Here is a 110,130-nt window from a genome sequence, read left to right as displayed (position 1 = left end):
AGCGTGTAGGTCCAGTTGAAGGCCCCGGCGTGCAGCAGCCGGTCGTCGGGGCGCAGGCCGTACCAGCCCTCCATCATCATCTGCCGGGCCCAGATCGCGCGATGGGCGTGACCGACCGCGCGGGGCGTGCCGGAGGTGCCGGAGGTGTAGATGATGTAGGCGAGCCGCTCGGGATCGCCGCGGTCGTAGGGCGCCGGGGGCAGGTCGTGCCAGGCCTCGTAGACCTCGGGTCCCTGCACCGGCACCGAGGTCTGCGGGCAGGCGACCCCCTCGGCCCGCAGGATCGCGGCGGGCGAAAGCTGCGCGATCATCCCGGCGACCTCCCGCTCGGTGAGCTGGGAGGAGGTCGGAACCGGCACGATCCCGGCGGCGATGGCCCCGAGGTAGGCGATCGGGAAATCGACGGTATTTCCGAGCCGCATCAACAGGATATCGCCCGGCGTCAATCCCCGCTCCAGCAGCCCGGTGGCGGTTCCGCGAACCGCCGCGGTGAGCCGGGCATAGGACCAGCGTTCGGCGCCGGTGGGCTTCACGATGGCAAGGGCGATCTTGTCGGGCGTGGCCTCGCCCGCCGCAAGCACATGGGCGGCGAGGTTGAACGGCGCGGGGCAGGGCGCGAAGGCGCCTTCGTCGAAAACGGACAGCATGCAAGGGGATTAGGCCCGGCGCGGGATTGTTGCAAGGGGGGATGGGCGGCCCTATAGAATGCTCCATGACACGCGATCCCAGAACCCTGATCCGTCTCGCCCGCGAAAACGGCGAAGAGACCCTGGCCGAGCCGATGGACCTCGGCCTGCGGGTGCGCGAGTTGCGCAAGGAGCGGGACTGGACGCTGGAACAGGCGGCGAAACAGGCGGGGCTTGCGCGCTCCACCCTGTCCAAGATCGAGAACGGCCAGATGTCGCCGACCTATGACGCGCTGAAGAAGCTCGCCGTCGGCCTCGGGATCTCGGTTCCGCAGCTGTTCACGCCGCCCAAGCGCGACCAGGTGTCGGGGCGCATGGTGCACCTGCGCGACGGCGAGGGGCAGAAACAGGCCACGGCAACCTATGAACACGAATTGCTGGCCGAAACCCTGACCAAGAAAAAGATGCTGCCCTACCGGGCGCGCGTCCGCGCGCGCTCGATGGAGGAATTCGACGGCTGGGTGCGCCACGACGGCGAGGAATTCCTGTACGTGCTGACCGGGATCATCCGGCTTTACACCGAATTTTACGAACCCATCGAGATGCGCCGCGGCGATAGCGCCTATTACGACGCCTCGATGGGGCACAATGTCGTGTCGGTCAGCGCCGAGGACGCGACGATCCTCTGGGTGACGTCTTTGGCGTGACGGGCCGCCGGAGTTCGGGCCCGGCCAGCGCGGCGAGGCGGTCGAGTTCCTCTCCCGGGTCCCAGTTGTACAGGCTGTCTCCCGTCCCGGGGAGGCGGGGCGAGGGCGCGGTCAGGACGTCGATGGTCGAGGCGGGCGCGGGCTGCCGCGCCTTGCTGTCGGATTGCATGGTCGGAACCTCCTGAGGGATTGCAGGGCGAACCCGCGACGGCCCCCGGCGGTTCCCGCGCCGTCACCCCGCCAGGCGGTCCACCGCCTGCGACAGCCGTTCGGAGAACAGCCAGTCGTCGAGTTCCTGCGCGGCTTCGAAGGGGGTCAGGTCATGGCGCGCGGCGATATGCGCGATCACCTCCTCCCGGCTCGGCTGCCGGCGGAGGGTTTCCGCGTCCAGGAACGGAAAGCGATCCTGCAGGCGCTGCTGCGCATCCTGCCAGTTCGCGGCGATGTCTTGCCAGTTCATGTCACTCATACCTCCGCAACGTCCGCTGGCGGGCGACGTTCCGGACGTGCCCGTCCGACCGGCAGAAAACCGCAGGCGCCCGCATGCCCTGCGCCAATCTGTGCGCAAACCTCTTAAGCAACGGTTAGCGGGAGTCAGCGCTCCGGGAGCAGCCCGCGCGGGGCAAAGCGCAGCACCAGCAGCAGGATCACCCCCATGGTCAGCAGGCGCATGTGCTGAACGCTGTCCAGCAGGTGCGCCTTGAGCCAGGAGCCGTCGGCCATGCCCGAGGTCAGCGCCACCATCAGCCATTGCCCGATCGGCTCCACCTGCACCCAGAGGAACCAGATCAGGAACCCGCCGAGCACCGAACCGAAGTTGTTGCCCGACCCGCCGACGATCACCATCACCCAGACCAGGAAGGTGTAGCGCAGCGGCTGGTAGGTGCCGGGCGTGAGCTGCCCGTCGAGCGTGGTCATCATCGCCCCGGCCAGCCCGCAGAGCGCCGAGCCGAGGATGAACACCTGCAGATGCCGCGCGGTCACGTTCTTGCCCATGGCCGCGGCCGCCACCTCGTTGTCGCGGATCGCGCGCATCATCCGTCCCCAGGGCGATTTCAGCGCAAGCTGCGCCAGCACCAGCAGGATGACCAGCACGGCGGCGAAGAGCAGCGAATAACCGAGCTTCACGTAGAGCGTCGAAGCCGTGGTCGGGTCCAGCCCCAGCCCGGCGGCGCGCTCGACAAAGCCGGGATCGGACTGCAGGTCGATCTCGTAGGGAACCGGGCGGGGCAGGCCGATCACGTTCTTGACCCCGCGCGCCAGCCAGTCCTCGTTCTTGAGCACGGCGATGATGATCTCGGCAATGCCCAGCGTCGCGATGGCCAGGTAGTCCGAGCGCAGCCCGAGCGCGGTCTTGCCGATGGCCCAGGCGACCCCCGCCGCCAGCACGCCGCCCACCGGCCAGGCCAGCAGCACCGGCAGGCCGAGCCCGCCGAGATAGCCGGTGGTCGCGGGGCTCACCGCCTCGACCGCCTCGACGGCGGGGTCGAGCACGGCGCGGTAGACGAAGAAGCCCGCCAGCACCACCAGCGCCACCACCCAGCCGCGCAGACCGGGGCGCAGCCGGGCCCGGGCCAGGGCCGCCGCCGCGATGATCCCGGCACCCAGCAGCAGGGCGCCGATCACCCGCGCGCCGCCCGCCGACCAGGCCTCGGCCACCGGCGGGGCCGACACCAGCACCACGGCGAGGCCCCCGGTCGCGACAAAGCCCATGACCCCGACGTTGAACAGCCCGGCGAGGCCCCATTGCAGGTTGACCCCGAGCGACATGATCGCGCTCACCAGCCCCATGTTGAGGATCACCAGCGCGGTGTTCCAGCTTTGCAGCAGGCCGGTTCCGACGATCAGCGCCGCCACCAGCGCGAACAGAGCCAAGGTCCTCATACCGATTTCCCCCTGAACAGGCCGGTCGGGCGGAACAGCAGCACGATCACCAGGATCACGAAGCTGACCGCGAATTTGTAATCGGTGGAAAGCAGCTGCACGAGCCCGTCCGGCGCCAGGCTCTCGGGCAGCGCATAGCCCAGCACCTTCTTCCAGGCATAGGTGATGCCGACCTCGGAAAAGGCGATGACGAAGCCGCCCGCGATGGCGCCCAGCGGACTGCCGAGCCCGCCGACGATGGCGCTGGCGAAGATCGGCAGCAGCAGCTGGAAATAGGTGAAGGGCTTGAAGCTCTTGTCGAGCCCGTAGAGCACTCCGGCCACGGTGGCGAGGGCGGCGACCAGCAGCCAGGTCACCAGCACCACGCGCTCGGGATTGATCCCGGACAGCAGCGCCAGATCCTCGTTGTCGGAATAGGCACGCATGGATTTCCCGGTCCGCGTGCGGCCGAGGAACCAGAACAGCAGCGCCACGACCACCACGGCGGTGACGACCGTGATCCCCTGCGACGTCTTCAGCGCCAGCCCCTCGTCGAGGCCGGTCATCTCCTTGAACCTGCGCGCGGAAATGATGAACCGCTCGCCATCGGAAAAGGTCTGGTCGTCCGGCCCGATGACAAAGCGGGTGAGGCCGTTGTAGATGAACATCACCCCCATCGAGACGATGACCAGGATCACCGGCCTGGCCTTCTGCGCGCGGTAGAAGCGATAGACCATCCGGTCGGTCACGAGCACCAGCACCGCCGCCCCGAGGATGCCGACCGGGATCGCCAGCAGCGCGGTCGGCAGCGGACCGAGCGTGACACCCGCCTCCTGCAGCGCGCGCGTGGCCAGGATCGCGCACATGGTGCCCCATGCCATGGTGTCGCCATGGGCAAAGTTGGAAAACCGCAGGATGCCGTAGATCAGCGTCACTCCAAGCGCGCCGAGCGCAAGCTGGCTGCCATAGGCCAGCGCCGGGATCAGCACGAAATTCGCAAGCGCGACAAGGGCGTTCAGCAGATCCATGCACGCCGCCTCCCTGCGGTGCCGGCGTCTCCCCGGCGGGCGGGCGCGATCTCGGCGCGGGCGGTCATTCTTCCGCCTCGCAGCGGCCGAGATAGCTGACGACCTGCGGGCCGTCGGAATAATGCACCGTGTAGCGCGCCGTGCCGTCCGGCGCGACGGTGAGCAGGTGTCGCGCATCGAAACTGCCGCCGGAGAGCGACATCGCGCCTGCGTCCCGCACTCCGACGATCTCGGTGTCGCCGGTCTCCGAGGACATCACCACGCTCACCACCATCGCCCCCTCGTCGAGCCCGCCGGCATCGCCGTTCAGCGTCACGCCATAGCCGCTTTCCGCGCAGGGCTCGTCCTCGCGGCATTCCGTGGCGAAGCGGCATTCCATGGTCAATTGGACGTGGAAGGGCGCATCCTTCAGCGAATAGCCCTGCTCCGGAGCGCCACTGTCCTCATGGTCCTCGTGATCCTGCCCGGACGCACCGGTCGCAAGGCCCGCCGCCACCGCCAAGGCCGCCGCCACCCTCAGGCCTGTCGTCTTCATCCACCCGTGCATCGGATCCTCCGGTATTCCATTTCGCCCCGGCCGGTCATCCGCCGAGAAAACTCGCCCGGACCTCGGGATCGGCAAGAAGATCCCTGCCGGTGCCGTCATGAGCGTTGCGCCCCTGCACCAGCACATATCCCCTGTCGGCGATCTCGAGCGCCTGGCGCGCGTTCTGTTCGACCATGAGCACCGGCAGCCCGGTGCGCGCCACCTCGATGATGCGGTCGAACAATTCGTCCATCACGATGGGCGAGACTCCGGCGGTCGGCTCGTCCAGCATCAGCACCTTTGGCCGCGTCATCAGCGCCCGCCCCACGGCGACCTGCTGGCGCTGGCCGCCCGAAAGCTCCCCCGCCGCCTGACGCCGCTTTTCCTTCAGGATCGGGAACAGGTCGTAGACCTGCGCCATCGTGTCCCGGAAATCGTCGCGCCGCAGGAATGCCCCCATCTCCAGGTTTTCCTCGACGGTCATCGAGGCAAAGATGTTGTGGGTCTGCGGCACGAACCCCATGCCCCGCGCCACCCGGTCCTGCGGCGACAGCGCCGTGATGTCCTCGCCATCCAGCCGGACCGAACCCGACCGCAGGTTCAGCATCCCGAAGACCGCCCGCATCGCCGTCGACTTTCCCGCGCCGTTCGGCCCCACGATCACCGCGATCTCGCCGCGCTCCACCGCGAGGGTGCAGCCGTGCAGGATGTCCGCGCCGCTGCCGTAGCCGCCGGTCATCGCCTCGCCGATGAGGTAGGGCCCGCGGGCAGCCGCCGGGTCACGGGATGCGCCGGTCACCGCAACCTCCCGTCTTCTTCGGTTTGCAAATATCCCGGGGGTGTGGGGGCAGGGCCCCCACGGCGCGAGGGTGCCGTCATCGGACCGCCTCCTTGTTCTTGAGACCGGTGCCGAGATAGGCCTCGATGACCTCCTCGTTGGCCTTGATCTCGGCCAGCGTACCCTCGGCCAGCACCCGGCCCTCTGCCATCACGATCACCGGATCGCAGAGACGGCCGATGAAATCCATGTCGTGCTCGATCACGCAGAAGGTATAGCCGCGCTCCCGGTTCAGCCGCAGGATCGCGTCGGCGATGGTGTTGAGCAGGGTCCGGTTCACCCCGGCGCCGACCTCGTCCAGAAAGACGATCTTGGCATCCACCATCATCGTCCGGCCGAGCTCCAGCAGCTTCTTCTGACCGCCGGACAGATTGCCGGCCCGCTCGTCCTTCAGATGGGAAATCGTCAGGAAATCAATGACCTCGTCGGCCTTCTTCAGAAGCGCGGATTCCTCCTGCGCGATCCGGCCACGCCCGAACCAGGCGTTCCACAGGGTCTCGCCCGACTGGCCGCCGGGCACCATCATCAGGTTCTCGCGGCAGCTCATCGAGGAAAATTCGTGCGCGATCTGGAAGGTGCGCAGCAGTCCCTTGTGAAACAGCGCGTGCGGCGGAAGTCCGGTGATGTCCTCGCCATCCATCACCACGCGGCCCGATGTCGGCGGCAGCGCCCCGGCGATTACGTTGAACAGCGTCGTCTTGCCCGCGCCGTTCGGCCCCACGAGGCCGGTGATCGACCCGGCGGCAATGTCCAGCGAGGCGCCGTCGACGGCATGAAAGCCGCCGAAATGGCGGTGAAGGTTCTCGACCCGGATCACGTGCGCTTCCCCCGCGGCGCGTCGATGGCGCCGTTCTTCTTGTCGAAACAGCCCGGAAATCGCTTTCCGGGCTGCCGTCGTCCCGATCCGTGCCTTACTTGAACGAGATCGTTTCGTACTTGCCGTCCTTCACCTCGTAGTACCGGTAGGTCCCGGCGGCTTCGCCCGGTCCGATCAGTTCCACGTTGGTGGCGCCGACATAGTCGATATCTCCGCCGGAGGCGAGGATTTCGAGGGCCTTGCCGAGCTCTCCCGGCAGGATCTTTTCGCCCGGCGCGTTCGCCACGTCGAGCACGTTGGCCGCGACCGACGCCGAGGAGGCCTCGCCGCCCTTCATCATCGCCAGCGCGATCAGCGCCGCGGCGTCGTAGCTTTCGCGGGTGTAGGTGCTTTCGGCGTTCACCCCGGCGGCTTCGGCCAGTTCGCCGAAGGCCGTGGCGCCGTCGCCCTCGGCCCAGGGCGCGGTGCCGAAGGAGCCGTCGATCGAGGTGCCGAGATCGGTCAGCAGCGCGTCGGAATACATGCCGTCACCCAGCACGAAGGTGTCGAAGGCGCCGCTGTCCAGCGCGCTGCGGATCATGCCCTTGCCGCCCTGGTCGGAATACCCCAGCACCACCAGCACGTCGCCGCCGGCCGAGGCCAGCGCGCCGACTTCGGCCGAATAGTCGCCCTTGCCGTCCTCGTGCGGCGCGGCGAGGGTGATCGTGCCGCCCGAGGCTTCGAAGGCCGCGGTGAAGGCATCGGCAAATCCCTTGCCGTAGTCGTTGTTGGTGTAGGTCACGGCGACAGAGGAGATGCCGCGCTCGCCCAGAACCTCGGCCATGACCTCGGACTGGCGCATGTCGGAGGGCGCGGTGCGGAAGAACAGGCCGTTGTCCTCCACGGTGCTGAGACCGGCGGAGGTGGCCGAGGGCGAAATCATCGGCACGCCGTTCGGCAGCGCGACGTTGGCAAGGACCGCGCCGGTGACGCCGGAACAGTCGGCGCCCATGATCGCGATCACGCCGTCGGTGGTGATGAGACGTTCGGCGGCGGCGGTGGCGGCGGCGGCATCGGTGCAGGTGCTGTCGGCACGCACCGGGACCAGCGTCACGCCGTCGAGGAACTTGCCGCTGTCGTTGACTTCCGCCAACGCCAGTTCGGCGCTGCCCGCCATCATCGGCGTCAGCGATTCAATCGGGCCGGTAAAGCCGAGAATCACGCCGATCTTCGCTTCCATCGCGTGGCTTTCCGCCCGGGCGGTGCCGGTGACGGCGAGGATTGCGGCAGATGCCAGAAGCCATTTTTTCATGGTCGTTGAACTCCCTTGGTGGAATGTTTTTCCGAGCGGATGCTAAGCCCCGCCATGCAAAAAGAAAAGAGGCATCAGCGCGGCCTATCCCTGCGTCATCACAAGCCCGCCAGCGGCTTTGCATCCCTTCCATGCGGCCCCATATCAAACCGAAACGGAGGTATCATCATGCGCGTTCTGACCCTGTCCCTCGCCGTCTTCTGGGCCACCGCATCGGCGGCGCAGGACATTGCCAGCGAGGCCGGTCCGCTCCGGGTGAGCCCGGTCGTCGAAGGGCTCGACAGCCCGTGGAGTTTCGGGTTCCTGCCCGACGGCACGATCCTCGTGACCGAACGCGACGGGCGGCTCGTGGCGGTCCGGGACGGGGCGCGTCACGAGATCACCGGGCTGCCGCGCGTCTACGCGGGCGGGCAGGGCGGGTTGCTGGACCTGCTGGTGCCGGCGGATTTCGCCGAAAGCCGCGAGCTTTATCTCAGCTATTCCCGTCCGCAGGAGGGCGGCGCGGGCACCGCGCTGCTGCGCGCGCGGCTGTCGCAGGACGGCACCGCGCTCGAGGCGGCGGAGACGATCTTCGAGATGAGCGCGGGCTCCTCCGGCGGGCGTCACTTCGGCTCGCGGCTGGTCGAGGGCGCGGACGGAATGCTCTACATGACCATGGGAGAGCGGGGCGACCGCGAGGCCGCGCAGGATCTGTCGCGCCACAACGGCACGATCATCCGCATCGGCCGCGACGGCTCGGTGCCGCGGGACAACCCCTTCGTCGGACAGGAGGGCGCGCAGCCCGAGATCTGGTCCTACGGTCATCGCAATCCGCAGGGCGCGGCGCTGGACGCCGAGGGTCGGCTCTGGGTCAACGAACACGGCGCCATGGGCGGGGACGAGGTCAACCTGATCGAGAAGGGCGCGAACTACGGCTGGCCGGTGATCGCCTACGGGCGGCATTACTCCGGCGGCAGGATCGGCGAGGGCACGGAGAAGCCGGGCATGCAGCAGCCGGTGTCCTACTGGGACCCCTCGATCGCCCCGTCCGGCATGGCGTTCGTCGAGGGCGGCGCCTGGGACGGCGATGCGCTGGTCGGCTCGCTGAAGTTCGACTACATCGCGCGGCTTTCCGGCGATCCGCTGACCGAGGTCGAACGGCTGGCCTCCGATGCCACGATCCGGGTCCGCGATGTCGCGCAGGGGCCGGAGGGCGACATCTGGTTCCTGAGCGAGGGCAACGGCACGCTCTACCGGGCCGCGCTGCCCGCCGGGGGCTAGGCGCCCGGGCGCGGGCGTGGCACACTTCGGGGATTGATCACCGGAGGATTTTGCCATGCGACTGTCTTGCGCCGCGCTTGTCGCGCTGACGATTGCCGTCCTGCCCGTCCCGTCGCGGGCGCAGGACGGCGTGTTCGTGTCCTACGAGGCGATGCGCGCCACGCTGGACGGGCTGATGAAATCCCGCAGCATCGCGGACCTGATGATCGTCTTCGGCGGCGCCGACGAGATGACCGAACAGCAGCTTGCCGGGCTGGAAGGCCAGGTGCGCCAGATCTATCCCGCCGATTTCTCCGAAGCCGCGGTGATGCGGCATGCGGAGCTGGAAAACGGCTGGTCGCAGGAGGTCATCTCCTACTGGACCGGGGTGGATTACGTCTACGCCTACATCCTGATGCACGACCGCGAGGATGCCTTCGTGGCGGTGAATTTCCGCTTCAACAGCGACTTCTCGGCGCTCAACGCGCTGTTCTGACCGGCGCGCGCGCCCCGGTCAGACCGACAGCCGGCCGCCCTGCGATCCGCGCTCGCGGTAGGGGGTGGTCTGGTAGTGCGCCCGGTAGCACTTGGAAAAATGCGACGGCGAGGTGAAGCCGCAGGCGAGGGCGACGTTGATCACGCTCATGTCGGTCTGCATCAGCAGGTTGCGCGCCTTGGACAGGCGCAGTTCCATGTAATAGCGCTTGGGCGAGCGGCTGAGGTAGCGGCGGAACAGCCGTTCGAGCTGCCGCGTCGACATGCCGACATCCTTGGCGAGCAGCGCGGGCGAAATCGGTTCCTCGATATGGGCTTCCATGATGTGGATGACCTGGCCGAGCTTGGGATGGCGCACGCCGATGCGGGTCGGCACCGAAAGGCGCTGGGTGTCCTGATCGGTGCGGATCGACGAATAGATCAGCTGGTCGGCGACGGCATTGGCGAGGTCCTCGCCGTGGTGATCCGCGAGCAGCTTCAGCATCAGGTCGATGGAGGAGGTCCCCCCGGCGGTGGACAGCCGGTTGCCGTCGGCGACGAACACCGACTTGGTCAGCTTCACCTCCTCGAATTCCTCCTCGAAACTGTCCTGGTTCTCCCAGTGGATCGTGGCGCGCTTGCCGTCGAGCAGTCCGGCCCGCGCCAGCGCGTAGGATGCGGTGCAGAGCCCGCCGACCGTCAGCCCGCGCCGCGCCTCGCGCCGCAGCCAGTTCATCAGCTTCTTGGTGGTGCCCACATGCACGTCGATGCCGCCGCAGACCAGCACCGTGTCGTCGCGGGTCAGCTCGGGCAGGTCGCAGTCGAGCTGGAACAGCACCCCGGCGGAACAATGCACCGAGCCGCCGCCCTCGCCGGTCAGCTGCCAGGTGTAGAGCGTCCGCCCCGACATGCGGTTGGCGATGCGCAAGGCCTCCACCGCGGCGGCAAAGCTCAGCAGGGTGAAGTTCGGCAGCAGGACGAAGACGAAGCGGCGCTGCTTCGTGACGTCCTCCACCTCGACGCTCTTTCGCGGCGCTGGCATGGCGGTGTCCCTGTCGTCATGGGGTCCGGGTGCACCCCGGAACGTTCCCGCACAAGGGCAGACTTGCCGGAGAGCGTCAAGGGATGTCGCAATCGGCGCAAACCGATCGCGCCGCGCCGTGCGGACCGGGCGCATTTCATCTGGCCATGGCCGTGGCGCTTCGCTATACGCTCGGGACGTTTTCGCTAACGGAGACTTTGCGGGAGAGAGCCATGACCGAGTGGAACAAGTCGAGCTGGAGAACCAAGCCCCGGATCCAGATGCCTGATTATCAGGATCAATCCGAGCTGGAGGGCGTCGAGGCGCAGCTTTCGAAGTATCCGCCGCTGGTCTTCGCGGGCGAGGCACGCAAGCTTCGCACCGAGCTCGGCAAGGCATCGCGCGGCGAGGCGTTCCTGCTTCAGGGCGGCGATTGTGCCGAGGCCTTCGACCAGTTCAGCGCCAATGCGATCCGCGACACCTTCAAGGTGATGCTGCAGATGGCGATGGTGCTGACCTACGGCGCCAAGGTGCCGGTGGTGAAGGTCGGCCGCATGGCGGGCCAGTTCGCCAAGCCGCGTTCGGCGCCGACCGAAACCGTGGACGGCGTGGAACTGCCGAGCTTCCGCGGCGACATCATCAACGAGCTGCCCTTCACCGCCGAGGCGCGCAAGCCCGACCCCAAGAAGATGCTCCAGGCCTACACCCAGGCGGCGGCGACGCTGAACCTGCTGCGGGCGTTTTCCACCGGCGGCTACGCCGACGTGCACCAGGTCCACGCCTGGACGCTCGGTTTCACCGAGGGCGAGAAGGCCGCGCGCTACCGCGAGATGGCGAACCGGCTGTCCGACACGCTGGACTTCATCAAGGCGGCGGGCATCGATTCCATGCGCTCCGCGGCGCTGCATCAGGTCAGCTTCTACACCAGCCATGAATCGCTGCTGCTGGAATACGAAGAGGCGCTGACCCGCGTCGATTCCACCTCGGGCAAGTGGCTGGCCGGTTCCGGGCACATGATCTGGATCGGCGACCGCACCCGTCAGCCCGACGGCGCGCACGTGGAATTCGCCGCCGGCGTGATGAACCCCATCGGGCTCAAGTGCGGGCCGTCGATGACCTCGGACGATCTCAAGGTGCTGATGCGCAAGCTGAACCCGCTGAACGATCCGGGCCGGCTGACGCTCATCACCCGCTTCGGCGCCGGCAAGGTGGCCGAGCATCTGCCGCGCCTGGTCAAGACCGTGCGCGAGGAGGGGGCCAACGTTCTCTGGGTCTGCGACCCGATGCACGGCAACACGATCAAGTCGGCCACCGGCTACAAGACCCGGCCCTTCGACGCGGTCCTGCGCGAGGTGCGCGAGTTCTTCGCGGTGCACAAGGACGAGGGCACCGTGCCCGGCGGCGTGCATTTCGAGATGACCGGCCAGGACGTGACCGAATGCACCGGCGGCGTTCACGCGGTGTCCGACGAGGATCTGTCGGACCGCTACCACACCGCCTGCGACCCGCGTCTCAACGCCTCGCAGTCGCTCGAACTGGCCTTCCTCGTGGCCGAGGAGCTGACCAAGCTGCGCCACCGTCCGGCGGATGCGGCAAACGGCTGAGACCGGGCACCGGTCGCGGTTTTCGGGCGGGGTCCATCGGGCCCCGCCCTTTTTCTTGACGAAATGTGAACCGGAGCGGGGCGGCCCGCGTATCCCTTGTGTATCCTTTGGGGGAGGGAGCCGCATGTTCACCGCACTCGGATCCGTGTCGAAGGTCCGCCTCGCGCTGTTGGCGGGGGCCGGGACCATCGCCGCAACGATGATCGCCGCGAAACCGGTCGAGGACATATTCCGCCCGGCGCCATCCAACCTGTCGGACCTTGCCGGTCTGCGCTGGAAACACCGCGTCCTGCTGATCTTTGCGCCCTCGGGCACCGATGGCCGCTACCTGCGCCAGCTAGCGCTGCTCGAACTGACCGAGCCGGGGCTCAAGGCGCGCGACATGCTGATCCTGAGCGATCTTGCGGGCCGCGGCGTCAGCGCCCTGCGCGACCGTTTCGCGCCGGACGGCTTCCGGGTGGTGCTTCTGGGCAAGGACGGGCTGGTCAAGCTCGACCGGAGCGGGCTGGTGCGCCCCGCCGACCTGTTCGGTCTGATCGACGGCATGCCGATGCGCCGGCGCGAGATGCGCGAGGCGGGGGAGCAGGTGCCGCCCCCGGCCTCCGGAGCCACGCCCCGGCCGTGACGCCGGGGCTTCGAGGCGTCAGGCAGCGGCGGTTTCGTCGCTGCCGGCAGCCGCGGCGGAGCCTTCACCGAATTTCTCGGGGGAGAGCATCGCAAGCTGATCCCTTGCCCAGTGGCGGGTGTCGCGCTTGGCCACGGCGGCGCGCAGCAGCGTCATGCGGGCGCGGCGTTCCTCCTCGGGCATGTCGATGGCGAGGTCGATGGCGAAATCCATCGCGCGGGTCGAAAACGGGTTGGTCAGCACCGCCGCCCCCATCTCGACCGCCGCCCCGGCGAATTCCGACAGCACCAGCACGCCGTCGCCATCCGTGCGGGCAGAGACGTATTCCTTGCAGACCAGGTTCATCCCGTCCGCCAGCGGCGTGATCCAGGCCACGTCCGCCACCTGATACCAGGCGACCAGCTCTTCGAACGGAACCGCGCGCGAGATCAGCGCGACCGGTTGGAAGGTGAAGCTGCCGAAGCGCCCGTTGATCCGGCCCGCGATCTCTTCCAGTTCGCGCTGGATCGGCTCGTAGACCGTCATCGCGCGGTTGGCAGAGACCGAGACATGCAGCAGGCGGACCGTGCCGCGCAATTCGGGACGCCGTTCCAGCAGCCGTTCGAAGGCCAGAAGCTGATCCGCGCCGCCCTTGGTGTAGTCGGTGCGCCCGACCGAGAGCAGCATCGTGCTGTCCCCGACCTCGGCGCGGAACCGCTTGGCCAGCGTGGCGGTGTTCTCGTTCCCGGCAAGGCGTGTGATGTAGTCGACATCCACGCCCACCGGCGTCACGCCGAGCTGCACGACATGGCCGTTATGGGTGATTTCGGTCGGCACGGTGCGATCCGACAGGGCCGAGCCTTCGGCGATCAGGTCGGCGGGCACCGCGGCACGGGGCACGTTGCCGACATCGTGCTGGGAGCGCACGGCGGACAGGAAGTTCGCCGCATAGCGCGGGATGTGAAAGCCGACCACGTCCGCCGCAAGCAGGGAATCGATGATCTCGCCCCGCCAGGGCAGCACGTTGAACATGTCCGCCGAAGGGAAGGGCGTGTGGTGGTAGAAGGAAATCCGCAGGTCGGGCCGCATCTGGCGCAGATAGCCCGGCACCAGCCAGAGGTTGTAATCGTGCACCCAGACCGACGCGCCCTGCGCCGCTTCGGCGGCGGCGGCTTCGGCAAAGGCCCAGTTCACCTCCTTGAAGGTGGGCCAGTCGACGGGGTCGTAATTGTACTTTTCCTTGAACCCGTGAAGGATCGGCCAGAACGCCTCCTTCGAGGTGATGTGGTAGAAGCTGCGCACCTGCGCCGCGGTCAGCGGCAGGCGCGATACCGTGTATCTACCGAAGCTGTCCTCGATCTCGACCACCCGGTCGAACCCGGGGTCCGAGGGGGTGGCCGCCTCCTTCCACGCCACCCAGGCGGCGTTCTCGACCTTGCCGAAGAAACTCTTCAGCGTGGGGACGATGCCGTTGGGCGACTTGTTCTCGCGGTATTCGGTTTTGCCGTCGACGACGACTTCCTCGTAGGGTTGGCGGTGATAGACGATGACCAGATCGCTGGACATATCAGACTCCTTCCGGAACTTGGTGCATGTCGAAGACCTCGACCGCCTCGAGAATGCCCGCCGCGCCGATGGCATCGGCCTTGTGAACATGAGGCAGGTCGGCGACCTCCTTGAGAAGGGCGGCCTCTGCGCCGCCGACGGCGACGGCGGGCAGCCCGCATTGCAGCATCGACAGATCGTTGAGCGTGTCGCCGGCGGCAAGCACGCGGCGCTCCTCGATGCCGAGATGGGCGACGAGGCGGCGCAGGGACGGGCCCTTGGAAATTCCGCGCGGCAGCACGTCGAAATAGCGGTTGTCCGAGATCAGCGGATCGTGCCCCATCTCGCGCACGATGTCGCTGGCCGAGGGGTCGAATCCCTCAATATCAAGGTCATAGCTGACCCTGTAACGGAAATCCGTCGCCTGAAGCGTCAGGCCGGGATGGCCCTGCAGCACCGTCTTGACGCGGCGCCCGGCATTGTCCCATGTCGCGGCGATTTCTTCCTCCAGCGGCACGATGGGGTGGATCTGGCCGTCGCGGACCTCGGCGATGGTGGTGCCCACATCGCCCACCACGTATTCCGGCCAAGGCACGCCGCCGTCGCACAACTCGCGGATGAAGCGCGGATCGCGGCCGGTGACGAAGATCAGGCCGATGGTCCCGCGGTTGGCCTCGATCCACTCGTAGAGCCGGGTGCGGTCGGTTTCCGAGCCGCCGAGAAAGGTCCCGTCGAGATCGGTGGCGAGCACGAAGCGGCTGGTGGCGATGTCCCTGGCGTGGATGCTGGAGCTCATGCGGGTTCTCCCTGACCGGTGTGAAGATAGAGGTCGAGCGCGCGCGGCTCGCCTTCGATGGGGCGGGCCCAGAGCACCTGGAAGGTCTCGGCGAGGGGGGCGCCCTCGTGCAGGATGGCATGGACCGACTCGCAGATCGGCATGGAGACGCGCAGACGCCGTGCGAGGTCGACGACCGAGACGGCGTTGACCTCGCCTTCGACCACCGTGGGCAGACCGCCGAAACAATCGGCGCGCGGGGTGCCGCGCCCGAGCTCGGTGCCGAGCTTCATGTTGCGCGAGGTGGTCGAGGAACAGGTCAGGGTCAGATCCCCCGCACCGGCAAGCCCGGTGACGGTTTCCCTACGCCCGCCAAGGGCTTCGGCGAGAAACTTCATCTCGTCCATGCCGCGCGTGATGAGCGCGGCGCGGGTGTTTTCGGCAAAGCCGGCGCCCGTCATCATGCCGCAGGCTATGGCAATCACGTTCTTGACCGCGCCGCCGACCTCGACCCCGACCAGATCGTCCGACACATAGGGACGGAAGGCCTCGGTATGCATGGTGGTTGCCAGACGCGCGGCGGGAGCCGTCGCGGGCTCCATGCGGTCGATATGCGTGAAGGGGAAGGCGACCGTTGCCGCCGTGGGATGGCCCAGCGCGGTTTCGCGCGCAAAGGTCGGCCCGGAGAGCGCGCCGACGGGATGGCCGGGCAGTTCCTCCTCGACCACGTGACTGAGCAGGTAGCCGGTGCCGCGCTCGATCCCCTTGCAGCAGAGGGCGACGGGAACCCCGGCGGGCAGATGCGGACGCATGGCGCGCGCCATGTCGCGCAGCGTGTGCGAGGGTGTCACCATCAGCACCGCCTCGGTGCCCTCCAGCGCCTCGGCCAGGCTGGCGGTGGGGGTGATCCCCGGTGGCAGGGCGATCCCGGCAAGGTGGTCGGGATTTTCGCCGCGCTCCGCGATCAGCTTCGCCAGCGCAGGCCGCCGTCCCCAGAGCCGCACGTCGCGACCGGCCCGGGCGGCAACGGTCGCGAGGGCGGTGCCCCAGCCCCCCATGCCGATGATCGTGATGCGGGAGTAGGGTTCGGCGCGGGTCGGAGACTCGGCGCGGCGAACCGGCGGGGTGTGGTCGATATGTGTCATTCCATCCATGATAACTGGGGCGACCCGTCCCCGATGGGGCGGGTTGGCCGCTAGGCGCTCTCCGTCTGGTGGTTTCCGTACCCCATGAACACTAGGGCTGGTTCCGCCGGAAACCACCCCCGGTGCCGCATTTTTCTGCACCTGCACGGTGACCCCGCGATCTGCCCGCATATTGGGCGGAATTCACGGTGCATGACCGGAAATTGATCGCCCGAAGGGCGGAAAATCGCAATGCAACGTGGCTTTTCCCGCTGTGGCATACGGCCCGACCAGTGCCGGGCGCTTGGGGCCGCAGAGCCGGATCACGTGATATCAAGGGGTTACGATCCGGTGGAACTTCCGCCCGGTCCGGGCGTTTGGCCAGTGTGAATAAAGGGCATAACCTCTTCCCTGATTGCCGCAATGCGGCGTGACCGACAAGGAGACCCGACCGTGACATCCCTGGCAACGATCCCCAACACCAAAGTGCGCACCGCGATTTTCCCGGTGGCCGGCTTGGGCACGCGTTTTCTGCCCGCGACCAAGGCGACCCCAAAGGAACTGCTTCCGGTCATCGACCGCCCCCTGATCCAGTTCGCCATAGACGAGGCGCGCGCGGCCGGGATAGAACGGATGATCTTCGTGTCCCACCCGTCCAAATCCGCCATCGAGCGCTACGTGCACACCGATACCGACCTGTCCGAGACCCTGCGCGGGCGCGGCAAGGACAGCATCGCCGATGCGCTGGACGCGGCGGCGCTCGACCCCGACGAGGAGCAGGTGCATTTCGTCATGCAGGACGAACCGCTCGGACTCGGGCATGCCGTGCTCTGCGCTGCCGAAAAAGCGCTGCCCGGCCCGGTCGCGGTGATCCTGCCGGACGATCTCATCATGGGGGAAACCGGCTGCCTATCCGAGATGATCGAAGCCTATGGCCGCGCCGGGGCAGGGCACATGGTTGCCACGATGGAGGTCGCGCGCGACGAGGTTTCGGCCTACGGCGTCCTGGTCCCGGAGGGCGAGATGACCGGCAACGTGCTGAAGGCCAGCGGCATGGTCGAAAAACCCGCCGCGGAAGAGGCGCCCTCGCTGCAGGCGGTGGTCGGACGCTACGTGCTCGACGGCTCGATCTTCGACGATCTGCGCCACCAGGAACCCGGCCTCGGCGGAGAGATACAGCTGACCGATTCCATCGCGAGGGGGGCCGCGCGCGTCGGCCTCTGCGGCTTCCGGTTCAGCGGCAGCCGCTTCGACTGCGGCTCGAAGGCGGGGATGCTGCGGGCGACGCTGGCCTATGCCGGTCAGCGCGACGAGTTCCAGCAGGTGCTGCGCGATCATCAGCCGCTGGCGCTGGCCGCCGAATGACGCCGCCGGGCCGGGCGCCGTTGCGCCGCCCGGTCCGTCCGCGCCTCCGACCTCGCCGGACCAGAGACAAAAGAAGACCCTCGCAGGATTCTCCTTGCGAGGGTTCTTTCTGCTCGGGCCCTGCGGCGGCAAGGACGAAAAGCGCCGCACAAGCCATCGGGACGAAGGTTTTTTCTGTTCCCTGCCTCGGTCTCAATCGTCGTTGGATACCACCAGCCGCAGATGCGGCACCGCGCGCCGCCGCTCTCCGTCCTTCGGGATGAAGGCCGCGGGCGGCTCGGCCAGTTCCCTGAGCCGCCGATCGGGCGCAGGGTCGGCGGCGGCGGCGATCGCGCCGGACAGCGCCGGCGTCACGGTCATGCCCGAGATCCGGAACCGGCGCGGCGTGCGGCCGATCCGGCCCGTGGTGCAGAGCGCGCCGATCATCCGGGTCATGTCCCCCATGTCCGAGCGCAGCGGCAGCAGCAGCATGTGGCCCTGCAGCCCGCCGCGGCCGAAGCCTTCCTCGCCGGTCAGGTCCAGCCGCACCATCGCACCTTCCGAGAACAGCCGCCCGACACCTTCGCCCAGTCGGTCACGCGCATCCGGGGCGAACAGCGCCGACAGCGGCATGCCGCCTGTCTCCATCCCCATCAGGTCGTTGAGATGGGTGCCCGCAACCCGCAGCTTGGCCAGCGAGGGCGCGATGCGTTCGGCGAGGAATGCGTATTCCAGCACGCTTTCGATTCCCCGGGGGTCGATCTGGCTGCGCAGCGGCACGGTGCCCGAAGGCTCTGCCAGACCGCGCCAATAGGCCTCCAGCAGGCGAAGCGACGTCATGCGTTTCTCTCTCTCACGTCCGGTCATCGAAATCACGTCCCGCCCGTTACCGCCTCTTCCGAACATCTGCGTACTCCCTGCGTTGCCGCGCCGCCTGGTCGGAGCCCCCGTTCCACCTTGCCAGCCACTATCCGTTTGAGACTCAACTTACCTCAAATGCGGCGGAAAAGCGCCCCATTTATGACCCAAAGGTTAACGCACCGGCAGGGTTACGCCGGGTAGACAGCCGCGGGCGGGGACTGTAGGGCCTTGAAAAGTCGTCGGGGCGGACCGCGACGCAATCTTGAGACACGAGGGCGAAAATGCGTCAATCCATGACGGGGTTTGCATCAGAATCAGGCGAACGCGACGGATTGCGCTGGGGCTGGGATCTGCGCGGCGTCAACGGCAAGGGCCTGGAACTGCGCCTGCGCCTGCCGGACTGGGTCGACGGGCTGGAGCCGCTGGTGCGCGCGGCCCTTGCAAGACGGCTGACGCGCGGCAACGTCCAGGTGTCGCTGCGCCTGGCCGGCGCCGGTGAGGAAAGCGCCGCCGATCTCGACGAGGCGGCGCTCGAACGGGTGATCGCGGCCATGGTCCGGATCGAGGCGGCGGCGGATGCGGCGGGCCTTGCACTGGCGCCGTCCTCGGCCGCCCAGATCGTCGGGCTGCGCGGCGTGATGGCGTCGGGGCAGGGACAGGCCGACCTGCCGGCGCTGCGCGGCTGGCTGATGGCGGCCTTCGAGGCGGCGCTGGACGATTTCGTCGCCAATCGTGCCGCCGAGGGGCGCGCCCTGCAGGGGATACTGACGGGCCGTCTCGACGAGGTCGCGCAGTTGGTGACCGAGGCCGCCGCGGCGGTCGACGCCCGGCGCGACGAACAGGCCGAGCGCCTGCGCGCGTCGCTGGCGCGGGTGCTGGAGAATGCCGACGCCCCCGACGAACAGCGCCTGACGCAGGAACTGGCGCTGATCGCGGTGAAATCCGACGTGACCGAGGAACTCGACCGCCTGACCGCCCATGTCGCGGCGGCGCGCGCGCTGCTTGCCGAAGAGGCGCCGGTCGGCCGCCGGCTGGATTTCCTGATGCAGGAATTCAACCGCGAGGCCAACACGCTCTGCTCCAAGTCCGGCTCTCCGGCATTGACGCAGATCGGGCTGGCGCTCAAGACGGTGATCGACCAGATGCGCGAGCAGGTTCAGAACATGGAGTGAGACATGAGCAATCGCCGGGGCCTTCTGATCATCCTGTCCTCGCCCTCGGGCGCGGGGAAATCGACGCTGGCGCGCAGGTTGCGCGAATGGGATCCGTCGATCATCTTCTCGGTCTCGGCGACCACCCGCGCGCCGCGCCCGGGCGAGGTGGATGGCGAGGATTACCATTTCATGACCCAGAGCGCCTTCAAGAAGGCGGTGTCGATGGGCGAGATGCTGGAACATGCGCATGTCTTCGGGAATTTCTACGGCTCGCCCAAGGGGCCGGTGCGCGATGCGATCATCGACGGCAAGGACGTGCTGTTCGACATCGACTGGCAGGGCGCCCAGCAGATGACCAATTCCGAGCTTGCGCTGCACACGCTGTCGATCTTCCTGCTGCCGCCGTCGATCGCGGAGCTGAAGCGGCGGCTCGTCGGGCGCGGCCAGGACGGCGCCGAGGTGATCGACCGCCGCATGCAGAAGAGCTGGGACGAGATCTCGCACTGGGGGTCCTACGATTTCGTGCTGGTGAACGAGGATCTCGACCAGACCGAGGCGCGGCTGAAGAGCATCGTCACCGCGGCGCGGCTGAGGCGGACACAACAGCCGGGGCTTCTGGATCACGTCCGCCGGCTTCAGGAAGAGTTCGAGGAGGGAGAGGAATGACAATCTACGCACTCGACGGGGTGGCCCCGCAGATCGCCGGAAGCGCCTGGATCGCGCCCGGCGCCCATGTGCTCGGCAAGGTGGTGCTCGAGGAGGACAGCTCGGTCTGGTTCGGCTGCACCCTGCGCGGCGACAACGAGGAAATCCGCGTCGGCGCCGGCTCGAACCTGCAGGAGAACGTCGTCTGCCACACCGACATGGGCTATCCGCTGGTGATCGGGGCGGGCTGCACCATCGGCCACAAGGTCATGCTCCACGGCTGCACCATCGGCGAGAACTCCCTCATCGGGATGGGCGCGACGATCCTCAACGGCGCGAAGATCGGACGCAACTGCCTGATCGGCGCGGGCGCGCTGATCACCGAGGGCAAGGAGATCCCCGACGGCTCGCTGGTGATGGGCGTGCCCGGCAAGGTCGTGCGCCAGCTCGACGAGGCCGCCATCGCGGGGCTTCGCAAATCCGCCGCCGGCTACCAGGCCAATGCGCGGCGCTTCGGCAAGTGTCTCCGGGCCCTCTGAGCCGCCGCCGCGCCCGGCCCCCGGGCAGGCAGGGGGCGCTGCCCCCGTCCGCGTGCCGCGGACTCCCCCGGGATATTTCGGGCCAGAAGATGCCTTGGGATTCCCGTGGCCTCTTCTGGCTGCAAATATCCCCGCCGGAGGCCGTCACCACCTTGACGCCCGTGCAATGCCGCGAGGTCTTGCCCGAGCCTCGGGGCTGTGCCACCTGATGGCGGAGATGGCCAAAGGAGATCCCGATGAAACCCACCCTCGTGCGTCCGCCTCTGAAGGACGGGGTATCCTCGCCCGTCGTCACCCCGATCATGCCCTCCGTGGTTCATGCCTCGCGCGATCCGGACGAGCTCGACGCGCAGTATTCCGGCGCGGCGCCGGGCTATGTCTACAACCGCGAGGGCCATCCGAATGCCGATGTGCTGGCGACCCGGATCGATGCGCTCGAAGGGGCGAGCGGCGGGATCGTCACCGGGTCGGGCATGGCGGCGGTTGCGGCGGTGCTGCTGGGACTGCTGAAGGCCGGGGATCACGTGGTCGGGGCCGACCAGCTTTACGGACGAAGCCTGCGGATGATGTCCGAGGATCTGCCGCGGCTCGGCATCGCGACGAGCCTGGCGGATCCGACCGATGCCGCCCATGTGGCGGCGGCGCTGCGCCCCGAGACCCGGCTGGTGCTGATCGAACTGGTGTCCAACCCCACCCTCCGGCTTGCGGATCTTGACGGCATCGCGGCGCTCTGCGCCGAACGCGGCATCCTGCTGGCGGTCGACAACACCTTCACCACCCCGGCGAGCGTGCGCCCCTTCGAGCGCGGTGCCGACATCGTCCTGCATTCGGTGACCAAGCTGCTGGCCGGTCATGCGGACGTGACCCTGGGCTGGGTTGCGGCGAGGGACCCGGACCTCGCCGAGCGCATGCGGATCTTTGCCGTGACTCTCGGTCTTACCGCGAGCCCCTTCGACTGCTGGCTGGCGGAGCGGGGCCTGCTGACCTTCGACCTGCGCTTCGAGCGGGCGCAGGCGAATGCGGCCCGGCTGGCTGATCACCTCGCGGCGCAGCCCGGCGTGCGGCGGGTGCTTTATCCGGGGCGCGGCGATCATCCGGATGCCGCGCGGGCGCAGGGACTGCTGCGCGGGCGGCCGGGCAACATGCTCAGCTTCGAACTCGACGGCGGCCGCGCGGCGGCGAACGCCTTTACCCGCGGCGCGTCCGGGGTGGCCTTTGCGCCGACTCTCGGGGATGTGGGCACGACGCTGTCGCATCCCGCCTCGTCGTCGCACAGGGCGCTGACGGCGGAGGCGCGGGCGGCGCTCGGGATCTCGGAAGGCTTCTTCCGGGTGTCGGTCGGGCTCGAGGATCCGGATGCGCTGATCGCCACCTTCTCGGAGGGGCTGGCCGCAGCCCGCAAGGCGTGATGCGTGCCGACACGCGGGACATGGTATCGGCCTTTCCGCTTCCGGCGGTGCTGGTGCGGCGGGACGAGCGGGTCGAGGCGGTGAATGCCGAGGCTTCGGCGCTGCTCGGCGAGGGGCTGGAGGGGCGGCATTTCATCACCGCGCTGCGCCAGCCGACCCTGCTGGACGCCATCGAGGGAACCTTCCGCGAGGGTCGGCCCCGCGTCACCCGCTACCTTGCCAGCAACGGGCGCCACGACACGACCTTCGAGGTGTCCTGCCGCCCGGTCCCGCTGGAGGGCGGCACCGGGGTTCTGCTGGTGTTCCAGGACATCACCCACGTCGAGCAGATCGGCCAGATGCGCCGGGATTTCGTTGCCAATGTCAGCCACGAACTGCGCACGCCGCTGACCGCGCTTCTGGGGTTCATCGAGACCCTCAAGGGGCCGGCGCGCGAGGATGCGAAGGCGCGGGAACGCTTCCTCGGGATCATGGAGGCCGAGGCCGGGCGCATGGAGCGGCTGGTGGGGGATCTGCTGTCGCTGAGCCGGGTCGAGGCCGAGGAGCGCGTCCGCCCGACCGAGGCGGTGGATCTGCCGGGGCTGGTGCGTTCGGTGCTGCTCGGGCTGGGGCCGCTGGCGGCCGAGGCGGGGGTGACGCTCTGCGCCGACATGCCCGACAAAGAGCAGGACGTGCCGGGCGATCCCGACCAACTGCGGCAGGTGCTGGTGAACCTGGTCGAGAACGCGGTGAAATATTCCGGGCGCGGGACGGATGTGACCGTGGCGCTGACCCGGCCGGAGTTCCAGGCGCGGCTGCGCGGGCCGGGCGTGGTGCTGTCGGTGACCGACAGCGGACCGGGGATCGACCCGATTCACATTCCCCGCCTGACCGAACGGTTCTACCGCATCGACACCCATCGCTCGCGCGAGATGGGCGGCACGGGGCTGGGACTCGCCATCGTCAAGCACATCGTGAACCGCCATCGCGGACGGCTGCGGATCGACAGCACGCCGGGGCAGGGGGCGACCTTTTCGGTGACCCTGCCGGTGCTGGGCTGACGCCTTTCGGGGTGCCGGGGCCGCTTTCCCGTTTGTGACAAGGGCCCGACCCTGCCCATTCCGAGGGGGGGAATCGGGCGGATCATGACATTTTCTCTCATGGCATGACGGGCGCGGCGCGGCCTGCACGGTGATTGCTCTTTCCGCGCAGGACGGGATTTCGACCTTGCGCGGATGATGCGGATGTCGTCTCAAGTGTATATTTTCAATAGATAACTACGGGAATTGTCCGGGTGCCTGCGGATCCGGGCGCGCCCCGGGGAAACCTCCGCCGCGCCCGTCGCCGCAGTGCAGAAGGCCGGTTTCCGCCACGGCATCCCGACACGTCATAAAACTGTTACGCAACCGTCACAAAAGCATTGCGCCAGAGGCTTAGGACCCGCCTCGAGATCCCCGAGGGGAGGGGATCGCTACTCAGGTTACAGGAGCATTCAATATGCAATCCGTGAAACTCGCCGTCTCGGCGCTTGCACTCGCCGCCGCATCGGCCACCGCCGCCGCCGCCCGCGACAACGTCCAGGTCGCCGGTTCGTCGACCGTGCTGCCCTACGCGTCGATCGTCGCCGAGGCCTTCGGTGAAAACTTCGACTTCCCGACCCCGGTCGTGGAATCCGGCGGCTCCTCCGCCGGTCTCAAGCGTTTCTGCGAAGGCGTGGGCGAGAACACCGTCGACGTCGCGAACGCCTCGCGCAAGATCAAGGACAGCGAAGTCGAAGCCTGCGCCGCCGCCGGCGTGACCGACATCATCGAAGTCCGCATCGGCTATGACGGCATCGTCTTCGCCTCCCAGAAGGACGGCCCGGCCTACACCACCTTCGAACCGGCCGACATCTACAACGCGCTCGGCGCCAAGGTGCTGAAGGACGGCGAGCTGGTCGACAACACCTTCGCCCAGTGGAGCGAGTTCAACGCCGATCTGCCCTCCTCCGACATCGTCGCCTTCATCCCCGGCACCAAGCACGGCACCCGTGAAGTGTTCGAGGAAAAGGTCATGCTGAAGGGCTGCGAAGCCTCTGGCGCGATGGAAGCCATGGTCGCTTCGGGCATGTCCGAAGACGACGCGGAAGACGCCTGCATGTCCGTGCGCACCGACGGCAAGTCGGTCGACATCGACGGCGACTACACCGAGACCCTGGCCCGCATCGAATCCAACCCGGCCGGCGTCGGCGTGTTCGGTCTCGCCTTCTACGAGAACAACACCGACAAGCTGAAGGTCGCCACCATGTCCGGCGTCGTTCCCTCGACCGAGTCCATCGCGACCGGCGAATACCCGGTGTCCCGCCCGCTGTACTTCTACGTGAAGAAGGCCCACATCGGCGTGATCCCCGGCCTCAAGGAATATGCCGAGTTCTTCGTCTCCGACGACATGGCAGGCCCGGACGGCCCGCTCGCCCAGTACGGCCTCGTGTCCGACCCGGAACTGACCGACACCCAGTCGCTCGTCGCTGACGAGAAGACCATGGGCGAAGGCATGTAATCCAGACTTCTGCGGGGCGGCCTTTTGCGGGCCGCCCCGTTTTCTGCTGTCCGAAGACCAATATCGAGTGCCATGGTCCTGCGCCCGCAGGGGGCGCCAATTCCCGGGGGACAAAGACTCATGCCGGCCGTCTGGCTTTTCCTAATCGTGCTGGCCCTAGGGCTGGTCGGACTTATCGTGGGGCGCGCGCTGGCGCTGAGGGATGCCGGTGGCGACATCCGTCAGCTGCATTCCCGTCCCGGCTATTACGGCGCCCATGTCATGCTCTGGACCGTCCTGCCCGCCGTGGCGCTGATGGCGGTCTGGCTGGTGGTGCAGCCCATGGTGATCAAGGCGCAGGTCGCCTCCATGGTGCCCGACGCCGCCTTTTCCGATTCCGGCGCGCTGAGCCTCATCATGTCCGATGTGCGACGCGTCGCCGACGGGCTCGACATCGCGGTCGAGCGCGGCGTGATGACGCCGGAACAGGCCGACGAGATGCGCACCGGCTTCACCGACGTGCGCGCCCGGCTGGGCGAGGTCGGGGTCGCGCTCGGCTCCAACGTCGAATCCTACGTGCTGAAGGCGGCGCAGGCCTATCGCAAGATGTCGAACTACGGCGGCTGGATCCTCACCGCGCTGACGCTCGGCGCGGCGGTCGGCGGCTTCGCGCTGTCGCTCCGCGGCATCGACAAGGACTTCCGGTCGCGCAACAGCGTGGAGCGGGTGACGCTCTGGGTGCTGATGCTCGCGGCCTCGGTCGCGGTGCTGACGACCGTCGGCATCTTCCTCGCCCTGCTGAGCAACACGGTCGAGTTCTTCCGCATCTACCCCTGGACCGAGTATTTCTTCGGCACCACCTGGCAGCCGCGATCGGGCGGCGGGGCGGAACAGCCGCTGGGCCTCATTCCGCTGCTCTGGGGCACGCTCTACATTTCGTTCATCGCGCTGGCCGTGGCGGTGCCGATCGGCCTGTTTGCCGCGATCTACCTGTCGGAATACGCCAGCCCCCGGGTCCGGGGACTGGTCAAGCCGGCGCTCGAGATCCTCGCCGGCATCCCGTCCATCGTCTACGGGCTCTTCGCGCTGCTGACCGTGGGCCCGATGCTGCTGAGCGTCTTCGGACCGAACGGCGGCCTCGGCATCATGCAGGGCGCGTCGTCGGTGATGACGGCGGGCCTGGTCATGGGCATCATGCTGATCCCCTTCGTCTCCTCGCTCTCCGATGACATCATAAACGCCGTGCCGCAGTCGCTGCGCGACGGCTCCTACGGGCTCGGCGCGACCAATTCCGAGACCATCAAGCAGGTGATCCTGCCCGCCGCCCTGCCGGGCATCGTGGGGGCCATCATCCTCGCCGCCTCGCGCGCCATCGGCGAGACCATGCTGGTGGTCTTCGGCGCCGGTGCCGCCGGGCGCCTGTCGATGAACCCATTCGAGGCGATGACCACCGTCACGGCCAAGATCGTCTCGCAGCTGACCGGGGATGCGGATTTCACCCAGCCCGAAGTGCTCGTGGCCTATGCGCTCGGCACCACGCTGTTCGTGGTGACGCTCGGCCTCAACCTCCTTGCCCAGCGCATCGTCGCGAAATACCGGGAGCAGTACACATGACCGCCGAAGCGACCAACAGCCCGGCAGCCAAGCCCAGCTCGCTCTATCATCTCGAGGCCGGAAGCCGCCGCCGCAAGGCCGCCGAAAAGCGCTTCATCGGCTACGGCATCGCCGCCATCGCCGCGGGGCTGTTCTTTCTCTTCGTGCTGCTGTTCCAGATCATCACCAACGGGGCAGGGGCCTTTACCCAGACCTTCATCGAGGTGCCGGTCTACCTCGATGCGGCCAAGCTCGACAAGAACGGCGGGCGCAACATCGAGGAGATGAAGAAGGTCACCACCTTCGGATACGCGCCGCTGATCCAGAACGCCCTGGCCGAACAGGTCGCCGACCTCGGGCTCGACACCGAGCTGGCCTCTGGCAAGGACGTGAAGGACATGCTCTCGCCCTCCGCGCCGGGCCAACTGCGCGACTACGTGCTCGCCAACCCGGATTCCGTGGGCGAGACGCTGACCTTTTCCTTCCTCGCCTCCAGCCGCGTCGACGGCTACCTCAAGGGCCGCGTCAGCCGGGACAGCATCGCGCAGGACAAGAGCATCAACGTCGCCCAGCTCGACCTGACCGACCAGCTCCGCGAGGCGGGGGTGCTGCACAAGGGCTTCAACACCAACTTCATCACCGGCTCCGACGCCTCCGACCTGCGGCCCGAACAGGCCGGGTTCGGCCAGTCGATCCTCGGCTCCTTCGCGATGATGCTGGTGGTGCTGCTGGTCTGCCTGCCGATCTCGGTCGCGGCCTCGATCTACCTCGAGGAATTCGCGCCCAAGAACAAGTTCACCGACTTCGTCGAGATCAACATCTCGAACCTCGCCGCCGTGCCCTCCATCGTCTTCGGCATCCTGGCGCTGGCGGCCTTCATTCAGTTCGGCGGCGGCACGCTCAACATTTCGGCCTTCCGGTCCTCGGCGCCGCTGGTGGGCGGGCTCGCGCTGTCGCTGATGACGCTGCCGACCATCATCATCGCCACCCGCGCCTCGCTCAAGGCCGTGCCCGGCTCGATCCGCGACGCGGCACTCGGGCTCGGCGCAAGCCGGATGCAGGCGGTGTTCCACCACATCCTGCCGCTCGCCATGCCCGGCATCCTGACCGGCACCATCATCGGCCTGGCCGCCGCGCTCGGCGAAACCGCGCCGCTGCTGATGATCGGCATGGTCGCCTTCGTGCAATCCCAGGGCAGCATCGGCGGCTTCTTCACCGATCCCAACGTCGGGATGCCGGCGGAAATCTACATCTGGGCGTCGCGCGCCGACGGAGCCTGGTACGAACGTGCCTGGGGCGGGATCATCATCCTGCTCGTGTTCCTGCTGACCATGAACCTCGTCGCGATCATCCTGCGCCGCAAATTCGAGCGTCGCTGGTAAGGCGACCCCAAGAGGATTACACCCATGTACGACGCACCATCGAGGAAGACCGACGTGGACACCACCAATACCAAGATCGCCGCGCGGGACGTTCAGGTCTATTACGGCGACACCCACGCCATCAAGGATGTGAACTGCAACATCCTCGACAAGACCGTGACCGCCTTCATCGGACCTTCGGGCTGCGGCAAGTCGACCTTCCTGCGCTGCCTCAACCGGATGAACGACACCATCGACATCTGCCGCGTCGAAGGCGAGATCAAGCTCGACAACGAGGACATCTACGACAAGCGCGTCGACCCGGTGCAGCTGCGCGCCAAGGTCGGCATGGTGTTCCAGAAGCCGAACCCCTTCCCGAAGTCGATCTACGACAACGTCGCCTACGGCCCGCGCATCCACGGGCTTGCCAAGAACAAGGCCGAGCTCGACGAGATCGTCGAGCGGGCGCTGCGCCGCGGCGCCATCTGGAACGAGGTCAAGGACCGTCTCGACAAGCCCGGCACCGGCCTGTCCGGCGGTCAGCAGCAGCGTCTCTGCATCGCCCGCGCCGTGGCCACCGAACCCGAAGTGCTGCTGATGGACGAGCCCTGCTCGGCGCTCGATCCCATTGCCACCGCCCAGGTCGAGGAACTGATCGACGAGCTGCGCAGCCAGTATTCCGTGGTGATCGTGACGCACTCCATGCAGCAGGCCGCGCGCGTCAGCCAGAAGACCGCGTTCTTCCACCTCGGGCATCTCGTCGAATACGGCGAGACCAGCCAGATCTTCACCAACCCCGTGGACCCGCGCACGGAATCCTACATCACCGGACGGATCGGATAAATCATGAGCGAGCTGAAGCAACACATCGCCTCTGCCTTCGACCGCGATCTGGAAGGCATCCAGGCGCAGATCCTCAAGATGGGCGGACTGGTCGAAGTCGCCATCCACAACGCCGCCAAGTCGCTGGAAACCCGCGACGAGGAACTGGCCGCGGAGGTCGTCAGGAATGATCAGGCGGTCGACGCGCTGGACGAGATCCTGAACGAGGAAGCCGCCCGCGTGATCGCGCTGCGCGCGCCCACCGCCACCGACCTGCGGGTCGTGCTGTCGGTGATGCGCATTTCGGCCAACCTCGAACGCATCGGGGATCTGTCCAAGAACGTCGCCAAGCGGACCTCGGTCCTGGCGCAGATGACCCCGATCAACGGCTCCACCTCGGCCCTGCGGCGGATGGCCAAGGATGTCGAGATCATGCTGAAGGACGCGCTCGACGCCTATATCAAGCGCGACGTGGCCCTGGCCCGCGACGTGATCGAGCGCGACGAGGAAGTGGACCAGATGTACAACACGCTGTTCCGCGAATTCCTCACCTTCATGCTTGAGGATCCGCGCAACATCACCTCCTGCATGCACCTGCATTTCATCGCCAAGAACATCGAGCGCATGGGCGACCACGTCACCTCGATCTCCGAGCAGGTGGTCTTCCTGACCACCGGGGCCAAGCCCGACGAAGCGCGCACGAAGATGGACCGGACCTCGTCCGACCCGTCGCTGACGCAGGACATCGAAGTGGAGTAAGGCATGGCTGCCGATCAACCGACCGTCCTGGTGGTCGAGGACGAAGCGGCGCAGCGCGAGGTGCTGCGCTACAATCTCGAGGCCGAGGGCTTTCGCGTCGCCGCCGCCGGGAACGGCGAGGAGGCGCTGGTGATGGTCGCCGAAGAGGCGCCCGACGTCATCGTGCTCGACTGGATGCTGCCCAACCTGTCGGGCATCGAGGTCTGCCGCCAGATCAAGACCCGCGCCGACACCCGCGGCGTGCCGGTCATCATGCTGTCGGCCCGCTCCGAAGAGGTCGACCGGATCCGCGGGCTGGAAACCGGGGCGGATGACTATGTCATCAAGCCCTATTCGCTGCGCGAACTCATGGCGCGGGTGCGTGCGCAGCTGCGCCGGGCCCGGCCGGCGGCGGCGGGGCTGCGGCTGGAATACGAGGACATCGTCCTCGATTCCGAGACCCATCGCGTCACCCGCTGCGGCAAGGAGCTGAAGCTCGGACCGACCGAATTCCGGCTGCTGTCGACCTTCATGGAAAAGCCCGGGCGCGTCTGGTCGCGCGAGCAATTGCTCGACCGGGTCTGGGGCCGCGACATCTATGTCGATACCCGGACGGTCGACGTGCATATCGGACGGCTGCGCAAGGCGCTCGGCGCCCAGGGCGGGGCGGACCCGCTGCGCACGGTGCGCGGGGCGGGCTACGCCCTCGGCTGAGGGTCAGCCGGCGAGCCGCGCAATGAGGATCACCGCCGCGTAATGGGTCGCGGCCCCCGCGATCACGTGCCCGTGCCATATGGCGCGGGCAAAGCGTATGCGGCGGCTGGTGTGGAAGATCGTCCCGACGGTGAACACCAGCCCGCCCGCCAGCAGCAGTGCCAGCGCCGCCCCCGGCATGGCGCTGAGGGTGGGGCAGGCGGCAATCGCCCCGATCCACCCCAGCGAGAGGTAGAGCAGGAAACCGGTGCGCGGCCAGCGGTCGATCCAGCCGAGCTTGAGCGCGATGCCGATGCCCGACAGCGTCCAGACGATCACCAGCAGCGCCACGCCCACCGTGTTGCCCATGCCGAGCAGCGCCATCGGTGTGTAGGTGCCCGCGATCAGCAGGTAGATCGCCGCATGATCGAAGCGCCGCAGCACCGCGCGGGCACGGGCGTGGAGCGTGAGGTTGTAGGCCGCGGAGAAACTGAAGCTTGCCAGCAGGCCCACCGCGTAGACCGCCAGCGGCCAGATGTGCTGCCCCGGCACGCTGAGACTGGCCCAGACCAGCAACCCCGTGACCGCCGCGACCGCAAGCGCCACCCCGATCACGTGCACCACGCCATCGGCGATGTGTTCGGTCATGCTGTGGGGCAAGTCTGTGAGGGTCATGGCGCGGGCCTCCGATTCCGCTGCGATCACTCTGGAGCAGAGAAATGAAGATGCCGTAACCCGCACCCCGGCGGAAGACGCGCCGCTGCGTCAGTTGGGCATTGACCTTCCCCTTCGGGCGTCGGACCATGCCCCGCCCGACCGGAGATCCAGATGAAGTTCCTCGCCTTTCCCCTTGTGTTCGCGTTTCTTTTCGTAACCTCAGCCTCGGCGCACGAGGTCCGCCCGGCGGTCGGTGACCTGACGCTGGAGGGCGGGCGGGTCGTGCTCTCGCTGGATTTCACTGCCGAGCCGATCGTCGCGGGTGTCGACCTCGAAGGGATCAGCGACACGAACGAAAGCGCGGGCTCTTCGGACGTGGACGCGCTGCGGCGGCTTTCACCGGAGGACATGGAGGCGAAGATCGCCGCGCACATGCCTGAATTCCTGAAGGAAATGTCCTTTTCCGCAGATGGCGCCCCGGTCGCCCTGGAGGTGACGGAGCTGCGCGTCGGCCCGGTCGGAAACCCCGATCTGCCGCGCGACACCCGGCTGGTGCTTGCCGCCGGGCTGCCCGAGGGCGCGCGCAGCGTGGAGATGACCTGGCCCGCCGCCTACGGCACGCTCATACTGCGCCAGCAGGGGGTGGAGGAGCCCTATACCGGCTATCTCGAAGGCGGTGCGGGCACGGGCCCCATCGCCGTCGCCGGCGGGGACGCGATGACCGGCTGGCAGACCTTCGCCACCTATATCCCGGTCGGGTTCGAACATATCGTGCCGCTCGGGCTCGACCACATCCTGTTCGTGCTCGGGCTGTTCTTCTTCTCGCTGCATCTGAAGCCGCTGCTCTGGCAGGTGACGGCCTTCACCGCCGCCCACACGGTGACGCTTGCGCTCGGGGCGCTGCATATCGTGCAGATCCCGCCCGCCATCGTGGAGCCGATCATTGCCGCCTCAATCGTCTTCGTCGCCGTGGAGAACATCGTCGCGAAAGGCTTTTCCCCGTTCCGGCCCGCCGTGGTCTTTGTCTTCGGACTGCTGCACGGGCTCGGCTTCGCGGGCGTGCTGGAAGAGTTCGGCTTTCCCGAGGGCCGGTTCCTGCCGGCGCTGCTGGGCTTCAATGTCGGCGTGGAATTCGGCCAGCTCTTCGTGATCGCCGTCGCCTTCCTGCTGGTCGGCCACTGGTTCGGCGCGAAATCCTGGTACAGGGCGCGGATCGCGGTGCCCGCCTCGGTGGTGATCGCGGCGGTCGGGGCCTATTGGTTCCTCGAACGCACTGTGCTCTAGCGCCTCGGCGCACCGCGCGGACGGTATGGGGTTGCGCCGGGGCGGTATTGGTCCTATATGCGCGCCTCACGAGAACCCCGCAGGCGGGGTCGGGCCTTCGGGGGAGACATCCCCGGCGCGTCCACCGGTTGCCCTCCGCATGAGGGTAAGCCCCCGCCGAGGAAACGAAACCGGAAAGGATATAGGACATGGCTCTTCCCGAGTTCACCATGCGTCAGCTGCTTGAAGCCGGCGTTCACTTCGGCCACCAGACGCAGCGCTGGAACCCCCGTATGGGCGAGTTCATCTACGGTGCGCGCAACGGCATCCACATCATGGATCTGACCCAGACCGTCCCGATGCTGGACCAGGCTCTGAAGGTCATCCGCGACACCGTCGCCAAGGGCGGCTCCGTGCTGTTCGTCGGCACCAAGCGTCAGGCTCAGCAGCCGATCGCCGAAGCCGCAGAGAAATGCGCCCAGTACTACATGAACCACCGCTGGCTCGGCGGCACGCTGACCAACTGGCAGACCGTGTCCCAGTCCATCGCGCGCCTGCGTTCGATCGACGAGCGCATGGAAGCCGGTGCCGAAGGCCTCACCAAGAAAGAGCGCCTGGGCATGGAACGTGACCAGACCAAACTGCAGGCGTCGCTCGGCGGCATCCGCGAAATGGGCGGCCTGCCGGACCTGCTGTTCGTCATCGACGTCAAGAAAGAGGCGCTGGCCGTCGCCGAAGCCAACAAGCTGGGCATCCCGGTCGTCGCCATCGTCGACACCAACTGCTCGCCCGATGGTGTGGATTACATCATCCCCGGCAACGATGACGCGGCCCGCGCCATCAACCTCTACTGCGACCTGGTGAGCCGCGCCGCCCTCGACGGCATGACCGGCCAGATGGAAGCCGCCGGCGTCGACCTCGGCGCGCTGGAAGATGCGCCCGCGGAAGAGCTGCTGGCCGACGCCCGCGAGGGCTGATCGGCAGGCGTGTCGCGCAGGCGTCACGAAAGCATGACATGAGCGGTGCGGCCCGGGGCAGGGCCCGCCGCAAGACCAATTAGAGGAGAGCCAACCATGGCGATCACTGCTGCACAGGTGAAAGAACTGCGCGAAATGACGGGCGCAGGCATGATGGACGCCAAGAAGGCGCTGACCGAGACCGATGGCGACATGGAAGCCGCCATCGACTGGCTGCGCACCAAGGGTCTGGCCAAGGCCGCCAAGAAATCCGGCCGTACCGCGGCCGAAGGTCTTGTCGCCGTGAAGGTCGACGGCGGCACCGGCGTCGCGGTCGAGGTGAATGCCGAGACCGACTTCGTCGCCAAGAACGCCGAATTCCAGGAGATGGTCTCGGCCATCGCCGACGTCGCCACCGGCGTCGAGACGGTCGAAGCGCTGGCCGATGCCTCGGTCAACGGCAAGAAGGTGTCGGAAGTCATCACCGACAAGATCGCCAAGATCGGCGAGAACATGACCCTGCGCCGGATGGCGAAGATCGAGGGTGAAACCGTCGTGACCTACGTGCACAACGCCGCCGCGCCGGGCCTCGGCCAGATCGGTGTGGTCGTCGCGATGACCGGCGGTGACGAAGGTTTCGGCAAGCAGGTCGCGATGCACATCGCCGCCGCCAGCCCGGCCTCGCTCGGCGAAGCCGATCTCGACCCGGCCGTGGTCGAGAAGGAGCGTCAGGTGCAGATCGACATCGCGCGCGAATCCGGCAAGCCGGACGCCGTGATCGAGAAGATGATCGTCGGCCGGATGAAGAAGTTCCTCGCCGAAGTCACGCTGCTGGGCCAGCAATTCGTGATCAACCCCGACGTGACCGTCGAGCAGGCGGCCAAGGAAGCCGGCGCCACGATCACCGGGTTCATCCGGATGCAGGTCGGCGAAGGCATCGAGAAGAAGGAAGAGGATTTCGCAGCCGAAGTCGCAAAGGCGGCACAGGGCTGATCGGATCCGTCCATCGCACGAACGGTGTGGAGCCGCCCCCGGAGGGGCGGCTCCTGTCGTTTTCGGCTTCCCCAAACGTCGGGGATGAGACGGGGAAGCGGTAGGCGCCGGGCCGGGCATACGGCAATTGCACACCCGGTCCCGGCTCCGGTTTTCACCGGAGGGCCCCCAGGGCCCCGAAATGGCGGGGGTGGAAACCCTTCGTCCCTATGGCCAAAGCCACCACTCACGGAACGTTTGTAGAGTTACAATTTACGTGACGTCGCGAAAGTCGGGTATTCCCCACCGGCCTTGTTTTGCGGGAATATTTTCCTTGCGGCGCGATAGTTTTCGAGAATCGAAATAGTCGCGGAAAGGATGCCTTAAGGGGGAACCCGAACCTGCGTTGCATGCGGCTTGCGGGATCGCGGCCACGGTGCGGACGGCGACTCGGTTGCCGGGCAGGGCGGCGCGGTTCGGGGTCAGATGTCGATCACGAACATCTGGTTCTGGAATGCCGCCTTGGCCACCGCCTGCGCCGTCGTGTCGACGTTCAGCGCCTCGCGCGCCAGGCGCAGGTGTTTTTCGATGGTGGCCTGGGTCAGCCCCATGATCGTCGCGATGTCCTGCATGGTCTTGCCGTCGCCGACCCATTCCAGCGCCTCGCGCTGGCGCTTGGTCAGGCTCTGGTTCGGGGGCGTGTAGGGCAGGGTGAGAATCTTGAGGTGCAGGATGTTGTTCATCAGCACGATGTCGTCGCCATGCTCGTCCCAGAGCGCGTCGACCTCGTCCTGCAGCATCCCCGGCCGCGCGGTGAGCGCGATGGCGCCCTTGGCCCGGCTGGAGACCGATTTGAACGAGATCGAATAGCCCGCCGTGACCTTCTGGCCGAGGTTGAACTCCACGACCCGGCGCTCGGCGTCGGTGAGGTTGTTCTGCTGGAGCATCTCGCCCAGAACCCGCCAGGAACAGGCACCTTCATGTTCCAGCGCCCAGCGGACCATCGGCGCGTGATGGTAAAGGCCGTCTCCGATGAAAACATCGGTGTAGCTGGTCTTGTGATTGGTCAGCAGCACGAAATCGTTCGGATCCCCGAGCGAGGTCTGGGTGCGGTAGCGCGTGAAACCATAGAGCAGGCGGTCGAAACCATAGGCCGCCATCTTGTCCGCGTGGGTTGCCCAGATCGTTTCGATGCTGGAGGCATTGGTGAGTTCTATCAGGTACTTGCGCTGCTGAGGTGTCATGCCTGACGCTCCGCGCGGGTGCGGCGTCGGCGGGCCGTGTGTGCCGTCGAATGGCGGCCGGAAAGCATCTGATATGCGCGAGACATCATCGGTATCTCCAAGGAACGGCTATAGGTAGCGCGCAAAGCGGCGGATTGTCCAGAATGCCGTGTCCGTTCACTCCTGCCGGCGCCCGGTGTGCCCGTGGAGCCCGCGCCAGACGATCCAGGCGATGACCATGCAGGCCAGCGCTCCGGTCAGGTTGCCGGAGAGCGAGGCGATATCGGGGATGAACGGCGCGAAGGCCGCGCCGAGCGACAGGTAGCCCGTCACCCAGAGCGTTTCTCCCGCGAGATCCCAGAGCACGAAGCGCCGCCAGGGAAACCCGCTGGCGCCCGCCACGAGGTTCAGCGGCGGTCCCAGCGGCGCCAGCAGCCAGCGGGTGAGAAACACCGCCGGACCGCCACGTTCGGCCAGCAGCGTCTCTGCCTGTCGCATCGCGGCATTGTCGAGCGCCCGGAAGCGTTGCCGGGCGGCGCGCCCGATGAGGTAGCCGAGATTGTCGACGGCGACGGCGGTGACGAGGCAGGTCGCGACCGTGGCCGCCAGCGGCAGCTCTCCGGCGGCCACCAGCGTTCCGGCGACAAGCACCATGAGCGAGGCGGGCATCAGCGGCACGCCCAGTGTGCCGAGCGCGACCACCAGCGCAAGCGCCGGCAGACCCAGCGTCGGCAGCAGCCCGAGCATGGTGTCGCTGAGCGTTTCGCTCAACGGGCCGTCTCCAGGACCGTTTCAAGCCGCGACAGAAGCTCCGGCAGCGGAATGCCTTCGTCGGCGGCGATCTCCTCGAGCGAGCGGTGCTTGGCCTCGGTCGGCGCGACCGCCAGCAACGGCCCGAGGCTGCGCGGCTTCAGCCGGTAGGATCGCTCCACATAGCCGAGCGTCATCCAGCCCTCGGGCGTCTGGTCGTGATGCGCCGGGTCCGACCAGTAGATGAACTGACGAGCCGCGCGCAACCCGAAGAACGCCGTGCCCGCCAGAGCGACAAGAAGAACGATCACGAGACCACGGCGGGAGCTTGCATGTTTCATGCCTCCAAGCTGGCCGGATTTTGGACCAAGGTCAAAGGGCACAAGTGCCCCGGATGCTCGAATTTTTATTTATCATAATACTGATTATAGGGGTAAAGAGGCCACATAGGTGCGCGCTACCTTGAAGTGCGACTCCTATTAGAAACCAATGGGTTATCCAAACAGGAGATCGTGCCATGGGGACCGCTTATACGCAACTGAGCTTGAAGGAACGTCGGATAATCGAGGATTGGTGGCACGCGAAAGTCCCTGTCCGAGAGATGGCGCGGGTTCTGAAACGCCATAAGTCGACCATTCACCGAGAGATCAAGCGTAACTTCTGGGCCGATGATGCCTTTCCAAAGAAGTACGCGGGTTACTTCGGGCATGCGGCCCAGTTGCGGACGCAGAAGCGCCGGTCCGTGCAGAAAACTGATCCGGCATCCAGAGCTCTGCAAGGCTGTCGTAGACCGCATCAAGCTGGGATGGACCCCGAGCAGATCGGCAACCGGATGATCTTCGAGCGTGCCAGGAAGCGTGTCTGCCAGGAGACGATCTATCGCTGCATCTACTCAAAGGAAGGCATGTCGCAGGAGCTGTGGTGGTACCTGCCGGAACACCGCAAGGCCCGCAGGCCGCGCCGCGCGAGGAAGCGTCAGGCGCCCAAGTTCGACCGAGATGTCAGCATCCTGTTCCGTCCTGATGACGTCGCGCATCGACGCCAGTTCGGGCATTGGGAGGCTGACCTTATGCTGTTCAAACAGGACCTTGGTCAGAGCAACATCACGTCCCTTGTCGAACGGGTCAGCCGGTTCACGATGCTGCTGATAAACCCAAACAAGCGCACCAAGCCGGTGATGGGCAAGATCATGAGCGCGGTGCGGACCTGCCCCATCTGGCCCGGAAATCCATCACCTTCGATCGCGGCACCGAGTTCGTCAGCTGGCCGCATCTTCAGGCCGAGATCGGGACGCAGACCTGGTTCTGCGACCCCTCCTCACCCTGGCAGAAAGGCACGGTCGAGAACACAAACCGACGTGTCCGCAGATGGCTGCCCCGCAAGCGCGACATCAGCCGGATGACAGATCACGAGCTAAAGAAAATCTGCGACCAGCTCAATAGCACGCCTCGGAAATGCCTCGGCTGGAAGACCCCGGCCGAGGTCTTCCGCGAGAAGATGGTGGAGGAGATCGGTCGCCGCCCCTACCCTCGCAAGCAATAGGGGTCGCGGTTCAGGTATCACTCACACTTGGCACGCGGCACTCATCCCCCGCATGAGGTCCGGATCATATCCGTCTGATCCCGAACGGCAACCTGCTCCGGGTCCTCGACACGTCCGCAACGTGATGCTTGCCCCGGTCCGCATGTCGGGGCATCAAGGCGGCATGAGAGAGAAACCCGAGATCCTGTGCATCGGCTCCGTCCTCTGGGACGTGATCGGACGATCCCCGAGCACCATGCGCCAGGGTTCGGACGTGCCGGGCCGCATCACGCGCCTTCCCGGAGGCGTGGCTCTCAACATCGCGATGACGCTGGCGAATTTCGGTCTGCGTCCGGCCTTGCTGAGCGCGGTCGGTCGCGACCCCGAGGGCGACGAACTCATCCGGGCCTGCGCCACGCTCGGCTGCGGTACGGAACATGTCTACCGCTCCGAGGATCTGCCGACGGACTGGTACATGGCGGTCGAAGGCGCCAACGGCCTGATCGCGGCGATTGCCGATGCGCATTCGCTGGAACAGGCCGGTGGACGCATCCTGCGACCGCTGACCGAAGGCCCGCTCGGCACCGATGACGCGCCCTACCGCGGTGCCATCGCGCTCGACGGCAACCTGACCGTCGCCTTGCTGGAAGAGATCGCGCACAGCCCGGCGTTCCGCGGGGCCGACCTGCGCATCGCTCCGGCCTCTCCCGGCAAGGCCGACCGGCTGATGCCGTTCCTGCGGGCCGGTCGCGGCGTGCTCTACGTCAATCTCGAAGAAGCCGGCCTGCTGTGCCGGGAGGCCTTTACCACCGCCGGCGACGCGGCCGCAGGGCTGCTGGCCCGCGGCGCCGCCCGCGCCATCGTCACCAACGGCGGCGATGCAACCTGCGACGGCACTTCCGAGGGGCTGATCGTCGCAAGCCCGCCCGAAGTGCTCGTGCATCGCGTCACCGGCGCGGGCGACACCTTCATGGCTGCGCATATCGTGGCCGAACTTGGCGGCGCCGACCGCGGAACGGCGCTGACGCGCGCCCTCGCCGCAGCCGCGGATTACGTGTCAGGAGACATCGGCACATGAGTGTTTTCACCCTTTCCGCCCCCGTGGCCGAGGCGCTTGCCGCCGGCCGTCCCGTGGTGGCGCTGGAATCCACCATCATCACCCACGGCATGCCCTGGCCGCAGAACTTGGAAATGGCGCGGCGGGTGGAGACGACCGTGCGGGATCACGGCGCGGAACCGGCCACCATCGCGGTGATCGACGGGAACCTGTGCATCGGTCTCGACGATGCGCAGCTCGAGGCGCTGGCACAGACCCGGGGCGCGGCAAAGCTGTCGCGCGCCGATCTCGCCGTCTGCATGGCCGAGGGCCGCACCGGTGCCACCACGGTCGCCGCGACGATGATCGCCGCGCGACTGGCGGGGATCGAGGTCTTCGCCACCGGCGGCATCGGCGGCGTGCACCGCGGCGCCGAGCAGAGCTTCGACGTCTCCGCCGACCTTCAGGAACTGGCACAGACCGCCGTCACCGTGGTCTGTGCCGGGGCCAAGGCGATCCTCGATCTCTCGAAGACGATGGAAGTGCTTGAAACCCTTGGAGTTCCGGTCATCTCCTACGGTCAGGACGCCCTGCCCGCCTTCTGGTCGCGCGACGCCGGGCTTCGGGCCCCCCTGCGCATGGACGATCCCGGCGCCATCGCGCGCGCGCACCGGATGCGGGCGGCGCTGGGTCTTCCGGGCGGACAGCTCGTGACCAATCCGATCCCCGCCGAAGACGAAATCGGCCGCGATCAACTGGCACCGATCATCGCCCGCGCCGGAGAGGATGCCCGACTGCACGGCATTCACGGCAAGGCGGTCACGCCCTACCTGCTGCAACGGATCTTCGAACTGACCGAGGGCCGCTCGCTCAAGGCGAACATCGCGCTGGTGCTGGCGAATGCGCGTCTCGCGGCGGCCATCGCCCGCGAAATGAGCGCCCTGCCCAAGAACCTTGCCGCGCGCGATCGCGCCCCATTGTAGAGCGCCGCGCCAAGGCATAGGTTCATCCCCGGACCCGTTATCTGGACACCTGATGAGCAACAGCCCCTTCGACGACACTCCGCGCGGCCCCGGCCTGCTGGCCTCGCTGCGCGCAAGCTTCCTGACGGGGCTTGTCGTGATCATGCCCGTCGGCCTGACGATCTGGCTGATCTGGACGCTGTTCGGCTGGGTGGACAGCTTCGTGCTGCCGCTGGTCCCGGCCCGCTTCAACCCCGAGGAATACATCGGGATCAACCTGCGCGGCGTCGGCGTGATCTTCTTCCTGGTCTTCACCATCGTGGTGGGCTGGATCGCCAAGGGCCTCATCGGCCGCTCGCTGATCCGCTTCGGTGAAAGCCTTGTGGGGCGCACCCCGGTGGTCCGTTCGGTCTATTCCGGCATCAAGCAGATCGCGGAAACCGTCTTCGTCCAGTCCGAACGCAGCTTCGAAAAGGCCTGCCTGATCCAGTATCCGCGCAAGGGGATCTGGGCCATCGGCTTCATCTCGACCACCGCCCGCGGCGAAATCGCCGAACGCGCGGAAACCATGGGCGAGCTGATCTCGGTCTTCGTGCCGACCACGCCCAACCCGACATCCGGCTTCCTGCTGCTGTTCCCCGCCGAGGACGTGGTGGAACTCGAAATGACCATCGAGGATGCGGCGAAACTGGTGATTTCCGCGGGCCTCGTCTATCCGCCCGAGAAATCCGCGGCCAAGGCCGGGGTCACCCCCGTGCGCAAGGCCTCCTGAGCGCGCCGCCCGGCTCAGGAGAACATCGCCCTCAGATCCGCCGTCTGCCGCTTGCCGAGGTCGCCCTTGTGCTGCGCCAGGAACCCGCCCGCCGCCCTGCGCCCGGCGTCCTTCAACTGCGTGATGACCGTTGCGACCGGCACCGTCTTGGTCGCGACGGAGAGATCGTTCATCAGCCCGTCATCGGCGATCATGTGGACCCGCAGGTTCCGCATCGCCCCCTCGGGAACCGCCCCCGTCGCGATGAGACGCTGCACGAATTCGATGGCCCGCAGATCGCGCAGGAGCGAGGAATTGAAGCTGATCTCGTTGATCCGGTTCTGGATCTCGGGCGAGGTCACCGGCACGTGCTCCCGGTAGAGCGGATTGATGTTCACGATGATCAGATCGTCCGGCAGGCCGGCGCGATAGAGCGGGAACAGCGCCGGGTTGCCGGAATAGCCGCCGTCCCAGAACGCCTCGACGACGCCGGTCTCGGGGTCCTCGATCTCGACCGCCTGGAACATCGTCGGCAGACAGGCCGAGGCCATGATCGCCCCCGGCGTCAGCCTGTCCCCGGTAAACACCCGCACCTTGCCGTCGCGCACGCAGGTCGCGCAGACGTGGAATTCCGGACCGTGCTCATGCTGCACCTTCTCGAAGTCGAACCGCGCCACCAGCCGCTCCAGCGGATTGCGGTAGAACGGCCCCCAGGCATAGGGCGATACCATCTGCGTGACCGCATCCCCCACCGCGTAGGGCAGCGAGTACTGCAGGCTCCGGCTGATCATCCCGGGATCCGGAAGCCAGGGATGCATCCATTCCGGAATCGCGAGGTCGCGCATCCCGCTCACCTCGTGCCAGAGCCAGTCGAGATTGGCCTTCGCCGCCTCCGGCCCGCCATGGGTCAGCCCGGCCTTGAGCGCGGCCCCGTTCAGCGCCCCGGCAGAGGTGCCGGTGATCGCCGCGATCTCCAGGTCCTCCTCCTCCAGCAGCCGGTCGAGAACGCCCCAGGTAAAGGCGCCATGCGCGCCCCCGCCCTGCAGCGCCAGGTTGATGCGCAGGCTCATGTCATCGCTCCCGTTGTCCGTATCTTCTTCGGTTCGACAAATATCCCGGGGTGAATTCGCGCTTGCGCGAAGAGGGGCTGGCCCCTCCCGCACCCTGCGGTCCGCCGCAGGCAAACCTCCCCGGACTGTCCCCGATCCTTCGGCGAAAGATCGCGCCCGGCCTCAGAGCGCCGTCCAGCCGCCGTCGACCGAGATCGTCGTGCCGGTGATCTGCTCCGCCGCGTCCGCACACAGGAACACCGCGGTGCCGCCGATCTGCTCGACCGTGGCGAACTGCTTGGAGGGCTGGCGCGCCAGGATCACCTGCTCGACCGCCTCCTCTTCCGACAGGTTGTATTCCTTGGCGGTGTCGGGGATCTGCGCCTCGACCAGCGGCGTCAGCACGTAGCCGGGACAGATCGCGTTGGCGGTGATGTTCTCCTTGGCGGTCTCGAGCGCCACGACCTTGGTCATTCCGACGACGCCGTGCTTGGCCGCCACATAGGCCGATTTGTAGGGAGAGGCGGTCAGCCCGTGGGCCGAGGCGATGTTCACCACCCTGCCCCAGCCCGCCTTGCGCATCAGCGGCAGCGCGGCGGCAGTGCAGTGAAAGGCCGAATTCAGGTTGATCGCGATGATCGCGTTCCACTTCTCGACCGGGAATTCGTCGATGGGCGCGACGTGCTGGATGCCGGCGTTGTTCACGAGGATATCGCAGGCACCGGCCTGTTCGATCAGCGCCCGGCAGTCCTCGCCCTTCGACATGTCCGCCTTGATGTAGCGCACCTCGGTTCCGAATTCCTTGGCCATGTCGGCCGCGAGCGCGTGGTCTTCCTCGCGATCGGTGAAGGAATTCAGCACGACCTTCGCCCCGGCCGCGGCCAGGCTGCGCGCGACACCGAGACCGATGCCGGAGTTGGAACCCGTGACGACGGCGGTTTTACCCTTGAGTGACATGATGAAAATCTCCTGATGTATCCGGCGCACCATATCATGCTGCACCTGCAAGATAAGGGGGCAAGCGTCGCCTCGGTTCCTGCCCTGCGACATCGTCGACATCACGCTTTCGGGACCGCGCGGAGGTTGCAAAAGCCGCTACGAACCGCCAAAAAAAACCCCGGCACGAGGCCGGGGTTAAGTCATTGAGGCAGGTTTCATACAGGCAAGAAACCTATCGAGCAGTGCCCTCTTTATACGCCGCTTTACGCAGGAGTCCAAGCTAAAAGTTTGAAAAGGCGTAAAAGCCCCGATACGGTCGGACATCAAGAAAACAAGGGCAGTGAGGGATTGTTTCTAAAATGCAGGTCGACTTTTTCCATATGCGGCGGGTGAAGAGCGTCGCCCTTGCGTCGGTTTTCATTGCAGGATTCGCGCAGGCCGAGCCGATGCACGGAATCGCCATGTACGGCACGCCCGCCCTGCCCGCCGATTTCCCTCATTTGCCCTATGCCGATCCCGATGCACCCAAGGGTGGTAAACTCATCGTGGGCGAGGTCGGCAGCTTCGACAGTCTCAATCCGCACATCCTCAAGGGCACGACCCCGTGGATGCTGCGCTTCATCGGCTATGAATCCCTCATGGGCCGCAATTGGGACGAGCCCTTCACGCTCTACTGCCTGCTGTGCGAATCGGTCGAGACCGACGCCGACAGAACCATGGTCGAATTCACCCTGCGTCCGGAGGCGCGATTCTCGGACGGCTCCCCCGTCACCGTCGAGGACGTGATGTGGAGCTACGAGACCCTCTCGACCGAAGGCCACCCCCGGTATCTCGGTGCCTGGGCGGCGGTCGAGAGCATGGAGCAGACCGGCCCCCGCTCGATCCGCTTCACCTTCAACGTCGAGAACCGCGAACTCGCGCTCATCATCGGCCTGCGCCCGATCCTCAAGAAGGCCCAGTGGGAGGGCAAGGATTTCGCCCAGTCCGGGCTGGACGAGGCGCCGATCTCCACCGCGCCCTACATGGTGGGCGCGGTCGAACCGGGGCGGTCGCTGTCGATGGTCCGCAACCCCGATTACTGGGGCAAGGATCTGCCGTTCAACCGCGGGCTCGCCAATTTCGACGAGATCCGGATGGAGTTCTTTTCCGACGCCACCGCGCTGTTCGAGGCGTTCAAGGCCGGGGTCATGAACTCCAACCGCGAATTCAACGCCGAGAAATGGGAGACGCAGTACGACTTTCCCGCCATCACCAGCGGCGATGTGGTGAAGTCGGTGATCCCGCACGGCCGCCCCTCGGGGATCCGGGGCTTCGTGATGAACACCCGCAATCCGCTCTTTGCCGATTGGCGCGTGCGCGAAGCGATGATCGACGTCTTCAACTTCGAATACATCAACGACACGGTGACCGGGCGCCGCCAACCGCGCATCACCTCGTATTTCTCCAATTCCGAACTGGCGATGCGCCCCGGGCCCGCCACTGGCCGCGTGCGCGAGCTGCTGGAGCCCTTCGCGGAAGACCTGCTGCCCGGCGCGCTCGAAGGCTACGCCCTCCCCGAGGGGGATGGCACCGAACGCAACCGCAAGAACCTGCGCAAGGCGCTCGCCCTCTTCGAAGAGGCCGGCTGGACCGTACAGGACGGCGTGATGAAGGATGCGCAGGGTCGCCCCTTCACCTTCGACATCCTGTTGAACCAGGGCAGCGACGAAGAGGAATCGATGATCAACCTCTATGTCCAGGCGCTGTCCCGCATCGGCGTGACGCCGACGGTCACGGTGGTCGATTCCGCGCAATATACCGAGCGCACCCGCGGCTACCGCTTCGACATGACCTCCTACTGGCGGGGCCTGTCGCTGTCGCCCGGAACCGAGCAGCGCCTCTACTGGGGGTCGGAGGGGGTCGACACCCCCGGCACCTACAACTGGATGGGCATGAAATCGCCGGCGGCGGAGGCGATGATCGACAAGATCCTCGCCGCGCGTTCCAACGAGGAGTTCCTGGCTGCAACACATGCGCTCGATCGTATCCTGACCACTGGACGTTATGTCATTCCGGTCTATCAATATCCGGTGTCGCTCATCGCCCACGCGAAGGAGCTGCACTTTCCGGACCACCTGCCCGTCTACGGGGATTGGCTGGACTGGCAGGCGCAAACCTGGTGGTGGGGCGACAAGTAGGACCACGACAAGACCAAGAGGCCGGCAAACGGCCACCGGAGCAGAGCAGAAAGACATGAAACAGGCAGCAGTGCTTTTCACCCTCGCCCTCGCCCTCGCGGGCTGCGCCACCATCGACGGCATCGGTCAGGACGTTTCCAGCGCCTCGCGCAACGTCCAGAGCTGGTTCTAACCAGCCCGACCGCGCTCCGATGCACAGGCCACGGCCGGATCCTGTTCGGCCGTGACGATTTCCTGTATCCTGCTGGCACGATATGGCGTCCGCGGCCTATCCGACCTTTCGGCAAGTTACTCCGGGCGCGCTCCCGTCTATTCTGGAGCTCGGGAGCAGAGGAGAATGGCATCGGCATGATGAACGCAGTCGGAATCCTGACAGAAGGCGGCGACAACCGGGCGCTGGTGGTCGACGACCATCCGCTGTTCTGCGATGCGCTGACCCTCACCCTACAATCCCTGGCCGAGTTCGAGGAGATCCGGACCGCGGGCACGCTGGAAAAGGCGCTCGACATCGCGGCGCAGGGCGAACCGCCCAACCTCATCATCCTCGATCTCAACCTGCCGGACGTGAACGGGCTCGACGGGCTGGTGCGGCTGCGCAATGCCGCGCCGCATGCCGCGATCATCATCGCCTCGTCCATGGCCGACAACCGGATGATCTCGCACGCGCTCAAGGCCGGCGCGGACGGATTCGTGCCCAAGCATTCGCAGCGCTCGGTGTTTCGCCGCGCCTTCGAGGCGGTCGCCAAGGGCCAGGCCTTCGTGCCGGACGGCTACATCGACCCGCACGGCCCCGGGCAGGAACCGGGCCCGGACGATGCGCTCGTGCGGCTTGCCTCGCTCACCAACCAGCAGGCCCGCATCCTGAGCCTGATCTGCGAGGGCAAGCTCAACAAGCAGATCGCCTATGACCTGACCATCGCCGAAACCACGGTCAAGGCGCATGTCACGGCCATCATGCGCAAGCTCGGCGTGCACAGCCGCACCCAGGCCGTGCTGATCGCGCAGGAGGCGCGCTTCGCACGGGTCTTGCCAAACGAAGGCTGACGGCCCTATCGTCGTCAGCCATCACCAGACGGGGGGAGACAGTTTGGACGGAGCCCAGGCCAGCTCCGCAGGGGAGGAGACCCATCGGGCCGGTGCCCTGCGCGTGGCGCAGGTTTCCTGCGACGCACCCGACCCGATCACCGCGATCTCGGACCAGCTCGGGCCGGGACCGTTCGCGCTCGTGTGCCTGTTCGCCTCGCCCCGCGCCGATTTCGTCGGTCTCAACCGGGATGCCGCCGGGGCCTTCGGGAAGGCCGACGTGCTCGCCTGCACCACGGCGGGAGAGCTCGGCCGCCACGGCTACGAGGAAGGCCAGATCATCGCCGTCGCCTTCCCCTCCGCGCTGTTCACCGCCGTCTGCTACGCCATCGACCAGCTCGACCAGCTCGACACCCAGGCGGTGATCGACGACCTGATTCAGCGGCGCATGGCCCTGAACCATCGCGCCGGGGTCATGCCGTCGGAATTCTCCGTGCTGATGGTCGACGGGCTGTCCCTGCAGGAAGAGAACCTGACCTCCGTTCTGGCCTCGGGCATGGGGGCCATGCCGCTCTTCGGCGGCTCCACCGGCGACGGCACCAACTTCACCACCACCTGGCTCGGGCTGAACGGCAAGATCCGCCGCAATGCCGCCCTGCTCGCCCTGGTGCGCAGCCGCTGCCCGGTCAAGGTCTTCACCGTCGACCACCTCGTGCCGACCGAGATCCGCATGGTGGTGACCGCCGCCGATCCCGCGCGGCGCATCGTGACCGAGATCAACGCCGAACCCGCCGCGGTGGAATACGCCCGCCTGCTCGGCAAGGACCCGAACCAGCTCGACACCTTCACCTTCGCGGCGCATCCCGTGGTCGTGCGCCTCGGCGACACCCATCATGTCCGCTCGATCAAGAAGGTCGAGGGCGACGGCAGCCTGGTCTTCTTCTCGGCGATCGACGAAGGCATGGTGCTCACCCTTGCCGAACATCAGGACATGGCCCGGCATCTCGACGCCGCGCTCACCAAGCTCGGAAAGGACCGCGTGCCCGAGCAGATCCTCGGTTTCGACTGTCTGCTGCGCCGCATAGAAGCCGGGCAGTTCCAGCAGACCCGCGCGATTTCCGACATCCTGACGCGGCACAGGGTTGTCGGGTTCAACACCTACGGCGAACAATTCGGTGCCCTCCACGTGAACCAGACCCTGACCGGAGTGGCCTTTTACGCACCGGATGAAGAATGAGCCCCATGCATCTGATCAACCCGGCGGATTCGCTCGAGCGGCAGAACGCCAAGCTGATCAAGATCGCCGAATCCCTGATGCGGCGGGTCGAACACGACGCCGCTCAGTCGGGCGCCGCCTACGCCCAGTTCGAACGCGCCGCGCTGCTGGAAAAGCAGGTGCGCGAACGCACTCTGGAGCTGGAACGCACGCTCGACCTGCTGCATGAATCCAATGCCCAGCTCGCCCATGCGAACGAGGAAACCGAGGCGGCCCGCCGCAACCTCGCCGATGCGATCGAGACGGTCTCCGAAGGCTTCGCCCTCTTCGACGGCACCGACACGCTGGTGATGTGCAATTCCCGCTTCTGCCGGGATTTCCGCGACACCGTGCGCGATCTGCGCCCCGGCCTGTCCTTCGCGGACTATGTCGACAAGGTCAGCCGCTCGCGCTACCTGACGCTGCCCGACGGCGAAAGCCCGGATTCCTGGGCCCGCCAGCGGATGCGCCGCCACCAGGACCGGCGGGTGATGTTCAACGTCCGCCATTCGCAGGACCGATGGCTGCAGGTCTCGGAACACCGCACCGCCAACGGCGGCACGGTGATCCTGCAGACCGACGTGACCGACATCATCCGGCTCGAACGCCAGGAGCGGCTGAAACTCAAGGACAAGCAGACCCGGATGATCCGCGCGACGCTGGACCATCTCGACCAGGGCGTCTGCATCTTCGACGAACATGCCCGGCTCGTGGCCTGGAACCAGAAGTTCGGCACCCTCATCGGCCTGCCCGCCCGCCGCCTGCATCTCGGGGCCTCCTTCGACGGGCTGCTGGGCAAGCTCGATCACGATTTCGCCTTCCCCCGCGACGCCGACCGCGCCGCCTTCGCGCTCTGGCGCAGCCGCGACGGCGCGCACGGGCCGATCAATTTCGAAGTGACGCGCGGCAAGGGCGACGTGGTGCTGCAGATGTTCGGCAAGGGCATGCCCGACGGCGGCTTCCTGTTTTCCTGCACCGATGTGACGGCCGAACGCGAAGCGGCCCGCAAGCTCACGGAACTGAACGAAATTCTCGAACAGCGCGTGATGGAGCGCACGCTGGAGCTCGAAGACGCCCTTTCCGCCGCCGAACGCGCCAATGCCTCCAAGACCCGCTTCGTCGCCGCGGCCAGCCACGACCTCCTGCAGCCGCTCTCCGCCGCCAAGCTCTTCGTCTCCTCGCTCTCGGACCGCAGCCACAACGAGGCCGACCGCGCGGTTCTGGCCAAGACCGAATCCGCCCTCAGCTCCGCCGAACAGATCATCGACGCCCTGCTCGACATCTCGAAGCTCGATTCAGACCGGCTGAGCTTCGACATCCGCCCGGTGTCCCTGGGCGAGATCTTCCGCCCCCTGCGCGACGAGATGGGCGTTCTGGCCGCCCGCAAGGGGCTCCGCCTCTCCATCGTCGACAGCGCCCTGACGGTGGAAACCGATCCCGCCTACCTGCGCCGCGTGGTGCAGAACCTGCTCGCCAATGCCATCCGCTACACCGAAACCGGCCGGGTCGTGGTCGGCGCCCGCCGCAACGGCAGCTCCGCCCGGATCGAGGTCTGGGACACCGGCCCCGGCATCGCCGAAGAGGACCAGAGCACCATCTTCGAGGAGTTCAAGCGCCTCGACACCCGGGCCTCCACCAACGACGGCCTCGGCCTCGGTCTCGCCATCGTGGAGCGTGCCTGCGCGCGGCTCGGCCACCCGCTGGGGCTGTGGTCGGAACCGGGCCGCGGCTCCTGCTTCATGGTCAACGTGGCGCTCGCGGGCACCGCCGCGCCGGCGCGGCCCGCCGCCCTCGGCCCGGCGCGGCCCGCGGGCCTCGCCCGCGCCGGGCTGATCGTGCTGCTGGTGGAAAACGACCCGCAGCTGCGCCGCGCCATCTCGGTGCTCGTCGAAAGCTGGGGCGTCAACGTGCTCGAGGCCGAAGACGCCGCCTCGGCGCTGCAGCTGCTCGACGATCTCGACCTGACCCCCGACGCGCTGCTGCTCGACCAGCAGCTCGGCAGCGGGCTGACCGGCACCGATCTCTTCACCGCCATCACCCACCGGCTGGGCCGCCTGCCCTGCGCGATCATCTCCGCCGACCGCGCCCCGCAGCTGCGCACGCTCTGCAAGGGCCTCGACATCGAGCTTCTGCCGAAACCGCTCGACCGCCACCGTCTCGGCCAGTTCCTCAATGCCGCCGCCAATGCCATGACCGCGTCCTGACCGGTTTCTTCTGGCGGAAAATATCCCGGGGGAGTCGCCGCGCAGGCGGCGACGGGGGCAGCGCCCCCGACGATTCCTCCGCCCTCAGCGCGCCTTGAAGATCGACCCGAGGATGCCCCGCACGATGCGCTTGCCGGTGGTTCCTGACAGCTCCTTGAGAACCGCCTGGCCCAGGGCCTCCCCGATCGACTCCGGCTTGGAATAGCGGCTCGAACCGCGCCGCGTGCCGGTGGTCCGGGGCGCCGCCTTCGGGGTCGGGTCGTAGCGCCGCGCGCGGTTGTACTCGCGGATCATCTCGTCGGGCGCCTCCTCGGCCCCGCCCGCGCCGTTCTCGGCCTCCTCCGCCGCCCGAGCCGCCGCCTCCGCCCGTTGCTTCAGCATCTCGTAGGCCGAGGCGCGATCCACCGCGGTGTCGTATTTCCCCGCAAGCGGCGAGGCGGCCATCAGCGCCGCCCGGTCCTCTGCCGAGATCGGCCCCAGTTGCGACGACGGCGGGCGGATCAGCGTGCGCTGCACGATCCCCGGAATGCCCTTGCGTTCGAGCATCGAGGTCACCGCCTCCCCGACGCCGACCTCGCGGATCGCCGTCTCGGTGTCGAAATCGGGGTTGGGGCGGTAGGTCTCGGCCGCCATGCGCAGGGCCTTCTTGTCGCGCGCGGTAAAGGCGCGCAGCGCGTGCTGCACCCGGTTGCCGAGCTGGCCGAGGATGTCCTCGGGGATGTCGTCGGGGTTCTGCGAGATGAAATAGACCCCGACCCCCTTCGAGCGGATCAGCCGCGCCACCTGCTCCACCTTGTCGACCAGCGCCTTGGGCGCGCCGTCGAAGAGCAGATGCGCCTCGTCGAAGAAGAACACCAGCTTCGGCTTGTCGGGATCGCCCACCTCCGGCAGGTCCTCGAACAGTTCCGACAGCAGCCACAGCAGGAAGGTCGCGTAAAGCCGGGGCGAGGCCATGAGCGTGTCGGCCGCGAGGATGTTCACCTGGCCCCGCCCGTCCGGCGCCAGCCGCATGAGATCCGCCAGCTCCAGTGCCGGTTCCCCGAACAGCGACGTGCCGCCCTGCGTCTCCAGCACCAGCAGACGCCGCTGGATCGCCCCGACCGAGGCGGTGGAGACGTTGCCGTAGCGCAGCGACAGCTCCTTTGCGTTTTCGCCCACCCAGACCAGCAGCGCCTGCAGGTCCTTGAGGTCGAGCAGCGGCAGCCCCTGTTCGTCCGACAGCCGGAAGGCGATGTTCAGCACGCCTTCCTGCGCCTCGGTCAGCTCCAGCAGGCGGGCGATCAGCAGCGGGCCCATCTCGGCCACGGTGGTGCGCACCGGGTGCCCCTGCGCGCCGAACATGTCCCAGAACACCGCGGGCGTGTCGCGATAGTGGTAATCCTCGAATCCGATCGTGGCGGCGCGGCCGACAAAGGCCTCGTGCAGTTTGAAGCCCTCGGACCCGGCCTTGGCCAGCCCCGAGAGATCGCCCTTCACATCGGACAGAAACACCGGCACGCCGGCCTCGGAAAACCCCTCCGCGAGGATCTGCAGCGTCACCGTCTTGCCCGTTCCCGTGGCACCGGCGATCAAACCGTGGCGATTGGCATATTTCAGATCCAGTACCTGCCGCTCGCCGTATCCCGCTCCGCCGCCTCCGACAAAAATGCCGTCCATCCCGCAAATCCCCACCATCGTTTCGCCCGAGAATACAATCTTAACCAATTGGTGCCAGAGTGAAATTCGTCCGGGGTTACATGTCCTCTCCTGCTCCGGACAGACTTCCTCCCTGTCAGACTGGCCGCGCTTCCGGGCGCGGTCTTTTTTCTTTGAATCACCGGCATCGGGCTCTCAATGCCTGTTGACCGGCGCAGCAGAGTTTCGTAGCGTTCGGCCAATGACAAAGTCGGCCGGTCCGACAGGGAGCACAGGGGAAGGGGCCGCAAGGCCCCTTTTCTCGTTTCCGGACCGGTGCTTCGCGGCTTCTTGCCGTGTGCGTGAGGTCGGGTTTTTCCGGCCTGACACTGCCCGGCGCGCGTGGTAATCGGGCTCAGACTTGGACCAAAGAACTCAGGGGAGTTTACATGACCAAACCGCTTTCGTTCCTGACGGCGCTGCCGCTTGTCGCATGCCTCGCCGTGGCCCCCGCCTTTGCGCAGGACAGCGGCGCCGCTGCCCCGGCCGAGTCGGACACGACCGCAGAAGAGGCCCCCGCCGGGTCGAGCAACATCGGCGGCGGTCTGACCCTCGGCGAAGCCGACACCGCCCCCGGCGCCACCGGCACCGGCGAGCAGCCCAAGCAGCCCGAGACCTACATCAAGGCCAAGCACGGCGACTGGGATCTGCAGTGCCTCAAGGTCCCCGAGGGCACCGACGCCCCCGATCCCTGCCAGATGTACCAGCTTCTCAAGGATGCCAACGGCGGCAACGTGGCCGAGGTCAGCCTGTTCCGGCTTGCCAACGGCGGCCAGGTCGCGGCGGGCGGCACCTTCGTGGTTCCGCTGGAAACCCTGCTGACCCAGAAGCTGACCATCACCGTCGACAACGGCCAGCCCAAGCGCTACGACTTCTCGTTCTGCACGCCGGTGGGCTGTTATGCCCGCGTCGGCTTTACCGCGGATGACATCGGCCGTTTCAAGGCCGGCAAGGCGGCCAGGATCACCATCGTTCCGGCGCTCGCGCCCGATCAGAAGGTCGAGCTGTCGATGTCCCTCTCGGGCTTCACCGCCGGCTACAACGAGACCTCCGAACTGCGCCAGTAACCGCTGCGACGCCGACGATCCGCCCGGGGCAGCCCGGGCGGGTCAGGAACCTTCGGGATCCACGATGCCGAGCCCGGCAAGCACCGCGCGCGCCGCGCGGTCTCCGGGCGGCGGCCCTCCCCGGCCCAGCCTCTCCATCGTCAGACGCATCGCGCGCGCCTGCTCCTGCGGCGCCTCCAGCACCCGAAGCACCGCATCCGCGATCGGCCCCGGTCGGCAGTTCGCGCCGATGAATTCCGGGATCGTCCGGCTTTCCGCCACCAGGTTCACCAGCGTCACCGTGTCGGTGCGCAGAAGCCGCCCGATGATCTGGCGCGACAGCCAGTTCATGTCATAGGCCACCACCATCGGCGTGCCTGCCGCCGCAAGCTCCAGCGACACCGTGCCGGAGGCCGCCAGCGCCACGTCGGCGGCGGCAAAGGCCGCGCGCTTTTCGGCGCGGGCCTCCTCCGGATCGCGGCCGCGCGGGTCGATCAGCAGCGGCTGGCCCGGCAGGCGGTCGCAGAGCGCGGCCGCCAGTTCCGCGACCGGCCCGGCGGCGGGCAGGACAAGGCGCAGGTCGGGATTCATCTCGTGAAGCCGCTCCGCCACCTCGGCAAAGACCGGCCCCAGACGCGTCACCTCGGAGCGGCGCGAGCCCGGCAGCAGCAGGCAGACCGGCGCCTCGCCCAGCCCGTGCTTCAGGCGGAACGCGGCCTCGTCCGAGGGGCTGGCCTGCGGGTCCGTCACAACCGGATGACCGACGAAATCGCAGCGCATCCCGGCGGCCTCCATGTAGGGGGGCTCGAACGGCAGAAGCGCCAGCACCTGATCCACATGCGCCGCCATCTTCGCCGCCCGGCCCGGACGCCAGGCCCAGACGGTGGGCGCGACGTAGTGGCAGACCCGGATATCCGAGCCCGCCTTGACCAGCCGGGCCACCCGCAGCGAGAATTCCGGCAGGTCGATGGTCACCAGAACCTCGGGGCGCGCGTCGATCACCGCGTCCGCGGTTTCGCGGATGCGACGCTTCAGCGCGCGGTATTGCGACAGGATCTCGGTGATCCCCATGACCGAGATCTCGTCCATCGGGAACAGGCTGTCGAGGCCCTGCTCGATCATCAGCTCGCCGCCGATCCCGACGAACTCCACATCCGGCACCCGGGCACGCAGACCTTGCATCAGGGCGGCGCCCAACTTGTCGCCCGAAGGCTCTCCGGCGATCAGGAACACGCGCATCAGACCGGCCTTTCCCGTACCCAGAGGAACAGCCCCGCCTCGTCCAGCATCTGCACCACCCGCTCGCGGTCGAGCACCATGACACCCTGCGCCTCGATCACGATCCCGGCGAGGCCCGCGCGAATGGCGCCCTCGGCGGTGGCGGGGCCGATAACCGGCAGATCGGCGCGGCGTTCCTGCCCGGGTTTCGGAGCCTTGTAGAGAATGCCCGACCGGCCGGTCGCTCCGGGCAGGGTCGCGATCATCGCGTCGGTGCCCGCCTGCGCCTCGCGCGCGATCACCCGGCCGTCGCGGATCACGCAGGCCTGACCGAGATCCCGTTCGCCCTGCTCGGTGCTGATCCGGTCCCCCAGCCGCGCCGCCTCGGCAGCGTCGTCGCCGGGGGCGGCGGCGGTGGGCACGCCGGTGCGGGGCAGCAGGTCGGGCGCGGCTTCATGCGCGCCGATGACCGCAAAGCCCGCCTGTTCGACGATGGCGATGGCGATGCGCAGCGCGCCGTCGTCGCCGTGTCGCAGCGCCCGCAGCACCCGTGGCAGCAGCAGCAGCGTCGGCAGGTCCAGCGCGCTCCAGCGCAGCTCGGGGCGTGGCACCGCGCCGCACATGCAGACCCGCGTCACGCCCTGACCGCGCAGCCAGCGCAGGAAGGAGCCGAGCCGCTCGAGCCGGAAGCTGCGGTCGGGCACCAGACCCTCGGGGCGGACCGGGTCCATCGCGCAGATCAGAGGAGCGGTCGGTTGCGCGCGGGCGACCGCGCCGGGCAACGCGCCCTGCCCTGCGATCAGCGCCAGCATCGTCTCAGCCCGGCGTCAGGAAGTGGCGGTCGCTGTCGCCGAGGATGAACTCCACGATTTCGCGTACGTAGTCGCTCTGGGTCTCGTCGCCGAGCCGCCTTGCGCGGTCGGCAAAGGCACCCTCGCCCTGCGCGAGCATCTGGAACGCGGCACGCAGCGCGGTGATGTCGGACCGGCTCACGCCCTTGCGCTTGAGCCCGACGAGGTTCAGCCCGTCGAGCTTGCCGCGCGGGGCCTGCACCAGGCCGTAGGGAATGACGTCGTTCGTCACCATGGTGACCGCGCCGATGATCGCGCCGCGCCCGATGCGCACCCATTGGTGCACCCCGGACAGCCCGCCGACGATCACGTTGTCCTCGAGCACGCAATGCCCGGCCACGGCGGAATTGTTCACCAGGATCACGTGGTTGCCGATCTGCGCATCATGCGCGACGTGGCAGCCGGCCATGAACAGCCCGTCGTCGCCGACGCGGGTGACACCGCCGCCGCCCTCGGTGCCGCAGTTCATCGTCACGTGTTCGCGGATGCGGTTGCGCTTGCCGATCACGAGGCGGGTCCTTTCGCCCCGGAATTTCAGATCCTGCGGGATCTCGCCGATCACCGCGAAGGAAAAGATCACCGTCTCCTCGCCGATCTCGGTATTGCCGGTGAGGACCACGTGGCTTTTCAGCTCGACACGCGGGCCCATCACGACATCGGGGCCGACATGGCAGAACGGTCCGATGATGCAGCCCTCGCCGATCTGCGCGCCGGGCTCGACCACGGCGCTGGGATGGATCTGCGCGCTCACGCGGGGAGGTCCATCATGGCGGTGAACTCGGCCTCGGCGGCCATTTCGCCATCGACCTCGGCCACGCCCGAGAATTTCCAGACCTTGCCGCCCGGCTTGCCGCGCTTGGTGGTGAGTTTCATCTTCAGCACGTCGCCGGGGACCACCATTCGGCGGAACTTGCAGGCGTCGATGGCCATGAAATAGACCTTCAGCTCCTTGTCCGCGAGGTCGATCGCCACGCCCACCATCACCGCCGCCGTCTGGGCCATCGCCTCGATGATCGTGACGCCGGGCATGATCGGCTTGCCGGGGAAATGGCCCTGGAAATGCGGCTCGTTCATGGAGACGTTCTTGATCCCGACGGCAGAGTTGTAGCCGTCGATCTCTTCCACCCGGTCGACCAGCAGGAACGGGTAGCGATGCGGCAGGATGCGCTGAATGAGCTGGATATCCGCGCGAAGCAGGGTCTCGGTCATCGGAAACCTTTCGTCAAAGACTGTTGCCCTGTCCCTAGCAACCGGCGCGCGCCGGGGCAAGCAAAGCCGCTCGCGGCCCTATTCCTCGGGGACCGGGGTGCCGGTCGGGAAGGTCGGATTTGTCGGGCCCGCCGGCGCCCCGTCCGGTGCGACGGGGGCTGCCGTTCCGGGCGCCGAGATCAATTCCGCGCCATCGCCGATTTCCGCGTCGATGCGGGCGATGGCGGTGTCGGTCACGTCGATCACCCCGGCCGAGAGGAAGACCGAGCGCTTTTCCAGCACCACCGCCGCGCCGGATTCGCGCATCATCTCGCCCAGCACGGGTTCGATCGCGGCCAGGAACTGGCGGCGCAGGTCGTCGGACCGGTTGCCGAGCGCGCGCGCCTTGGTGTCCTGCTCGCGGCGCAGCTTCTGGACCTTCTCGTCGAAGGCATCGGCCAGTGCGCGGAATTCCCCGGGCGGCAGGGTCGCGCGCTTGGCGGTGAGGGATTTCTCCTCGGCGCCGAGCTCTGCCTCGATCCGGCGGTTCTCGGCGACGATCTCCGCGCCCTCGGCTTCGAGAACGTCGGCCACGTGCCGCCCGAAGGCGCTGTCCGCATAGACCCGGTCGAATTCCAGCGTCAGGATCGGGCTTTGCACCACGCCCGGCTGCATCGCCTCCTGCGCCTGGCCCTGCCCCGCGACGGCAAGACAGGCGGCCACGAGCGCAAGGCGCAGGGCGTGACGCATGATCAGAACTCGGTCGACAGCGACAGGCTGAAGTTCTGCTCCCGGTCACGTTCCTGCTTGCTCACCGGACGCGAGAAGTTCAGCCGGAGCGGCCCGAGTGCCGAATCCCAGAACACCGAGACACCGATCGCGGAACGGGCGCTGAAATCCTCGTAGAGCACCGGGTTCGTCGCGTTGGACAGCGTGTCCCCCGAGAGGCCCCAGACCGAACCGATGTCGTAGAAGACGCCGCCGCTCAGCCCGTACTCCTCGGGCAGGCCGAGGGGGAATTCCGCCTCGAACCGCAGCACGGCATAGTAGTCGCCGCCGAGGGAATCGTTCACGTCCGCCGATTTGTTGTATTCGCGCGGCCCGATTCCGCCGGTCTCGAAACCGCGGATGATGCTGTCGTTCAGCAGGAAGCGGTCGGTCACCCGACTGTTGCCGCTGGTGTAGTGCAGCGCCCCGGCCTCGAAGGCGGCGCGCAGGGTCACTTCCTCGTTCCAGATCTTGGTCTGGGCGATGGCGCGCAGGTTGGTCTTGATGAAGCTGGTGTCGCCGCCGACCCCGCCGAAATCCTGGCCGAACTCCAGCAGCACGCCCGCGTTCGGGTTCAGGCCCGTGCGCCGCGTGTCGTAGCTGTAGGTATAGCCGATCATGCTGTCGAGACGCTCGCCCTCGTCCTCTTCCGCGCGGATGATGCCGCCGGTGTCGCCGTCATAGGCGTTGCGGATGTCGGTGAAGCGCGCGGTATAGCGCAGTTGCAGCCGCCCGTTCTCGGACACCGGGAATTCGACGCTGGGCCGGAACACCCCGGTGGCGGTGTCGAAATCCGCGTAATCGTTGTCGGTCTCGGAGTAGTTGAGCGCGATCCCGAAGGCCACGTCACGCCCGAGGAAGGCCGGTTCGACGAAGTTGAAATTGTAGCTCGACGCCGAGGAGGCGGTGTTCACGCCGAGCGACAGAAGCTGCCCGCGTCCGAGGAAGTTGCGCTCGCTGAACGAAATCGCGGCGCCGAAACCCGAGGAGGTCGAATAGGAGCCGCCGAAGCTGAGCGAGCCGGTCGGCTGTTCCTCGACGTTGACGTCGACGATGATCTGCTGCGGGGTCGATCCTTCGCGGGCCTGCACCTCGGCATCCTTGAAGTAGCCGAGCGCGCGGATGCGTTCGGCGGCCTCGCGGATGGCGCGCGGGTTGAAGGGATCGCCTTCGACCGTGTCGAATTCGCGGCGCACCACGCGGTCCTCGGTGGTGGTGTTGCCCTCGATGTCGATGCGCTCGACAAAGATCCGCGGTCCGCGGGTCATCTGGAAGGTCACGTCCAGCGTCAGGTCGCGATCATTGCGCGAGACGCGCGGTTCGACCCGCACGAAGTTCAGACCCTCGCGGACGGCCAGACGTTCCAGGCGCGCGATCTCGTTCTCGACCAGCGAGGGCGAATAGGTGTTGCCGGGCTTGAGCTTCAGCACGCTCGAAAACAGGTCGACGTCGACCTCGGGCAGGTCGGATTCCACCGTCACCGCGCCGAAGGCGAACTGCTGGCCCTCCTCGACGTTGAAGGTGACGAAATAACCGTCGCGTTCCTGCGCCAGCTCGGCATTCACGCCGGTGATGCGGAAATCGACATAGCCGCGCGAGGCGTAGAAATCGGCCAGCACCTGCTTGTCGAACTGGATGCGGTCCTCGATGAAGGTGTCGCGGCGGATCAGGGCGCGCAGGATGCCCGCCTGCTTGGTTTCCAGCACCCGGCGCAGACGGCCGTCCGAAAACGCCTGGTTGCCGACGAAGCCGATGCGCTCGATCTCGCTCACGCCGCCCTCGAAGACCTCGAACACGAGGTCGACGCGGTTTTCCGACCGCTTGATGAGCTTCGGCGTGACCCGCGCGGCGATGCGGCCCTCGTTCACGTAGGCTTCGGCGATGGACTGGGCGTCCTGCTCGGCCTGGCGGGGGGAATAGACGCGGCGCGACTGGGACTGGACGATCTGTGCCAGATCCTCGTCCTTGATGCGGCGGTTTCCTTCGAAGGCGATGCGGTTGATCGTGGGATATTCCACGACCTTGATGACCAGGGTCGAGCCCTGCGGCACGATCTCGACCGTTTCGAACAGGCCGGAGGCGATGATCCGCTGATAGGCATCGTTGAGCTGGGCCGCGCTGACGCTCTCGCCGCGCGCGATTCCGGCGTAGCTGAGGATGGTGCCCGGCTCGATCCGTTCGTTGCCTTCGATCGACACGTTCGAGAACGCGTAGCTCTGCGCCACCACGGGGGCGGGCAAGGCCGTCAAAGTCATTGAAAGCGCGATGGAAATCGCTGCCAGAGAAACGCCTGCACGGCGTGCGCGCCCAAGACGCGGGAAACCGTCCCCCGAATGCCCGTTGGTCATACTGCCAAATCCACTCCGCCGTATTTTTTTTACGTGGTATCGGGATTGGCGTGGCTTGTCAAAAGCCGATGGCGTCCGGGCTTACAAGGATCCCAGGAAGGCGCCGAAATACAACGCCACGATGATCGTGAAGATATAAAGCAGGCGATCCCAGTTGATGCTCACGAGGAGGCTGAGGCTGCGGTATCCGTCATGTATCGTCTGCATGGCATTCACATGGTGTTGGGTGCGGTTTCGGTTCCCCCATGTCTAGCGGCCCAATATGGCCGAATTTGGGCAGATTCGCCGATTCTCCTCCGGTTGCGCCTTTCGCGAGGCGCCGGACGGCAAAGGGCCCGGCGTTTCCGCCGGGCCCCGTTGCCGCGCCCTGCCCCGCCGGTTACGGGCAGAACAGGTCGTTGGTCAGGGCAAAGGCCATGAGGCCCAGGATCAGCACCAGCCCCAGCGACATCAGCACGTTCAGCGCCTTGTCCGAGGGCGGTCTGCCGGTCGCCGCTTCCCACGCGAAGAACACCAGGTGCCCGCCGTCGAGCACCGGCACCGGGAACAGGTTCAGCAGGCCGACGGCCGTCGACAGCACCGCGATGAAGGTGATGAAGCTCTGCCCGCCCTGCGACGCCATGGCGCCCGAGGTTTCGGCAATCCCGATCGGCCCGGACAGGTTGCAGGACGAGATATTGCCCGCGACCATGTGCCAGAGCCCCGAGAGCGAGCCGACGATGATCTCGCCGGTGCGTGACACGCCGCCGGTGAAGGCCTCCCACGGGCCCGCGACCTCGGTCGCCGGATCGAAGAACATGCCGCCCACGATGCCGATGCGGTAGACGGCGCGGTAACCGCCTTCCGGCAGCGGCTCGTCGGTGCGCTTGGGGGTCATGGCAAGGTCGAGGATCTCGCCGTTGCGCCAGACCTCCAGCCCGAGGCTCTCGCCGTCGGAGGATTCGACCTTTGCCTTCAACTGGTCGAAGGCGAAGATCGGCGCGCCGTCGATGGACAGGATCACGTCGCCCGCCTCCATTCCCGCCTCGCCCGCGGCCGAGCGCGGAACGATCTGGGTGGCGAGCGGCGGATAGACGTAGGGCCCGGCGACGTCGATCTCGCGGCCGTCGCGGGACACGGTGTAGGTCAGGCTCTCCTGTTGCGGAAGATCCTTGAGGAAGGTGTCGAACCCGTCCTCGAAGCCGGGAACCTCCGTCCCCTCGATGGCGAGCAGCACATCGCCCTCCTGCAGCTCCTGCACCGCCGGAAGCGGACGCAGGTCGCCGACCGTCAGCGGTTCGGTCACGGTGCCGCGCACCATGAACAGGCCGGTGAACAGGATGATGGTCAGGGCGAAGTTGAACACCGGGCCCGCGGCCACGGTCAGCGCCCGCGCCCAGAGCGGCGCGCCGTTCATGGTCTGGCGGCGCTCCTCTTCGGTGAGGGTCGCCATGGCGCTGTCGTCCTTGCCGCCCGAGGCATTGGCATCGCCGCGGAACTTGACGTAGCCGCCGAAGGGCAGCGCGGCCAGTTGCCAGCGGGTGCCGTGCCTGTCGTAACGAGACCAGAGCACCGGCCCGAACCCCAGCGAGAACACATCCGCCTTGATCCCCGACCAGCGCCCGACGATGTAATGCCCGTATTCGTGGATCGCCACGATCACCGACAAGGCAATGACAAAGGCCAGGAGCGTCCAGATCAGGCCCCCGAACTGCGGAATCAACTGGGTGATGTCCAAGGTTTCGTGCCCCTTCAGGTCCGTTTCAGTATCTTATCTTGCAAGCAGCGTGTCGGCCGTCACCCGAGCCACATGGTCGGCCCGCGTCACGTTATCAAGTGTGATCGGGGCATCAATGAGACCGCTTTGCGCCGAGAGATGGTTGAGGACGTCCTCGACGACCCCCGCCATGCGCGGAAACGCGATGCGCTTTTCGATGAAGGCATCGAGCGCGCGTTCCTTGGCGGCGTTGAACACCGCGCCCGCCAGCCCGCCCGTCGCCATGACCTCGCGTGCGAGGCGCAGCGCCGGCCAGCGGTCCTCGCAGGCCGCGCGGAAGGTGAACTGTCCGAGCTTCACGAGGTCCAGCCGCTCGACCGGCAGCGCGGCGCGGCGCGGATGGTGCAGCGCGTAGCCGATGGCATGGCGCATGTCCGGCGGGCCGACATGGGCCATGAGCGCCCCGTCGCGGAAGCCGACCAGCGCGTGGATCATCGATTCCGGGTGGACGACGACCTCGATCATCGCAGGGTCCAGGTGGAAAAACTCTCTGGTTTCTATGACTTCCAGCGCCTTGTTGAACATGGAGGCGGAATCGATGGTGATCCTCTGCCCCATGTCCCAATTGGGATGGGTCGCCGCCTGTTCCGGCGTCGCCTCCGCGAGCCGGTCGAGCGGCCAGTCGCGGAACGCCCCGCCCGAGGCGGTGATGATGACCCGCTCGACGGTGGCCATGTCCTCGCCGATCAGCGCCTGGAAGACGGCGGAATGCTCGCTGTCCACCGGCAGCACCGCGCCGCCGTGCGCCCGGGCCGTGGCCATGACGAGCGCGCCCGCGCAGACCATGCTTTCCTTGTTGGCCAGCGCCAGCGTCGCCCCCTGTTCGAGCGCGCGAAGCCCCGGGGCCAGCCCCGCCGCGCCGACGATGGCCGACATTACCCAATCCGCGGGCCGCGCCGCCGCCTCGAGAAGCGCCTGCGGCCCCGCCGCCGCCTCGACCCCGGAGCCCGCAAGCGCGTCGCGCAGGTCGGCAAGTGCGCCGGGGTCCGCGATCACGGCGACCTTGGCGCGAAGGTTTCGTGCGTCTTCAGCCAGTTGCGCGACGTTCCTGCCACCGGTCAGGGCGACGACCTCGTAGGATTCGGGGTCGCGGGAAATCAGGTCGATGGTGTTCTGCCCGATGGATCCCGTCGCCCCCAGAATGGAAACGCGCCTCATTGCACCCCCGGCGGGAAGTTCACGATCTGCCCCGCCACCAGCAGGAACAGCGCGGCGCCCAGCATCCCGTCGAAGCGGTCGAGCAACCCGCCATGCCCCGGCAGCAGGCTGGAGCTGTCCTTGACCCCCGCCTTGCGCTTGACGGTGCTTTCCGCGATGTCGCCGATCTGGCTGGCCATGGAGATGGCGATGGAAATGCCGATCAGCCCGCTGCCCACATGGGTCGCGCCCGCGAAGATCATGCCGACCAGTGCCGCGCCGATCCAGCCCGCCACCGCGCCCGACCAGGTCTTCTTGGGGCTCACGCGGGGCCAGAGCTTGGGCCCGCCGAGGGTGCGGCCGGCAAAGTACCCGCCGACGTCCGTCACCACCACGACGCAGACCAGCCAGAGCATCCAGACTAGCCCGAAATCCTGCCGCAGCGCCATGAAGCCGTAGCCCGCGAGCAGGATCAGCGCCGTGAAGACGGCATAGGTCACCCCGCCCCGCTCCATCCGTCCGAAGCCCGCCATCGACGGGATCAGCAGCAGCGGCAGCGCGAAGGAGGCCGGCAGGTGGATCGCGGCAAGCACGCAGGCCCCGGCAAGCCCGCCGAGGATCGGCGCCGAGCGCGACCGCGCCGTGTCGACCATGTTGACCAGTTCCCAGACCATCACCGCGCAGGACAGCGCGATGAGGATGCGCCAGACGATGCCGCCCATCCAGACCGCGACAAGGGCGACCGCGATCAGCACCGCCGCCGAGATCAGTCGCGGCCTCAGATCCGTCCAGCGTGCCGGGGCGCTCATGCCTTCACGCCACCGTAGCGGCGCTCCCTGCGGCCGTAGGCGGTGACGAGCCGCCCGAACTCCGCCCCGGTGAAATCCGGCCAGAGCGTGTCGACGAATTCGTATTCCGCATAGGCCGACTGCCACAGCAGGAAATTCGAGATCCGCGCCTCTCCCGAGGTCCGGATCACCAGGTCCGGATCGGGCAGCACGTAGGTGTCGAGGTATTTCGGCAGGGTTTCCTCGCCCACGTCCTCGGGGCGCAGCTTGCCGGCGGCGACATCGTGGGCGAGCCGCCGGGTGGCGCGCGCCACCTCGTCGCGGCCGCCGTAGTTGATCGCGATGGTCAGGTTCACCCCGGTGCAGTCGGCAGTCATCAGCTCGAGCTCGTCCATCAGCGTGACCAGCTTGTCGTCGAGCTTCACCCGGTCCCCGATGAAGCGCACGCGCACGTCTTCCTCGCGCAGCGCCTTGGCTTCCTTGGTGATGTAGCGGCGGAACAGGCTCATCAGCCCGGCCACCTCGACCTGGGTGCGGCGCCAGTTCTCGGTCGAGAAGGCAAAGATCGTGACGTATTTCACGCCGAATTCGGGGCAGGCCTCGACGATCTCGCGCACGCGCTTGGCCCCGGCATGGTGGCCGAACAGGCGCGGACGGCCGCGGCTGGTCGCCCAGCGGCCGTTGCCATCCATGATGATGGCCACGTGGCGCGGTCCCGCGCTGTCGCGGATCGGTTTGGGCATGAGCCGCCCCTCCTCTCGAACGGCGGGCCGTCTCAGACCTGCATGATCTCTTCCTGCTTGGTCTCCAGCGCCGCGTCGACCTTCTTGATGTAGGCGTCGGTCAGTTCCTGGACCTCGGATTCCCAGAACTTCTGGTCATCCTCGCCCAGCCCGTCGGCCTTGGCCTTCTTGATCTGGTCCATGCCGTCGCGGCGCAGGTTGCGGATCGCCACGCGGGCGCTTTCGGCATAGTGCCCGGCGACCTTGGTCAACTCTCGGCGGCGCTCTTCGTTCAACTCGGGAATCGGCAGCATGATGATCGTGCCGTTCAGCTGCGGGTTGATCCCCAGCCCGGATTCCCGGATCGCCTTCTCCACCTTGCCCACCAGGCCCTTGTCCCAGACGTTGATCGTGACCATCCGCGGCTCGGGCACGTTCACCGTGCCGACCTGGTTGATCGGCGTCATCTGTCCGTAGGCGTCGACCTGCACCGGCTCCAGCATCGAGGCCGAGGCCCGGCCGGTCCTGAGCGAGGCGAATTCCGTGCGGAGGTTCGCCATGGCGCCATCCATGCGCCGCGTGAGGTCGTCGGTGTCGAGTTCGAAATCATCTGCCATGGTCTTGCCCGCTCAGGTCGTGTCTTCTTCGGGGAGCCTTCTAAGCCACGGGGGCCCGGATGTATAGCGGTTTGCAAGACGTGACCGGCTGGCGCAGGGGCAACCCTTGACACTGCCGGTGCCCGGTGAAAGCTTTGGCATTCGTGCGTAACCCTCGGAAAGGCACGTCTTTTGGCAAAGCCGCATTCGACCTTCGTGGTCATCGGCCTCGGCGCGTTCGGTTCGACCGTGGCGATGGAACTGGCCCGCTTCGGAAATCACGTCATGGGGGTGGACAGCGACGAAAAGCTGGTGGCCCGCATGGCCGAGCCGCTGACCTCGACCGCCATTCTCGACACCACCGACGAAGCCGCCCTGCGCGAGGCCGGCATCGACCGCTACGACGTGGCGCTGGTGGCGATCGGGGCAGACATCCAGTCGAGCATCCTGACCACGATGAACCTGCGCCTGCTCGGGATCGAGACGATCTGGGTCAAGGCCTCGAACAAGACCCACCACCGGATCCTGTCCAAGCTCGGCGCCGACCGCGTCATCCTGCCGGAACAGGAAATGGGCCGGCACGTGGCGCAGATGCTGAACAACCCCATGGTGCAGGACTACGTGAGCCTGGGCAACGGCTACAGCGTGGTCAGCATCCTCGTGCCCGAGCGTCTGGACGGCCAGCCGCTCGAGGCGCTGCGCCTCGGCAAGCGGCCGGAACTGCGTCTGCTGGGGCTCATGCGCGGGACCGAGTACCGCGATTGCCTCGGCACGAACCCGGTGCTGCGCAAGGACGACAAGCTGATCATGCTCGGACGGCGCGCCGAATTGCGCGCCTTCGGCGACGAGCTCTGAGCGCCCGTGCGCCGGGTCCTCAGACGCCGGATGCGCCGCATCGGCAGGGTGCTGTTCCGGGTGCCGCCGCCACTGATTCTGGCGGTGCTGCACGCAGTGCTGATCCTCGTGGGGGCGCTGGCGTTCAAGCTGCCCTGGTCCTGCACGGCGCCGCTCAGCTGGTCTGACGCGCTGTTCACCGCCGCCTCGGCGGTGACTGTGACCGGGCTGGCGGTGGTCGACACGGGGGCCGAATTCACCCTCTTCGGGCAATTCGTTCTGATGGTGCTGATCCAGCTCGGCGGGCTCGGCCTGATGACCTTCGCGGTGCTGGTGCTGGCGGCGCTGCGGGTGCCGATCGGCCTCGCGGGGCATCTCTACCTGCGCGAGGAGCTGAACCAGAGCTCGCTGCACCAGATCATGCGGCTGGTGAACCGGATCTTCCAGGTGGTGCTGGTCTGCGAACTGGCCGGAACCGCGCTGCTGTCGATCAGCTTCGTGCCCGAACTCGGGCTCGGGCGCGGGCTGTGGGTGGCGCTGTTCCACTCGGTCTCGGCCTTCAACAACGCCGGATTCTCGACCTTTTCCGCGGGGCTCGTGCCCTTTGCCACGGATCCCGTGGTCAACCTGGTGATCCCCGCGCTCTTCATCGTGGGCGGCATCGGCTACGTGGTGCTCGACGACGTCGCGCGCTTTCGCCGCTGGCACGCCTTTTCGCTGCACAGCAAGATCATGCTGCTGGGAACCGCGGCGCTGATGGCCTGGGGTACGATCACCTTCGCGGTGCTCGAATGGAACAACCCGCTCACGCTCGGGCAGTACGACAGCGCCATGTCGCGGCTGATGATCTCGTGGTTCCAGGGGGTGACGCCGCGCACGGCGGGCTTCAACACGGTGGATTTCGCGGGGCTGCACGACGACACCTCGCTGATGATCATCTCGCTCATGCTGATCGGAGGCGGTCCGACCTCGACCGCCGGGGGAATCAAGGTGACGACCTTCGTGGTGATGTGCCTCGCCACCGTCGCCTTCTTCCAGCGGCGCACCCAACTCAATGCCTTCGGACGCAGCATCGGCCTCGAAGAGGTGCTGAAGGTCATGGCGCTCACGGCGATCAGCGTGATCAGCGTCTTCGTCGGCGTCTTCCTGCTGTCCTCCACCCATGACGGGCACTTCCTCGACGTGAGCTTCGAGGTCGCCAGCGCCTTCGGCACGGTCGGCCTGTCGCGCGGCTTCACCGGCGAACTCTCCGAATTCGGCCGTGCCATCATCATCGTGATCATGTTCATGGGACGGGTCGGACCGCTGACCCTGGGCTATTTCCTCGCCACCCGGTCGGTGCCGCGCGTGCGCTTCCCCGAGGGGCGCATCCATCTCGGCTGACGTCGGGCCGAAAGAGGGGCTCCGCCCCGTCCGCCTTGCGGACTCCCCGGGATATTTGACGCCAGAAGAGGCCGACAGAAGACCCCGGCCCCGGATTCTTCTGGCCGGAAATATCCCGGGGGGAGCGCCGCAGGCGCGTGGGGGGCAGCGCCCCCCTGCGGCCGTGCCTCAGCCGTGAACGGTGGTATAGGTGCCCCTGCCCGCCAGGATGCCCCGGAAGCCGCCGGGTTCGTCGAGCGAGAAGACGATGATCGGCAGGCTGTTGTCTCGGGCGAGGGCAATGGCGCTGGCGTCCATGACCTTGAGATGCCGGGACAGGCATTCGTCATAGGTGATGCGGTCGTAGCGCACCGCGTCGGCGTGTTTCATCGGGTCCTTGTCATAGACCCCGTCGACCTTGGTGCCCTTGAAGATCGCCTCGCAGGCCATTTCGTTGGCGCGCAGCGTGGCGGCGGTATCGGTGGTGAAATAGGGGTTGCCGGTCCCGGCGGCGAAGATGCAGACGCGCTTCTTCTCGAGGTGGCGCACGGCACGGCGGCGGATGTAGGGTTCGGCGACCTCGTCCATCCGGATCGCCGAGATCACGCGGGTGAAGACCCCCTGCTCTTCCAGCGCCGATTGCATCGCGAGCGCGTTCATCACGGTGGCGAGCATGCCCATGTAATCCGCCGTCGTGCGTTCCATCCCCTGGGCCGATCCCGCCAGCCCGCGGAAGATGTTGCCGCCGCCGATCACCATGCAGATCTCGACCCCCATGTCGTGCACGGATTTTACCTCGCGCGCGATGCGCTCGACCGTGGGCGGATGCAGCCCGTAGCCCTGGTCGCCCATCAGCGCCTCCCCGGAGATTTTCAGCAGCACGCGCTTGAAGGTGGACTGGGGGGCCTCGGTCATGTTGCGCTCCGATCGTGAGGGGGTCTAGGATCGCGGACATATGTGGCGGAAAACCCCGGCGGCTGCAATGCCGCGTCTGGCAGGAGACGGGCGGTTTGGACGATCTGGTGAAACGTTTCGCGCCCGACCCGGGCGCGCCGGTCCTGATCGCGGGACCGACCGCGAGCGGCAAGTCCGCGCTGGCGCTCGCGATCGCCGCACGCGCCGGCGGAATCGTGGTCAATGCCGATGCGATCCAGGTGTTTTCGGATTGGCGCGTGCTGACCGCTCGCCCCACTTCCGACGAGGAAGCCCTTGTTCCGCATGCGCTTTACGGCCACGTGCCGGGCAGCCGTCCCTATTCCGTCGGCGACTGGCTGCGCGAGCTGCGCGGTCTTCTCGCGGGGCCGGAGCGGGTGATCGTCGTCGGCGGCACGGGGCTCTATTTCACGGCCCTCACCGAAGGTCTGGCCGAGATCCCGCCGGTCCCCGGCGCGGTGCGGGACGAGGCCATGGCGCGCATCCGGGACGGGGGCCTTGCCGGGATGATCGCGGAGATCGACCCCGCCACCGCCGCTGCCATCGACCTTGCCAATCCGATGCGCGTGCAGCGCGCCTGGGAGGTGCTGCGCGCCACCGGGCGCGGCATGGCCGCCTGGCAGGCCGAGACGCCGCCGCCCCTGTTGCCGCTGTCGCGCGCGCAGCCCGTGCTTCTCGAGGCGCCCAAGGACTGGCTCACCCCGCGCATCGACCGGCGGTTCCGCCGGATGGTCGAGGGCGGCGCGCTGGACGAGGCGCGCCGGAATGCGCCGGACTGGCGGCCCGACCTGCCTTCGGCCAAGGCCATCGGGGCGGCGGAACTCGTGGCGCATCTGCGTGGCGAGATCCCGCTCGACACCGCGATCGAGCGCGCGACGATCCTCACCCGCCAGTTCGCCAAGCGCCAGCGCACCTGGTTCCGTGCCCGGATGCGCGACTGGCCGGTGATGCATCCCTCCGAGGTGCGGGCTTGAGCGGGCCGTCCTTCCTGCGCAACCCCGCGCCTGCGATCCAGCAGGGGCGCCGTCCCATCGGGGTGAGCAGCCTCGGTCAGATCGACCCCTGGCGGCTGTCCCTGCTGCACGACCGGCCCGACAACGTGCTGATCTGGATCACCCGGGGCCAGGGCCGCATCGTCATCAACGGGGTCCGGCGCGGTTTCGGCGCGCACAACGCGATGTTCCTGCCCGCCGGAACGCTGTTCGCGCTCGAACCGGGGGCGCAGTGCCTCGGGCTGGTGGTGCAGAGCCCGGCGGGCCTGACCGGCCGCCTGCCGCGCGAGGCCCTGCACCTGCGGGTGCGCGACGGCGTGGCGCAGGCCGAACTCACCACCGAGATCGAGGCCATGCAGCGCGAATTCACCAAAGATCGCATCCTGTTGCAGGACGCTCTTGATGCGCATGTCAGGCTGCTGGCGGTCTGGCTGCACCGCCAGGTCGCCGCCGGGACGACGGATGCTTCGGGCAAGGAAACCGCCGGGCAGCGGTTGGTGCGGGCCTATGCCAAGGCCCTGACGCGCGGCTATGCCAGCGACCGGGGCGTCGCGGATTATGCCGGGGAACTGGGCATGACGGCGACTCACCTGACCCGCGCCTGCCGCGCCGCCTGCGGGCGCACCGCGGTCGAGATGCTCACCGAGCGCAAGCTGCACGAGGCGCGCTGCCTGCTGTCCCAGCCGCAGCCGCCGGTCAACCGGGTCGCCGCCGCGCTCGGATTTCACAGCGCGCCCTATTTCACCCGCTTCATCCGCACCCACACCGGCGTTTCGCCGAGCGAGCTGCGGCGCGGCGCGCGGCCCCCGGCGCGGCGGACCGCCCCGGTGCGCTGACCCGCGGGCGGCGCTCTCCTCCGGACACGGGAAGTTTCGCGCCATCTTGTTGACCTGCGGTCGAAAACCGTGCGCTATGGCGGCGGAGGCCGGGGTGCCGTCGTTCCCGCGGAACGCGCGCCACGATCCGGCCGATTGCAGGGAGATCGCGATGACTCGCCAAGGCACCCGGACCGGGGTCCATCCCGCTGCCCGCCGCTATGCCGGCGAGTACCGGGACGGCAGGCTCGGCCGGCGGGAATTCCTGACTCGCGCCACCGCGCTCGGGCTGAGCGCGGGTGCGGCCCATGCGCTCGGCGGGCTGGCCGCGCCGGCGCGCGCGCAGCCGGCGATGCGCGACGGCGGCACGCTGCGCCTGCAGACCGAGGTGCGGGCGATCAAGGACCCGCGCACCGCCGACTGGTCCGAACTGGCGAATTTTACCCGTGGCTGGCTGGAATACCTCGTCGAGTACAACCGCGACGGCACCGTTCGCGGCATGCTGCTGGAAGGCTGGGAGGTCAACGACGACGCGACCGGCTATCTGCTGCACGTCCGCCCCGGGGTGACCTGGAGCAATGGTGACGCCTTTACCGCCGACGACGTGGTGCGGATGATCCACTACTGGTGCGACCGGGAGGTCGAGGGCAACTCCATGGCCGGGCGGCTGTCGGTGCTGATCGACCCGCAGACCAACCGGGTGATCGAGGGCGCGGTGGAAAAGGTCGACGGGCTGACCGTGCGCCTGACCCTGCCCGCTCCGGATATCACGATTATCGTGAGCATGTCGGATTACCCCGCGGCGGTGGTCCATGCCAGCCACGACCCCGCCACCATGCTGACCGCCCCGGTCGGCACCGGTCCCTACCTTCCGGAAAGCCTCGAAGTCGGGGTCCGGGCCGTGCTGGTTCGCAACGAGGCTCATGACTGGTGGGGCAATCGCACCGAGGGCTACGAGGGTGCCCGGCTGGAACGCATCGAGTTCATCGACGTCGGCACCGATCCCGCGGCCTGGATCGCGGCGATCCAGGCGGACGAGGTCGACATGCTCTACGAGAATGTCAGCGAATTCATCGACATCGCGGCGGGTCTCGGCTGGGAGACCTCGGAGGTGACGACCGGTGCGACGGTGGTGCTGCGCTTCAACCAGCAGACCATGGTCGGGGACCGCGCGCCCTATGCCGACCGCCGGGTGCGCAAGGCACTGCAGATGTCGGTGGACAATGCGATCTGCCTGGAGCTGGGCTATGCCGGGTTCGGCACGGTCGCGGAAAACCACCATGTCGCGCCGGTCCATCCCGAATACGCGCCGATCGGTCCGACCGAGATCGACCCCGACGGCGCGCTCGAGCTGCTGGAGGAGGCGGGTTTTGCCGAGTTCGAGCACGAGCTGGTCACGCTCGACGACGATTTCACCCGCAACACGGGCGATGCGGCGGCGGCGATGATGCGCGAGGCCGGAATCCGGGTGACGCGCCGGATCCTGCCCGGCTCGACCTTCTGGAACGACTGGGCGCGTTATCCGCTGTCGATCACCGAATGGAACCATCGCCCGCTCGGGGTGCAGGTGCTGGCGCTGGCCTATCGCTCGGGCGAGGCGTGGAACGAATCCGGCTATGCCAATCCGGAGTTCGACGCGCTGCTGAGCAAGGCGATGTCGCTGGCCGATGCCGGGGAGCGGCGCGAGGTGATGGCGCGGATCGAGAAGATCCTCCAGGACGATGCGGTGATGATACAGCCCTACTGGCGCTCGCTCTACCGCAACATGCGTCCGGGGGTGGTCGGGGCCGAGATGCATCCGGCCTTCGAGATCCATCTCTACAAGCTCGGCTTTGCCGCCTGAAGGCGGCGCACCTGCGGTGCGCCGTTTCGGGGGCGCTGCCCCCGGACCCCCGGGATATTTCCGGCCAGAAGAACCCGGGGCGCGGGACTTCGGGAGGCGGAGGCTCCTGGTGACGGGAATTGTCAGTGGGGCGGGATAGATCCGGAGAAGACGGAAGGAGATGTCACATGCTTGAATTATACCATGCCCCGCGGTCCCGCGCGACGCGGGTGATCCAGTTGATCGAGGAGATGGGGGTCGGGTCGGAGATCGCCCTGCACGAGGTCGCGATCCCCCGGTTCGACGGCAGCGGCGGGCGCGACCCGGCCAATCCGCATCCGGAGGGCAAGGTGCCGCTGCTGGTGCATGACGGTGCCGAGATCCGCGAGAGCAATGCCATCATGCTCTACCTGACCGATCATTTCGACAGCCCGCTCGGCCGGCCGGTCGGTCATCCGTCGCGCGGCGCCTACCTGTCCTGGCTGGCCTGGTACGGCAATGTCTTCGAGCCGGTCTACGTGCTGCAGATCGCGGAGGCGCGCCATCCCGCCTTCGACGCCACCTTCCGCGACGTGCCGACCGCCGTCGCGCGGCTGGAGGAGGCGCTGACCGGGAAGGATTACCTCGTGGACGATGCCTTCAGCGCGGCGGACATCATCGTGAGTTCCACCTACGGCTGGTTCCGCGACGCGATCCCCGACGTGCCGGTGATCCGCGACTGGGTGGCGCGCTGTCTGGAACGGCCGAAGATGCTGGCGGTCACCCGGGCGCAGGCACTGCCGGAGGATCACTCGTCGAGCAGCGGCTCGTAGCGGGCGTCGGTCAGGGTCTTGAGGAAGGCGACCAGCGCGTCGATGCGCTGGTCGTCGAGCGCGGGGCCGTGGGTCAGCTCGGTCACGGCGAGCGAATCCATGACCTCGGGCAGGCCGAAGGGTTCGCCGGTTTCGGGATTGACGGCGCGGGCGGCGTTCTTGCTGTTGTAGCGGTTGTAGAAGAGGATCACCGTCCGCAGGTCGCGGAACAGCCCGTTGTGCATGTAGGGCGCCGTCACCGCCACGTTGCGCAGCGTCGGAGTCTTGAACCGCCCCTGCTCGGCCATGTCGTCAACGGCGGGATTTTCGGTCAGGCCGCCGTCGAGATGCCCTTCGCCCAGCCCGTTGCGGGCGCGCAGGTCGTGGTTCGGCGGCAGGCCGATGTTGTGATAGCGGTAGTCGGTGAAGGGTTCGGCGGGGTCCATCTCGCTGCGCTTGAGCTGGTGGCACATGTTGCAGTTGGTGAACTGCCGGGAGAAGAACAGCAGGCGGCCGAGTTCCTCCTCGCGGGTCAGTTCGACCTCTCCCCGCAGGTAGCGGTCATAGCGGGAATCGAAGGACGAGAACTCGGGTCGGCGTTCGAAGGCGGCGATGGCGCGGGTCATGGCGTCATAGGCGGCGTCATCGTCGGCGAGGGTCTCGGCCCCGAAGAGATCGGCGAAGGCCGCCACGTAGTCGGGCTTTTCGCGCAGGCGCGCGGCGACGGCGGCGCGGTCGGGCATGCCCATTTCGGACGGGTTGAGGGGCGGGCCGCCCGCCTGTTCTTCCAGCGTCGCGGCGCGGCCGTCGTGGAACTGCCCGCCCTGCCAGCGGCCGTCCTCCATCCGGCGGAACGGCGGCGTGAGCGCGGCATAGGTCACGGTCGGTGCGTTGCGGTCGCCGATCGAAACGCCGTCGTCGCCGATCGAGGCCGCGCCGCGCGGATCGCTGAAGGCCCGTTCGGGATCGTGGCAGGTGGCGCAGCTTTGCGTGCGGTTCAGCGAGAGATCGGTGTCGAAGAACAGCCGCTCGCCCAGGGCGTCTAGCGTGGTCGGGATGCCGGGCGTGGTTGCCGGTCCGGCCACCGGGAGCAGCGCCGCGAAGGCGGCGGTCAGCACGGCACCGAGGCCGAGGGTCAGCTTTGCCGGGGTCATGCGCCTCTCCCGCGATCCGGGAAACTCCGCGGCGGACGGGCCGACTCGCGGTGCCGGATCAATTCCGAGGGTTTCTGTCACGAAAGCGCCGCGCGGAAAAGGCCCGCCTGCCCCGCGCGCGCATTCGTCGCGGTGCGCGGCCGGGCGCCGGGTCGGCCGGTCAACTGCCCCAGATGACCTTCACGTAGTTCCGCGTCTCGCGGTAGGGCGGAACACCGCCGTGTTTCTCGACCGCGCCGGGGCCGGCGTTGTAGGCCGCGAGGGCCAGGCGCCAGGAGCCGAACTTGCGGTATTGCTGGACGAGGTAGCGCGCCCCGCCGTCGAGGTTCTGCGCCGGATCGTTCGGGTCCACCCCCAGCCGCTTGGCGGTGAAGGGCATCAACTGGGCGAGCCCGATCGCCCCCTTGTGGGATTTCGCCTTGGGATTGAAGCCGGATTCCTGCTGGACGAGGCGCAGGAACAGGTCCTCGGGCACCCCGTGCTGGCGGGCGGCAAGCCGCGCCATGTCGGCATAGGGTCCCTTGTAGCGCCCGCGATAGACCGGCGAGGTGCCGTCGTCGCCGCCGATCGTGCCCCATTTCGTCGGGGTCACCACCTTGGGCGGCTGCAGCTTGACAGAGTTGCGGTATTGCTCGGCGGCACGGTTGTCGAGCACGCCGGTCTGCTTGCGGAAAAGCGCGACGCGGTTTTTCGAAGAGATCACCTCGGCCGCGACCGGATTCGCCAGAAACACGGCGAAGATTGCAGTCGCCAAGACATGCGCTGGCCCTACTCGCATCGGGGTCCGTCCATTCTCACTGTCCCATTTTGCGGGAACTATACAGAAACCGGCGCGTTGTGCCACCCTTGCGGCACATTTGGTCACCGGTTGTTAACCACGAACTGGTGGAGTCCCGCCGATCCGGTCCTGTGTGGATTCCCGGCGCGGGGCTGGTGTAGGGTCTGCCGACCCCGCGAAGGGGATTCGGGATAGAGTGGAGAGGATGACATGGCCGGTTCCGTCAACAAGGTGATCATCGTTGGCAATCTCGGGGCGGACCCCGAGGTGCGCACGTTTCAGAACGGCGGCAAGGTCTGCAACCTGCGCATCGCCACGTCCGAGAACTGGAAGGATCGCAACACCGGCGAGCGGCGCGAGCGCACCGAATGGCACACGGTGGCGATCTTCTCCGAACCGCTCGCGCGGATTGCCGAGCAGTATCTGCGCAAGGGCTCCAAGGTCTATATCGAAGGCCAGCTCGAAACGCGCAAGTGGCAGGACCAGTCCGGTGCCGACCGCTATTCGACCGAGGTGGTGCTGCGGCCCTATCGCGGCGAGCTGACGCTGCTCGACAGCCGCGGCGGCGGCGGTGGCGGTGACTTCGGCGGCGGCGGCGGCGGCTATGGTGCCGGCGGCAGCGGCGGTGGTGGCGGCGGGTACGACCGCGATTACGGCGGCGGCGCGGGCGGTGGCGGCCGCGACGATTACTCGGGCGGCGGGTCCGGCCCGTCGCGGGCACCCTCGCGCGACATGGACGACGAAATCCCGTTCTGATCCGACGCAGGCGCGCCGGTCCCCCGGCGCGCCCTTGCACCCGGCCCCATGCCGGGCCGGCGCGCCGCATCCGGGGCACCGCGGTTTCGCCTTAATGACGGGCGCGATCGCGCCCTGCCGCCCCGGCGCGCGCCCTGCCCCTCATGATCATTGTGAGGAATATGAATTTGCCTCACCGGCGGGGATGTGAAATAGCCCCCCTGTCGACGACATGCGAGGCCAGAATGACCGATCCGCTTACCACCCTGCTCAACGCCCGAGGCTGGCTCATGGCCGACGGGGCGACCGGGACGAACCTGTTCAACATGGGGTTGGGCGCGGGCGATCCGCCGGAATTCTGGAATGTCGAGCATCCCGACCGCATCCGCGCGCTCTATCGCGGCGCGGTCGAGGCCGGGTCGGACATCTTTCTCACCAACAGCTTCGGCGGCAACGCCTCGCGGCTGAAGCTGCACAACGCGGCGCATCGCGCGCGGGAGCTGTCGCGCGTGGCGGCGGAACTCGGCCGCGACGTGGCGGACAAGGCCGGGCGCAAGGTTATCGTGGCCGGGTCCGTGGGTCCGACCGGCGACATCCTTCAGCCCGTCGGCACGCTCAGCCACGAAGCGGCGGTGGAGATGTTCGAGGAAACCGCGACCGGGCTCAAGGAAGGCGGGGCCGACGTGCTCTGGCTGGAAACGATCTCGGCGCCCGAGGAATTCCGCGCCGCCGCCGAAGCCTTTGCCAATGTCGACATGCCCTGGTGCGGCACGATGAGCTTCGACACCGCCGGGCGCACCATGATGGGCGTCACCTCCGAAGCCTTCGTGAACCTGATCGACGGTCTGCCCAACCCGCCCGTCGCCTTCGGGGCGAACTGCGGCGTCGGCGCGTCGGACCTGCTGCGCACGGTGCTCGGCTTTGCCGCCACCGGCACCGAACGGCCGATCATCGCCAAGGGCAACGCGGGCATTCCGCGCTACGAGGACGGGCATATCCACTACAACGGCACGCCCGAGCTGATGGCGGAATACGCCGTGCTGGCGCGCGATGCCGGGGCGTCGATCATCGGCGGCTGCTGCGGCACCATGCCGGAGCACCTGCGCGCCATGCGCGAGGCGCTGGAGAGCCGCCCGCGCGGACCGCGCCCGACGCTGGAGCATATCGCCGCCACGGTCGGCGGCTACAGTTCGGACAGCGACGGCACCGGGGACGACACCGGACCCAAGCGGGAGCGCCGCGGCCGACGCCGCGGTTGAGCATTTGTTAACCAGGACCGGGAAAGTCTGGCGGCATGGACCGTCTACCGACCCGGATTCGCCCCGAAGACTGGCTGCGCGGCATCTTCTCCGCCCGCGCGGCGGCGGAGGGTGGAATCGTGCGCCGCAAGACGCACGACATCGAGAGGATCGTGGGCCATGACCGCTTTCTCGCGGAACTGGACAGACGCGGCTTTCGCGCCGTGCAGAACGGCGGCCAGACCGTCATCTTCTGCAACTGCGAGCCCGTGCGCATCCTCCGGTGACCGTGCCGGCAAATCTTTTTCAAAAGATTTGCAAATTCCTTGCAAGGAATTTGCGGCGCGGACCTCAGAACAGGGAAAGCTGATCCCCGGCGCGCGGCGGCGGGCGGAACAGGTCGCAGCGCAGGGGCGGCCGGGTTCCGTTCAGGCCGAACTGGCGCGCGGCGCGGGCAAACCTCCTGGCGATGATCTCGGCATAGGGTCCCACGCCCCGCATCCGGTGGTGCCAGCGGGCGGAATAGTCCTGTCCGCCGTGCATCTCGCGCAGCCGTGCCATGACGCGCGTGGCCCGGTCGGGATAGTGTTCCTCCAGCCAGCGGCGCCAGAGCGGCGCGACCTCGAGCGGCAGGCGCAGCATGATCCAGCTCGCCGCGTCGGCGCCCGCTTCCGCCCCGGCCTCGAGAATGTGTTCCAGTTCCGGATCGGTGAGCGCGGGCACCACGGGCGAGATCATGAGGCGCACGGGTATCCCCGCCTCGTGAAGGCGGCGGATGGTGGCCAGGCGGCGCTGCGGCGACGGCACGCGCGGCTCCATCCGGCGGGACAGGTCCCGGTCCAGCGTGGTGACCGAGATCCCGACGCGCGCCAGTCCCTGCGCCGCCATGGGCGCGAGCAGGTCGATGTCGCGCTCCACCAGCGTGCCCTTGGTCACGATCGCCACCGGGTGACGGAAATCGCGCAGCACCTCGAGGCAGGCGCGCATGATGCCGCGATCCCGTTCGATCGGCTGGTAGGGGTCGGTGTTGGTTCCGATGGCCAGCGGCGCAACGCGGTAGCGCGGCGCGCGCAGCTCGCGGGCGAGCACCTCCGGCGCCTCGGGCCGCGCCACAAGCCGGGTTTCGAAATCCAGCCCGGGCGACAGTCCGAGATAGGCATGGCTCGGCCGGGCGAAACAGTAGATGCAGCCGTGTTCGCAGCCGCGATAGGGATTGATCGTCCGGTCGAAGGGCAGATCCGGCGAGGCCACGTAGTTGATGAGGCTGCGCGGCCGCTCCTCCGTCACCTCGGTGCGGACCGGCGGCAGATCCTCCTCCCGGTCCCAGCCGTCGCTCTCGTCGGCATAGCTCAGCCGTTCGAACCGCCCGCTTTCGCGGCTCGACGCGCCGCGTCCGCGGCGCCGGTCTTCGGGGACGGATCGGGACGACGGCTCCATGACGACACCTTAGAACGTATGGGGAACATCCGCAATTCCCGGATGCATCTCCCCCTCCCGCCCCGTCGCGGGTCGCTGGCGGCTCCGCGCATGTCGGAATCCGCCAACAGATCTTGCCGCAAAAGCCTCAGGAGTTAGTCTCAGAGGCCCCTCCCCGTGCGCTCCGGCGCGCCCCTGACCCAATGGAACAGCGCATGTCCGACGAAGAAGACGACATCAACCTCTCCGAACTCAACGACGAGGAACTGGTCGAGCAGATGTTCGACGACCTCTATGACGGTCTCCGCGACGAGATCATCGAGGGTGTCAACATCCTGCTGGAGCGGGGATGGCAGCCCTACGAGGTGCTGACCAACGCGCTTGTCGGCGGCATGAAGATCGTCGGCGACGATTTCCGCGACGGCATCCTCTTCGTGCCCGAAGTCCTTCTGGCGGCCAACGCGATGAAGGGCGGCATGGCCATCCTGAAACCGCTTCTGGCCGAGACCGGCGCGCCGACCATCGGCAAGATGGTCATCGGCACGGTCAAGGGCGACATCCACGACATCGGCAAGAACCTGGTGTCGATGATGATGGAGGGCGCGGGCTTCGAGGTGGTGGATCTCGGCATCAACAACGCGGTCGAGGCCTATCTCGACACCGCCGCCGCCGAGAAGGCCGACATCGTCGGCATGTCGGCGCTGCTGACCACGACCATGCCCTACATGAAGGTCGTCATCGACCAGATGGTCTCGCTCGGGATCCGGGACGAGTACATCGTGCTGGTCGGCGGCGCGCCCCTCAACGAGGAGTTCGGCAAGGCCATCGGCGCCGACGCCTATTGCCGGGACGCCGCGGTTGCGGTAGAGACGGCCAAGTCGCTCATGGCGCGAAAGCACAATCAGCGCGCCGCAGGGTAACCCGCGGCGCCGCCGGGACCGGCAAGGAGGAGGGTCGGTCCCGGACGATTTCACGGATGTCGCCTGCGATCCTCATCCCCGAACACAGCTTTTCCGCGCATCTTCACGTAGCGTAAACGGATTTCGGGTTTTTTCTTCGTCAATTGGCGAGTACTCTTTGGTACAAAGGAGTCGATCATGCCTGTGACAACATTCGTGACCATGCTCTTCGCGGTACTTGCTGCGGCCGGGCTGACCGTATGGGCCTTCGTGTCCTGGGGTGCGGGCACGGTGATCCCGCTTCTTCTGGCGCTGGTGCTGCTGGCACGCTGGGGATTGGCCCCGGTCGCTCCCGATGACGGACACGCCTGACGACCTCACCCTCACCCGTAGCGGACTGCAGGCCTCCGGCACCGGCCGGGTCCTTCTGATCGCCTGCGGCGCGCTCGCGCGCGAGATCCTCGCGCTGCGCGACCTGAACGGCTGGGATCATCTCGACCTCGCCTGCCTGCCCGCCATCCTGCACAACCACCCGGAGCGCATCACCGGCGCCGTCCGCGCGGCCGTCGACAAGCATCGCGCCAGCCATGAGCGGATCTGCGTGGTCTATGCGGATTGCGGCACCGGCGGCCAGCTTCAGGCGGCCTGCGCCGAGATGGGGGTGGAGATGATCGAGGGGCCGCATTGCTACGCCTTCTTCGAAGGGGTCGAGGCCTTTGCCGACAAGGGCGAGGTCACGGCCTTCTATCTCACGGATTTCCTCGTCCGGCAGTTCGATGCCTTCGTCTGGAAGCCGCTCGGCCTCGACCGGCACCCGGAGCTGCGCGAGATGTATTTCGGCAATTACGAAACGCTGGTCTATCAGGCGCAGACCGACGATGCGGCGCTGACCGCGCTGGCACGGGACCATGCCGCGCGGCTGGGGCTGCGGTTCGAACGGCGGCTGACCGGCTACGGCGACCTTGCGACCGCGATGGAGCGCTGGGCCGTGGCCGGCCGCTGACCGGCGGCGGTCAGCCCTCGCTTTCCTTCAGGATCACCGAAACCGGCACCAGCGCGACCGAGGAGGCGCGGTCCTGCAGTCCCCAGAGCAGCAGCGCCGAGACCGTGTCGGCGCGCAGGCGGCCGAGCATCACCACCCCGCCCTCCTGACGCGCCTTGAAGGCCGCCTGATCGAGGAACCGGCGCATGACGCGCGGGTCCTGACCGTCGCCGTCGAAATCGCGGAACACCGTCACCGCGGGCACGCCGGCCCGCCGCGCCATCGCCTCGGCGGTGTTGAGACCTTCGGGCAGCATCACCAGACCGTGGCCGGAGGCCTTGAGGAACCCGGCCGCCTGTTCGGACACCGCGCGCGTCGCCTGCAGACCCGAGGACGGATCCTCGAGCACCGCGACCGCTTCGGGCACCGCGTCGAGCGCGCCTTCCAGCGCCACCTCGACATCCGAGGCCTGCGCCCCGGCCGGCGCGCCCGAGATCGCCAGCACCTCGAAGCCGCGGGCGCGGTATTCGCGGGCGGCGCCTGCGGCGTCGGGATGCGACGGGCTGATCGCGAAGCTCACCGGAAAGGGGAAGGCCTCGATCGTGTCCGGCCCGAGCGGGCCGCTGCCGTCGTCGATCAGCACGACCGCCATGTGCGGCACGCCCTCGGCAAGATCTACCTCGGCGGCGTAGCGGTCCAGCGGACGGCCCGCGGCGGGTGCGGCGGCGCTGTCCGGGCTCTCCGGCGCCTCGCCGCCGCCGATGGAGGGCAACCGGCCCGAGGGCACGGCACCGCCACGTTCGATCAGCGACCCGGCGGGCTTGCCGATGGCGGGAACGCCCGGCTCCGGGGCCTGCGCGACGGCAGAGGGCTCTGCCTCCGGTGCGGTGGTCGCCTCGGGGGTGACCGTCACGGCGGGTTCCGGCGCGGGGGCGTCGGGTGCGGCCTCGGCCAGGCCGCTGGTTTCGCCCGGCAGGGAAGGCGACGGCGGCTGTGCGGGATCGGTCGAGATCGAGGGTTCGGCTTCGACCATCGGAGCCTCGGGCGCCGCGACCTGTGCGCCGGGCATGACCGGGGCTTCGGTTTCCACGGCGACCCTTGCGCCGCTGGCATCGGGCGCCTCCGGGGCGGCCCCGGCGGTCACGTCGGTTTCCGCCAGAGGACGGGCGCCGGGCGCGGTGTCGGGCGCGGTTCCGGCGGGCATGGCGGAGGGCGTGCCAAGCTCGGGCTGGGCGCCGGTTTCGGGCTGGGCGCTTTCCTCGACCGGGCGGCGCGCGGGAACCACGGGCGGCTCGGCGGGGGCCTCCGCCACCTCCGGTTTCGGCGCGGAGGCGGCTGCAGGCTCCGGCGCGGGTGCCTTTTCGGTGGTCGTGGTCGTGGTTGCCGCGTCGTCCGGCCCTTCGTCCCGTTCGGCGGGCTCCGCGGGCACCGAAGGCTCGGCCACGGGGACGGCGACGCCCTCCTCTGCGGCGGTCAACGGCGTTCTCGGCGCGGGCGGACCCATCACCACAGAAGCCGTTCCGGCCCCGACCGCCGAGACCACCAATCCCCAGATCGCCCCTGCGACGAACCCTTTAGCCATGCCCTTGCCCCCTCGTATCCCGGTTTCGGTCCCGTTCCCGGACCTGACGCAGCCGGGCACACGCCCTTGACGCTGCACCGCCTGCAAGCGCATGTATAGCCCGGACCAACGCCCGCCTTCCAGCCCCGAGAACCGACCATGCTCCTGCTCATCGACAACTATGACAGCTTTACCTACAACCTCGTGCATTATGTGGGCGAGCTGGGCGTCGACGCCCGGGTGTTCCGCAACGATGCGCTGAACGTGCAGGAGGCGATGGCGATGAAGCCCGCGGGGATCCTGCTGTCCCCCGGTCCCTGCACCCCGTCCGAAGCCGGCATCTGCCTGGCCCTCACCGAAGCCGCCGCAGAGACGCGCACGCCGCTGTTCGGCGTCTGCCTCGGGCACCAGACCATCGGCCAGGCCTTCGGCGGCACGGTGAAGCGGCATTCCGAGATCGTGCACGGCAAGATGGGCACGATGCATCACGACGACACCGGGGTCTTTGCCGGCCTGCCCTCGCCCTTCGAGGCGACGCGCTATCACTCGCTGGTGGTCGAGCGCGAGAGCCTCCCCGGGACGCTGGTGGTCAACGCCTGGCTCGAGGACGGCACCATCATGGGCCTGCGCCACCGCGACCTGCCGATCCACGGCGTGCAGTTCCATCCGGAGAGCATCGCCTCGGAACACGGCCACGCGCTGATCCGGAATTTCCTTGAAACGATGAAAGTCCCCGCATGAGCGACCGCCTGAAGCCGCTGATCGGCACCGCCGCGACCCGACCGCTGACCAGGGACGAGGCCGAGACCGCCTTTCAGATCCTCTTCGAGGGCGAGGCCACCCCCGCCCAGGTCGGCGGGCTGCTGATGGCACTGCGCACGCGCGGCGAAACCGTCGAGGAATATGCCGCCGCCGCCGCCGTGATGCGCGCCAAGTGCCACAAGGTCGCCTGCCCGGACGGGGCGATCGACATCGTCGGCACCGGCGGCGACGGCAAGGGGACGCTCAATATCTCGACCGCCACGGCCTTTGTCGTCGCGGGCGCGGGCGTGCCCGTCGCCAAGCACGGCAACCGCAACCTGTCCTCGAAATCGGGCTCTGCCGATGCGCTGTCGCAGATGGGGATCAACGTGATGGTCCCCGCGCAAGTGGCTGAAAAGGCTCTGCAAGAGACGGGTATCTGTTTCATGATGGCGCCCATGCACCATCCCGCGATGGCCCATGTCGGCCCGGTGCGGATGGAGCTCGGAACACGCACGATCTTCAACATTCTCGGGCCGCTGACCAACCCCGCCGGGGTGAAGCGGCAGCTCACCGGGGCCTTTTCGCGCGATCTGATCCGGCCGATGGCCGAGACGCTGGGCCGGCTCGGCTCCGAACGCGCCTGGCTGGTGCACGGCTCGGACGGCACCGACGAACTGGCGATTTCCGGTGTGAGCTGGGTTGCCGCGCTCGAGGAGGACGGCAGCATCCACGAGGTCGAACTGCACCCCGAGGATGCGGGCCTCGCGCCCCATCCCTTCGAGGCGATCGTCGGTGGCACGCCGGAGGAGAACGGCCGCGCCTTCCGCGCGCTGCTGGACGGTGCGCCGTCGGCCTACCGGGACGCGGTGCTGCTGAATGCCGCCGCCGCACTGGTGGTTTCGGGCAGGGCGAGCGATCTCGGACAAGGTGTCGAGATGGCACGGGACAGCATCGACAGCGGTGCCGCCAAGGCCAAGATCAGCGCGCTCGCGGCGGCGACGCAGACCGCATGACGCCACCCGCGGCCTGGGCGCATCTGCCCTTTTTCCACACGACGCTGCCGCGGATCGAGACGACCCTGCAGGACGAGGGCGGGCTTGTCCTGCCTCCGGCGCCGCTTGTCTTCGCGGCGCTCGACACCTGCTCGCCCGAGGCGGTGCGCGTGGTGATTCTGGGACAGGACCCCTACCCGACTCCCGGCCATGCCCACGGCCTGGCCTTTTCCGTCGCGCCGGAAGTCCGCCCGCTGCCGCGCTCTCTTTCCAACATCTACAAGGAGTTGCAGGCGGAATTCGGGGCCTGCCCGCCGAACGGCGATCTGCGGTTCTGGGCCGCGCAAGGGGTGCTGCTGCTCAACACCGCGCTGACCGTCCCGGCGGGCGATGCCGGGGGGCACGCGCGGCTCGGCTGGTCCGATCTCACCGGGCAAGTCATTGAAAGCCTGTCCGAAACGCCCCGCGCCTTCATCCTCTGGGGCAACCATGCCCGCAGCTTTGCGCGGCATCTCGGCGGCGATGACCACCTGGTCCTGACCTCGGCGCATCCCTCGCCGCTCTCCGCCCGGCGCGGCTTTTTCGGCTCGCGCCCCTTTTCCCGCGTCAACGAGTGGCTTATTGCCAAGGGTGACACGCCGATCAACTGGACGACGCCGGAGGCCCGCGCATGACCCAGACCATTCTCGACAGGATCAAGGCCTACAAGCTTGAGGAAGTGGCCGCAGACAAGGTCGCCAAACCCTATGCCGAGGTCGAGGCCGAGGCCCGCGAAGCGTCGCCCGTGCGCCCCTTCGCCGGTGCGCTGCGCCGGGCGTCCTCCTCGGGATACGGGCTGATCGCCGAAGTGAAGAAAGCATCGCCCTCCAAGGGTCTGATCCGAGGGGATTTTCACCCCGCATCCCTCGCCGGAGCCTATGAGCGCGGCGGCGCGACCTGCCTCTCTGTGCTGACCGACACGCCGTCGTTCCAGGGTGCGAAATCCTTCCTCACCGAGGCCCGGGAAGCCACCGGCCTGCCCGCGCTGCGCAAGGATTTCATGTACGACCCCTACCAGGTCGCCGAAGCCCGCGCGCTCGGGGCGGACTGCATCCTCATCATCATGGCGAGCGTGTCCGACACCCTCGCCGCCGAGTTGGAGGACGCGGCGTTCGGCTGGGGCATGGATGCGCTGATCGAGGTGCACGACGCCGAGGAACTCGATCGCGCGCTGCGTCTGACTTCGCCGCTGATCGGCGTGAACAACCGCAATCTCAAGACCTTCGAGACCACGCTTGACACCACCCGCACGCTGTCGCGCAATGTTCCCGATGATCGCCTGCTGATCTCGGAAAGCGGACTGAACACGCCTTCGGACCTCGCCGACATGGCACGCTTCGGCGCGCGCGCCTTTCTCATCGGCGAAAGCCTGATGCGTCAGGACGATGTCGAAGCGGCCACGCGCATGCTGCTCAAGGACCCGGTCGCGGCATGAGCGGGCTCACCCATTTCGACGCCAAGGGCGATGCCCACATGGTCGACGTCTCGGACAAGGCGGTGACCTCCCGCGTGGCCGTTGCCGCCGGGTGGGTGAAGATGGCGAAGGAAACCTTTGACATCATTACAGAAGGTCGCGCCAGGAAAGGCGACGTCATCGGCGTCGCGCGGCTGGCCGGGATCATGGGCGCAAAGAAGACGCCCGAGCTGATACCGCTCTGCCACCCGCTGCCGATCACCAAGGTTTCGGTCGATCTGATCCCGGACGCCGATCTTCCCGGGCTGCGCATCGAAGCGACCGTCAAGACCACGGGCCAGACCGGTGTCGAGATGGAGGCGCTGACCGCCGTCTCGACCGCCGCGCTGACCGTCTATGACATGGCCAAGGCGGTGGACAAGGGAATGGAAATCGGCGGCATCCGCGTTCTCCTGAAAGACGGCGGCAAATCAGGCCGTTACGAGGCGACATGATCTCGGTCTCCGAAGCCCTCGACCGGCTTTTCGCCCTCGCGCCCGTGCTGCCCTGCGAGGAGGTTCCGCTGATCCGCGCCGCCGGGCGCGTGATGCGCGCCAGCGTGACCGCGCGCCGTGACCAGCCGCCGTTTCCGGCCTCTGCCATGGACGGCTACGGCGTCGCCGAAGCCGCGCCGGGCATGGTGTTCGACGTCGTCGGTGAATCCGCCGCCGGGGCGCGGTTCGAGGGCCGTGTGAAGGCTGGGCAAGCGGTGCGCATCTTTACCGGTGCGCCGGTGCCGGCGGGCGTGAAAACCGTCGTGATTCAAGAGGATGTGGACCGTTCCGGCGACCGTATCACGATTACGGACCGGCTCGGCAAGGGCGACAATATCCGCCCCTGCGGCACCGATTTCCGCGACGGCTCCCGGTTCGAGGCCCCGCGCCTTCTCAGGCCCCGCGACGTGGCTCTGCTGGCCTCGATGAACGTGCCGCGGGTGCAGGTCGCGCGCCGTCCGCGCGTCGCGATCATCACGACCGGCGACGAACTGGTCATGCCCGGCGAGGCGCCGGGACCGGATCAGATCATCGCCTCGAACACCTTCGGCCTGCATGCCCTGCTGAGCCAGCTCGGCGCGGAACCGCGCCTGCTCCCCATCGCACGGGACAACGCGGACTCGCTGCGCACGGTGCTGGACCTCGCGGATGACGCGGACCTCGTCGTGACCATCGGCGGCGCCTCGGTCGGGGATCATGACATCGTCGCCCTGCTCGCCGAGGAGATGGGCCTGGAGCGCGCCTTTCACAAGGTCGCCATGCGCCCGGGGAAACCGCTGATGTCGGGTAAACTCGGCCGGGCCATGATGATCGGACTTCCGGGAAATCCCGTTTCCGCAATGGTTTGCGGCTATGTCTTCATCGCTCCTGTTATCAACGCCATGCTCGGACTGCCGGCCGCGCCGGCCGCGCGCGAGCAGAGCGTTCTGACCGCGCCGCTCGACGCGAACGGTCCGCGCGAGCACTACATGCGCGCCCGCCGGACCGGCGCCGGCGTCGCGGCGTTTGAGCGTCAGGACAGCTCGCTCCTCAGCGTTCTGGGCGAGGCCGATGCCTTGATCGTGCGGCCCCCGAACGACCCCGCCCGCACGGCGGGCGACAGGGTCGAGATCGTCTCCCTCTGAAAGCGTCCGTTCAAGCCTTATCCACAAGATGTTGACACAAAACGGGAACATGCGTAGAACAAAAGGGAGATAGCGGCGGGAGCAGACCATGCTGACGAAGAAACAGCTCGACCTTTTGAATTTCATCAACAAGCGCATGATCCGCGACGGCGTGCCACCCAGTTTCGACGAGATGAAGGATGCGCTGGATCTGCGCTCCAAATCCGGCATCCACCGTCTGATCACGGCGCTCGAGGAACGCGGCTTCATCCGGCGTCTCGCCCACCGCGCCCGTGCCATCGAGATCGTCAAGTTGCCCGAAAGCCTCGGCGGTAAATCCTCCGGGTTCATGCCCCGGGTGATCGAGGGCGACCGCCCCGGCACGATCCCCTCCGGGGCCAGGGCCATCGATCATTCCGGCGTGCTGGAACTGCCGCTCATGGGCCGCATCGCCGCCGGTGTGCCGATCGAATCCATCGCCGACAACCCGCCGAGCATCGCCATCCCCGGCGCCATGGTCTCGAGCAATGCCCGCCACTATGCGCTTGAGGTCAAAGGCGATTCCATGATCGAGGCGGGGATCAACGACGGCGATGTCGTCATCATCCGTGAAACTTCCTCGGCCGACAACGGCGATATCGTCGTGGCCCAGGTCGAGGGTTACGAATCCACCCTCAAGCGGTTCCGCCGCAAGGGCGAAACCATCGTTCTCGAAGCGGCAAACCCGGCCTACGAGGCGCGCGTCCTGCCCGCCGGATCGGTGTCGATCCAGGGACGGCTGGTCGGACTGATCCGCACCTACTGAGCTATCGCGCCCCGCTCCAGAGCCGCCGGCCCGACTGGGCCGCGGTGACGATGCGCGGCCCGGTATCGGTGAGCCAGAGCGCCACGGCGCCGGTGTCCCGCAGCCGCCGCGGATCGAAGACCTCGCACCCCGGCACCGCGGGCATGTCGGTGCTGGACACCACGATTTCCTGCCCCTCGCAGCCGCTGAAGGCGGTGACGGCGCGCTTTCCGCGCAGATGGGTGACCCGCAAGCCCGGAAGGTCGGCGCTGACCCTCGGACCGCTGGTGCCGCCGGGCCAGAGCCGCGCCGCCCCCTCCTGTCCGCCGCCCTGTCCGTCGTTTTCGAGCCAGATCTCGGCGTGGAAACCAGCCCCCTTCGGTTTCGACAGGGCGCGGCCCTGCGGTGTCATGACGCCCACCAGCCCGCCGGTGTCGGCGATCAGCAGGTCGGGCCGGTCGGCGCCGGTCCAGAGCAGCACGGCGAGCGCGACCGGCGCCAGCCCGGCGACGCGGCTGCGCCCCTGCCAGAGGCAGAGGAAAAGCCCGCCCGTCGCCATCAGTGCCAGCGCCGGAAACGGCGGCGCGACGATGTGGCCGACGGCGCCCTCCCAATGGCCGAGCCGGTCGGCCACCCCGAGGATCCAGTCGAGCCCGACCCCCATGACCGACAGCGCGATCCAGTCGAGCCCCAGCGGGATCAGCAGCGCGGCAACCACGGCGGCGGGCATGATGAGCATGCCCATCACCGGCACCGAGATCAGGTTCGCGAGCAGGCCGTAGTGCGACAGGATGTTGAAATGCGCCATCGCCACCGGCGCGGTGGCGAGCGAGGCGGTCGCCGACGAGACGACCACGGCGATGACCGGGCGCGCCCAGCCGGGGGCGCCCCGCTCCACCCCCTTGTCGCGCAGGGCGCCGAAGACGGTGACCAGCGCCACGGTGGCGGCAAAGGACATCTGGAACCCGGGACCGAGCAGCGCCTCGGGGCGCAGGAACAGCACGATCAGCGCCGCCATCGCCACCGCGCGCAGCGACAGGGCCCGCCGGTCGAGCATCACCGCGACCAGCATCACCGCGGCCATGACGAAGGCGCGCTGGGTCGCGACATTGCCGCCCGACAGCGCGAGATAGCCGGCCGCGGCCATCAGCGCGACACCGGCGGCGATCTTCTTGCCGGGCCAGTAGTGGCGCGTATGCGGCACAACCAGCAGCAACAGGCGGGTCGAAGCAAAGACGAAGCCCGCGAGCAGCCCCATGTGCAACCCGGAGATTGCCAGAAGATGCGCGAGGTTGGTGACGCGGAGATTGTCGATCGTGTCCTGCCCCAGCGCCGAACGGTCGCCGGTCATGATCGCCGCCGCAAAGGCGCCGGTTTCGCCGGTCAAGCGCGACTGGACCTGACGCGACAGCGCCATGCGGGCGCGAAAGATCCACTGACCGCCGCGCGACGGCTCCAGCAGCAGCACCGGCGTGCGCGTATAGCCGACCGCGCCGAGTTCCAGAAACCAGGCATGGCGGCGGAAATCGAAGCCGCCCGGCTCCACCGCGCCGCCCGGGGGCGACAGGTGCCCGGTCAGGATCACGGTCTGCCCCGGCTGCGGGTCGATGAACCCCTGCTCGCCATGCAGCGAGATCCGCACCCGCGCGGGCGTGTCGCCCGGCGCCATGCGTCGCAGCACCACGCGGTCGAGCGTCAGGCGCAGCGCGTCCGAGGCGGAGCGGTCGATGTCGACGATGCGCCCCTCCACCGGGCCGTAGTAGCGAAAGCCGATCTGGGGTTGCGCCACCAGATGCGTGCGGGCCCCGGCCGCGGCAAAGCCGAGACCGGTCATCGCGACGGCGATCGCCAGCGGGGCGAGATGTTCGGGAAGGAAACGGTGGGCCGCCAGCACTGCCGTGCCCGCAAGGCCGGCGGCCACCAGAACCGGCACCGCCGGTTCGAAGCGCAGCGAGAAGTAGAGACCGATGCCGCACCCGAAAAGCACCGGAACCCAGGGAAACAGATGCCCTCGCTGCGCGATCAGCGTGGTCCAGACCCGTGTCAGCGCCACCCCCATGCCTTGCCCCCGCGCCGCCTGCTGGTTAAGGAACGCCCGTACACGCTATGCCCAACATGGTTACCGGGAGGTTAACGCCAGATGAGTGTCGTCACCCGCTTCGCACCCTCGCCCACGGGATATCTCCACATCGGCGGCGCGCGCACGGCGCTGTTCAACTGGCTCTATGCCCGCGGGCGCGGCGGCAAGTTCCTGCTGCGGATCGAGGATACCGACCGCGCCCGGTCTACGCCCGAGGCGACGGAGGCGATTCTCAAGGGCCTCGACTGGCTCGGCCTCGATCATGACGGCGAGATCGTCTCGCAGTTCGACCGCGCCGGGCGTCATGCCGAGGTCGCGCAGGAGATGCTCGCCAAGGGTTTGGCCTACAAGTGCTTTTCCACCCCGGAGGAGATTTCGGCCTTTCGCGAAGAAGCGAAGGAGGCCGGGCGCTCGACCCTGTTTCAAAGCCCCTGGCGCGATGCCGATCCCGCGACCCATCCCGACGCGCCCCATGTCATCCGGCTGCGCACGCCGTCCGAGGGCGAGACCGTCATCGCCGACGAGGTGCAGGGCAACGTGACGATCCGCAACGATCAGCTCGACGACATGATCCTGCTGCGCTCGGACGGCACGCCGGTCTACATGCTGGCGGTGGTGGTCGACGATCACGACATGGGCGTCACGCACGTGATCCGCGGCGACGACCACCTCAACAACGCCGCGCGGCAGATGGGCATCTATGCGGCGATGGGCTGGCAGGTGCCGGTCTGGGCGCATATTCCGCTGATCCACGGGCCCGACGGCAAGAAGCTGTCCAAGCGCCACGGCGCGCTGGGGGTCGACGAGTACCAGAAGCTCGGCTACCCCGCCGCCGGGATGCGCAACTACCTCGCGCGGCTCGGCTGGAGCCATGGCGACGACGAGGTGTTTTCCGATGCGCAGGCCCGCGAATGGTTCGATCTGTCGGGAATCGGCAAGTCTCCGGCGCGGCTCGATTTCAAGAAGCTGGAGAATATCTGCGGCCAGCAGATCGCCGTCACGGACGATGCTGCGCTGCTGCATGAAATCGAGGCATATAATACCGCAATCGGTGCGGAGCCCTTTTCTGCCCTGCAGCGTGACCGGCTGGTCAAGGGCATGTACTGCCTCAAGGATCGCGCGAAGACATTCCCTGAGCTGATTGAAAAGGCGCAGTTTATCCTGACGGATACCCCGGTCGCGCCGGACGCGGGCGCGCTGAAGTCACTTGATGCGGTATCCCGTGGTATACTAGGCGCGTTGACGCCGCACCTGCAAAATGCTAGCTGGACGCGAGACGATCTCGAAGCCGTGACCAACCGCTTTGCAGAGGCGCAGGGGACCAAGTTCGGCAAGCTTGCCGGGCCCTTGCGCGCGGCGCTGGCGGGGCGCACGGTGACGCCGAGCGTATTCGACATGATGCTGGTGCTCGGGCAGGACGAAACGCTTCGCCGCCTCGAACATGCAGCGGCCTCCGGGACGGGCTGACCGCTGCTGGTCGCAACGTCCCGTAAAGGCCATGTGACTTAGACCGCCCGGACGCATCACACGCGTCCGGCCTTTTAGACGAAGGGACACGACTAGCATGGCTGACACTCCGAAGACCGCAACGCTGACCATAGGCGACAAGAGCTACGAGCTGCCGATCCACTCGCCCACCTGCGGGCCCGACGTGCTCGACATCCGCAAGCTCTACGGCCAGGCCGGCGTCTTTACCTACGACCCGGGCTTCACCTCGACAGCAAGCTGCGACAGCACGATCACCTTCATCGACGGCGACGTGGGCGAACTGCTGCACCGCGGCTACCCGATCGACCAGCTGGCAAGCAAATCGCACTATCTCGAAGTCTGTTACCTGCTGCTCTACGGCGAACTGCCGACGGCGGGTGAACTCGAGAAGTTCGAGAACACCATCACCCGCCACACCATGCTGCACGAGCAGATGCAGTACTTCTTCCGCGGGTTCCGCCGCGATGCGCATCCGATGGCGACCATGGTGGGCGTGGTCGGCGCGATGTCGGCCTTCTACCACGATTCGACCGACATCTCGGACCCCTACCAGCGCGAGGTTGCCAGCCACCGCCTGATCGCCAAGATGCCGACCATCGCGGCCTGGGCCTACAAGTACTCGATCGGCCAGCCCTTCGTGTATCCGCGCAACGATCTCGACTATGCGGCGAACTTCATCCACATGTGCTTCTCGGTGCCGGCGGAGACCTATCACGTCGACCCGATCCTGAGCCGCGCGATGGACCGGATCTTTACCCTGCACGCGGACCACGAACAGAACGCCTCGACCTCGACGGTGCGCCTGGCCTCGTCCTCCGGGGCGAACCCCTTTGCCTGCATCGCGGCCGGCGTGGCCTGCCTCTGGGGCCCGGCCCACGGCGGCGCAAACCAGGCCTGCCTGGAAATGCTCAAGGAAATCGGGACGGTCGACAAGATCCCCGAATACATCGCCCGCGCCAAGGACAAGAACGATCCGTTCCGCCTGATGGGCTTCGGCCACCGCGTGTACAAGAACTTCGATCCCCGCGCGACGGTGATGAAGCAATCCGCGGACGAGGTGCTGGACCTTCTGGGGATCGAGGACAACCCCATCCTGCAGGTCGCCAAGGAACTGGAAAAGCAGGCGCTCGAGGATCCGTATTTCGCCGAGAAGAAGCTGTTCCCGAACGTCGATTTCTATTCGGGCATCATTCTCGAGGCGATGGGCTTCCCGACCTCCATGTTCACCCCGATCTTCGCGCTGTCGCGCACGGTCGGCTGGGTGTCCCAGTGGAAGGAACAACTGGCCGATCCGCAGCTCAAGATCGGCCGTCCGCGCCAGCTCTACCTCGGCAATGCCGCGCGCGACTACGTGGATATCGAAAACCGCTGAGCCGCGACATCCCGACGACACAAGGGCCGCCCGATGGGGCGGTCCTTTTTCGTTGCACCGCCACCCGCATGCCGGATTCTGCCCCGGAACGGCCTTGAACCCCGGCCAATTGCGGCGAAATCAGGGCACGGGCGTGCGCCGCGTTTCCGCCCCGCGACCAGTCCTGCCGGCCGTCCCTCACCACGCAACGAACCGGAGACAGTGAGTGCCCGAATTTCCGATCGAATAAGGCAAAAGATAGGCTGTTGACGTGGGGACACGACTCAAGGGGAGATTTGATCGATGACCATCGTACGAACGGAGACCATTCAGTTGGGCTGCGAACCCGACATACTGACCCTGACGCTGCTGGAAATCTCGGACGGTTCGCTGATCCTGCAACTCGAACAGCCTGACGATGGCGCGCCGATGGATCTCGACGGGCTGTTCTTCAACCTCGTCGACGATACGACGGTCGAAGACCTCGGGATCTATCCGCTCGTCAACGACGAACCGATCACCGGCTTCGAAACCGAGGCGGATTCCGTCGATACGCTGGCCAATGGCGCGCAGGTGCCCGGCGGCTTCGATGCGGGCATCCAGTTCGGCACCGCGCCCGACAGCACCTCGGGCATGGTCGACTCCGCCTGGATGACGCTCTGGTCCGACGCCGGTCCCATCGGCATCGACGACATCGACCTCGACAGCTTTTCCGCGGTGGTCGATTCCGATGACGGCGAGAGCGGCCGCGTGCTGACCACCAGCGACGGTGACGGTTCGGGAGACGGGGAAGAGCACGAGGACGACGGCACCATGTCCTTCCTAGTCGAAGGCGACGTGAACGTGCAGGTCACGCTGACCGAGCTCGAAAACGGCGACATCCAGGTGGATCTGGACGTTCAGGGCGAGGATGACGCCGACGGAACCGGCCAGATCGGCGATCTGCGCGGCTTTTTCTTCGATCTGGCCGACGATTCCCTGCTGAGCGGGATCAGCGTCAGCGGTGTCGACGTCTCCGGCAGCGATTTCGAATCCGATGGCGTGAGCGACCTCGGCCACGGCGCGAACATGAACGGCTACGGCACCTTCGACGGAGGCGTGTCGCTGGGCACGGCGGGGATCGGCCACGACGATCTGCAATCGACGAGCTTCGTGATCAGCCATGCCGACGCGGCGCTCACGCTGGACGATTTCGCGGAACAGGATTTCGGCCTGCGCCTGACCTCGGTCGGCGACCCCGATGGCGCGCGCGAGGACTCGCTGAAGCTGCTCGGCATGTCGCCCGAGACCGGGGAGGATTGCGGCTGCGATTCCGACCAGCCGGTCGACTATGTCGACCTCATCGCCGGGTTGACCGAGGAAGACGACGATGCCGAGACCCTGGCCATGGTCGATGCCGAAGAAGAGCCAGACGATTTCCTGATGCTCGCCTGATCGCCCCCCCGCGTCCTCACCGACGCAGTATTGTCCGGCGCCCGCCCTCACACGGCGGGCGCCTTTCGGTCCGGCGCCCGCTCAGCGGCCTTCGAAATGGGCGGGACGCTTTTCCATGAAGGCGACGACGCCTTCCTTGAAATCGCGGGTCTTGCCGCATTCGCCCTGCAGGCGCGCTTCGAGCGCCAGTTGCCCGGCGAGGTCGTTCTCGAACGCCCCGCGCAGGGCGGTCTTGATGCGGGCGAAGGCCTCGCCCGGGCCGGTGGCGATGTGGTGCGCACGGGCCTGCCAGGCGGCGTCGAAGCGGTCGTCCGGCACCGCCTCCCAGATCATGCCCCAGCGCTCGGCCTGAACCGCGCTGATGCGGTCGGCAAACAGCGCGGCCCCCATCGCCTTGGCCAGCCCCATCTGGCGCGGCAGCGCCCAGGTGCCGCCCGCGTCCGGGATCAGCCCGATCCGGGTGAAGGCCTGCATGAAGAAGGCGCTTTCGGCGGCGATCACCACGTCGCAGACCAGCGCGAGGTTCGCGCCCGCGCCCGCCGCCGCCCCGTTCACGGCGGCGATCACCGGGCAGGGGCAATCCACGATGGCGTTCAGCATCGGTTCGTATTCGTCGCGCAGCACGCGCTCGAGGTCGATGGAGGCCGCGGTTTCACGGTTGCCGAGATCCTGCCCCGAGCAGAAGGCCCGCCCCTGCCCGGTCAGCACCACGACCCGCGCCTCGCGTCCGCCGCGTTGAACGGCATCGGTGATTTCGGCCCGCATCTGCGTGTTGAGGGCGTTCATCACATCCGGACGGGACAGCGTGATGCGCGCCACTCCGTCGTTCAGCGCGTAGTCGATGGTTTCGTAGATCATGCGGTGCCTCCCCGTGGGTTCGGGCGGCATGAAACACTGAACCGAACGGTTTGGCAAAGCCAAACGCCGCGTCACGGGGCCCGACGGATGGGGCCGCCGGGCGGGCCCGAAGGCCGGTCTCAGCCCTGCCGGTCGAGAATGTCCCTGAGGCGGCGCTCTTCCTCGGCCGACAGCCCGGCCTCGCCCGGTGCGGCGGCGCGGGACCGGCCCCGGATGTAGACCGCCGCCGTGCCCGCCGCGAAGACGAATAGCAACGGACCCGCCGCCCAGAGCAGCCAGTTCCAGCCGCCCGAGCCGGGCTTCAGCAACACGAATTCGCCGTAGCGGTCGACGAGATAGGCCAGCACCTCCTCGTCGCTGTCCCCGGCCTCGATCCGCTCGCGCACCAGCAGGCGCAGGTCGCGGGCAAGCGCGGCATTGCTGTCGTCGATGTTCTCGTTCTGGCAGACGAGGCAGCGCAGCCCCTTGGACAGCTCGCGCGCGCGGGCCTCCTTGGCGGGATCGGACAGCATCTCGTCGGGCTGGACCGCGAACACCGGACCGGCGATCAGCAGGCCGATCAGCGCAAGCGCTCGGGGCAGATGACCGGAGCGTCTCATTCCGCCGGAACTCCGCGCGCGGGAGCGGTCTTTTTCGCGCCCGCCGCGACGCGGAACCGCCGGTCGGACAGGCTCAGCGCACCGCCGATGGCCATGAGGATGGCGCCGCCCCAGATCCAGTTCGCCAGCGGTTTCACGTAGACCCGCATGGTCCAGCCGCCGTTCGCCTGCGCATCCCCGACGACCACGTAGACATCCCGCAGGAAGCCGTTGTCGATGGCGGCTTCGGTGGTGGGCATCTTGGCGACGGGATAGGTGCGCTTTTCCGGGTAGAGATGCGCGATCTCGACCCCGTCCCGGCGCAGCGACACCTCGCCCATGTCGGAGAAGTAGTTCGGCCCGCGCACCCGCGTGACGCCCTGAAGTTCGAGCTCGTAGGCGCCGACGGCATAGGGTTCGCCGGGCTGCGCGACGCGGATGTCCTCCTCCTGCCAGGCCATCAGCCCGGCAATGCCGAGCATGGTGACCCCCATGCCGGAATGCGCCACGGCCTTGCCCCAGTCGGCCCGCGGCAACCGCGCGAGGCGGCGCCAGTCACGACTGCGGCCGATCCGGCCGAGCAGGTCGGTGACCGCCCCCGCCACCAGCCAGACCCCGAGAAACACACCCACCGGCCCGAGCAGCGTGCGCCCGGTCTGCATCGCCCAGACCAGCCCGGCCAGCGCCACCGCGAGACCCAGCGCCGGGGCCATCTGGCGCAGGGCCCGGCCGACCTTGCCCCGCTTCCAGCTGAGCACGGAGCCGAGCGGCAGCAGGATCCCCAGCGCCACCATGAAGGGCGTGAAGGCCATGTCGAAGAACGGCGCCCCGACCGAGAGCTTGCGGTCGAACAGCATCTCGGCCACCAGCGGCCAGAGCGTGCCGGTGAAGACCACGAAACAGGCCACCGCCAGCAGGATATTGTTGATGACCAGCGCGGATTCGCGGCTCACCACGCCGAAGACACCCTTGGCCTGCATCTCTCCGGCGCGGGCGGCAAAGAGCGTCAGCGCGCCGCCGGTGAAGATCACGAGAATGGCGAGGATGAACACCCCGCGCGCGGGGTCCGTGGCAAAGGCATGGACCGAGGTCAGCACCCCCGAGCGCACGATGAAGGTCCCGATCAGGGAAAACCCGAAGGCGAGGATGGCGAGCAGGATGGTCCAGCTTTTCAGTGCCTCGCGCTTTTCCACCACGATGGCGGAATGCAGCAGGGCCGCGGCCAGCAGCCAGGGCATGAAGGAGGCGTTCTCGACCGGGTCCCAGAACCAGAACCCGCCCCAGCCGAGTTCGTAATAGGCCCACCACGACCCCAGCGCGATGCCGATGGTCAGGAACACCCAGCTGAGCAGCGTCCAGGGCCGCACCCAGCGTCCCCATGCGGCATCCACCCGGCCTTCGATCAGCGCGGCGACCGCGAAGCTGAAGCAGATGCTGAGGCCGACATAGCCGAGGTAGAGGAACGGCGGATGAAAGGCGAGCCCGGGGTCCTGCAGGAGCGGGTTCAGGTCCTGCCCGTCGAAGGGCGGCACGGCCATGCGCAGGAAGGGGTTCGAGGTGAAGAGGATGAAGGCGAAGAAGGCCACGCCGACCGCCGCCTGAACCGCCAGCACCCGCGCGCGCAGCGACGGCGGCAGGTTGCCCCCGAACCACGCGGCCATTGCGCCGAACAGCGCCAGGATCAGCACCCAGAGCAGCATGGAACCTTCGTGGTTCCCCCATACGCCGCTGATCTTGTAAAGCAGCGGCTTGGCGGAGTGGGAGTTCTGCACCACCACCCGCAGCGAGAAATCCGACACGATGAAAGCATGCATCAGCGCGGCAAAGCTCAGCGCGACCAGCAGGAATTGCGCGGTGGCGGCGGGCTCGGCCACGGCGATCCAGCCCGGCCAGCGTTTGTGCGCGCCGATCATCGGCACGACGGCCTGCACGCAGGCGACCAGGAAGGCGAGGATGAGGGCGAAGTGACCGAGCTCTGTAATCATGTCCCGGTTTATAGGCGGGCGCCCTCCCCCGGCCAAACGAAATCGCCGGACGGGCGGGATCACATTGTCGCGGGCCGCTCGCCGGCGCCGGGTGCGCGGCCTGTCGACCCGCGCCCGGTGTCTTTCAGGTGCGGGGGCTCAGCCCTGCCCGGCGCGCCATTCCGCCAGTGCCGGATTCTCCGTGCCGCCGGGACCGGAAAGGATGTCGGCCCCGCCGCGCAGGCGCTCGATGTCCTGCACCTGAGACACGACCCCCGGCACCGCCGCGATGGTCGCCGCAAGGTCCCTTCGGTGATCCTGCCCCTTCTGCACCTGGCGCGCCCCGAAGTAGAAGCTGACGATTGCGCCCAGCAACCACCAGAGCGGCTCGGGCACCAGCGCGATCCCGGCCATGCGCGCGGCGAACCAGACCGGATCGACCATCGCGGCCACGAACAGCCCCAGCGTCCCCAGCGCCATCGCCGGACGCGGCACGCGGTTCAGCGCGTCCATGAAACGGTCGAAGCGCGACCGCCGCTGCGCCAGGAACTCCGCCGCGAATTGCTGCAGCGCCTCGCCCTGCAACCCGGCGGAGCGGGCGGCCTCGGCCTCGGCGTTGACGCGGAACACCTCGGCGGTTTCGCGGATCACGTTGCCACCCGGTCCGAACAGCAACCGGCCCAGTTGCGCGATCATCCCCATGCCGACACCCGCGCGCGGAACTGCGCCTCCGTCATGTGGAACCGGGGAGAGATGAATTCCTCTGCTCGCTTGATCCAGCCGCCCTTGCCGCCCGCACGCGTGCGGGCGTACTTGCGCGAGGCCGGGCGCTGATCGGCGAGGCGGAAATAGTAGTTGCGCCGCGCGATGCCGTAGGCGTCGATCGTCAGCGCGGGGTTGCGGGCAAAGGCCCGGGCGGTGGCGGCAATGGTCAGCGGCCCGATCGCGCCGTCGACGTCCAGGGTTTCCCCCATGTCGACAAGCAGTTGCTGGAGAATCTTCACGGCGTTGCTGCCGGCATTCACGTACATGTCGAACACGCTCGCCTGGAGCCCCTCGGGCAGTTCCGCGATCCGGGGACGCAGGAAATAGTGCTGCATGAAGATCTCGACCGCCTGCGCGCGGCTCAGGTGCCGGACGTCGCTCGCGTCGACCGCGCCGTTGCCATCCAGGTCCAGCCCCAGCCGGCGCATCGTGTGCACGGTGACGCCGTACTTGGTGGCGCCGCCGGGGTCGTCCGGGTCGTTCACGTAACCGCCCTCGCGGGCGACGATGTCTTCGGCGATCTGCCGAACCCTGATGCTTGCGGTCATGTCCGCGTCTCCGCTCGATTGTTGCGCCTCGCGGGGTGTCCTGCCGCGTCAGGACAGGATTGCCCGCTGCACAAGGTCGCGAAGATTGGTTAACCAAGGTTCAGACAAGCGTTCGGAGGCCCCATGACCGCAGACGAGATCATCGCCCTGCTCGACCTTTCGCCCCATCCCGAAGGCGGGCATTTCCGCCAGACCTGGATCGCACCCGCAGAGGGCGCCGCGCGTCCGGCGGGCACCTGCATCCATTTTCTGCTGAAGGCGGCGGAGCGGAGCCACTGGCACCGGGTCGATGCCACCGAGATCTGGCACTTCTACGCCGGGGCGCCGCTGGAACTGTCGCTCTCGGCGACCGATGCCGGGCCTGCGACGCGGCATGTGCTCGGCCCCGACCTCGCTTCGGGCGCGCGGCCGCAGATCATCGTCCCCGAGATGCACTGGCAGGCGGCGCGCACGCTCGGGGACTGGACGCTGGTGGGATGCACCGTATCGCCCGCCTTCCGGTTCGAGGGGTTCACCCTTGCCCCGCCGGGGTTCGACATCCCCTGACGCGCCTGAAACGGTCCTGATACGTCATTTCGGGAAATCCCGAAACGACAACGAAAAAGGCCGGAGCGATGCTCCGGCCTTTCGATGCGATGGGTCGCGGATCAGTAGTTGGCCGCGTCGTTGTCGCCCATGCTTTCCAGCTCTTCCTGGGTGAAGTTGGTCACGACCGAGTAGGTGTTGTTGTCGGTCGGCACCAGCTTGTAGTCCGAAGCGGCAACAAAGACCTGCTTCTCGCCGAGGCCCAGGAAACCGCCGACATCGGCGATGATGCCTTTCAGCGAACCGTCGGCTGCGAGGACAAGCTCGGACACTTCGCCCACGTCGTCCCACTGGTCGCTGACCGAGTCATAGGCAACGTCGTCGCCCCATTCCATCGTGCCGGCTTCTTCGCTGGCATCGGCGTCGAGCGCATAGACGTTCTGGCCGGTGATGTCGGTCGACAGCATGTCGCCTTCCTCAAGTCCGGCGAAACGCGGGCCGGTGTCTTCCATCGGCGCTGCGGTCGGGTCCGCGGCCGGATCGGTCGCTGCCATGCCGGTGCCGTCATTGGTCATCGGCGCGGCGCCGTCCTGGGCCATCTCGCTGTCCGGCGCTTCTTCGGTCATCGGGGCTTCGCCCTCGGCGACGTCGGTGTCGGTGCCTTCGGCGGTCGGGGCCGCGCCGGCATCGGCGGCGGTGGTGTCGTCAGCCTTGGGAGCCATCGTGTCGGTGTCGGTGGCGGCGGGCTGTTCGTCGGTGATCAGCTTGTTCTCGTCGGTTTCCGCGGACTGGGCATAGGCCGTACCGGCGGTGAGAGCGATGGCTGCGACGGTCATGGTAAGACGTTTCATGGTGGGTCCTCCTTGGGGTTGGTGGTCATCTCGTGTCTTGTGCCCCCTCAACACGAGACGCTGCCAACCGTTCCGCCGTCGCAAAACCCCGCTCATCACATTGATTTCATGGAACCCTAACTCACATTCTTGTGCACATATGTGAGCAGAAGCCGCGTCGATCCGTCCTTGGAATCAGCACTTTCGGCACCCGAAACCATCGGTCCCAGCGCCGTTGCCAGCTCCTTGCCCAGCTCCACGCCCCATTGGTCGAAGGAGTTGATGTTCAGGATCACCCCCTCGACGAAAACCCGGTGTTCATAGAGCGCCACGATGCTCCCCAGCGTCGCCGGGTCGAGCTTGCGATAGATCAGCGTGGTGGAGGGCCGGTTGCCGGGGAACACCCGGTGACGCGCCTGCCGCTCGAGCTCCGCGCCCTCGAACTTGCCCGCGACCTTGCCGCGCGCCTCGTCCAGCGTGCGCCCGCGCATCAGCGCCTCGGACTGGCCAAGGCAATTGGCGATGAGCAACTCGTGGTGATGGCGCAGGTCGGGCTCGTGACCCTGCGCGGCAACCATGAATTCGCAGGGGATCACCCGGGTGCCCTGATGGATCAGCTGGTAAAAGGCGTGCTGGCCGTTGGTCCCCGGCTCGCCCCAGACCACGGGGCCGGAATCGCAGGCAAGGGCCGCGCCGTCCATGCTGACGCCCTTGCCGTTGCTCTCCATCTCGAGCTGCTGGAAATAGGCCGGCAGCCGCGTCAGGCGGTTGTCATAGGGCAGCACCGCGCGGGTGGCATGGCCGAGCACCTGATTGTGCCACATGCCGACCAGCGCCAGCATCACCGGCATGTTGTCGGGAAACGGCGCGGTGAGGAAATGATCGTCCATCGCCTGCGCGCCGCGCAGGAAGGCGCGGAAATCCTCCGGCCCGACGGCGATCATCACCGACAGCCCGATCGGCCCCCACATGGAATAGCGCCCGCCGACCCAATCCTCGAAGCCGAAGACGCGCTCGGCCGGAATGCCCCATTCCGCGGCCTTCTCCTGGTTCGACGACAGCGCCACGAACCTGCCCTCGGGCGAGACGCCCCGGGCCTGCAGCCAATCCCGCGCGGTCTTTGCGTTGGTCATGGTTTCGATGGTGGTGAAGGTCTTTGAGGCGACTATGAACAGCGTCGTCTCCGCCGGGCAGAGCTTCAGCGTGTCGGCGATATCCGCCCCGTCGACGTTCGAAACGAAATGGCAGCGCGGCCCGTCGCAATAGGGTTGCAGCGCGAGATATGCCATCTTGGGCCCGAGGTCGGAGCCGCCGATGCCGATGTTCACCACGTCGGTGATCCCCGATCCGCGCACCTCGTCGGCGAGCGATTCCATCCGCGCCAGGGTCTCCAGCACGTCGGGCATGACGTCCTCGCCATCGACCTCGACGGGGGTGCCCGACAGGTTGCGCAGGGCGGTGTGCAGCACCGCGCGCCCCTCGGTCTCGTTGATCTTCGCGCCCGAGAACATGGCGTCCCGGCGCCCGGCCACGCCCGCCTCCTCGGCGACGGCAAGCAGCGCGTTCATCACCTCGTCATCGAGCTGCGTCTTGGAATAGTCGAGCAGCATGTCCCCGACCGAGACGGAAAAGGTCGCGGCCCGCGCCGGGTCTTCGGCGAACAGCGCGTCGATCCGGCGCCCCTCACGGGCGGCGGCGAGGGTCTTCAGATCGTTCCACATGGTATATGTCCCAGGTTCATTCGGCCCAATGGACCACGGCATCCTCGAGCACGGCATTGATCGGCGCGTCGCGCACCGGCAAGCCGCGTGCCCCTTCCAGAACGGCACGCTTTTCCGCGCCGTAGATCAAGATGTGTTTTGCCATCGCCCCGTCCAGCACCTGTGCCGACAGCGTGATCCGCGGTTCGGGCGCTCCCGGCGCGCGCATAGGCAGCAGGATCGGCGCATCCGGCGCCAGCGCCTCGTCGAGCTTGTCCGCCCCGGGAAAGATCGACGCGGTGTGGCGGTCGGCGCCCATGCCCAGCAAGACCACCGCAAGCGGCAGCACCGGGGCGATGGCCGCCGCCAGCTCGTCGAGCCTGCCCTCCGGCGCCTCGGCATCGGCATGGAGCGGCAGCAGCCGCGCGGCGGCGGCGCGGTCGACGAGCAGCCGTTCGCGCAGAAGCCGGGTGTTGGACCGTTCCGAGGTTTCGGGCACCCAGCGTTCGTCGGTCAGCAGCACGTCGACGCGAGACCAGTCGAGATCGGCGGCGCAGAGCGCGTCGAACACCGGCCCCGGCGAGGTCCCCCCCGGCACGGCGAGCGCCACGCGCTCCTCGTGACCGAGGGCGGCGCGCAGCTCTCCGGCGATGACATTGGCAAGGTCGATCGCCAGCATCTCGCGGTCGGGATAGTCGCGGAACTCGTAGCTCACGACTTGATCCCCCGCCAGCGGCGGCCGTCCTTGTTGATGAGGAAGGCCGCGTCGTCCGGTCCCGCGCTGCCCGCGTCGTAGGGTTTCGGGGAATCCCCGCGCCGCTCCCAGCCCTCGATCAGCGGATCGGTCCAGGACCAGGCGGCCTCGACCTCGTCGCCGCGCATGAACAGGGTCTGGTTGCCGCGGATCACGTCCATGATGAGGCGCTCGTAGGCATCCGTCACCTCTTCGGCCTCCGGTCCCAGCGCATCGGCAAAGGACATGTCGAGCGGCACGTCGATCAGGCGCATCCCGCCGGGGCCCGGTTCCTTGATGGTGACGCCGAGGGTCATGCCCTCGTTCGGCTGAAGGCGGATCGACAGCACGTTGCGGTGCCGCCCGGAATCGATGCCGAAGATCGAATGCGGCGTCTCCTTGAACACCACCGCGATCTCGGACGCGCGGGAATTCAGCCGCTTGCCGGTGCGCAGGTAGAACGGCGTGTTGGCCCAACGCCAGTTCGAGATGTAGCATTTGAGCGCAATGAAGCTCTCGGTCTTGGAAAGCGGGTTCTCGACATCCTCGCGGTAGGAATTCGCCTCTCCGTCCGAGGTGTACTGCCCGCGCACGATGCTGTCCGGGTCCACCGGGTCGAGCGCGCGGATCACCTTGAGCTTTTCGTCGCGCACGGCGTCCGGGTCGAAGCGCGCCGGCGGCTCCATCGCGATCAGGCAGAGAAGCTGCATCAGGTGGTTCTGAACCATGTCCCGCATGGCGCCGGACTTGTCATAATAGGGCCCGCGCCCCCCGACCCCGACGGTTTCCGCCACGGTGATCTGGATGTGGTCGACGTATTGCGCGTTCCACAGAGGTTCGAACAGCATGTTGCCGAAGCGCACGGCCATGAGGTTCTGGACCGTTTCCTTGCCCAGGTAGTGGTCGATCCGGTAGATCTGCCGTTCGTTGAAATGCCGCGCCAGTTCCTCGTTGAGCTCGCGCGCGCTTTCGAGATCGTGGCCGAAGGGCTTCTCGACCACGATGCGCACCCCGGCATGGGCCAGCCCGTGACTGCGGATCCGTTCGGCAAGGTCGGGGAACAGGCTCGGCCCGACCGAGAAGTAGAAGGCGCGAACGACCTCCTCCTCCTCGTCGCGCAGCAGTTTGCCGAGCGCATCCCATCCGCCGTCGCCCTTGGCGTCGACCGCGACGTAGTGGAGCTGTTTCTGGAAGGCCTTCAGCGCCTTCTTGTCGACCTTGCCGACCTTGCCGAACTCCTCGATCGCCTCGCCGACCATCTTGCGATAGCCGTCGTCGTCGAGATCCTGACGCGCGGCACCGATGATGCGGGCGTTCTCGGGCATCTGACCGGCGCAGAAGCGCCGGAACAGGCCGGGTAGGATCTTGCGGCGGGCAAGATCGCCCGTGCCGCCGAAAATGACGAGGTCGAACGGGTCGACGGGAATAACGCGCGATACCATCTCTGGCCTGCCTCCGAATCTCTGAACCGCCAATCGGCACATCCAACGCCTGTAACCATTGGGCCCGGGCGGAAGGATACGCTTCGTTAGCGCTAACGTCCCGCCAATGCCTAGCCGAAACCGCGCCCCGAGTCTAACATCCCTCGTGCCTGCGACAATGCCATGTCGCACAAAAGCCCGCCCGGCGGTCAATTGCAGGCGCCGGGCAAGGATGCTTGAACAGCAAGGCGGCGCATGTCACCACGGTCCGGTGGGAAGTCCGGGGGTTTTCATGGCGCGACGCATCATCATCGACACCGATCCGGGCCAGGATGACGCCGTGGCGATTCTTCTGGCGCTGTCCTCGCCGCAGGATGTGGAGGTGCTGGGCATCACGGCGGTTGCCGGCAACGTGCCGCTGGCGCTGACGGCGCGCAATGCCCGCATCATCTGCGAACTTGCGGGCAAGCCGGAGACCCCGGTCTTTGCCGGCTGCGATGCCCCGCTCGGGCGGCCGCTGGTCACCGCCGAACACGTGCACGGCAAGACCGGGCTCGACGGTCCGGTGCTGCCGGAACCGACCATGCCGCTGCAGGATCGCCACGCGGTCGACTTCCTCATCGACACGCTGCGGTCCGAGCCCGAGGGCTCGGTCACGCTCTGCCCGCTCGGGCCGCTCACCAATATCGCGACCGCCTTTCTGCGCGCGCCCGACATCGTGTCGCGGGTGGAAGGGATCGTGCTCATGGGCGGCGCCTATTTCGAAGTGGGCAACATCACCCCCACCGCCGAATTCAACATCTATGTCGACCCAGAAGCCGCTGATATCGTGTTCAGATCCGGCGTTCCACTGACCGTCATGCCGCTGGACGTGACGCACAAGGCGCTGGTCACAAAGGAGCGCAACGACGCCTTCCGCGCCATCGGCACGCCGGTCGGCGAGGCGGTGGCGCAGATGACGGAGTTCTTCGAACGCTTCGACAAGGAGAAATACGGCTCGCTCGGCGCGCCGCTGCACGATCCCTGCGTCACGGCCTGGCTGCTGAAGCCGGAGCTGTTCACCGGGCGTCACATCAATGTCGAGATCGAGACGAAATCGCCGCTCACCCTCGGGATGACCGTGGCCGACTGGTGGGGTGTGACCTCGCGTCCGGCCAACGCGACCTTCATGGGCGGCATCGACGCGGACGGCTTCTTTGCGCTGCTGACGGAAAGGCTGGCGCGGCTGTGAAATCCCTGCACCTCGCCACGCCCGACGACCTGCCCAAGCTGATCCCGATGGTCTCGGCCTTTCACGTCGAACAGCAGTACGAGACGGACGAGGACCATGTCGTCGCGGCGCTGATGCCGCTCCTCGACGGCTCGCCCTACGGCGCGATATGGCTGATCGGACCGCGCCGCTCTCCCGTCGGGTATCTGGCGGTGACCTTCGGCTGGTCCATCGAATTCGGCGGGCTCGACGCCATTCTCGACGAACTCTACATCCGCCCCGCCGTGCGCGGGCGCGGCATGGGTGGAGAGGCGATCGACGGCATCGCCAAGGCGCTGCGCGAGGGCGGCGTGCGCGCCCTCCACCTCGAGGCCGACCGCAGCGACGAACCGCTCAAGCGCTTCTACAAGCGCGCGAAATTCCGTCCGCGCGAGAATTACATGTTCATGAGCCGGGTGCTCTGAGCCGCGCTAGCGGTCGTGAATGCCCTTGCCGTCCAGGATCTTGTCCCGCGCCCGTTCGATCCGGGCCACCTTGGTCGCCGACTGCTTGGGTTGCGTGAATTGCAGCACCCAACCGCGCCGGCGCCCGGGGGTCAGCGCCTCCCAGGCGGTGCGCAACTCGTCATCGCCGGCCAGCGCCTCGGTCAGTTCGTCGGGCAGGTCGAAATCGTCCGGCGGCAGGTCGACCCTGACCCCCGCCTGTTCCAGTTCGACGGTGCGGCGGAGGAATGCGTCGAGGTCGCCGCGATGCGCCGCGATCCCCTCCACCGAGGTGAACCGCATCACCCGCGCCGAGCGGCTGTTGTCTCCCGGCGGTTCCAGCAGGCCGCGCGGGTCGTCCAGCAGCACCCCGCGAAAGAAGGACAGCCCGCAATTATCCTTGAGCCCGAAGGGCATGGCGAGATTTGCGCCCTCGAAGGTATAGCAGGGCGAGCGCCACTTGAACGTCTCCTCCAGGGGCGAGGCGTTCAGTATCTCGCGCAGGAGGGCGAGTTCCGGCGCCCACCGGCGCCCGGCCGCGTAGAAGGCTTCGATCCTGGCTTGCGTGTCGCTCATTCTGCACCTCCGGTCGGGCGCAGTCTTGCGCGGCGGCGGGGATCTGTCCACCGCCGCCGCTCTGGTTCATCCGGGAAGCGGGATGAATTCGGCGTCATCCCCCGGTGGAAGGTGGAAGCGGCCATGCGCCCAGTCCCCGGCGCGCCAGGCTTCCTTGGCTTCTTCGATGCGCTCCTGCGAGGAGGCGACGAAATTCCACCAGATGTAGCGCGGCCCTTCCAGGGTCTCGCCGCCCAGCAGCATCACCCGCGCGCCCTGCGGCCCGGCCCTGAGCGACACGCGGTCGCCGGGGCGGAAGACCATCATGCGCCCGGCCTCATAGCTGGTGCCGGCCTGTTCCACCGCGCCCTCGACGACGTAGACGCCGCGATCCTCGTGGTTGTCCGGCAGCGGGACCGAGGCCCCCGGTGCCAGCACCGCATCGGCATAGAACATCTCGGACGGGGTTTCGACCGGCGCCGTTTCGCCCCAGGCGGTGCCGAGGATCAGCCGCACCGACTTGCCCTCGCCCTCGAGCAGCGGCAAGTCCTCCGCCGGGGCGTGGCGGAAGGCGGGCGCACGGTCCTCGTGATCCTTCGGCAGCGCGACCCAGGTCTGGATGCCGAAGAACGGCATGGGATCGGTCATGGTCGCGTCGTCGGTGCGTTCGGAATGCGTGATCCCGCGCCCCGCCACCATCCAGTTCACCGCCCCCGGTTCGATCCAGCGATCGGTGCCCAGCGAATCCCGATGATGCATCCGCCCCCGGAACAGGTAGGAAATCGTGGCGAGCCCGATATGCGGGTGCGGGCGCACGTCCAGCCCCTTGGTCGGCATCAGTTCGGCCGGCCCCATCTGGTCGAAGAAGATGAACGGCCCCACCATCTGCCGCTTCGGCGCGGGCAAGGCGCGGCGCACCTCGAACCCGCCGAGATCGCGGGCACGGGGCACGATCAGCGTGTCGATCATGTCGACCTCGTCACCGGTCGGGCAATGCGGGTCGAGTGCGGGATTCCAGCTCATGGTCTGTCTCCTCAGGGGTTGATGCGATCAAGATAGGACGATGCACCTTCGCACAAAATAGCGCATTCTGCGCAACATCGGTGCGCAGCCGCAGAGTGCGGAGCGCCTTGGCAATCCCGGGGAAGGGCGTATCCTGCCGCACATGATCCGCCCTGCCGCCCCTTCCCTGCGCCCCGCGCCCGCCCCGGACGATTTCGCGGACTGGGAGGCTCTGCTTGCGCTGATCCTCAACAGTTTCGCCTATATGGACGGGCGCATCGCGCCGCCCTCCTCGGCGCTTGCACTGACGCCGCAGGCGCTGCGCGAGCGGGCGCGGCGCGAATATCTCTACCTCGCGGGGTCGCCGCTGATCGGCTGCGCCTTCTTCGCCGTGCAGCCGGATGCGCTCTACCTCGGCAAGCTCGCCATAGCCCCGGCGGAACAGGGCCGGGGTCTGGGGCGGTTGTTCCTGGTCGAGGCCGAAACCCTCGCCCGCCGTCTGAACCTGCCGCGCCTGCGGCTGGAAACCCGCATCGAGCTGAGCGGCAACCACGCGGCCTTCGGGCGGATGGGATTCGAACGCACCGCCGCCAAGTCTCACCCCGGGTTCGACCGCATCACCTCGATCACGATGGAAAAGCCCCTCTTCCCTGCACCGTCCGGATGACTATCTCAAAGCCATGACCCTGCACATTCCCTTCGACAACTCCTATGCCCGCCTTCCCGACGGCTTCTTCACCCGCGCCCGGCCGACGCCGGTCAGCGCGCCGTCGCTGATCGCCTTCAACCGCCCGCTGGCGGAGGACCTGGGGATCGAGGGCGCCGACGACGATCCCCTCCTGGCCGCCATCCTCGCCGGGAACGTGGGTGCCGAAGGCTCCGACCCGCTCGCGCAGCTTTACGCCGGCCACCAGTTCGGCGGCTTCTCGCCCCAGCTCGGCGACGGGCGCGCGCATCTGCTCGGCGAAGTGGTCGCCCGCGACGGCATCCGGCGCGACATCCAGCTCAAGGGGTCGGGCCCGACGCCGTATTCGCGGCGCGGCGACGGCCGGGCCTGGCTCGGCCCGGTGCTGCGGGAATACGTGGTCTCCGAAGCGATGCACGCGCTGGGCGTGCCCACCACGCGGGCGCTGGCCGCCGTGCGCACGGGCGAGGAGGTCTACCGCGAGCGGCCCCTGCCCGGCGCCGTCCTGACCCGCGTCGCGCAAAGTCACATCCGTGTCGGCACCTTCCAGGTGTTTTCCTCGCGCGGGCTCTATGACGATCTCGGCACGCTCTACGACTACACCGTCGCGCGCCACTATCCCGATGTCGCCTCGCCCGCCGAACTGCTGGAGCGGGTCTGCGCGCGGCAGGCGGCGCTGGTGGCGCAATGGATGAGCCTCGGCTTCATCCACGGCGTGATGAACACCGACAACTGCACCCTGTCCGGCGAAACCATCGACTACGGCCCCTGCGCGTTCATGGACAGCTACGCACCGGACACCGTCTACTCCTCCATCGACCGCGGCGGGCGCTACGCCTACGCGGCGCAGCCGGATGTCATCGTCTGGAACATGGCGCAACTTGCGACGGCGCTGGTGCCGCTGATGCCCGATCAGGATGGCGCGGTGCGGGCGTTCACCGAGATCATCCATGCCATGCCCGACCTGATCCGCAGCGCCTGGCTGAACCGTTTCGCCGCCAAGCTGGGGATCGCCGAACCGGAGGCGCAGGACGCCGCGCTCATCGCGGATTTCCTCGATCTGCTGCACCGGGGCCAGGGGGATTTCACCAACGGCTTCCGGGCGCTGGCCGAAGGGTCGGCGCGCGATCAGCTGACCGACCGGACGGCCTTCGACGACTGGGAGGCGCGCCGGCGCGAGCGGACGGGCCCCGGATCGGAGGCGCTGATGCAATCGGTGAATCCGGCGTTCATCCCGCGCAACCACCGGATCGAGCAGATGATCTCGGCCGCGGTCGAGGGGGACGACCGTCCGTTTCACCATCTTTCGGCCGTGCTTGCCCGCCCGTTCGACGATCAGCCCGAGGCGGAGGAATTGCGCCGCCCGCCCCTGCCGTCCGAGGTCGTCCCGGCCACCTTCTGCGGCACCTGACCGGCGCGCGCGACGTTTCGTCGGGGCATCGGCCCTCCGCTCAGCGGCGGTTGACCAGCAGGATGCCGACCGCCACGAGCGACAGCGCGCCGAGAAAGGCGGGCCCGACCGGTTCGTCCAGCAGCGCCCAGCCGAAGCCGACCGCCAGCACCGGTGACAGAAAGCTGAACGCCGCCACGTCCGAGGCGCGGTAGCGTTTCATCAGGAAGAGCCAGAACAGGAAGCCGAGGCCCGCCACCAGGATTCCCTGGAACCCCAGCGCCGCGAATTCGAGGGCGCCGGGCGTGCGCAGCAGCGGGCCGAACAGCGGCGCCACGGCGGTCAGCACCACGGCCGAAATCCCGAGCTGCGCCGTCAACTGCCATTCCGGCGTCACTTCCGAGGCGCGGCTCAGCCGCAGGGTCAGGGCGATTCCGGTCCAGCAGAAAGAGGCCACCAGCGCCAGCAGATCCCCGGTCCAGTCCCCGGCATTCCGGCTTGCCGGATCGTAGAGCGTCCAGCAGACCCCGGCGACCGCCAGCCCCAGCCCGAGCGCGCGCGGCAGGCTCAGCCGTTCGTCGGGCAGCCACAGATGCGCGGTGAGCGCCAGCCAGACCGGCATGCAATAGAGCAGGATCGACGCGCGCGACACCGTGGTGCGGTCCAGCGCCAGGAACAGGCACAGGAACTCGGCCGAGAACAACGCCCCGAGCAGCAGCAGCCCCGGCGTCGCACGCGCCGTCCCCGGCGACTTCCAGCCGCGCCAGCCCATCCAGAGCGCCAGCACCGCCAGCGCCAGGAGCGACCGCAATCCCGCCGCGAAGACCGGGGAAAAGCCGCCGTTGGTGATCTTCACCACCACCTGGTTGAAGCCGAGAACCGCGGAAAATCCCGCGCATCCCAACGCGCCCGCCAGGTCCATTCCTACCCGTGTTTTCATTCGTCCACGAACACTGCCCGCCGGGCGAGGTCAAGGCATCGTGAAAATTCTCCTCACCTCTCGGCGAAGTTCGCGCTACGTTGGCCGGGAGGAGATTATCGGGAGGACGATCAATGGGTCTCATGGGAACACTGGCGAAGGTCGCCATCGGCTATGCGGCGGCGCGCGGCGTCGACAGGATGTCGGGCGGCCAGGGCCTCGGCGGGTTGCTGGGCGGAGGCGCGCAGGTGCCGGGCCGCGAGGCCGGGACGTCGGTCCAGGCGCAGTTCGGCAAGATGATGAGCGGCGAAGGCAACCCGATGCAGGAGATGATGACCAAGTTCCGGGAAACCGGTCTCGGCGGCATGTTCGCGGGCCTCGGCGGCGCGGCGGGCACCGAAGGCGCCGAGGGCCGGAAAGGCGGATTGCTCTCCTCGCTGACGGAGCCGGGCGGCGCGGGCCTTGCCGGGATGCTGGCCGCGGCGGGCGGCGCGACGGCCATGGGCGCACGCGGCACCGGCCAGATGATCGACCAGTTCCGCACCGCCGAAACCGCCCCCGAGGCCGAAAAGGCCGCGGCGCTGATGCTGCGCGCGATGATCCAGGCGGCCAAGTCCGACGGCGGAATCGACGCGGCGGAAAAGGCCAAGATCCTCGAAACCGTGGGCGACGATGCCGATGCCGCCGATATCGCCTTCATCAAGGAACAGCTCGCCGCGCCGGTCGACGCCGAGGCGCTCGCCGCGGATACCCCCGACGCCCAGAAGGCGCAGGTCTATGCCGCCTCGCTCATGACCATCCGCCTCGATACCCCGGCCGAGGCGGAATACCTCGACGCCCTCGCCAAGGCGATGGAACTGCCCGAAACCGCCGTCAACACGCTGCACATGCAGATGGGGATGCAGCCGCTCTATTCCTGAGCGCGGGCTTCGGCGGCCGGCAACATCCCGGCACCGCTTGCAAAACCCGGCCCCGCCCGCAACAAGGGCGGGGTCAGGTCCCTTCAGGCGAACCCCATGCAGACCCATCCCCTCTACGGCATTCTCCTCGCGGCGCTCGGGGCGCTCGTCATCACGCCCGATGCGCTGTTCATGCGGATTTCGGGGATGGACGGGGCGCAGATGCTCGGCTGGCGCGGGCTCTGCGTCGGAACGGTGTTCTGGACGGGGTGGCTGCTGACCTCCCGCGATACCGCTGCGCTGCGCCGGCTGTGGTCGGGCGCCGGGCTTGCGGTGATCGGCGCGCAGTTTCTCAACGCCCTGCTCTTTCCGCTCGGCATCGCGGCCGCGCCGGTGGCGGTGGTGCTGCTGGCGGTCGCGACCGTGCCGGTGGTGGCCGCCCTGCTGTCGCGGGTGGTGCTGGGCGAGCCCACGCGCCGCGCCACCTGGATCGCCATCGCCGCCGTGCTGACCGGCATCGCCATCGCCGTGTCCGGTCAGGGAGAGCTGGCGGTGAACCGGGCGGCGCTGATCGGGGCGCTCTGCGGCATCGGCGTCGCGGCCTGCCTTGCCACGACCTTCGTCACCCTGCGGCGGCGGCCCGACCTGCCCTTGCTGCCCGCCCTCGGAACCGGCGCGCTGCTGACCGGCCTGACCGGGCTGACTCTGACCGGGCCGGAGCGCATGACCGACGGCAATGTGCCGGCGATCCTCCTGACCGGACTGGTGATCCTGCCGGCATCGTTCTTTGCGCTGACCTCGGCCTCGCGGCACACGCAGGCGGCCAACGTCTCGCTCTTCATGCTCCTGGAAACCGCGATCGGACCGCTCTGGGTCTGGGCCTTTCTCGACGAGGCGCCGACCCTGCGGATGCTGACAGGCGGGGCGATCGTGCTCGGCAGCCTCGCGCTCTACATCCTGGCGACGAGCCGTCGGCGCAGGCCCGTCGCGCGGACCTGACCGCGGGTCCGCGCGATTGTCGGAACAGCGCCCCTTCAGTCGAGGGCGATGTTGACCCGACGGTTCTGGCGGCCCTTGTTCTCGACCTTGCCGAGCCGGATGCGGCCGATCTCGCCGGTGCGGGCGACATGGGTGCCGCCGCAGGGCTGCAGATCGACCTGGTTGCGCCCCTCGCCGATGCGGACCAACCGGATCGGGCCCTGTCCGCGCGGCGGCTGCACGGTCATGGTCTTCACCAGCGACGGGTTCGCGTCGAGCACGGATTCGTCGATCCAGTCCTCGGTCACGCGGTAATCCGCATCCACCAGTTCGTTCAGCGCCTGTTCCAGCGCCTCGCGGTCATCCGGCGGGTTCGGCATCGCGAAATCGAGCCGCCCGCTGCCCGCGCCGATCGCCCCGCCCGTCACCGGCAGCGGGATCACCACCGACAGCAGATGCAGCGCCGTGTGCACCCGCATGTGCCGGTGCCGCCGTTCCCAATCGAGGGTCTGGCGCACCACCGCGCCGACCGGAGGCAGCCGCACCGGTTCGGCCGGCACCAGGATCACCGCGCCGGCCTCGCCCTTGACGGCGGTCGCGATCGACATGCCGCCCCCGGCCCAGTCGATGCGCCCGCTGTCCCCCGGTTGCCCGCCGCCGGTGGGATAGAAGATCGTGGCATCGAGAATGATGCCCCCCTCCTCGGTATGCCCGAGCACGCGGCCTTCGCCGTCCCGGGCATAGGCATCGGCGCGAAAGACGAGTTCGGTCGTCATGGGCTGGTCGGTCAATGGTCTTCCCCCTCGTCACCGGCGCGCCCGATGGGCATCACGCCGTCCTGCCTGTTGCTGCTCTCGGGTTCCATGTGCGGCGCGTCGACCGGCTCTGCCGGTGGCGGCACGGGGGCCGGCCCCTTGGTCGCGTCGCGGCCGCGGTCGAACAGCGCCTCGGGATTGCGCAGCCAGATATCGCGCTGGGCATAGGGAATCTCGATCCCCTCCTCGGCAAACCGGCGGGCGATCTCGTGGTTGAAATCCGAGGCGACGTTCAGCTTCTTGCCCACGTCGCGGATGATGGCGCGGATCTCGAAATTCAGCGAATCCGCGCCGAAACTCGCGAAGACGACCGAGGGTTCGGGGTTCATCAGCACCATGTCGTGCTGCCGCACGATGGCGCGCAGGATGTCCTCGACCTTGTGGGTGTCCGATCCGTAGGCCACGCCGATGGACATGTAGACCCGGCCGAGG

At 67.6% G+C, this 110,130-nt stretch carries 110 protein-coding genes and 2 pseudogenes (2 of these 112 cut by a window edge); 60 read left to right on the top strand and 52 right to left on the bottom strand.

The window, feature by feature from the left end; translation table 11 throughout:
• Window positions 1–647, bottom strand: partial view of a class I adenylate-forming enzyme family protein gene (locus tag ACN0RJ_RS16915; protein WP_417724992.1) — the beginning only. Its footprint begins 865 nt before the window's first position; only the first 647 of its 1,512 coding nucleotides appear in the window; it begins with the start codon at window positions 645–647; its stop codon lies beyond the left edge, outside the window.
• Window positions 648–712: 65 nt separating this feature from the next.
• On the opposite strand from ACN0RJ_RS16915, the gene ACN0RJ_RS16910 reads away from it, so the two are divergent.
• Complete coding sequence (locus ACN0RJ_RS16910; RefSeq protein ID WP_417721330.1) at window positions 713–1,333, top strand: helix-turn-helix domain-containing protein; 621 nt, start codon at window positions 713–715, stop codon at window positions 1,331–1,333.
• 232 nt (window positions 1,334–1,565) lie between these two features.
• Here ACN0RJ_RS16910 and ACN0RJ_RS16905 read toward each other — a convergent pair whose 3' ends face one another.
• The 7 genes from ACN0RJ_RS16905 to ACN0RJ_RS16875 form a co-directional block, all read right to left on the bottom strand.
• Window positions 1,566–1,793 (bottom strand): hypothetical protein, encoded by a 228-nt coding sequence (locus tag ACN0RJ_RS16905; protein ID WP_417721328.1) that lies wholly within the window; start codon window positions 1,791–1,793, stop codon window positions 1,566–1,568.
• A gap of 134 nt (window positions 1,794–1,927) precedes the next feature.
• Entirely contained in the window at window positions 1,928–3,217 is a 1,290-nt protein-coding gene (locus ACN0RJ_RS16900) for a branched-chain amino acid ABC transporter permease (RefSeq protein ID WP_417724991.1), read from the bottom strand.
• Complete coding sequence (locus ACN0RJ_RS16895; RefSeq protein ID WP_417724990.1) at window positions 3,214–4,224, bottom strand: branched-chain amino acid ABC transporter permease; 1,011 nt, start codon at window positions 4,222–4,224, stop codon at window positions 3,214–3,216. Before ACN0RJ_RS16895 ends, ACN0RJ_RS16900 begins: the two co-directional genes overlap by 4 nt.
• A gap of 64 nt (window positions 4,225–4,288) precedes the next feature.
• The gene (locus ACN0RJ_RS16890; RefSeq protein WP_417721325.1) at window positions 4,289–4,759 is read right to left on the bottom strand and encodes a hypothetical protein; all 471 of its coding nucleotides are present in this window, start codon (window positions 4,757–4,759) and stop codon (window positions 4,289–4,291) included.
• A gap of 46 nt (window positions 4,760–4,805) precedes the next feature.
• Complete coding sequence (locus tag ACN0RJ_RS16885) at window positions 4,806–5,489, bottom strand: ABC transporter ATP-binding protein (protein WP_417721408.1); 684 nt, start codon at window positions 5,487–5,489, stop codon at window positions 4,806–4,808.
• 136 nt (window positions 5,490–5,625) lie between these two features.
• Window positions 5,626–6,405 carry an ABC transporter ATP-binding protein gene (locus ACN0RJ_RS16880; RefSeq protein ID WP_417724989.1) on the bottom strand — a complete coding sequence of 260 codons (780 nt, stop codon included), beginning with the start codon at window positions 6,403–6,405 and terminating at the stop codon, window positions 5,626–5,628.
• Window positions 6,406–6,499: 94 nt separating this feature from the next.
• Window positions 6,500–7,696, bottom strand: a complete 1,197-nt coding sequence (locus ACN0RJ_RS16875) for an ABC transporter substrate-binding protein (RefSeq protein ID WP_417721323.1) — start codon at window positions 7,694–7,696, stop codon at window positions 6,500–6,502.
• 168 nt (window positions 7,697–7,864) lie between these two features.
• Here ACN0RJ_RS16875 and ACN0RJ_RS16870 point away from each other — a divergent pair, with 168 nt between their 5' ends.
• Both ACN0RJ_RS16870 and ACN0RJ_RS16865 read left to right on the top strand, forming a co-directional pair.
• Window positions 7,865–8,956 carry a PQQ-dependent sugar dehydrogenase gene (locus tag ACN0RJ_RS16870; protein WP_417724988.1) on the top strand — a complete coding sequence of 364 codons (1,092 nt, stop codon included), beginning with the start codon at window positions 7,865–7,867 and terminating at the stop codon, window positions 8,954–8,956.
• 55 nt (window positions 8,957–9,011) lie between these two features.
• Entirely contained in the window at window positions 9,012–9,431 is a 420-nt protein-coding gene (locus tag ACN0RJ_RS16865) for a hypothetical protein (protein WP_417721321.1), read from the top strand.
• A gap of 18 nt (window positions 9,432–9,449) precedes the next feature.
• Here ACN0RJ_RS16865 and ACN0RJ_RS16860 read toward each other — a convergent pair whose 3' ends face one another.
• Window positions 9,450–10,451 carry a GlxA family transcriptional regulator gene (locus ACN0RJ_RS16860; protein WP_417721320.1) on the bottom strand — a complete coding sequence of 334 codons (1,002 nt, stop codon included), beginning with the start codon at window positions 10,449–10,451 and terminating at the stop codon, window positions 9,450–9,452.
• Window positions 10,452–10,663: 212 nt separating this feature from the next.
• On the opposite strand from ACN0RJ_RS16860, the gene ACN0RJ_RS16855 reads away from it, so the two are divergent.
• A complete protein-coding gene (locus ACN0RJ_RS16855; protein ID WP_417724987.1) occupies window positions 10,664–12,034 on the top strand; it encodes a class II 3-deoxy-7-phosphoheptulonate synthase in 1,371 nt (456 codons plus the stop codon).
• 124 nt (window positions 12,035–12,158) lie between these two features.
• Complete coding sequence (locus tag ACN0RJ_RS16850) at window positions 12,159–12,659, top strand: DUF4174 domain-containing protein (protein ID WP_417724986.1); 501 nt, start codon at window positions 12,159–12,161, stop codon at window positions 12,657–12,659.
• Window positions 12,660–12,677: 18 nt separating this feature from the next.
• On the opposite strand, the gene ggpS is transcribed toward ACN0RJ_RS16850, so the two are convergent.
• Genes ggpS through ACN0RJ_RS16835 form a run of 3 tightly spaced genes read right to left on the bottom strand, consistent with a single transcriptional unit; the run spans window position 12,678 to window position 16,112 of the window.
• Window positions 12,678–14,204: a glucosylglycerol-phosphate synthase gene (gene ggpS, locus ACN0RJ_RS16845; protein WP_417724985.1), complete on the bottom strand. Its 1,527-nt coding sequence runs from the start codon at window positions 14,202–14,204 to the stop codon at window positions 12,678–12,680.
• A 1-nt stretch (window position 14,205) separates the two neighbouring features.
• A complete protein-coding gene (locus ACN0RJ_RS16840) occupies window positions 14,206–14,979 on the bottom strand; it encodes an HAD family hydrolase (protein WP_417724984.1) in 774 nt (257 codons plus the stop codon).
• Entirely contained in the window at window positions 14,976–16,112 is a 1,137-nt protein-coding gene (locus ACN0RJ_RS16835; protein WP_417724983.1) for an NAD(P)H-dependent glycerol-3-phosphate dehydrogenase, read from the bottom strand. The genes ACN0RJ_RS16840 and ACN0RJ_RS16835 overlap by 4 nt, the downstream gene beginning before the upstream one ends.
• Before the next feature lie 393 nt (window positions 16,113–16,505).
• On the opposite strand from ACN0RJ_RS16835, the gene ACN0RJ_RS16830 reads away from it, so the two are divergent.
• On the top strand, window positions 16,506–17,447 hold the full coding sequence (locus ACN0RJ_RS16830) for a UTP--glucose-1-phosphate uridylyltransferase (RefSeq protein WP_417721314.1): 942 nt from the start codon (window positions 16,506–16,508) through the stop codon (window positions 17,445–17,447).
• A 192-nt stretch (window positions 17,448–17,639) separates the two neighbouring features.
• Here ACN0RJ_RS16830 and ACN0RJ_RS16825 read toward each other — a convergent pair whose 3' ends face one another.
• The gene (locus ACN0RJ_RS16825) at window positions 17,640–18,266 is read right to left on the bottom strand and encodes a PAS domain-containing protein (RefSeq protein WP_417721313.1); all 627 of its coding nucleotides are present in this window, start codon (window positions 18,264–18,266) and stop codon (window positions 17,640–17,642) included.
• Between the two features lie 314 nt (window positions 18,267–18,580).
• On the opposite strand from ACN0RJ_RS16825, the gene ACN0RJ_RS16820 reads away from it, so the two are divergent.
• From ACN0RJ_RS16820 to phoB, 11 genes are all read left to right on the top strand, one after another.
• Entirely contained in the window at window positions 18,581–19,459 is an 879-nt protein-coding gene (locus ACN0RJ_RS16820) for a YicC/YloC family endoribonuclease (RefSeq protein ID WP_417724982.1), read from the top strand.
• Window positions 19,460–19,462: 3 nt separating this feature from the next.
• The gene (gene gmk / locus ACN0RJ_RS16815; protein ID WP_417721311.1) at window positions 19,463–20,107 is read left to right on the top strand and encodes a guanylate kinase; all 645 of its coding nucleotides are present in this window, start codon (window positions 19,463–19,465) and stop codon (window positions 20,105–20,107) included.
• A complete protein-coding gene (locus ACN0RJ_RS16810) occupies window positions 20,104–20,625 on the top strand; it encodes a gamma carbonic anhydrase family protein (RefSeq protein ID WP_417724981.1) in 522 nt (173 codons plus the stop codon). The genes gmk and ACN0RJ_RS16810 overlap by 4 nt, the downstream gene beginning before the upstream one ends.
• Window positions 20,626–20,861: 236 nt before the next feature.
• Window positions 20,862–22,034, top strand: a complete 1,173-nt coding sequence (locus tag ACN0RJ_RS16805) for a trans-sulfuration enzyme family protein (protein ID WP_417724980.1) — start codon at window positions 20,862–20,864, stop codon at window positions 22,032–22,034.
• Window positions 22,034–23,074 carry an ATP-binding protein gene (locus ACN0RJ_RS16800; protein ID WP_417724979.1) on the top strand — a complete coding sequence of 347 codons (1,041 nt, stop codon included), beginning with the start codon at window positions 22,034–22,036 and terminating at the stop codon, window positions 23,072–23,074. Before ACN0RJ_RS16805 ends, ACN0RJ_RS16800 begins: the two co-directional genes overlap by 1 nt.
• A 436-nt stretch (window positions 23,075–23,510) precedes the next feature.
• Complete coding sequence (locus tag ACN0RJ_RS16795; protein WP_417721307.1) at window positions 23,511–24,551, top strand: substrate-binding domain-containing protein; 1,041 nt, start codon at window positions 23,511–23,513, stop codon at window positions 24,549–24,551.
• Window positions 24,552–24,671: 120 nt separating this feature from the next.
• On the top strand, window positions 24,672–26,144 hold the full coding sequence (gene pstC, locus ACN0RJ_RS16790; RefSeq protein WP_417721306.1) for a phosphate ABC transporter permease subunit PstC: 1,473 nt from the start codon (window positions 24,672–24,674) through the stop codon (window positions 26,142–26,144).
• Window positions 26,141–27,505 carry a phosphate ABC transporter permease PstA gene (gene pstA, locus ACN0RJ_RS16785; protein WP_417721305.1) on the top strand — a complete coding sequence of 455 codons (1,365 nt, stop codon included), beginning with the start codon at window positions 26,141–26,143 and terminating at the stop codon, window positions 27,503–27,505. Before pstC ends, pstA begins: the two co-directional genes overlap by 4 nt.
• Before the next feature lie 24 nt (window positions 27,506–27,529).
• A complete protein-coding gene (gene pstB, locus ACN0RJ_RS16780; protein WP_417721304.1) occupies window positions 27,530–28,327 on the top strand; it encodes a phosphate ABC transporter ATP-binding protein PstB in 798 nt (265 codons plus the stop codon).
• A gap of 3 nt (window positions 28,328–28,330) precedes the next feature.
• Entirely contained in the window at window positions 28,331–29,065 is a 735-nt protein-coding gene (gene phoU, locus ACN0RJ_RS16775; protein WP_417721303.1) for a phosphate signaling complex protein PhoU, read from the top strand.
• A gap of 3 nt (window positions 29,066–29,068) precedes the next feature.
• A complete protein-coding gene (gene phoB / locus ACN0RJ_RS16770) occupies window positions 29,069–29,758 on the top strand; it encodes a phosphate regulon transcriptional regulator PhoB (RefSeq protein ID WP_417724978.1) in 690 nt (229 codons plus the stop codon).
• Between the two features lie 3 nt (window positions 29,759–29,761).
• Here phoB and trhA read toward each other — a convergent pair whose 3' ends face one another.
• A complete protein-coding gene (gene trhA / locus ACN0RJ_RS16765) occupies window positions 29,762–30,412 on the bottom strand; it encodes a PAQR family membrane homeostasis protein TrhA (protein WP_417721301.1) in 651 nt (216 codons plus the stop codon).
• A 153-nt stretch (window positions 30,413–30,565) separates the two neighbouring features.
• On the opposite strand from trhA, the gene ACN0RJ_RS16760 reads away from it, so the two are divergent.
• The 3 genes from ACN0RJ_RS16760 (at window position 30,566) to tsf (ending at window position 33,606) form a co-directional block, all read left to right on the top strand.
• Complete coding sequence (locus ACN0RJ_RS16760; protein ID WP_417724977.1) at window positions 30,566–31,678, top strand: HupE/UreJ family protein; 1,113 nt, start codon at window positions 30,566–30,568, stop codon at window positions 31,676–31,678.
• 188 nt (window positions 31,679–31,866) lie between these two features.
• Entirely contained in the window at window positions 31,867–32,634 is a 768-nt protein-coding gene (gene rpsB / locus ACN0RJ_RS16755) for a 30S ribosomal protein S2 (protein WP_417721299.1), read from the top strand.
• Between the two features lie 96 nt (window positions 32,635–32,730).
• On the top strand, window positions 32,731–33,606 hold the full coding sequence (gene tsf, locus ACN0RJ_RS16750) for a translation elongation factor Ts (RefSeq protein ID WP_417721298.1): 876 nt from the start codon (window positions 32,731–32,733) through the stop codon (window positions 33,604–33,606).
• A gap of 461 nt (window positions 33,607–34,067) precedes the next feature.
• Here the strand turns inward: tsf and ACN0RJ_RS16745 are convergent, their stop codons facing one another.
• The 3 genes from ACN0RJ_RS16745 to ACN0RJ_RS16735 form a co-directional block, all read right to left on the bottom strand.
• Window positions 34,068–34,829, bottom strand: coding sequence for a helix-turn-helix transcriptional regulator (locus tag ACN0RJ_RS16745; protein WP_417721297.1), 762 nt, complete (start codon window positions 34,827–34,829; stop codon window positions 34,068–34,070).
• Between the two features lie 156 nt (window positions 34,830–34,985).
• The gene (locus ACN0RJ_RS16740; RefSeq protein ID WP_417724976.1) at window positions 34,986–35,579 is read right to left on the bottom strand and encodes a DedA family protein; all 594 of its coding nucleotides are present in this window, start codon (window positions 35,577–35,579) and stop codon (window positions 34,986–34,988) included.
• Complete coding sequence (locus ACN0RJ_RS16735; RefSeq protein WP_417721295.1) at window positions 35,576–35,899, bottom strand: hypothetical protein; 324 nt, start codon at window positions 35,897–35,899, stop codon at window positions 35,576–35,578. Before ACN0RJ_RS16735 ends, ACN0RJ_RS16740 begins: the two co-directional genes overlap by 4 nt.
• Before the next feature lie 176 nt (window positions 35,900–36,075).
• On the opposite strand from ACN0RJ_RS16735, the pseudogene ACN0RJ_RS16730 reads away from it, so the two are divergent.
• The 5 genes and pseudogenes from ACN0RJ_RS16730 to ACN0RJ_RS16710 all read left to right on the top strand — a co-directional run.
• A pseudogene (locus ACN0RJ_RS16730) lies at window positions 36,076–36,156 on the top strand (hypothetical protein); the annotation flags it as partial.
• Window positions 36,157–36,159: 3 nt separating this feature from the next.
• Window positions 36,160–37,100: pseudogene (locus ACN0RJ_RS16725) on the top strand (IS30 family transposase).
• Window positions 37,101–37,263: 163 nt separating this feature from the next.
• Entirely contained in the window at window positions 37,264–38,157 is an 894-nt protein-coding gene (locus tag ACN0RJ_RS16720) for a PfkB family carbohydrate kinase (protein ID WP_417724975.1), read from the top strand.
• Window positions 38,154–39,098 (top strand): pseudouridine-5'-phosphate glycosidase, encoded by a 945-nt coding sequence (locus ACN0RJ_RS16715; RefSeq protein WP_417724974.1) that lies wholly within the window; start codon window positions 38,154–38,156, stop codon window positions 39,096–39,098. The genes ACN0RJ_RS16720 and ACN0RJ_RS16715 overlap by 4 nt, the downstream gene beginning before the upstream one ends.
• 52 nt (window positions 39,099–39,150) lie before the next feature.
• Window positions 39,151–39,849, top strand: coding sequence for a DUF502 domain-containing protein (locus ACN0RJ_RS16710; protein WP_417721642.1), 699 nt, complete (start codon window positions 39,151–39,153; stop codon window positions 39,847–39,849).
• Window positions 39,850–39,863: 14 nt separating this feature from the next.
• On the opposite strand, the gene ACN0RJ_RS16705 is transcribed toward ACN0RJ_RS16710, so the two are convergent.
• Together ACN0RJ_RS16705 and ACN0RJ_RS16700 are read right to left on the bottom strand one after the other, a co-directional pair.
• A complete protein-coding gene (locus ACN0RJ_RS16705; protein WP_417724973.1) occupies window positions 39,864–40,898 on the bottom strand; it encodes a patatin-like phospholipase family protein in 1,035 nt (344 codons plus the stop codon).
• Window positions 40,899–41,060: 162 nt separating this feature from the next.
• Entirely contained in the window at window positions 41,061–41,834 is a 774-nt protein-coding gene (locus ACN0RJ_RS16700; protein ID WP_417724972.1) for a 3-hydroxybutyrate dehydrogenase, read from the bottom strand.
• A gap of 341 nt (window positions 41,835–42,175) precedes the next feature.
• On the opposite strand from ACN0RJ_RS16700, the gene ACN0RJ_RS16695 reads away from it, so the two are divergent.
• From ACN0RJ_RS16695 to ACN0RJ_RS16675, 5 genes are all read left to right on the top strand, one after another.
• A complete protein-coding gene (locus tag ACN0RJ_RS16695) occupies window positions 42,176–43,993 on the top strand; it encodes an extracellular solute-binding protein (RefSeq protein WP_417724971.1) in 1,818 nt (605 codons plus the stop codon).
• 55 nt (window positions 43,994–44,048) lie between these two features.
• Window positions 44,049–44,165, top strand: a complete 117-nt coding sequence (locus tag ACN0RJ_RS16690; RefSeq protein WP_417721646.1) for an entericidin EcnA/B family protein — start codon at window positions 44,049–44,051, stop codon at window positions 44,163–44,165.
• A gap of 176 nt (window positions 44,166–44,341) precedes the next feature.
• Window positions 44,342–45,037 (top strand): response regulator, encoded by a 696-nt coding sequence (locus tag ACN0RJ_RS16685; RefSeq protein ID WP_417721647.1) that lies wholly within the window; start codon window positions 44,342–44,344, stop codon window positions 45,035–45,037.
• A gap of 43 nt (window positions 45,038–45,080) precedes the next feature.
• Window positions 45,081–46,253: an FIST N-terminal domain-containing protein gene (locus ACN0RJ_RS16680; protein WP_417724970.1), complete on the top strand. Its 1,173-nt coding sequence runs from the start codon at window positions 45,081–45,083 to the stop codon at window positions 46,251–46,253.
• A gap of 5 nt (window positions 46,254–46,258) precedes the next feature.
• Entirely contained in the window at window positions 46,259–48,475 is a 2,217-nt protein-coding gene (locus tag ACN0RJ_RS16675) for a PAS-domain containing protein (RefSeq protein ID WP_417721756.1), read from the top strand.
• A gap of 84 nt (window positions 48,476–48,559) precedes the next feature.
• Here ACN0RJ_RS16675 and ACN0RJ_RS16670 read toward each other — a convergent pair whose 3' ends face one another.
• Complete coding sequence (locus tag ACN0RJ_RS16670) at window positions 48,560–50,131, bottom strand: helicase HerA-like domain-containing protein (RefSeq protein WP_417724969.1); 1,572 nt, start codon at window positions 50,129–50,131, stop codon at window positions 48,560–48,562.
• Between the two features lie 407 nt (window positions 50,132–50,538).
• Between ACN0RJ_RS16670 and ACN0RJ_RS16665 the strand changes: the two genes are divergently transcribed.
• Complete coding sequence (locus ACN0RJ_RS16665) at window positions 50,539–51,216, top strand: invasion associated locus B family protein (protein ID WP_417721650.1); 678 nt, start codon at window positions 50,539–50,541, stop codon at window positions 51,214–51,216.
• Window positions 51,217–51,258: 42 nt separating this feature from the next.
• Here the strand turns inward: ACN0RJ_RS16665 and lpxB are convergent, their stop codons facing one another.
• The 12 genes from lpxB to frr form a co-directional block, all read right to left on the bottom strand.
• Window positions 51,259–52,434 carry a lipid-A-disaccharide synthase gene (lpxB, locus tag ACN0RJ_RS16660; protein WP_417724968.1) on the bottom strand — a complete coding sequence of 392 codons (1,176 nt, stop codon included), beginning with the start codon at window positions 52,432–52,434 and terminating at the stop codon, window positions 51,259–51,261.
• Complete coding sequence (locus ACN0RJ_RS16655; RefSeq protein WP_417724967.1) at window positions 52,434–53,225, bottom strand: LpxI family protein; 792 nt, start codon at window positions 53,223–53,225, stop codon at window positions 52,434–52,436. Before ACN0RJ_RS16655 ends, lpxB begins: the two co-directional genes overlap by 1 nt.
• 4 nt (window positions 53,226–53,229) lie before the next feature.
• On the bottom strand, window positions 53,230–54,015 hold the full coding sequence (gene lpxA, locus ACN0RJ_RS16650) for an acyl-ACP--UDP-N-acetylglucosamine O-acyltransferase (RefSeq protein WP_417724966.1): 786 nt from the start codon (window positions 54,013–54,015) through the stop codon (window positions 53,230–53,232).
• Window positions 54,012–54,473, bottom strand: coding sequence for a 3-hydroxyacyl-ACP dehydratase FabZ (fabZ, locus tag ACN0RJ_RS16645; protein ID WP_417724965.1), 462 nt, complete (start codon window positions 54,471–54,473; stop codon window positions 54,012–54,014). The genes lpxA and fabZ overlap by 4 nt, the downstream gene beginning before the upstream one ends.
• Window positions 54,474–54,551: 78 nt before the next feature.
• A complete protein-coding gene (locus ACN0RJ_RS16640; protein ID WP_417721655.1) occupies window positions 54,552–55,202 on the bottom strand; it encodes an OmpH family outer membrane protein in 651 nt (216 codons plus the stop codon).
• A gap of 2 nt (window positions 55,203–55,204) precedes the next feature.
• The gene (gene bamA, locus ACN0RJ_RS16635) at window positions 55,205–57,568 is read right to left on the bottom strand and encodes an outer membrane protein assembly factor BamA (RefSeq protein ID WP_417721656.1); all 2,364 of its coding nucleotides are present in this window, start codon (window positions 57,566–57,568) and stop codon (window positions 55,205–55,207) included.
• 81 nt (window positions 57,569–57,649) lie between these two features.
• On the bottom strand, window positions 57,650–57,775 hold the full coding sequence (locus ACN0RJ_RS16630; RefSeq protein WP_417721657.1) for a hypothetical protein: 126 nt from the start codon (window positions 57,773–57,775) through the stop codon (window positions 57,650–57,652).
• A gap of 172 nt (window positions 57,776–57,947) precedes the next feature.
• Window positions 57,948–59,285 carry an RIP metalloprotease RseP gene (rseP, locus tag ACN0RJ_RS16625; protein ID WP_417724964.1) on the bottom strand — a complete coding sequence of 446 codons (1,338 nt, stop codon included), beginning with the start codon at window positions 59,283–59,285 and terminating at the stop codon, window positions 57,948–57,950.
• Between the two features lie 33 nt (window positions 59,286–59,318).
• Entirely contained in the window at window positions 59,319–60,482 is a 1,164-nt protein-coding gene (gene dxr, locus ACN0RJ_RS16620) for a 1-deoxy-D-xylulose-5-phosphate reductoisomerase (RefSeq protein WP_417721659.1), read from the bottom strand.
• Window positions 60,479–61,270, bottom strand: coding sequence for a phosphatidate cytidylyltransferase (locus ACN0RJ_RS16615; protein WP_417724963.1), 792 nt, complete (start codon window positions 61,268–61,270; stop codon window positions 60,479–60,481). Before ACN0RJ_RS16615 ends, dxr begins: the two co-directional genes overlap by 4 nt.
• A complete protein-coding gene (uppS, locus tag ACN0RJ_RS16610) occupies window positions 61,267–61,992 on the bottom strand; it encodes a polyprenyl diphosphate synthase (RefSeq protein ID WP_417721661.1) in 726 nt (241 codons plus the stop codon). Before uppS ends, ACN0RJ_RS16615 begins: the two co-directional genes overlap by 4 nt.
• 32 nt (window positions 61,993–62,024) lie before the next feature.
• The gene (gene frr, locus ACN0RJ_RS16605) at window positions 62,025–62,588 is read right to left on the bottom strand and encodes a ribosome recycling factor (protein WP_417721662.1); all 564 of its coding nucleotides are present in this window, start codon (window positions 62,586–62,588) and stop codon (window positions 62,025–62,027) included.
• Window positions 62,589–62,759: 171 nt separating this feature from the next.
• On the opposite strand from frr, the gene ACN0RJ_RS16600 reads away from it, so the two are divergent.
• Both ACN0RJ_RS16600 and ACN0RJ_RS16595 read left to right on the top strand, forming a co-directional pair.
• Entirely contained in the window at window positions 62,760–63,422 is a 663-nt protein-coding gene (locus tag ACN0RJ_RS16600) for a potassium channel family protein (protein ID WP_417721663.1), read from the top strand.
• 30 nt (window positions 63,423–63,452) lie between these two features.
• A complete protein-coding gene (locus tag ACN0RJ_RS16595) occupies window positions 63,453–64,784 on the top strand; it encodes a TrkH family potassium uptake protein (protein ID WP_417721664.1) in 1,332 nt (443 codons plus the stop codon).
• A gap of 168 nt (window positions 64,785–64,952) precedes the next feature.
• Here the strand turns inward: ACN0RJ_RS16595 and pyrH are convergent, their stop codons facing one another.
• Window positions 64,953–65,678 (bottom strand): UMP kinase, encoded by a 726-nt coding sequence (gene pyrH / locus ACN0RJ_RS16590; protein ID WP_417721665.1) that lies wholly within the window; start codon window positions 65,676–65,678, stop codon window positions 64,953–64,955.
• A 95-nt stretch (window positions 65,679–65,773) separates the two neighbouring features.
• Between pyrH and miaA the strand changes: the two genes are divergently transcribed.
• The 4 genes from miaA to ACN0RJ_RS16570 all read left to right on the top strand — a co-directional run bounded on the left by miaA (window position 65,774) and on the right by ACN0RJ_RS16570 (window position 70,137).
• The gene (gene miaA, locus ACN0RJ_RS16585) at window positions 65,774–66,670 is read left to right on the top strand and encodes a tRNA (adenosine(37)-N6)-dimethylallyltransferase MiaA (protein ID WP_417724962.1); all 897 of its coding nucleotides are present in this window, start codon (window positions 65,774–65,776) and stop codon (window positions 66,668–66,670) included.
• The gene (locus tag ACN0RJ_RS16580; protein ID WP_417724961.1) at window positions 66,667–67,524 is read left to right on the top strand and encodes an AraC family transcriptional regulator; all 858 of its coding nucleotides are present in this window, start codon (window positions 66,667–66,669) and stop codon (window positions 67,522–67,524) included. The genes miaA and ACN0RJ_RS16580 overlap by 4 nt, the downstream gene beginning before the upstream one ends.
• A 151-nt stretch (window positions 67,525–67,675) precedes the next feature.
• Window positions 67,676–69,346, top strand: coding sequence for an ABC transporter substrate-binding protein (locus tag ACN0RJ_RS16575; RefSeq protein WP_417724960.1), 1,671 nt, complete (start codon window positions 67,676–67,678; stop codon window positions 69,344–69,346).
• A 167-nt stretch (window positions 69,347–69,513) separates the two neighbouring features.
• On the top strand, window positions 69,514–70,137 hold the full coding sequence (locus ACN0RJ_RS16570; RefSeq protein WP_417721669.1) for a glutathione S-transferase family protein: 624 nt from the start codon (window positions 69,514–69,516) through the stop codon (window positions 70,135–70,137).
• Here the strand turns inward: ACN0RJ_RS16570 and ACN0RJ_RS16565 are convergent.
• Window positions 70,113–71,270 (bottom strand): cytochrome-c peroxidase, encoded by a 1,158-nt coding sequence (locus tag ACN0RJ_RS16565; RefSeq protein WP_417721670.1) that lies wholly within the window; start codon window positions 71,268–71,270, stop codon window positions 70,113–70,115. The genes ACN0RJ_RS16570 and ACN0RJ_RS16565 overlap by 25 nt on opposite strands.
• Before the next feature lie 160 nt (window positions 71,271–71,430).
• Window positions 71,431–72,024 (bottom strand): lytic transglycosylase domain-containing protein, encoded by a 594-nt coding sequence (locus ACN0RJ_RS16560; RefSeq protein WP_417721671.1) that lies wholly within the window; start codon window positions 72,022–72,024, stop codon window positions 71,431–71,433.
• A gap of 234 nt (window positions 72,025–72,258) precedes the next feature.
• Here ACN0RJ_RS16560 and ssb point away from each other — a divergent pair, with 234 nt between their 5' ends.
• The 3 genes from ssb to ACN0RJ_RS16545 all read left to right on the top strand — a co-directional run bounded on the left by ssb (window position 72,259) and on the right by ACN0RJ_RS16545 (window position 74,308).
• Entirely contained in the window at window positions 72,259–72,804 is a 546-nt protein-coding gene (gene ssb, locus ACN0RJ_RS16555; protein ID WP_417724959.1) for a single-stranded DNA-binding protein, read from the top strand.
• 224 nt (window positions 72,805–73,028) lie between these two features.
• A complete protein-coding gene (gene bmt / locus ACN0RJ_RS16550; RefSeq protein ID WP_417721673.1) occupies window positions 73,029–74,042 on the top strand; it encodes a betaine--homocysteine S-methyltransferase in 1,014 nt (337 codons plus the stop codon).
• 35 nt (window positions 74,043–74,077) lie between these two features.
• The gene (locus tag ACN0RJ_RS16545; RefSeq protein ID WP_417721674.1) at window positions 74,078–74,308 is read left to right on the top strand and encodes an N-(5'-phosphoribosyl)anthranilate isomerase; all 231 of its coding nucleotides are present in this window, start codon (window positions 74,078–74,080) and stop codon (window positions 74,306–74,308) included.
• Between the two features lie 64 nt (window positions 74,309–74,372).
• Here ACN0RJ_RS16545 and ACN0RJ_RS16540 read toward each other — a convergent pair whose 3' ends face one another.
• A complete protein-coding gene (locus ACN0RJ_RS16540; protein ID WP_417724958.1) occupies window positions 74,373–75,458 on the bottom strand; it encodes a PA0069 family radical SAM protein in 1,086 nt (361 codons plus the stop codon).
• A gap of 194 nt (window positions 75,459–75,652) precedes the next feature.
• Between ACN0RJ_RS16540 and ACN0RJ_RS16535 the strand changes: the two genes are divergently transcribed.
• The 3 genes from ACN0RJ_RS16535 (at window position 75,653) to ACN0RJ_RS16525 (ending at window position 77,339) form a co-directional block, all read left to right on the top strand.
• Window positions 75,653–76,357: a corrinoid protein gene (locus ACN0RJ_RS16535; RefSeq protein ID WP_417724957.1), complete on the top strand. Its 705-nt coding sequence runs from the start codon at window positions 75,653–75,655 to the stop codon at window positions 76,355–76,357.
• Between the two features lie 177 nt (window positions 76,358–76,534).
• Entirely contained in the window at window positions 76,535–76,708 is a 174-nt protein-coding gene (locus tag ACN0RJ_RS16530; RefSeq protein ID WP_417721677.1) for a hypothetical protein, read from the top strand.
• Window positions 76,692–77,339, top strand: a complete 648-nt coding sequence (locus ACN0RJ_RS16525; RefSeq protein ID WP_417724956.1) for a DUF1638 domain-containing protein — start codon at window positions 76,692–76,694, stop codon at window positions 77,337–77,339. Before ACN0RJ_RS16530 ends, ACN0RJ_RS16525 begins: the two co-directional genes overlap by 17 nt.
• Before the next feature lie 10 nt (window positions 77,340–77,349).
• Here the strand turns inward: ACN0RJ_RS16525 and ACN0RJ_RS16520 are convergent, their stop codons facing one another.
• Window positions 77,350–78,900: a divergent polysaccharide deacetylase family protein gene (locus tag ACN0RJ_RS16520; RefSeq protein ID WP_417724955.1), complete on the bottom strand. Its 1,551-nt coding sequence runs from the start codon at window positions 78,898–78,900 to the stop codon at window positions 77,350–77,352.
• A gap of 138 nt (window positions 78,901–79,038) precedes the next feature.
• Between ACN0RJ_RS16520 and ACN0RJ_RS16515 the strand changes: the two genes are divergently transcribed.
• From ACN0RJ_RS16515 to lexA, 7 genes are all read left to right on the top strand, one after another.
• Window positions 79,039–79,620 (top strand): anthranilate synthase component II, encoded by a 582-nt coding sequence (locus ACN0RJ_RS16515; protein WP_417721680.1) that lies wholly within the window; start codon window positions 79,039–79,041, stop codon window positions 79,618–79,620.
• Complete coding sequence (gene trpD, locus ACN0RJ_RS16510; protein WP_417724954.1) at window positions 79,617–80,636, top strand: anthranilate phosphoribosyltransferase; 1,020 nt, start codon at window positions 79,617–79,619, stop codon at window positions 80,634–80,636. The genes ACN0RJ_RS16515 and trpD overlap by 4 nt, the downstream gene beginning before the upstream one ends.
• On the top strand, window positions 80,633–81,289 hold the full coding sequence (locus ACN0RJ_RS16505; RefSeq protein WP_417724953.1) for a uracil-DNA glycosylase: 657 nt from the start codon (window positions 80,633–80,635) through the stop codon (window positions 81,287–81,289). The genes trpD and ACN0RJ_RS16505 overlap by 4 nt, the downstream gene beginning before the upstream one ends.
• Window positions 81,286–82,089 (top strand): indole-3-glycerol phosphate synthase TrpC, encoded by an 804-nt coding sequence (trpC, locus tag ACN0RJ_RS16500; RefSeq protein WP_417724952.1) that lies wholly within the window; start codon window positions 81,286–81,288, stop codon window positions 82,087–82,089. The genes ACN0RJ_RS16505 and trpC overlap by 4 nt, the downstream gene beginning before the upstream one ends.
• Window positions 82,086–82,562, top strand: a complete 477-nt coding sequence (gene moaC / locus ACN0RJ_RS16495) for a cyclic pyranopterin monophosphate synthase MoaC (protein ID WP_417724951.1) — start codon at window positions 82,086–82,088, stop codon at window positions 82,560–82,562. The genes trpC and moaC overlap by 4 nt, the downstream gene beginning before the upstream one ends.
• Window positions 82,559–83,725: a gephyrin-like molybdotransferase Glp gene (glp, locus tag ACN0RJ_RS16490; RefSeq protein ID WP_417724950.1), complete on the top strand. Its 1,167-nt coding sequence runs from the start codon at window positions 82,559–82,561 to the stop codon at window positions 83,723–83,725. The genes moaC and glp overlap by 4 nt, the downstream gene beginning before the upstream one ends.
• Window positions 83,726–83,813: 88 nt before the next feature.
• A complete protein-coding gene (gene lexA, locus ACN0RJ_RS16485) occupies window positions 83,814–84,509 on the top strand; it encodes a transcriptional repressor LexA (protein ID WP_417721686.1) in 696 nt (231 codons plus the stop codon).
• A gap of 1 nt (window position 84,510) precedes the next feature.
• Here the strand turns inward: lexA and ACN0RJ_RS16480 are convergent, their stop codons facing one another.
• A complete protein-coding gene (locus ACN0RJ_RS16480; protein ID WP_417724949.1) occupies window positions 84,511–86,547 on the bottom strand; it encodes a ComEC/Rec2 family competence protein in 2,037 nt (678 codons plus the stop codon).
• An 81-nt stretch (window positions 86,548–86,628) separates the two neighbouring features.
• Here ACN0RJ_RS16480 and gltX point away from each other — a divergent pair, with 81 nt between their 5' ends.
• The 3 genes from gltX (at window position 86,629) to ACN0RJ_RS16465 (ending at window position 90,841) form a co-directional block, all read left to right on the top strand.
• Window positions 86,629–88,035 carry a glutamate--tRNA ligase gene (gene gltX / locus ACN0RJ_RS16475; protein WP_417724948.1) on the top strand — a complete coding sequence of 469 codons (1,407 nt, stop codon included), beginning with the start codon at window positions 86,629–86,631 and terminating at the stop codon, window positions 88,033–88,035.
• Between the two features lie 97 nt (window positions 88,036–88,132).
• On the top strand, window positions 88,133–89,428 hold the full coding sequence (gene gltA / locus ACN0RJ_RS16470) for a citrate synthase (protein ID WP_417724947.1): 1,296 nt from the start codon (window positions 88,133–88,135) through the stop codon (window positions 89,426–89,428).
• A 282-nt stretch (window positions 89,429–89,710) separates the two neighbouring features.
• The gene (locus tag ACN0RJ_RS16465) at window positions 89,711–90,841 is read left to right on the top strand and encodes a hypothetical protein (RefSeq protein ID WP_417724946.1); all 1,131 of its coding nucleotides are present in this window, start codon (window positions 89,711–89,713) and stop codon (window positions 90,839–90,841) included.
• Between the two features lie 81 nt (window positions 90,842–90,922).
• Here ACN0RJ_RS16465 and ACN0RJ_RS16460 read toward each other — a convergent pair whose 3' ends face one another.
• The 5 genes from ACN0RJ_RS16460 to ACN0RJ_RS16440 all read right to left on the bottom strand — a co-directional run bounded on the left by ACN0RJ_RS16460 (window position 90,923) and on the right by ACN0RJ_RS16440 (window position 95,554).
• Window positions 90,923–91,699, bottom strand: coding sequence for an enoyl-CoA hydratase-related protein (locus tag ACN0RJ_RS16460; RefSeq protein ID WP_417721691.1), 777 nt, complete (start codon window positions 91,697–91,699; stop codon window positions 90,923–90,925).
• Between the two features lie 119 nt (window positions 91,700–91,818).
• On the bottom strand, window positions 91,819–92,298 hold the full coding sequence (locus ACN0RJ_RS16455; protein ID WP_417724945.1) for a cytochrome c-type biogenesis protein CcmH: 480 nt from the start codon (window positions 92,296–92,298) through the stop codon (window positions 91,819–91,821).
• Entirely contained in the window at window positions 92,295–94,262 is a 1,968-nt protein-coding gene (locus ACN0RJ_RS16450) for a heme lyase CcmF/NrfE family subunit (protein ID WP_417724944.1), read from the bottom strand. Before ACN0RJ_RS16450 ends, ACN0RJ_RS16455 begins: the two co-directional genes overlap by 4 nt.
• Before the next feature lie 138 nt (window positions 94,263–94,400).
• Window positions 94,401–94,943 (bottom strand): holin family protein, encoded by a 543-nt coding sequence (locus ACN0RJ_RS16445; RefSeq protein WP_417724943.1) that lies wholly within the window; start codon window positions 94,941–94,943, stop codon window positions 94,401–94,403.
• On the bottom strand, window positions 94,934–95,554 hold the full coding sequence (locus ACN0RJ_RS16440) for a holin-associated N-acetylmuramidase (RefSeq protein ID WP_417721695.1): 621 nt from the start codon (window positions 95,552–95,554) through the stop codon (window positions 94,934–94,936). The genes ACN0RJ_RS16445 and ACN0RJ_RS16440 overlap by 10 nt, the downstream gene beginning before the upstream one ends.
• 123 nt (window positions 95,555–95,677) lie before the next feature.
• Between ACN0RJ_RS16440 and ACN0RJ_RS16435 the strand changes: the two genes are divergently transcribed.
• A complete protein-coding gene (locus ACN0RJ_RS16435) occupies window positions 95,678–96,100 on the top strand; it encodes a cupin domain-containing protein (protein ID WP_417724942.1) in 423 nt (140 codons plus the stop codon).
• A 101-nt stretch (window positions 96,101–96,201) separates the two neighbouring features.
• Here ACN0RJ_RS16435 and ACN0RJ_RS16430 read toward each other — a convergent pair whose 3' ends face one another.
• The 4 genes from ACN0RJ_RS16430 to zwf form a co-directional block, all read right to left on the bottom strand.
• Window positions 96,202–96,930 carry a hypothetical protein gene (locus ACN0RJ_RS16430; protein WP_417724941.1) on the bottom strand — a complete coding sequence of 243 codons (729 nt, stop codon included), beginning with the start codon at window positions 96,928–96,930 and terminating at the stop codon, window positions 96,202–96,204.
• A gap of 116 nt (window positions 96,931–97,046) precedes the next feature.
• On the bottom strand, window positions 97,047–98,630 hold the full coding sequence (gene pgi, locus ACN0RJ_RS16425; RefSeq protein WP_417724940.1) for a glucose-6-phosphate isomerase: 1,584 nt from the start codon (window positions 98,628–98,630) through the stop codon (window positions 97,047–97,049).
• A gap of 16 nt (window positions 98,631–98,646) precedes the next feature.
• A complete protein-coding gene (gene pgl, locus ACN0RJ_RS16420; protein ID WP_417724939.1) occupies window positions 98,647–99,324 on the bottom strand; it encodes a 6-phosphogluconolactonase in 678 nt (225 codons plus the stop codon).
• The gene (gene zwf / locus ACN0RJ_RS16415) at window positions 99,321–100,784 is read right to left on the bottom strand and encodes a glucose-6-phosphate dehydrogenase (protein WP_417721700.1); all 1,464 of its coding nucleotides are present in this window, start codon (window positions 100,782–100,784) and stop codon (window positions 99,321–99,323) included. Before zwf ends, pgl begins: the two co-directional genes overlap by 4 nt.
• Window positions 100,785–101,055: 271 nt before the next feature.
• Between zwf and ACN0RJ_RS16410 the strand changes: the two genes are divergently transcribed.
• Together ACN0RJ_RS16410 and ACN0RJ_RS16405 are read left to right on the top strand one after the other, a co-directional pair.
• Entirely contained in the window at window positions 101,056–101,994 is a 939-nt protein-coding gene (locus ACN0RJ_RS16410) for a nucleoside hydrolase (RefSeq protein WP_417724938.1), read from the top strand.
• The gene (locus ACN0RJ_RS16405; RefSeq protein ID WP_417721702.1) at window positions 101,991–102,437 is read left to right on the top strand and encodes a GNAT family N-acetyltransferase; all 447 of its coding nucleotides are present in this window, start codon (window positions 101,991–101,993) and stop codon (window positions 102,435–102,437) included. Before ACN0RJ_RS16410 ends, ACN0RJ_RS16405 begins: the two co-directional genes overlap by 4 nt.
• A 6-nt stretch (window positions 102,438–102,443) precedes the next feature.
• On the opposite strand, the gene ACN0RJ_RS16400 is transcribed toward ACN0RJ_RS16405, so the two are convergent.
• Window positions 102,444–103,031, bottom strand: coding sequence for a YdeI/OmpD-associated family protein (locus tag ACN0RJ_RS16400; protein WP_417724937.1), 588 nt, complete (start codon window positions 103,029–103,031; stop codon window positions 102,444–102,446).
• A gap of 66 nt (window positions 103,032–103,097) precedes the next feature.
• On the bottom strand, window positions 103,098–104,033 hold the full coding sequence (locus ACN0RJ_RS16395) for a pirin family protein (protein WP_417721704.1): 936 nt from the start codon (window positions 104,031–104,033) through the stop codon (window positions 103,098–103,100).
• Window positions 104,034–104,175: 142 nt separating this feature from the next.
• Here ACN0RJ_RS16395 and ACN0RJ_RS16390 point away from each other — a divergent pair, with 142 nt between their 5' ends.
• The gene (locus tag ACN0RJ_RS16390; protein ID WP_417724936.1) at window positions 104,176–104,679 is read left to right on the top strand and encodes a GNAT family N-acetyltransferase; all 504 of its coding nucleotides are present in this window, start codon (window positions 104,176–104,178) and stop codon (window positions 104,677–104,679) included.
• 13 nt (window positions 104,680–104,692) lie between these two features.
• On the top strand, window positions 104,693–106,108 hold the full coding sequence (locus ACN0RJ_RS16385) for a protein adenylyltransferase SelO (RefSeq protein ID WP_417724935.1): 1,416 nt from the start codon (window positions 104,693–104,695) through the stop codon (window positions 106,106–106,108).
• A 40-nt stretch (window positions 106,109–106,148) separates the two neighbouring features.
• Here the strand turns inward: ACN0RJ_RS16385 and ACN0RJ_RS16380 are convergent, their stop codons facing one another.
• Window positions 106,149–107,027, bottom strand: a complete 879-nt coding sequence (locus ACN0RJ_RS16380) for a DMT family transporter (RefSeq protein WP_417724934.1) — start codon at window positions 107,025–107,027, stop codon at window positions 106,149–106,151.
• 113 nt (window positions 107,028–107,140) lie between these two features.
• On the opposite strand from ACN0RJ_RS16380, the gene ACN0RJ_RS16375 reads away from it, so the two are divergent.
• Both ACN0RJ_RS16375 and ACN0RJ_RS16370 read left to right on the top strand, forming a co-directional pair.
• Window positions 107,141–107,926, top strand: coding sequence for a DUF533 domain-containing protein (locus ACN0RJ_RS16375; protein WP_417724933.1), 786 nt, complete (start codon window positions 107,141–107,143; stop codon window positions 107,924–107,926).
• A 96-nt stretch (window positions 107,927–108,022) separates the two neighbouring features.
• Entirely contained in the window at window positions 108,023–108,904 is an 882-nt protein-coding gene (locus ACN0RJ_RS16370) for a DMT family transporter (protein WP_417724932.1), read from the top strand.
• A gap of 35 nt (window positions 108,905–108,939) precedes the next feature.
• On the opposite strand, the gene ACN0RJ_RS16365 is transcribed toward ACN0RJ_RS16370, so the two are convergent.
• Together ACN0RJ_RS16365 and ACN0RJ_RS16360 are read right to left on the bottom strand one after the other, a co-directional pair.
• Window positions 108,940–109,659: an alanyl-tRNA editing protein gene (locus ACN0RJ_RS16365; RefSeq protein ID WP_417724931.1), complete on the bottom strand. Its 720-nt coding sequence runs from the start codon at window positions 109,657–109,659 to the stop codon at window positions 108,940–108,942.
• 11 nt (window positions 109,660–109,670) lie between these two features.
• A protein-coding gene (locus ACN0RJ_RS16360) for a DUF3772 domain-containing protein (RefSeq protein WP_417724930.1) crosses the window boundary here: on the bottom strand, window positions 109,671–110,130 show its 3' portion. It continues 2,021 nt past the right edge of the window; the window shows 460 of its 2,481 coding nt (coding positions 2,022–2,481); the start codon falls outside the window, past its right edge — the gene reads right to left on this strand; its stop codon occupies window positions 109,671–109,673.

It is taken from the genome of Salipiger sp. (assembly GCF_048261495.1).
Lineage (GTDB): Bacteria > Pseudomonadota > Alphaproteobacteria > Rhodobacterales > Rhodobacteraceae > Salipiger.
This window is presented reverse-complemented; position numbering and strand designations above follow the sequence as displayed.

Excerpts from the sequence above, each read along its gene's own strand:
- ACN0RJ_RS16910 (WP_417721330.1), top strand. The coding sequence starts at position 713 with ATGACACGCGATCCCAGAACCCTGATCCGTCTCGCCCGCGAAAACGGC.
- ACN0RJ_RS16905 (WP_417721328.1), bottom strand. The coding sequence starts at position 1,793 with ATGAACTGGCAAGACATCGCCGCGAACTGGCAGGATGCGCAGCAGCGC.
- ACN0RJ_RS16900 (WP_417724991.1), bottom strand. The coding sequence starts at position 3,217 with ATGAGGACCTTGGCTCTGTTCGCGCTGGTGGCGGCGCTGATCGTCGGA.
- ACN0RJ_RS16895 (WP_417724990.1), bottom strand. The coding sequence starts at position 4,224 with ATGGATCTGCTGAACGCCCTTGTCGCGCTTGCGAATTTCGTGCTGATC.
- ACN0RJ_RS16890 (WP_417721325.1), bottom strand. The coding sequence starts at position 4,759 with ATGAAGACGACAGGCCTGAGGGTGGCGGCGGCCTTGGCGGTGGCGGCG.
- ACN0RJ_RS16885 (WP_417721408.1), bottom strand. The coding sequence starts at position 5,489 with ATGACCGGCGGCTACGGCAGCGGCGCGGACATCCTGCACGGCTGCACC.
- ACN0RJ_RS16875 (WP_417721323.1), bottom strand. The coding sequence starts at position 7,696 with ATGAAAAAATGGCTTCTGGCATCTGCCGCAATCCTCGCCGTCACCGGC.
- ACN0RJ_RS16870 (WP_417724988.1), top strand. The coding sequence starts at position 7,865 with ATGCGCGTTCTGACCCTGTCCCTCGCCGTCTTCTGGGCCACCGCATCG.
- ACN0RJ_RS16865 (WP_417721321.1), top strand. The coding sequence starts at position 9,012 with ATGCGACTGTCTTGCGCCGCGCTTGTCGCGCTGACGATTGCCGTCCTG.
- ACN0RJ_RS16860 (WP_417721320.1), bottom strand. The coding sequence starts at position 10,451 with ATGCCAGCGCCGCGAAAGAGCGTCGAGGTGGAGGACGTCACGAAGCAG.
- ACN0RJ_RS16855 (WP_417724987.1), top strand. The coding sequence starts at position 10,664 with ATGACCGAGTGGAACAAGTCGAGCTGGAGAACCAAGCCCCGGATCCAG.
- ACN0RJ_RS16850 (WP_417724986.1), top strand. The coding sequence starts at position 12,159 with ATGTTCACCGCACTCGGATCCGTGTCGAAGGTCCGCCTCGCGCTGTTG.
- ggpS (WP_417724985.1), bottom strand. The coding sequence starts at position 14,204 with ATGTCCAGCGATCTGGTCATCGTCTATCACCGCCAACCCTACGAGGAA.
- ACN0RJ_RS16840 (WP_417724984.1), bottom strand. The coding sequence starts at position 14,979 with ATGAGCTCCAGCATCCACGCCAGGGACATCGCCACCAGCCGCTTCGTG.
- ACN0RJ_RS16835 (WP_417724983.1), bottom strand. The coding sequence starts at position 16,112 with ATGGATGGAATGACACATATCGACCACACCCCGCCGGTTCGCCGCGCC.
- ACN0RJ_RS16830 (WP_417721314.1), top strand. The coding sequence starts at position 16,506 with ATGCGGCGTGACCGACAAGGAGACCCGACCGTGACATCCCTGGCAACG.
- ACN0RJ_RS16825 (WP_417721313.1), bottom strand. The coding sequence starts at position 18,266 with ATGACGTCGCTTCGCCTGCTGGAGGCCTATTGGCGCGGTCTGGCAGAG.
- ACN0RJ_RS16820 (WP_417724982.1), top strand. The coding sequence starts at position 18,581 with ATGACGGGGTTTGCATCAGAATCAGGCGAACGCGACGGATTGCGCTGG.
- gmk (WP_417721311.1), top strand. The coding sequence starts at position 19,463 with ATGAGCAATCGCCGGGGCCTTCTGATCATCCTGTCCTCGCCCTCGGGC.
- ACN0RJ_RS16810 (WP_417724981.1), top strand. The coding sequence starts at position 20,104 with ATGACAATCTACGCACTCGACGGGGTGGCCCCGCAGATCGCCGGAAGC.
- ACN0RJ_RS16805 (WP_417724980.1), top strand. The coding sequence starts at position 20,862 with ATGAAACCCACCCTCGTGCGTCCGCCTCTGAAGGACGGGGTATCCTCG.
- ACN0RJ_RS16800 (WP_417724979.1), top strand. The coding sequence starts at position 22,034 with ATGCGTGCCGACACGCGGGACATGGTATCGGCCTTTCCGCTTCCGGCG.
- ACN0RJ_RS16795 (WP_417721307.1), top strand. The coding sequence starts at position 23,511 with ATGCAATCCGTGAAACTCGCCGTCTCGGCGCTTGCACTCGCCGCCGCA.
- pstC (WP_417721306.1), top strand. The coding sequence starts at position 24,672 with ATGCCGGCCGTCTGGCTTTTCCTAATCGTGCTGGCCCTAGGGCTGGTC.
- pstA (WP_417721305.1), top strand. The coding sequence starts at position 26,141 with ATGACCGCCGAAGCGACCAACAGCCCGGCAGCCAAGCCCAGCTCGCTC.
- pstB (WP_417721304.1), top strand. The coding sequence starts at position 27,530 with ATGTACGACGCACCATCGAGGAAGACCGACGTGGACACCACCAATACC.
- phoU (WP_417721303.1), top strand. The coding sequence starts at position 28,331 with ATGAGCGAGCTGAAGCAACACATCGCCTCTGCCTTCGACCGCGATCTG.
- phoB (WP_417724978.1), top strand. The coding sequence starts at position 29,069 with ATGGCTGCCGATCAACCGACCGTCCTGGTGGTCGAGGACGAAGCGGCG.
- trhA (WP_417721301.1), bottom strand. The coding sequence starts at position 30,412 with ATGACCCTCACAGACTTGCCCCACAGCATGACCGAACACATCGCCGAT.
- ACN0RJ_RS16760 (WP_417724977.1), top strand. The coding sequence starts at position 30,566 with ATGAAGTTCCTCGCCTTTCCCCTTGTGTTCGCGTTTCTTTTCGTAACC.
- rpsB (WP_417721299.1), top strand. The coding sequence starts at position 31,867 with ATGGCTCTTCCCGAGTTCACCATGCGTCAGCTGCTTGAAGCCGGCGTT.
- tsf (WP_417721298.1), top strand. The coding sequence starts at position 32,731 with ATGGCGATCACTGCTGCACAGGTGAAAGAACTGCGCGAAATGACGGGC.
- ACN0RJ_RS16745 (WP_417721297.1), bottom strand. The coding sequence starts at position 34,829 with ATGACACCTCAGCAGCGCAAGTACCTGATAGAACTCACCAATGCCTCC.
- ACN0RJ_RS16735 (WP_417721295.1), bottom strand. The coding sequence starts at position 35,899 with ATGAAACATGCAAGCTCCCGCCGTGGTCTCGTGATCGTTCTTCTTGTC.
- ACN0RJ_RS16720 (WP_417724975.1), top strand. The coding sequence starts at position 37,264 with ATGAGAGAGAAACCCGAGATCCTGTGCATCGGCTCCGTCCTCTGGGAC.
- ACN0RJ_RS16715 (WP_417724974.1), top strand. The coding sequence starts at position 38,154 with ATGAGTGTTTTCACCCTTTCCGCCCCCGTGGCCGAGGCGCTTGCCGCC.
- ACN0RJ_RS16710 (WP_417721642.1), top strand. The coding sequence starts at position 39,151 with ATGAGCAACAGCCCCTTCGACGACACTCCGCGCGGCCCCGGCCTGCTG.
- ACN0RJ_RS16705 (WP_417724973.1), bottom strand. The coding sequence starts at position 40,898 with ATGAGCCTGCGCATCAACCTGGCGCTGCAGGGCGGGGGCGCGCATGGC.
- ACN0RJ_RS16700 (WP_417724972.1), bottom strand. The coding sequence starts at position 41,834 with ATGTCACTCAAGGGTAAAACCGCCGTCGTCACGGGTTCCAACTCCGGC.
- ACN0RJ_RS16695 (WP_417724971.1), top strand. The coding sequence starts at position 42,176 with ATGCAGGTCGACTTTTTCCATATGCGGCGGGTGAAGAGCGTCGCCCTT.
- ACN0RJ_RS16690 (WP_417721646.1), top strand. The coding sequence starts at position 44,049 with ATGAAACAGGCAGCAGTGCTTTTCACCCTCGCCCTCGCCCTCGCGGGC.
- ACN0RJ_RS16685 (WP_417721647.1), top strand. The coding sequence starts at position 44,342 with ATGATGAACGCAGTCGGAATCCTGACAGAAGGCGGCGACAACCGGGCG.
- ACN0RJ_RS16675 (WP_417721756.1), top strand. The coding sequence starts at position 46,259 with ATGCATCTGATCAACCCGGCGGATTCGCTCGAGCGGCAGAACGCCAAG.
- ACN0RJ_RS16670 (WP_417724969.1), bottom strand. The coding sequence starts at position 50,131 with ATGGACGGCATTTTTGTCGGAGGCGGCGGAGCGGGATACGGCGAGCGG.
- ACN0RJ_RS16665 (WP_417721650.1), top strand. The coding sequence starts at position 50,539 with ATGACCAAACCGCTTTCGTTCCTGACGGCGCTGCCGCTTGTCGCATGC.
- lpxB (WP_417724968.1), bottom strand. The coding sequence starts at position 52,434 with ATGCGCGTGTTCCTGATCGCCGGAGAGCCTTCGGGCGACAAGTTGGGC.
- ACN0RJ_RS16655 (WP_417724967.1), bottom strand. The coding sequence starts at position 53,225 with ATGCTGGCGCTGATCGCAGGGCAGGGCGCGTTGCCCGGCGCGGTCGCC.
- fabZ (WP_417724965.1), bottom strand. The coding sequence starts at position 54,473 with ATGACCGAGACCCTGCTTCGCGCGGATATCCAGCTCATTCAGCGCATC.
- ACN0RJ_RS16640 (WP_417721655.1), bottom strand. The coding sequence starts at position 55,202 with ATGCGTCACGCCCTGCGCCTTGCGCTCGTGGCCGCCTGTCTTGCCGTC.
- bamA (WP_417721656.1), bottom strand. The coding sequence starts at position 57,568 with ATGACCAACGGGCATTCGGGGGACGGTTTCCCGCGTCTTGGGCGCGCA.
- ACN0RJ_RS16630 (WP_417721657.1), bottom strand. The coding sequence starts at position 57,775 with ATGCAGACGATACATGACGGATACCGCAGCCTCAGCCTCCTCGTGAGC.
- dxr (WP_417721659.1), bottom strand. The coding sequence starts at position 60,482 with ATGAGGCGCGTTTCCATTCTGGGGGCGACGGGATCCATCGGGCAGAAC.
- ACN0RJ_RS16615 (WP_417724963.1), bottom strand. The coding sequence starts at position 61,270 with ATGAGCGCCCCGGCACGCTGGACGGATCTGAGGCCGCGACTGATCTCG.
- uppS (WP_417721661.1), bottom strand. The coding sequence starts at position 61,992 with ATGCCCAAACCGATCCGCGACAGCGCGGGACCGCGCCACGTGGCCATC.
- frr (WP_417721662.1), bottom strand. The coding sequence starts at position 62,588 with ATGGCAGATGATTTCGAACTCGACACCGACGACCTCACGCGGCGCATG.
- ACN0RJ_RS16595 (WP_417721664.1), top strand. The coding sequence starts at position 63,453 with ATGCGCCGCATCGGCAGGGTGCTGTTCCGGGTGCCGCCGCCACTGATT.
- pyrH (WP_417721665.1), bottom strand. The coding sequence starts at position 65,678 with ATGACCGAGGCCCCCCAGTCCACCTTCAAGCGCGTGCTGCTGAAAATC.
- ACN0RJ_RS16575 (WP_417724960.1), top strand. The coding sequence starts at position 67,676 with ATGACTCGCCAAGGCACCCGGACCGGGGTCCATCCCGCTGCCCGCCGC.
- ACN0RJ_RS16570 (WP_417721669.1), top strand. The coding sequence starts at position 69,514 with ATGCTTGAATTATACCATGCCCCGCGGTCCCGCGCGACGCGGGTGATC.
- ACN0RJ_RS16565 (WP_417721670.1), bottom strand. The coding sequence starts at position 71,270 with ATGACCCCGGCAAAGCTGACCCTCGGCCTCGGTGCCGTGCTGACCGCC.
- ssb (WP_417724959.1), top strand. The coding sequence starts at position 72,259 with ATGGCCGGTTCCGTCAACAAGGTGATCATCGTTGGCAATCTCGGGGCG.
- bmt (WP_417721673.1), top strand. The coding sequence starts at position 73,029 with ATGACCGATCCGCTTACCACCCTGCTCAACGCCCGAGGCTGGCTCATG.
- ACN0RJ_RS16545 (WP_417721674.1), top strand. The coding sequence starts at position 74,078 with ATGGACCGTCTACCGACCCGGATTCGCCCCGAAGACTGGCTGCGCGGC.
- ACN0RJ_RS16540 (WP_417724958.1), bottom strand. The coding sequence starts at position 75,458 with ATGGAGCCGTCGTCCCGATCCGTCCCCGAAGACCGGCGCCGCGGACGC.
- ACN0RJ_RS16535 (WP_417724957.1), top strand. The coding sequence starts at position 75,653 with ATGTCCGACGAAGAAGACGACATCAACCTCTCCGAACTCAACGACGAG.
- ACN0RJ_RS16530 (WP_417721677.1), top strand. The coding sequence starts at position 76,535 with ATGCCTGTGACAACATTCGTGACCATGCTCTTCGCGGTACTTGCTGCG.
- ACN0RJ_RS16525 (WP_417724956.1), top strand. The coding sequence starts at position 76,692 with ATGACGGACACGCCTGACGACCTCACCCTCACCCGTAGCGGACTGCAG.
- ACN0RJ_RS16520 (WP_417724955.1), bottom strand. The coding sequence starts at position 78,900 with ATGGCTAAAGGGTTCGTCGCAGGGGCGATCTGGGGATTGGTGGTCTCG.
- ACN0RJ_RS16515 (WP_417721680.1), top strand. The coding sequence starts at position 79,039 with ATGCTCCTGCTCATCGACAACTATGACAGCTTTACCTACAACCTCGTG.
- trpD (WP_417724954.1), top strand. The coding sequence starts at position 79,617 with ATGAGCGACCGCCTGAAGCCGCTGATCGGCACCGCCGCGACCCGACCG.
- ACN0RJ_RS16505 (WP_417724953.1), top strand. The coding sequence starts at position 80,633 with ATGACGCCACCCGCGGCCTGGGCGCATCTGCCCTTTTTCCACACGACG.
- trpC (WP_417724952.1), top strand. The coding sequence starts at position 81,286 with ATGACCCAGACCATTCTCGACAGGATCAAGGCCTACAAGCTTGAGGAA.
- moaC (WP_417724951.1), top strand. The coding sequence starts at position 82,086 with ATGAGCGGGCTCACCCATTTCGACGCCAAGGGCGATGCCCACATGGTC.
- glp (WP_417724950.1), top strand. The coding sequence starts at position 82,559 with ATGATCTCGGTCTCCGAAGCCCTCGACCGGCTTTTCGCCCTCGCGCCC.
- lexA (WP_417721686.1), top strand. The coding sequence starts at position 83,814 with ATGCTGACGAAGAAACAGCTCGACCTTTTGAATTTCATCAACAAGCGC.
- ACN0RJ_RS16480 (WP_417724949.1), bottom strand. The coding sequence starts at position 86,547 with ATGGGGGTGGCGCTGACACGGGTCTGGACCACGCTGATCGCGCAGCGA.
- gltX (WP_417724948.1), top strand. The coding sequence starts at position 86,629 with ATGAGTGTCGTCACCCGCTTCGCACCCTCGCCCACGGGATATCTCCAC.
- gltA (WP_417724947.1), top strand. The coding sequence starts at position 88,133 with ATGGCTGACACTCCGAAGACCGCAACGCTGACCATAGGCGACAAGAGC.
- ACN0RJ_RS16465 (WP_417724946.1), top strand. The coding sequence starts at position 89,711 with ATGACCATCGTACGAACGGAGACCATTCAGTTGGGCTGCGAACCCGAC.
- ACN0RJ_RS16460 (WP_417721691.1), bottom strand. The coding sequence starts at position 91,699 with ATGATCTACGAAACCATCGACTACGCGCTGAACGACGGAGTGGCGCGC.
- ACN0RJ_RS16455 (WP_417724945.1), bottom strand. The coding sequence starts at position 92,298 with ATGAGACGCTCCGGTCATCTGCCCCGAGCGCTTGCGCTGATCGGCCTG.
- ACN0RJ_RS16450 (WP_417724944.1), bottom strand. The coding sequence starts at position 94,262 with ATGATTACAGAGCTCGGTCACTTCGCCCTCATCCTCGCCTTCCTGGTC.
- ACN0RJ_RS16445 (WP_417724943.1), bottom strand. The coding sequence starts at position 94,943 with ATGGGGATGATCGCGCAACTGGGCCGGTTGCTGTTCGGACCGGGTGGC.
- ACN0RJ_RS16440 (WP_417721695.1), bottom strand. The coding sequence starts at position 95,554 with ATGACCGCAAGCATCAGGGTTCGGCAGATCGCCGAAGACATCGTCGCC.
- ACN0RJ_RS16435 (WP_417724942.1), top strand. The coding sequence starts at position 95,678 with ATGACCGCAGACGAGATCATCGCCCTGCTCGACCTTTCGCCCCATCCC.
- ACN0RJ_RS16430 (WP_417724941.1), bottom strand. The coding sequence starts at position 96,930 with ATGAAACGTCTTACCATGACCGTCGCAGCCATCGCTCTCACCGCCGGT.
- pgi (WP_417724940.1), bottom strand. The coding sequence starts at position 98,630 with ATGTGGAACGATCTGAAGACCCTCGCCGCCGCCCGTGAGGGGCGCCGG.
- zwf (WP_417721700.1), bottom strand. The coding sequence starts at position 100,784 with ATGGTATCGCGCGTTATTCCCGTCGACCCGTTCGACCTCGTCATTTTC.
- ACN0RJ_RS16410 (WP_417724938.1), top strand. The coding sequence starts at position 101,056 with ATGGCGCGACGCATCATCATCGACACCGATCCGGGCCAGGATGACGCC.
- ACN0RJ_RS16400 (WP_417724937.1), bottom strand. The coding sequence starts at position 103,031 with ATGAGCGACACGCAAGCCAGGATCGAAGCCTTCTACGCGGCCGGGCGC.
- ACN0RJ_RS16395 (WP_417721704.1), bottom strand. The coding sequence starts at position 104,033 with ATGAGCTGGAATCCCGCACTCGACCCGCATTGCCCGACCGGTGACGAG.
- ACN0RJ_RS16390 (WP_417724936.1), top strand. The coding sequence starts at position 104,176 with ATGATCCGCCCTGCCGCCCCTTCCCTGCGCCCCGCGCCCGCCCCGGAC.
- ACN0RJ_RS16385 (WP_417724935.1), top strand. The coding sequence starts at position 104,693 with ATGACCCTGCACATTCCCTTCGACAACTCCTATGCCCGCCTTCCCGAC.
- ACN0RJ_RS16380 (WP_417724934.1), bottom strand. The coding sequence starts at position 107,027 with ATGAAAACACGGGTAGGAATGGACCTGGCGGGCGCGTTGGGATGCGCG.
- ACN0RJ_RS16375 (WP_417724933.1), top strand. The coding sequence starts at position 107,141 with ATGGGTCTCATGGGAACACTGGCGAAGGTCGCCATCGGCTATGCGGCG.
- ACN0RJ_RS16370 (WP_417724932.1), top strand. The coding sequence starts at position 108,023 with ATGCAGACCCATCCCCTCTACGGCATTCTCCTCGCGGCGCTCGGGGCG.
- ACN0RJ_RS16365 (WP_417724931.1), bottom strand. The coding sequence starts at position 109,659 with ATGACGACCGAACTCGTCTTTCGCGCCGATGCCTATGCCCGGGACGGC.